Origin of the sequence: Maricaulis sp., from assembly GCF_048270265.1 — a bacterium.
Taxonomy (GTDB): Bacteria; Pseudomonadota; Alphaproteobacteria; order Caulobacterales; family Maricaulaceae; genus Maricaulis.
The window spans coordinates 1-108,175 of sequence record NZ_JBLWTD010000008.1 but is presented as its reverse complement, the minus strand read 5'-3'; the positions used below and the strand labels follow the sequence as shown (position 1 = coordinate 108,175).

At 63.9% G+C, this 108,175-nt stretch carries 122 protein-coding genes; 72 read left to right on the top strand and 50 right to left on the bottom strand.

Annotation, left to right across the window (positions count from 1 at the left end):
* The first annotated feature begins 594 nt into the window (after nt 1-594).
* Both ACN0YF_RS06595 and ACN0YF_RS06590 read left to right on the top strand, forming a co-directional pair.
* Entirely contained in the window at nt 595-1,134 is a 540-nt protein-coding gene (locus tag ACN0YF_RS06595; RefSeq protein WP_417493782.1) for a hypothetical protein, read from the top strand.
* A 194-nt stretch (nt 1,135-1,328) separates the two neighbouring features.
* A complete protein-coding gene (locus ACN0YF_RS06590) occupies nt 1,329-2,036 on the top strand; it encodes a hypothetical protein (RefSeq protein WP_417493781.1) in 708 nt (235 codons plus the stop codon).
* Between the two features lie 13 nt (nt 2,037-2,049).
* On the opposite strand, the gene ACN0YF_RS06585 is transcribed toward ACN0YF_RS06590, so the two are convergent.
* The 12 genes from ACN0YF_RS06585 to ACN0YF_RS06530 all read right to left on the bottom strand — a co-directional run bounded on the left by ACN0YF_RS06585 (nt 2,050) and on the right by ACN0YF_RS06530 (nt 11,292).
* Nucleotides 2,050-2,793 (bottom strand): TlyA family RNA methyltransferase, encoded by a 744-nt coding sequence (locus ACN0YF_RS06585; protein ID WP_417493780.1) that lies wholly within the window; start codon nt 2,791-2,793, stop codon nt 2,050-2,052.
* Nucleotides 2,793-3,242, bottom strand: a complete 450-nt coding sequence (locus tag ACN0YF_RS06580) for a GNAT family N-acetyltransferase (RefSeq protein ID WP_417493779.1) — start codon at nt 3,240-3,242, stop codon at nt 2,793-2,795. The genes ACN0YF_RS06585 and ACN0YF_RS06580 overlap by 1 nt, the downstream gene beginning before the upstream one ends.
* Before the next feature lie 16 nt (nt 3,243-3,258).
* Nucleotides 3,259-5,184 carry a 1-deoxy-D-xylulose-5-phosphate synthase gene (dxs, locus tag ACN0YF_RS06575; RefSeq protein WP_417493778.1) on the bottom strand — a complete coding sequence of 642 codons (1,926 nt, stop codon included), beginning with the start codon at nt 5,182-5,184 and terminating at the stop codon, nt 3,259-3,261.
* Between the two features lie 15 nt (nt 5,185-5,199).
* Nucleotides 5,200-6,087, bottom strand: coding sequence for a polyprenyl synthetase family protein (locus ACN0YF_RS06570; RefSeq protein WP_417482615.1), 888 nt, complete (start codon nt 6,085-6,087; stop codon nt 5,200-5,202).
* 165 nt (nt 6,088-6,252) lie between these two features.
* Nucleotides 6,253-6,501 (bottom strand): exodeoxyribonuclease VII small subunit, encoded by a 249-nt coding sequence (locus ACN0YF_RS06565; RefSeq protein WP_417482616.1) that lies wholly within the window; start codon nt 6,499-6,501, stop codon nt 6,253-6,255.
* Nucleotides 6,502-6,562: 61 nt separating this feature from the next.
* Nucleotides 6,563-7,165 carry a histidine phosphatase family protein gene (locus tag ACN0YF_RS06560; protein WP_417493777.1) on the bottom strand — a complete coding sequence of 201 codons (603 nt, stop codon included), beginning with the start codon at nt 7,163-7,165 and terminating at the stop codon, nt 6,563-6,565.
* Between the two features lie 65 nt (nt 7,166-7,230).
* A complete protein-coding gene (locus ACN0YF_RS06555) occupies nt 7,231-8,163 on the bottom strand; it encodes a histone deacetylase family protein (protein ID WP_417493776.1) in 933 nt (310 codons plus the stop codon).
* Between the two features lie 110 nt (nt 8,164-8,273).
* The gene (locus ACN0YF_RS06550; RefSeq protein WP_417493775.1) at nt 8,274-9,146 is read right to left on the bottom strand and encodes an SDR family oxidoreductase; all 873 of its coding nucleotides are present in this window, start codon (nt 9,144-9,146) and stop codon (nt 8,274-8,276) included.
* Nucleotides 9,147-9,191: 45 nt separating this feature from the next.
* Complete coding sequence (gene lepB / locus ACN0YF_RS06545) at nt 9,192-9,971, bottom strand: signal peptidase I (RefSeq protein ID WP_417482620.1); 780 nt, start codon at nt 9,969-9,971, stop codon at nt 9,192-9,194.
* Nucleotide 9,972: 1 nt separating this feature from the next.
* Nucleotides 9,973-10,737: a signal peptidase I gene (gene lepB / locus ACN0YF_RS06540; RefSeq protein ID WP_417482621.1), complete on the bottom strand. Its 765-nt coding sequence runs from the start codon at nt 10,735-10,737 to the stop codon at nt 9,973-9,975.
* Complete coding sequence (locus ACN0YF_RS06535; RefSeq protein ID WP_417468818.1) at nt 10,734-11,054, bottom strand: YbjQ family protein; 321 nt, start codon at nt 11,052-11,054, stop codon at nt 10,734-10,736. Before ACN0YF_RS06535 ends, lepB (ACN0YF_RS06540) begins: the two co-directional genes overlap by 4 nt.
* A gap of 1 nt (nt 11,055) precedes the next feature.
* Nucleotides 11,056-11,292, bottom strand: a complete 237-nt coding sequence (locus tag ACN0YF_RS06530; RefSeq protein WP_417493774.1) for a hypothetical protein — start codon at nt 11,290-11,292, stop codon at nt 11,056-11,058.
* A 222-nt stretch (nt 11,293-11,514) separates the two neighbouring features.
* Here ACN0YF_RS06530 and ACN0YF_RS06525 point away from each other — a divergent pair, with 222 nt between their 5' ends.
* From ACN0YF_RS06525 to ACN0YF_RS06500, 6 genes are all read left to right on the top strand, one after another.
* Entirely contained in the window at nt 11,515-11,757 is a 243-nt protein-coding gene (locus tag ACN0YF_RS06525; RefSeq protein ID WP_417493773.1) for a hypothetical protein, read from the top strand.
* A gap of 2 nt (nt 11,758-11,759) precedes the next feature.
* Nucleotides 11,760-11,897 (top strand): hypothetical protein, encoded by a 138-nt coding sequence (locus tag ACN0YF_RS06520; protein WP_417493772.1) that lies wholly within the window; start codon nt 11,760-11,762, stop codon nt 11,895-11,897.
* 266 nt (nt 11,898-12,163) lie between these two features.
* A complete protein-coding gene (locus ACN0YF_RS06515) occupies nt 12,164-12,418 on the top strand; it encodes a GlsB/YeaQ/YmgE family stress response membrane protein (protein WP_417493771.1) in 255 nt (84 codons plus the stop codon).
* Between the two features lie 157 nt (nt 12,419-12,575).
* The gene (locus ACN0YF_RS06510) at nt 12,576-12,701 is read left to right on the top strand and encodes an entericidin A/B family lipoprotein (RefSeq protein WP_417493770.1); all 126 of its coding nucleotides are present in this window, start codon (nt 12,576-12,578) and stop codon (nt 12,699-12,701) included.
* Between the two features lie 427 nt (nt 12,702-13,128).
* A complete protein-coding gene (locus ACN0YF_RS06505) occupies nt 13,129-13,386 on the top strand; it encodes a type II toxin-antitoxin system ParD family antitoxin (RefSeq protein WP_417493769.1) in 258 nt (85 codons plus the stop codon).
* On the top strand, nt 13,386-13,733 hold the full coding sequence (locus tag ACN0YF_RS06500) for a type II toxin-antitoxin system RelE/ParE family toxin (protein WP_417493768.1): 348 nt from the start codon (nt 13,386-13,388) through the stop codon (nt 13,731-13,733). Before ACN0YF_RS06505 ends, ACN0YF_RS06500 begins: the two co-directional genes overlap by 1 nt.
* Nucleotides 13,734-13,811: 78 nt before the next feature.
* On the opposite strand, the gene ACN0YF_RS06495 is transcribed toward ACN0YF_RS06500, so the two are convergent.
* Nucleotides 13,812-15,572, bottom strand: coding sequence for an acyl-CoA dehydrogenase (locus ACN0YF_RS06495; RefSeq protein WP_417493767.1), 1,761 nt, complete (start codon nt 15,570-15,572; stop codon nt 13,812-13,814).
* A 131-nt stretch (nt 15,573-15,703) separates the two neighbouring features.
* Here ACN0YF_RS06495 and ACN0YF_RS06490 point away from each other — a divergent pair, with 131 nt between their 5' ends.
* The 6 genes from ACN0YF_RS06490 to yaaA all read left to right on the top strand — a co-directional run bounded on the left by ACN0YF_RS06490 (nt 15,704) and on the right by yaaA (nt 20,706).
* Nucleotides 15,704-16,309, top strand: a complete 606-nt coding sequence (locus tag ACN0YF_RS06490; RefSeq protein ID WP_417493766.1) for a YceI family protein — start codon at nt 15,704-15,706, stop codon at nt 16,307-16,309.
* Nucleotides 16,306-16,887 carry a cytochrome b gene (locus tag ACN0YF_RS06485; RefSeq protein WP_417482628.1) on the top strand — a complete coding sequence of 194 codons (582 nt, stop codon included), beginning with the start codon at nt 16,306-16,308 and terminating at the stop codon, nt 16,885-16,887. Before ACN0YF_RS06490 ends, ACN0YF_RS06485 begins: the two co-directional genes overlap by 4 nt.
* Before the next feature lie 4 nt (nt 16,888-16,891).
* Nucleotides 16,892-17,437, top strand: coding sequence for a YceI family protein (locus ACN0YF_RS06480; RefSeq protein ID WP_417493765.1), 546 nt, complete (start codon nt 16,892-16,894; stop codon nt 17,435-17,437).
* Nucleotides 17,438-17,475: 38 nt separating this feature from the next.
* Nucleotides 17,476-18,420: an L-threonylcarbamoyladenylate synthase gene (locus ACN0YF_RS06475; protein ID WP_417493764.1), complete on the top strand. Its 945-nt coding sequence runs from the start codon at nt 17,476-17,478 to the stop codon at nt 18,418-18,420.
* Between the two features lie 2 nt (nt 18,421-18,422).
* Nucleotides 18,423-19,841: an FAD-binding oxidoreductase gene (locus ACN0YF_RS06470; RefSeq protein WP_417493763.1), complete on the top strand. Its 1,419-nt coding sequence runs from the start codon at nt 18,423-18,425 to the stop codon at nt 19,839-19,841.
* 64 nt (nt 19,842-19,905) lie between these two features.
* Nucleotides 19,906-20,706, top strand: coding sequence for a peroxide stress protein YaaA (gene yaaA, locus ACN0YF_RS06465; protein ID WP_417493762.1), 801 nt, complete (start codon nt 19,906-19,908; stop codon nt 20,704-20,706).
* A gap of 412 nt (nt 20,707-21,118) precedes the next feature.
* Here the strand turns inward: yaaA and ACN0YF_RS06460 are convergent, their stop codons facing one another.
* The gene (locus ACN0YF_RS06460) at nt 21,119-21,532 is read right to left on the bottom strand and encodes a type II toxin-antitoxin system PemK/MazF family toxin (RefSeq protein ID WP_417493761.1); all 414 of its coding nucleotides are present in this window, start codon (nt 21,530-21,532) and stop codon (nt 21,119-21,121) included.
* A 151-nt stretch (nt 21,533-21,683) separates the two neighbouring features.
* Here ACN0YF_RS06460 and ACN0YF_RS06455 point away from each other — a divergent pair, with 151 nt between their 5' ends.
* The 9 genes from ACN0YF_RS06455 (at nt 21,684) to ACN0YF_RS06415 (ending at nt 28,356) form a co-directional block, all read left to right on the top strand.
* Nucleotides 21,684-22,484: a 3-hydroxybutyrate dehydrogenase gene (locus tag ACN0YF_RS06455; RefSeq protein ID WP_417493760.1), complete on the top strand. Its 801-nt coding sequence runs from the start codon at nt 21,684-21,686 to the stop codon at nt 22,482-22,484.
* Nucleotides 22,481-22,837 (top strand): VOC family protein, encoded by a 357-nt coding sequence (locus ACN0YF_RS06450; RefSeq protein WP_417493759.1) that lies wholly within the window; start codon nt 22,481-22,483, stop codon nt 22,835-22,837. The genes ACN0YF_RS06455 and ACN0YF_RS06450 overlap by 4 nt, the downstream gene beginning before the upstream one ends.
* Nucleotides 22,830-23,285: an NUDIX hydrolase gene (locus ACN0YF_RS06445; RefSeq protein WP_417493758.1), complete on the top strand. Its 456-nt coding sequence runs from the start codon at nt 22,830-22,832 to the stop codon at nt 23,283-23,285. Before ACN0YF_RS06450 ends, ACN0YF_RS06445 begins: the two co-directional genes overlap by 8 nt.
* Nucleotides 23,286-23,305: 20 nt before the next feature.
* Nucleotides 23,306-23,830, top strand: a complete 525-nt coding sequence (locus ACN0YF_RS06440; RefSeq protein WP_417493757.1) for a TIGR02301 family protein — start codon at nt 23,306-23,308, stop codon at nt 23,828-23,830.
* A gap of 156 nt (nt 23,831-23,986) precedes the next feature.
* On the top strand, nt 23,987-25,006 hold the full coding sequence (locus tag ACN0YF_RS06435) for an efflux RND transporter periplasmic adaptor subunit (protein WP_417493756.1): 1,020 nt from the start codon (nt 23,987-23,989) through the stop codon (nt 25,004-25,006).
* Between the two features lie 83 nt (nt 25,007-25,089).
* On the top strand, nt 25,090-25,782 hold the full coding sequence (locus ACN0YF_RS06430; protein ID WP_339740702.1) for an ABC transporter ATP-binding protein: 693 nt from the start codon (nt 25,090-25,092) through the stop codon (nt 25,780-25,782).
* Complete coding sequence (locus tag ACN0YF_RS06425; protein WP_417493755.1) at nt 25,779-26,936, top strand: ABC transporter permease; 1,158 nt, start codon at nt 25,779-25,781, stop codon at nt 26,934-26,936. The genes ACN0YF_RS06430 and ACN0YF_RS06425 overlap by 4 nt, the downstream gene beginning before the upstream one ends.
* 12 nt (nt 26,937-26,948) lie before the next feature.
* Nucleotides 26,949-28,127, top strand: coding sequence for an ABC transporter permease (locus ACN0YF_RS06420; RefSeq protein ID WP_417482639.1), 1,179 nt, complete (start codon nt 26,949-26,951; stop codon nt 28,125-28,127).
* 10 nt (nt 28,128-28,137) lie between these two features.
* Nucleotides 28,138-28,356, top strand: a complete 219-nt coding sequence (locus ACN0YF_RS06415) for a hypothetical protein (protein WP_417493754.1) — start codon at nt 28,138-28,140, stop codon at nt 28,354-28,356.
* 15 nt (nt 28,357-28,371) lie between these two features.
* On the opposite strand, the gene ACN0YF_RS06410 is transcribed toward ACN0YF_RS06415, so the two are convergent.
* The 3 genes from ACN0YF_RS06410 to ACN0YF_RS06400 are packed head-to-tail and all read right to left on the bottom strand — an operon-like array spanning nt 28,372 to nt 31,450.
* Complete coding sequence (locus ACN0YF_RS06410) at nt 28,372-29,133, bottom strand: hypothetical protein (protein ID WP_417482641.1); 762 nt, start codon at nt 29,131-29,133, stop codon at nt 28,372-28,374.
* A gap of 23 nt (nt 29,134-29,156) precedes the next feature.
* Nucleotides 29,157-30,494, bottom strand: coding sequence for a dihydroorotase (locus tag ACN0YF_RS06405; RefSeq protein ID WP_417493799.1), 1,338 nt, complete (start codon nt 30,492-30,494; stop codon nt 29,157-29,159).
* 5 nt (nt 30,495-30,499) lie between these two features.
* Nucleotides 30,500-31,450 (bottom strand): glycosyltransferase family 9 protein, encoded by a 951-nt coding sequence (locus tag ACN0YF_RS06400; protein WP_417493753.1) that lies wholly within the window; start codon nt 31,448-31,450, stop codon nt 30,500-30,502.
* Nucleotides 31,451-31,514: 64 nt separating this feature from the next.
* Here ACN0YF_RS06400 and ACN0YF_RS06395 point away from each other — a divergent pair, with 64 nt between their 5' ends.
* A complete protein-coding gene (locus ACN0YF_RS06395) occupies nt 31,515-32,333 on the top strand; it encodes a YgfZ/GcvT domain-containing protein (protein WP_417493752.1) in 819 nt (272 codons plus the stop codon).
* The gene (locus ACN0YF_RS06390) at nt 32,333-32,917 is read left to right on the top strand and encodes a DNA-3-methyladenine glycosylase I (RefSeq protein WP_417493751.1); all 585 of its coding nucleotides are present in this window, start codon (nt 32,333-32,335) and stop codon (nt 32,915-32,917) included. Before ACN0YF_RS06395 ends, ACN0YF_RS06390 begins: the two co-directional genes overlap by 1 nt.
* Here ACN0YF_RS06390 and ACN0YF_RS06385 read toward each other — a convergent pair.
* Together ACN0YF_RS06385 and ACN0YF_RS06380 are read right to left on the bottom strand one after the other, a co-directional pair.
* Complete coding sequence (locus ACN0YF_RS06385) at nt 32,901-33,542, bottom strand: response regulator (protein ID WP_417482647.1); 642 nt, start codon at nt 33,540-33,542, stop codon at nt 32,901-32,903. The two genes, ACN0YF_RS06390 and ACN0YF_RS06385, sit on opposite strands and share 17 nt — an antisense overlap.
* Nucleotides 33,539-35,431 (bottom strand): sensor histidine kinase, encoded by a 1,893-nt coding sequence (locus tag ACN0YF_RS06380; protein ID WP_417493750.1) that lies wholly within the window; start codon nt 35,429-35,431, stop codon nt 33,539-33,541. The genes ACN0YF_RS06385 and ACN0YF_RS06380 overlap by 4 nt, the downstream gene beginning before the upstream one ends.
* Before the next feature lie 199 nt (nt 35,432-35,630).
* On the opposite strand from ACN0YF_RS06380, the gene ACN0YF_RS06375 reads away from it, so the two are divergent.
* Together ACN0YF_RS06375 and ACN0YF_RS06370 are read left to right on the top strand one after the other, a co-directional pair.
* The gene (locus ACN0YF_RS06375) at nt 35,631-35,993 is read left to right on the top strand and encodes a hypothetical protein (RefSeq protein ID WP_417482649.1); all 363 of its coding nucleotides are present in this window, start codon (nt 35,631-35,633) and stop codon (nt 35,991-35,993) included.
* Between the two features lie 47 nt (nt 35,994-36,040).
* The gene (locus ACN0YF_RS06370) at nt 36,041-36,484 is read left to right on the top strand and encodes a peptidase S1 (protein WP_417493749.1); all 444 of its coding nucleotides are present in this window, start codon (nt 36,041-36,043) and stop codon (nt 36,482-36,484) included.
* Between the two features lie 94 nt (nt 36,485-36,578).
* Here ACN0YF_RS06370 and ACN0YF_RS06365 read toward each other — a convergent pair whose 3' ends face one another.
* On the bottom strand, nt 36,579-37,139 hold the full coding sequence (locus tag ACN0YF_RS06365; RefSeq protein ID WP_417493748.1) for a hypothetical protein: 561 nt from the start codon (nt 37,137-37,139) through the stop codon (nt 36,579-36,581).
* A gap of 5 nt (nt 37,140-37,144) precedes the next feature.
* Nucleotides 37,145-37,507 carry an autorepressor SdpR family transcription factor gene (locus ACN0YF_RS06360; protein WP_417482652.1) on the bottom strand — a complete coding sequence of 121 codons (363 nt, stop codon included), beginning with the start codon at nt 37,505-37,507 and terminating at the stop codon, nt 37,145-37,147.
* A gap of 182 nt (nt 37,508-37,689) precedes the next feature.
* Here ACN0YF_RS06360 and ACN0YF_RS06355 point away from each other — a divergent pair, with 182 nt between their 5' ends.
* A complete protein-coding gene (locus ACN0YF_RS06355) occupies nt 37,690-39,657 on the top strand; it encodes a DUF3422 family protein (protein WP_417493747.1) in 1,968 nt (655 codons plus the stop codon).
* A 30-nt stretch (nt 39,658-39,687) separates the two neighbouring features.
* On the opposite strand, the gene ppk2 is transcribed toward ACN0YF_RS06355, so the two are convergent.
* The gene (ppk2, locus tag ACN0YF_RS06350) at nt 39,688-40,449 is read right to left on the bottom strand and encodes a polyphosphate kinase 2 (RefSeq protein WP_417482654.1); all 762 of its coding nucleotides are present in this window, start codon (nt 40,447-40,449) and stop codon (nt 39,688-39,690) included.
* A gap of 61 nt (nt 40,450-40,510) precedes the next feature.
* Nucleotides 40,511-42,463, bottom strand: a complete 1,953-nt coding sequence (locus tag ACN0YF_RS06345; RefSeq protein ID WP_417493746.1) for a sulfotransferase — start codon at nt 42,461-42,463, stop codon at nt 40,511-40,513.
* A gap of 222 nt (nt 42,464-42,685) precedes the next feature.
* Here ACN0YF_RS06345 and ACN0YF_RS06340 point away from each other — a divergent pair, with 222 nt between their 5' ends.
* Nucleotides 42,686-43,801, top strand: a complete 1,116-nt coding sequence (locus tag ACN0YF_RS06340) for a beta-ketoacyl-ACP synthase III (protein WP_417482656.1) — start codon at nt 42,686-42,688, stop codon at nt 43,799-43,801.
* Between the two features lie 110 nt (nt 43,802-43,911).
* Here ACN0YF_RS06340 and ACN0YF_RS06335 read toward each other — a convergent pair whose 3' ends face one another.
* Complete coding sequence (locus ACN0YF_RS06335; protein ID WP_417493798.1) at nt 43,912-45,138, bottom strand: ammonium transporter; 1,227 nt, start codon at nt 45,136-45,138, stop codon at nt 43,912-43,914.
* 14 nt (nt 45,139-45,152) lie between these two features.
* Here ACN0YF_RS06335 and ACN0YF_RS06330 point away from each other — a divergent pair, with 14 nt between their 5' ends.
* The 3 genes from ACN0YF_RS06330 to ACN0YF_RS06320 are packed head-to-tail and all read left to right on the top strand — an operon-like array spanning nt 45,153 to nt 47,506.
* Nucleotides 45,153-45,314, top strand: coding sequence for a hypothetical protein (locus ACN0YF_RS06330; protein ID WP_417482658.1), 162 nt, complete (start codon nt 45,153-45,155; stop codon nt 45,312-45,314).
* Between the two features lie 54 nt (nt 45,315-45,368).
* Nucleotides 45,369-46,484 (top strand): beta-ketoacyl-ACP synthase III, encoded by a 1,116-nt coding sequence (locus ACN0YF_RS06325; protein ID WP_417482659.1) that lies wholly within the window; start codon nt 45,369-45,371, stop codon nt 46,482-46,484.
* A complete protein-coding gene (locus tag ACN0YF_RS06320; protein ID WP_417493745.1) occupies nt 46,484-47,506 on the top strand; it encodes a TolB family protein in 1,023 nt (340 codons plus the stop codon). Before ACN0YF_RS06325 ends, ACN0YF_RS06320 begins: the two co-directional genes overlap by 1 nt.
* On the opposite strand, the gene ACN0YF_RS06315 is transcribed toward ACN0YF_RS06320, so the two are convergent.
* The gene (locus ACN0YF_RS06315; protein WP_417482661.1) at nt 47,503-47,877 is read right to left on the bottom strand and encodes a hypothetical protein; all 375 of its coding nucleotides are present in this window, start codon (nt 47,875-47,877) and stop codon (nt 47,503-47,505) included. The two genes, ACN0YF_RS06320 and ACN0YF_RS06315, sit on opposite strands and share 4 nt — an antisense overlap.
* Before the next feature lie 180 nt (nt 47,878-48,057).
* Here ACN0YF_RS06315 and ACN0YF_RS06310 point away from each other — a divergent pair, with 180 nt between their 5' ends.
* From ACN0YF_RS06310 to ACN0YF_RS06275, 8 genes are all read left to right on the top strand, one after another.
* Entirely contained in the window at nt 48,058-48,675 is a 618-nt protein-coding gene (locus ACN0YF_RS06310; RefSeq protein ID WP_417482662.1) for a hydrolase, read from the top strand.
* On the top strand, nt 48,675-49,637 hold the full coding sequence (locus ACN0YF_RS06305) for an NUDIX hydrolase (protein WP_417493744.1): 963 nt from the start codon (nt 48,675-48,677) through the stop codon (nt 49,635-49,637). Before ACN0YF_RS06310 ends, ACN0YF_RS06305 begins: the two co-directional genes overlap by 1 nt.
* A gap of 2 nt (nt 49,638-49,639) precedes the next feature.
* The gene (locus ACN0YF_RS06300) at nt 49,640-50,314 is read left to right on the top strand and encodes an RluA family pseudouridine synthase (protein WP_417493743.1); all 675 of its coding nucleotides are present in this window, start codon (nt 49,640-49,642) and stop codon (nt 50,312-50,314) included.
* A gap of 78 nt (nt 50,315-50,392) precedes the next feature.
* A complete protein-coding gene (locus tag ACN0YF_RS06295; protein WP_417493742.1) occupies nt 50,393-50,713 on the top strand; it encodes a RebB family R body protein in 321 nt (106 codons plus the stop codon).
* A gap of 162 nt (nt 50,714-50,875) precedes the next feature.
* A complete protein-coding gene (gene nadA, locus ACN0YF_RS06290) occupies nt 50,876-52,015 on the top strand; it encodes a quinolinate synthase NadA (protein ID WP_417493741.1) in 1,140 nt (379 codons plus the stop codon).
* 3 nt (nt 52,016-52,018) lie between these two features.
* The gene (locus ACN0YF_RS06285) at nt 52,019-53,557 is read left to right on the top strand and encodes an L-aspartate oxidase (RefSeq protein ID WP_417493740.1); all 1,539 of its coding nucleotides are present in this window, start codon (nt 52,019-52,021) and stop codon (nt 53,555-53,557) included.
* Between the two features lie 8 nt (nt 53,558-53,565).
* The gene (gene nadC, locus ACN0YF_RS06280; protein ID WP_417493739.1) at nt 53,566-54,414 is read left to right on the top strand and encodes a carboxylating nicotinate-nucleotide diphosphorylase; all 849 of its coding nucleotides are present in this window, start codon (nt 53,566-53,568) and stop codon (nt 54,412-54,414) included.
* A gap of 41 nt (nt 54,415-54,455) precedes the next feature.
* Nucleotides 54,456-54,848, top strand: coding sequence for a VOC family protein (locus ACN0YF_RS06275; protein ID WP_417482667.1), 393 nt, complete (start codon nt 54,456-54,458; stop codon nt 54,846-54,848).
* Nucleotides 54,849-54,900: 52 nt separating this feature from the next.
* On the opposite strand, the gene ACN0YF_RS06270 is transcribed toward ACN0YF_RS06275, so the two are convergent.
* Both ACN0YF_RS06270 and ACN0YF_RS06265 read right to left on the bottom strand, forming a co-directional pair.
* On the bottom strand, nt 54,901-55,503 hold the full coding sequence (locus ACN0YF_RS06270) for a hypothetical protein (protein ID WP_417493738.1): 603 nt from the start codon (nt 55,501-55,503) through the stop codon (nt 54,901-54,903).
* Nucleotides 55,504-55,559: 56 nt separating this feature from the next.
* Nucleotides 55,560-56,114 carry a phosphoribosyltransferase gene (locus ACN0YF_RS06265; protein ID WP_417493737.1) on the bottom strand — a complete coding sequence of 185 codons (555 nt, stop codon included), beginning with the start codon at nt 56,112-56,114 and terminating at the stop codon, nt 55,560-55,562.
* Nucleotides 56,115-56,317: 203 nt separating this feature from the next.
* On the opposite strand from ACN0YF_RS06265, the gene ACN0YF_RS06260 reads away from it, so the two are divergent.
* Nucleotides 56,318-57,328, top strand: a complete 1,011-nt coding sequence (locus ACN0YF_RS06260) for an alpha/beta hydrolase (RefSeq protein ID WP_417493736.1) — start codon at nt 56,318-56,320, stop codon at nt 57,326-57,328.
* 13 nt (nt 57,329-57,341) lie between these two features.
* Here ACN0YF_RS06260 and ACN0YF_RS06255 read toward each other — a convergent pair whose 3' ends face one another.
* From ACN0YF_RS06255 to ACN0YF_RS06235, 5 genes are all read right to left on the bottom strand, one after another.
* On the bottom strand, nt 57,342-57,977 hold the full coding sequence (locus ACN0YF_RS06255) for a hypothetical protein (RefSeq protein ID WP_417493735.1): 636 nt from the start codon (nt 57,975-57,977) through the stop codon (nt 57,342-57,344).
* Nucleotides 57,978-58,144: 167 nt separating this feature from the next.
* Nucleotides 58,145-58,489, bottom strand: coding sequence for a hypothetical protein (locus ACN0YF_RS06250; protein ID WP_417493734.1), 345 nt, complete (start codon nt 58,487-58,489; stop codon nt 58,145-58,147).
* Between the two features lie 117 nt (nt 58,490-58,606).
* Nucleotides 58,607-59,086 (bottom strand): response regulator, encoded by a 480-nt coding sequence (locus ACN0YF_RS06245; protein WP_417482673.1) that lies wholly within the window; start codon nt 59,084-59,086, stop codon nt 58,607-58,609.
* 455 nt (nt 59,087-59,541) lie between these two features.
* The gene (locus ACN0YF_RS06240; protein WP_417493733.1) at nt 59,542-61,869 is read right to left on the bottom strand and encodes an ATP-binding protein; all 2,328 of its coding nucleotides are present in this window, start codon (nt 61,867-61,869) and stop codon (nt 59,542-59,544) included.
* Between the two features lie 112 nt (nt 61,870-61,981).
* Nucleotides 61,982-62,410 (bottom strand): NUDIX domain-containing protein, encoded by a 429-nt coding sequence (locus ACN0YF_RS06235; RefSeq protein ID WP_417493732.1) that lies wholly within the window; start codon nt 62,408-62,410, stop codon nt 61,982-61,984.
* A 229-nt stretch (nt 62,411-62,639) separates the two neighbouring features.
* Between ACN0YF_RS06235 and ACN0YF_RS06230 the strand changes: the two genes are divergently transcribed.
* Together ACN0YF_RS06230 and ACN0YF_RS06225 are read left to right on the top strand one after the other, a co-directional pair.
* Complete coding sequence (locus ACN0YF_RS06230) at nt 62,640-63,626, top strand: calcium/sodium antiporter (protein WP_417493731.1); 987 nt, start codon at nt 62,640-62,642, stop codon at nt 63,624-63,626.
* An 83-nt stretch (nt 63,627-63,709) separates the two neighbouring features.
* Complete coding sequence (locus ACN0YF_RS06225) at nt 63,710-64,048, top strand: dihydroneopterin aldolase (RefSeq protein WP_417482677.1); 339 nt, start codon at nt 63,710-63,712, stop codon at nt 64,046-64,048.
* A gap of 35 nt (nt 64,049-64,083) precedes the next feature.
* Here ACN0YF_RS06225 and ACN0YF_RS06220 read toward each other — a convergent pair whose 3' ends face one another.
* Nucleotides 64,084-64,827, bottom strand: coding sequence for an SDR family oxidoreductase (locus ACN0YF_RS06220; protein WP_417493730.1), 744 nt, complete (start codon nt 64,825-64,827; stop codon nt 64,084-64,086).
* Between ACN0YF_RS06220 and uvrC the strand changes: the two genes are divergently transcribed.
* The 4 genes from uvrC to ACN0YF_RS06200 all read left to right on the top strand — a co-directional run bounded on the left by uvrC (nt 64,826) and on the right by ACN0YF_RS06200 (nt 69,430).
* Entirely contained in the window at nt 64,826-66,718 is a 1,893-nt protein-coding gene (gene uvrC / locus ACN0YF_RS06215; RefSeq protein ID WP_417493729.1) for an excinuclease ABC subunit UvrC, read from the top strand. The genes ACN0YF_RS06220 and uvrC overlap by 2 nt on opposite strands.
* Nucleotides 66,719-66,723: 5 nt before the next feature.
* A complete protein-coding gene (locus ACN0YF_RS06210; RefSeq protein ID WP_417482680.1) occupies nt 66,724-67,323 on the top strand; it encodes a CDP-alcohol phosphatidyltransferase family protein in 600 nt (199 codons plus the stop codon).
* Between the two features lie 78 nt (nt 67,324-67,401).
* Nucleotides 67,402-68,103 (top strand): response regulator transcription factor, encoded by a 702-nt coding sequence (locus tag ACN0YF_RS06205; RefSeq protein ID WP_417493728.1) that lies wholly within the window; start codon nt 67,402-67,404, stop codon nt 68,101-68,103.
* A gap of 7 nt (nt 68,104-68,110) precedes the next feature.
* Complete coding sequence (locus ACN0YF_RS06200; RefSeq protein WP_417493727.1) at nt 68,111-69,430, top strand: ATP-binding protein; 1,320 nt, start codon at nt 68,111-68,113, stop codon at nt 69,428-69,430.
* A 79-nt stretch (nt 69,431-69,509) separates the two neighbouring features.
* Here the strand turns inward: ACN0YF_RS06200 and proC are convergent, their stop codons facing one another.
* The 3 genes from proC to ACN0YF_RS06185 form a co-directional block, all read right to left on the bottom strand.
* The gene (gene proC, locus ACN0YF_RS06195; protein WP_417493726.1) at nt 69,510-70,352 is read right to left on the bottom strand and encodes a pyrroline-5-carboxylate reductase; all 843 of its coding nucleotides are present in this window, start codon (nt 70,350-70,352) and stop codon (nt 69,510-69,512) included.
* Nucleotides 70,353-70,360: 8 nt separating this feature from the next.
* Nucleotides 70,361-70,864 (bottom strand): YbjN domain-containing protein, encoded by a 504-nt coding sequence (locus ACN0YF_RS06190; protein ID WP_417482684.1) that lies wholly within the window; start codon nt 70,862-70,864, stop codon nt 70,361-70,363.
* Between the two features lie 94 nt (nt 70,865-70,958).
* On the bottom strand, nt 70,959-71,267 hold the full coding sequence (locus ACN0YF_RS06185; RefSeq protein WP_417482685.1) for an accessory factor UbiK family protein: 309 nt from the start codon (nt 71,265-71,267) through the stop codon (nt 70,959-70,961).
* Nucleotides 71,268-71,372: 105 nt separating this feature from the next.
* Here ACN0YF_RS06185 and lgt point away from each other — a divergent pair, with 105 nt between their 5' ends.
* The 14 genes from lgt to ACN0YF_RS06115 all read left to right on the top strand — a co-directional run bounded on the left by lgt (nt 71,373) and on the right by ACN0YF_RS06115 (nt 85,811).
* Nucleotides 71,373-72,302, top strand: a complete 930-nt coding sequence (gene lgt / locus ACN0YF_RS06180; protein ID WP_417482686.1) for a prolipoprotein diacylglyceryl transferase — start codon at nt 71,373-71,375, stop codon at nt 72,300-72,302.
* Nucleotides 72,303-72,304: 2 nt separating this feature from the next.
* The gene (locus tag ACN0YF_RS06175) at nt 72,305-73,393 is read left to right on the top strand and encodes a class I SAM-dependent methyltransferase (RefSeq protein ID WP_417493725.1); all 1,089 of its coding nucleotides are present in this window, start codon (nt 72,305-72,307) and stop codon (nt 73,391-73,393) included.
* A 68-nt stretch (nt 73,394-73,461) separates the two neighbouring features.
* Nucleotides 73,462-74,394, top strand: coding sequence for a ribose-phosphate pyrophosphokinase (locus tag ACN0YF_RS06170; RefSeq protein ID WP_417481617.1), 933 nt, complete (start codon nt 73,462-73,464; stop codon nt 74,392-74,394).
* Nucleotides 74,395-74,551: 157 nt separating this feature from the next.
* Nucleotides 74,552-75,187, top strand: coding sequence for a 50S ribosomal protein L25/general stress protein Ctc (locus ACN0YF_RS06165; protein ID WP_417493724.1), 636 nt, complete (start codon nt 74,552-74,554; stop codon nt 75,185-75,187).
* Between the two features lie 32 nt (nt 75,188-75,219).
* Nucleotides 75,220-75,804 (top strand): aminoacyl-tRNA hydrolase, encoded by a 585-nt coding sequence (gene pth / locus ACN0YF_RS06160; RefSeq protein ID WP_417481378.1) that lies wholly within the window; start codon nt 75,220-75,222, stop codon nt 75,802-75,804.
* 39 nt (nt 75,805-75,843) lie between these two features.
* Entirely contained in the window at nt 75,844-76,941 is a 1,098-nt protein-coding gene (gene ychF, locus ACN0YF_RS06155) for a redox-regulated ATPase YchF (RefSeq protein WP_417493723.1), read from the top strand.
* Between the two features lie 243 nt (nt 76,942-77,184).
* A complete protein-coding gene (locus ACN0YF_RS06150; RefSeq protein ID WP_417493722.1) occupies nt 77,185-78,729 on the top strand; it encodes an MBOAT family O-acyltransferase in 1,545 nt (514 codons plus the stop codon).
* Between the two features lies 1 nt (nt 78,730).
* The gene (locus ACN0YF_RS06145) at nt 78,731-80,170 is read left to right on the top strand and encodes a hypothetical protein (RefSeq protein WP_417493721.1); all 1,440 of its coding nucleotides are present in this window, start codon (nt 78,731-78,733) and stop codon (nt 80,168-80,170) included.
* A gap of 119 nt (nt 80,171-80,289) precedes the next feature.
* Nucleotides 80,290-80,622 (top strand): zinc ribbon domain-containing protein YjdM, encoded by a 333-nt coding sequence (locus tag ACN0YF_RS06140; protein ID WP_417493720.1) that lies wholly within the window; start codon nt 80,290-80,292, stop codon nt 80,620-80,622.
* 65 nt (nt 80,623-80,687) lie between these two features.
* A complete protein-coding gene (locus tag ACN0YF_RS06135) occupies nt 80,688-81,398 on the top strand; it encodes a DUF4197 domain-containing protein (protein WP_417481381.1) in 711 nt (236 codons plus the stop codon).
* Nucleotides 81,399-81,506: 108 nt separating this feature from the next.
* On the top strand, nt 81,507-81,944 hold the full coding sequence (locus ACN0YF_RS06130; protein WP_417493719.1) for a group III truncated hemoglobin: 438 nt from the start codon (nt 81,507-81,509) through the stop codon (nt 81,942-81,944).
* 86 nt (nt 81,945-82,030) lie between these two features.
* Nucleotides 82,031-83,296 (top strand): multidrug effflux MFS transporter, encoded by a 1,266-nt coding sequence (locus ACN0YF_RS06125; RefSeq protein ID WP_417493718.1) that lies wholly within the window; start codon nt 82,031-82,033, stop codon nt 83,294-83,296.
* 75 nt (nt 83,297-83,371) lie between these two features.
* The gene (locus tag ACN0YF_RS06120) at nt 83,372-84,250 is read left to right on the top strand and encodes a crotonase/enoyl-CoA hydratase family protein (RefSeq protein WP_417493717.1); all 879 of its coding nucleotides are present in this window, start codon (nt 83,372-83,374) and stop codon (nt 84,248-84,250) included.
* Nucleotides 84,251-84,326: 76 nt separating this feature from the next.
* Nucleotides 84,327-85,811 (top strand): esterase/lipase family protein, encoded by a 1,485-nt coding sequence (locus tag ACN0YF_RS06115; RefSeq protein WP_417493716.1) that lies wholly within the window; start codon nt 84,327-84,329, stop codon nt 85,809-85,811.
* A gap of 10 nt (nt 85,812-85,821) precedes the next feature.
* On the opposite strand, the gene ACN0YF_RS06110 is transcribed toward ACN0YF_RS06115, so the two are convergent.
* Nucleotides 85,822-86,727 (bottom strand): PhzF family phenazine biosynthesis protein, encoded by a 906-nt coding sequence (locus ACN0YF_RS06110; protein ID WP_417493715.1) that lies wholly within the window; start codon nt 86,725-86,727, stop codon nt 85,822-85,824.
* A 108-nt stretch (nt 86,728-86,835) separates the two neighbouring features.
* Here ACN0YF_RS06110 and ACN0YF_RS06105 point away from each other — a divergent pair, with 108 nt between their 5' ends.
* The gene (locus ACN0YF_RS06105; RefSeq protein WP_417493714.1) at nt 86,836-87,363 is read left to right on the top strand and encodes a GNAT family N-acetyltransferase; all 528 of its coding nucleotides are present in this window, start codon (nt 86,836-86,838) and stop codon (nt 87,361-87,363) included.
* 51 nt (nt 87,364-87,414) lie between these two features.
* On the opposite strand, the gene ACN0YF_RS06100 is transcribed toward ACN0YF_RS06105, so the two are convergent.
* The gene (locus ACN0YF_RS06100; RefSeq protein ID WP_417493713.1) at nt 87,415-88,308 is read right to left on the bottom strand and encodes a 23S rRNA (adenine(2030)-N(6))-methyltransferase RlmJ; all 894 of its coding nucleotides are present in this window, start codon (nt 88,306-88,308) and stop codon (nt 87,415-87,417) included.
* A 129-nt stretch (nt 88,309-88,437) separates the two neighbouring features.
* On the opposite strand from ACN0YF_RS06100, the gene ACN0YF_RS06095 reads away from it, so the two are divergent.
* The 3 genes from ACN0YF_RS06095 (at nt 88,438) to ACN0YF_RS06085 (ending at nt 92,506) form a co-directional block, all read left to right on the top strand.
* Nucleotides 88,438-89,214, top strand: coding sequence for a hypothetical protein (locus tag ACN0YF_RS06095; protein ID WP_417493712.1), 777 nt, complete (start codon nt 88,438-88,440; stop codon nt 89,212-89,214).
* Nucleotides 89,215-89,292: 78 nt separating this feature from the next.
* Nucleotides 89,293-90,777 carry a S10 family peptidase gene (locus ACN0YF_RS06090; RefSeq protein WP_417493711.1) on the top strand — a complete coding sequence of 495 codons (1,485 nt, stop codon included), beginning with the start codon at nt 89,293-89,295 and terminating at the stop codon, nt 90,775-90,777.
* Nucleotides 90,778-91,024: 247 nt separating this feature from the next.
* Nucleotides 91,025-92,506, top strand: a complete 1,482-nt coding sequence (locus ACN0YF_RS06085; protein ID WP_417493710.1) for a S10 family peptidase — start codon at nt 91,025-91,027, stop codon at nt 92,504-92,506.
* 55 nt (nt 92,507-92,561) lie between these two features.
* Here ACN0YF_RS06085 and ACN0YF_RS06080 read toward each other — a convergent pair whose 3' ends face one another.
* The 9 genes from ACN0YF_RS06080 to petA form a co-directional block, all read right to left on the bottom strand.
* Nucleotides 92,562-93,221 carry a hypothetical protein gene (locus ACN0YF_RS06080; RefSeq protein ID WP_417493709.1) on the bottom strand — a complete coding sequence of 220 codons (660 nt, stop codon included), beginning with the start codon at nt 93,219-93,221 and terminating at the stop codon, nt 92,562-92,564.
* 94 nt (nt 93,222-93,315) lie between these two features.
* A complete protein-coding gene (locus tag ACN0YF_RS06075; RefSeq protein ID WP_417493708.1) occupies nt 93,316-93,672 on the bottom strand; it encodes an antibiotic biosynthesis monooxygenase family protein in 357 nt (118 codons plus the stop codon).
* 34 nt (nt 93,673-93,706) lie between these two features.
* On the bottom strand, nt 93,707-94,180 hold the full coding sequence (locus tag ACN0YF_RS06070; protein ID WP_417493797.1) for an adenine phosphoribosyltransferase: 474 nt from the start codon (nt 94,178-94,180) through the stop codon (nt 93,707-93,709).
* Between the two features lie 75 nt (nt 94,181-94,255).
* Complete coding sequence (locus tag ACN0YF_RS06065; protein WP_417493707.1) at nt 94,256-94,897, bottom strand: glutathione S-transferase family protein; 642 nt, start codon at nt 94,895-94,897, stop codon at nt 94,256-94,258.
* Between the two features lies 1 nt (nt 94,898).
* Nucleotides 94,899-95,297, bottom strand: a complete 399-nt coding sequence (locus tag ACN0YF_RS06060) for a lysozyme inhibitor LprI family protein (protein ID WP_417481394.1) — start codon at nt 95,295-95,297, stop codon at nt 94,899-94,901.
* A gap of 105 nt (nt 95,298-95,402) precedes the next feature.
* Complete coding sequence (locus tag ACN0YF_RS06055; protein ID WP_417493706.1) at nt 95,403-96,278, bottom strand: S-methyl-5'-thioadenosine phosphorylase; 876 nt, start codon at nt 96,276-96,278, stop codon at nt 95,403-95,405.
* 80 nt (nt 96,279-96,358) lie between these two features.
* The gene (locus ACN0YF_RS06050) at nt 96,359-97,162 is read right to left on the bottom strand and encodes a cytochrome c1 (RefSeq protein WP_417493705.1); all 804 of its coding nucleotides are present in this window, start codon (nt 97,160-97,162) and stop codon (nt 96,359-96,361) included.
* Between the two features lie 11 nt (nt 97,163-97,173).
* Nucleotides 97,174-98,472, bottom strand: a complete 1,299-nt coding sequence (locus ACN0YF_RS06045) for a cytochrome b (RefSeq protein ID WP_417493704.1) — start codon at nt 98,470-98,472, stop codon at nt 97,174-97,176.
* On the bottom strand, nt 98,469-99,095 hold the full coding sequence (gene petA, locus ACN0YF_RS06040; RefSeq protein WP_417481398.1) for a ubiquinol-cytochrome c reductase iron-sulfur subunit: 627 nt from the start codon (nt 99,093-99,095) through the stop codon (nt 98,469-98,471). Before petA ends, ACN0YF_RS06045 begins: the two co-directional genes overlap by 4 nt.
* A 180-nt stretch (nt 99,096-99,275) precedes the next feature.
* On the opposite strand from petA, the gene ACN0YF_RS06035 reads away from it, so the two are divergent.
* Nucleotides 99,276-99,722, top strand: coding sequence for a tRNA (cytidine(34)-2'-O)-methyltransferase (locus ACN0YF_RS06035; protein ID WP_417493703.1), 447 nt, complete (start codon nt 99,276-99,278; stop codon nt 99,720-99,722).
* Here the strand turns inward: ACN0YF_RS06035 and ACN0YF_RS06030 are convergent.
* A complete protein-coding gene (locus ACN0YF_RS06030) occupies nt 99,719-100,585 on the bottom strand; it encodes a hypothetical protein (RefSeq protein WP_417493702.1) in 867 nt (288 codons plus the stop codon). The two genes, ACN0YF_RS06035 and ACN0YF_RS06030, sit on opposite strands and share 4 nt — an antisense overlap.
* Nucleotides 100,586-101,019: 434 nt before the next feature.
* Between ACN0YF_RS06030 and ACN0YF_RS06025 the strand changes: the two genes are divergently transcribed.
* The 6 genes from ACN0YF_RS06025 (at nt 101,020) to ACN0YF_RS06000 (ending at nt 106,426) form a co-directional block, all read left to right on the top strand.
* The gene (locus tag ACN0YF_RS06025; RefSeq protein ID WP_417481400.1) at nt 101,020-102,309 is read left to right on the top strand and encodes a DEAD/DEAH box helicase; all 1,290 of its coding nucleotides are present in this window, start codon (nt 101,020-101,022) and stop codon (nt 102,307-102,309) included.
* A 77-nt stretch (nt 102,310-102,386) separates the two neighbouring features.
* Nucleotides 102,387-103,286: an oxygen-dependent coproporphyrinogen oxidase gene (gene hemF, locus ACN0YF_RS06020; RefSeq protein ID WP_417493796.1), complete on the top strand. Its 900-nt coding sequence runs from the start codon at nt 102,387-102,389 to the stop codon at nt 103,284-103,286.
* Between the two features lie 172 nt (nt 103,287-103,458).
* Nucleotides 103,459-103,950 (top strand): hypothetical protein, encoded by a 492-nt coding sequence (locus ACN0YF_RS06015; protein WP_417481401.1) that lies wholly within the window; start codon nt 103,459-103,461, stop codon nt 103,948-103,950.
* Nucleotides 103,951-104,055: 105 nt separating this feature from the next.
* The gene (locus tag ACN0YF_RS06010; RefSeq protein ID WP_417493701.1) at nt 104,056-104,868 is read left to right on the top strand and encodes a helix-turn-helix domain-containing protein; all 813 of its coding nucleotides are present in this window, start codon (nt 104,056-104,058) and stop codon (nt 104,866-104,868) included.
* A gap of 77 nt (nt 104,869-104,945) precedes the next feature.
* Nucleotides 104,946-105,656, top strand: coding sequence for a CPBP family intramembrane glutamic endopeptidase (locus ACN0YF_RS06005; RefSeq protein ID WP_417481403.1), 711 nt, complete (start codon nt 104,946-104,948; stop codon nt 105,654-105,656).
* A 59-nt stretch (nt 105,657-105,715) separates the two neighbouring features.
* The gene (locus ACN0YF_RS06000) at nt 105,716-106,426 is read left to right on the top strand and encodes a CPBP family intramembrane glutamic endopeptidase (protein ID WP_417493700.1); all 711 of its coding nucleotides are present in this window, start codon (nt 105,716-105,718) and stop codon (nt 106,424-106,426) included.
* A gap of 70 nt (nt 106,427-106,496) precedes the next feature.
* Here ACN0YF_RS06000 and ACN0YF_RS05995 read toward each other — a convergent pair whose 3' ends face one another.
* A complete protein-coding gene (locus tag ACN0YF_RS05995) occupies nt 106,497-107,750 on the bottom strand; it encodes a CCA tRNA nucleotidyltransferase (protein WP_417493699.1) in 1,254 nt (417 codons plus the stop codon).
* Complete coding sequence (locus tag ACN0YF_RS05990; RefSeq protein WP_417481406.1) at nt 107,747-108,064, bottom strand: DUF6111 family protein; 318 nt, start codon at nt 108,062-108,064, stop codon at nt 107,747-107,749. The genes ACN0YF_RS05995 and ACN0YF_RS05990 overlap by 4 nt, the downstream gene beginning before the upstream one ends.
* Nucleotides 108,065-108,175: the final 111 nt, after the last annotated feature.

Sequence of the window (108,175 nt, the reverse complement as noted above, 5' to 3'; positions counted from 1 at the left end):
CGCGGGGACCGATGGCAGAATCGCGGCGGCTCCTCGACCGGCCGCAGTGATCGCAGCGTTCAACCGCCCGCCGTCCGCGGCAGCGATCGCCGCGCAACCGGTTCCAACCGGACCGATACACGCCGCGGCGCAAATGGCGTCACCAATCCGCGTGGCCCGGGTTCAGGCTCCAGCCGCCCTGCCACCAGGCCCGGACGCGATGTGGCGACAAACCCGCGCGGCCCGAGATCCGGCGTCACCAATCCACGCGGCCAGCGGCCAGGCTCCAGCCGGCCCGCCACCCGTCCCGGGCGTGATGTGGTGACCAACCCGCGCGGTCCGAGATCCGGCGTCAACCGGCCGACTACGCGTCCAGGACGTGATGGCGCCCATAATCCGCGCGACCCGAGAACGGGATCACACCGCCCGTCTTCGCGGCCATCCACAAGGCCCGGCCGCGATCCCCGCTACAGCCGGCGCGATACGCGGCCAAGCGCGCACAATCCCCGTCCGGCAGTGCGCCATAACGGTTACCGCAATAACAGCCGCCGTCATGAATTTGCCCAGCGGCGCCATGCTTTCTACCGCTCCGACCACCGCAGCAGTATCCGGTGGGTGCCGCATCTGAACGTCGGCTGGAACAATTCGCGTTATTACGGTCATTACGGCCCGTCGACGCGGTGGCGCTATAATTCGCGCTATTACGACCATGGCTACAACACCCGCCAGTTCGCCTATTATGACGGCGCCTGCCGTTATGATCGCAATGGCGACGGGGCTGCGGTCGGCGCAATCCTCGGTGCCATTATTGGTGGCGCGGCCGCCGATGGTGACAATGTCGGTGCAGGTATCCTGCTCGGCGCCGGTTTCGGGGCCGTGCTCGGCTCCGCCGTCAGCCAGCTCGATGACTGCGACAAGGTCCAGTATCAGTATGCGATGAACTACGCCTTCGAAAACGGGCAACCCTATTACTGGGGCAATCCCTATTCGGGCGTGCGTGGCAGCATCGTGATCCGCGACAGCTATACCTATGCCAATACGGAATGCCGTTGGGGTGATGCGGAAATCTACATGCCGGACGGGACGTATAATTACGACCAGGTCCGCATGTGCCGTGACGCCTATGGCGACTGGGAAGTCGCCCGGCAGCAATAGTCCGGCAGGTTACCCGCCAGGATCAAGAGGCCGGACCGGCAAGGTCCGGCCTCTTTTTTGGGCGTCTCGCCCTGGACGTCGCGGTATGCGCTTTGCAGATGGATGAACATCGTTCATCCTCGGCTCATCGGCGCTGACCTATAGTATGGCTGAAAGTCGGGCCAGAAATGGCCTGCCCACGCCAGGAGACTGACATGAAAATGCTGAAAACCGCCCTGCTCGCCGCCTCAGCCTTCGCTGTCGTGACCCCCATGGCATCGGCCCAGGCACAGAATTATCGCGATTGCGAGGCCCAGCGCGGAGACCGTCAGGTCGCCGGCGCCATCATTGGCGGTATTCTTGGCGCCGTGATCGGCAATGAACTGGCCGACGATTCCAACAACCAGCCCAATTACCGCCGCGGCGGCCGCCGCCATCACGACCCTTACCGCGGGCGTGGACGCAATCGCGGCCATGACCGGGGCAATGCCGAGGAAGTCGGCACCATTGCCGGTGCCGGTGTCGGCGCCCTGATCGGTGCCGGCATTGCCGGCGGTGGCGACTGCAATACCAGCCGCTACTCCAGCTATGACGATTACGAGGCTTATCCCGGCAAGCCCGGCTATGCCGACAATTCCTACCAGGATCAGGGCTATCGCGGTTATCCGACCCAGGCCTATCGCGATGATGGCAGTGATTACGGTTATGTCGACGGGTATGACTCCTACTCCTCGACCCAGCTCCTGGGCGGTAGCGAGCCCGGTCCGGATGCCCGCATCTACGAGACCAATGCACAGGACTGGAATTGCCAGTGGACCTCGACCCGCCGCATGGGTGAGTACGGCCAGACGGTCACGGAACAGGTCTATATGTGCCAGGGCGCCGACAATATCTGGCGGCCTTACGACACCTACGTTCAATAGATTTGATTCACCATCACGCTGAATCCGAATCGACATTCCGGTGGGCGGCAATTAGGTACTCCTGATTGCCGTCACCTCCCTTCACCGGACACTCCATGACCTCGGACACAACGAAGCCTTCGAGGCCATCCAGCGCGGCCCGGACCTCGCAGACTGCACGCGCGCGCTCCTTTGCGCTTTTCACCAGCCCGCCCCGGCCGACCCCGGCCTTGCCGACCTCGAACTGGGGTTTGATCAGCGCGATCAAATCAGCCTGGTTTGCCGCCAGGGACATTGGCCTGGGGATCACTTTCAGCAAGGAAATGAAGCTGGCGTCACAAACGATCAGCGAAGGTGCCTGCGTGAAAGCGGAGCCGGTCAATGACCGCGCATCCACCCCCTCCATGGAAACGACACGGGAATCGCTGCGCAAGCTCGGATGAAGCTGATCACGGCCGACATCGACCGCATACACGCGGCTCGCCCCGCGCTCGAGCAGGACCTGGGTGAAGCCCCCGGTCGATGATCCGACATCCAGACAGGTACGGCCGGCCGGATCGATTCCGAAGCGGTCGAGCCCGGCCACCAGCTTGAGCGCTGCACGGGAAACATAGGGATGCGCAGGCCGGGCCTGCACGACGGCACCCTCGGCAATCTTGTGCGACGCCTTCGTGATGGTTTCACCATCGACTGTGACCATGCCAGCCGCGATGGCTTCCTGGGCCTTCGCCCGGGTCTCGATCAGACCATGCTGCACCAGGTAGAGATCGGCTCGCATCACACACTCACCCTGTAGCGGCATTTCTGCCGGATTCCGTGTTGATACATCACATGCCCGGCCGGAATATCGACCGTCTCGGCCAACACGCCGCCAACCTTTTCGCAAACACGCCGCGAGGCCTTGTTGTCCGGATTGCAGGTAATCCAGATTTCACCATAGCCAAGGTCATGCATGACCGCCAAACCCAGCCGGCAGGCCGTGGTAGCATGGCCATGGCCGCGAAAGGCCGGGTAGACCTCATAACCGATCTGACCGAAATGGCGCTGAAGGTCTTCGGTGTCACCAAGCCGGACACGCAGCTCACCGACGGCCTGCCCCGCCACTTCGATCCTGTATCGCAGGGCCGGAACGTCAATCGGGGGCCTGGGCTCGACAAGCTCTTCAAGGCGGAGCGTGACGCCGTCGCGGCTCACCGTTTCCGGCGGCATCGCCATCGGCGTCATCATCCCTGTCCCGCGCGCCCTATTCCGCCAGCATCGGCGCGACTGCAACCTTGGCCAGGTCCCGGTCACGGCCGATTGCGCCGAGGGCTGTCGCCGCGATGTGCCGGGCATTGAGCCCCGCCGTGTCGTACATGGCGAAAGGAGCGTCATGATCCTGGAAGATGTCAGGCAGGGTCATGGTCCGGATCTTCAACCCGTTATCGAGCGCACCGCGCTCGGCGAGAAGCTGGAGCACGAAGGCGCCAAAGCCGCCACGGGCACCCTCCTCGATCGTCACCAGCACCTCATGCTCCCGCGCAAGACGCAGGATGAGATCCTCGTCGAGCGGTTTGGCGAAGCGGGCATCGGCGACAGTCGTGGAATAGCCTTGCGCGGCGAGCGTGTCGGCAGCCTTCAACGCTTCCTCGAGCCGGGTTCCCAGCGCCAGAAGCGCTATACTTGTGCCTTCGCGTACGATGCGGCCCCTGCCGATTTCGAGTGGTTCGATCACCGCCGGCATATCCAGTCCAAGACCATTGCCCCGTGGATAGCGGAAGGCCGAGGGGCCGTCATCGATCTGAGCCGCCGTCGCGACCATGCGCGCCAGTTCGACTTCATCGGCTGCAGCCATCAGCACCATGCCCGGCAACGCGCCGAGATAGCCGACATCGAAGGAGCCGGCATGTGTGGCCCCGTCGGCACCAACCAGGCCAGCCCGGTCGATGGCAAAGCGCACGGGCAGGCCCTGGATCGCCACATCATGGACCACCTGGTCGTAACCGCGCTGCAGGAAGGTCGAATAGATCGCCGCAAACGGCTTCATGCCATCGGCGGCAAGGCCGGCGGCAAACGTGACGGCATGCTGTTCGGCGATGCCGACATCGAAACAGCGATCAGGAAAACGCTCGGCGAACAGGTCAAGGCCGGTCCCCGCCGGCATCGCCGCGGTAATTCCGACAATACGCGGATCGCTCTCGGCTTCGCGGATCAATTGCTGCGCAAAAACCTTGGTGTAGGAGGCCGGGCCACCCGTGGGTTTCTGTTGCTCGCCGGTGATGACATTGAATTTGGCGACGCCGTGATACTTGTCATCGGCTGCCTCGGCCGGGGCATAACCCTTGCCTTTCTGGGTGACGACATGGATCAGGACCGGCCCGTCATCGCCGTCGCGGATATTGCGCAGCACGGGCACGAGCTGGTCGAGATCATGGCCGTCGATCGGGCCGACATAGCGAAAGCCCATTTCCTCGAACAGGGTTCCGCCCATCGCCATGCCGCGCATGTATTCCTCGGCCTTGCGGGCCGGGCCTTCAACGCCGATGGCCTTGGCGACGCCCTTGCCGATCTTGCGCAGGGAACGATAGCTCTTGGAGGAAACCAGGCGGGCAAAATAATGGCTCATCGCGCCGACCGGCGGCGCGATCGACATGTCATTATCGTTGAGGATGACGATCAGGCGCTTGTCCAGCCCGCCCGCATTGTTCATCGCCTCATAGGCCATGCCGGCCGACATCGAGCCATCGCCGATCACCGCAATGACGTTATTGGTCTCGCCCTTCAGATCGCGCGCTGCGGCAAAGCCCAGCGCTGCGGAGATCGAGGTCGAGGCGTGGGCGGCGCCGAACGGGTCGTATTCGCTTTCCGAGCGCTTGGTGAAGCCTGACAGCCCGCCGCCCTGACGCAGGGTGCGGATCCGGTCGCGGCGGCCTGTGAGAATCTTGTGCGGATAGCATTGGTGCCCGACATCCCAGATCAGGATGTCCTTCGGCGTTTCAAACACGTGATGCAGGGCGGTCGTCAGTTCGACCACGCCCAGCCCGGCACCGAGATGACCACCCGTTACGGAAACCGCATCGATCGTCTCCGCGCGCAACTCGTCCGCCACCGCCCGCAGCATGTCGCGATCGAGGTTCTTCAGATCGGCAGGGGTCGTGATCCGGTCGAGATTGGGCGTACTGGGGGTCATGAAATTTCCGGCCTTTCAGGAGCGGCGCGTGAGGACGTAATCAACCGCTTCTCTAAGAATGTCTGCCCGTGCGCCAAACGGTTCAAGGTGATCCTTCGCCTGCGCAGCCAGATGCTGCGAACGATCCAGCGCGCCCTCCACACCCAGAATGGTGACAAAGGTGGCTTTTCCTTGACCGGCATCCTTGCCGACCGCCTTTCCTGTGTCGGCGGCATCTCCGGTCGCGTCGAGCAAATCGTCCGTTATCTGATAAGCCAGGCCGAGATCATGGGCAAATCCTTCAAGCGCCCGGCGGATGTGAGGTTCGACCTCGCGCAGGATAAAGGCCGTCTCCGCCGCATAGCTGATCAGCGCCCCGGTCTTCATTCGGTGCATGCGGGTAACGATCGAAATATCGAGTTCCTGGCGTTCGCCGAGGATGTCGATCATCTGCCCTCCGACCATGCCATAGGGCCCGCTGGCGCGCGACAGCCGCTCGACCAGGCGCGCACGGACGCTGCCGCGGCTATGGGTATCGGGGTGGGCCAGGATCTCGTAGGCAACCGCCTGCAGGGCGTCGCCCGCCAGCACGGCCGTCGCCTCGTCATAGGCGCGGTGCACAGTCGGGCGGCCACGGCGCAGGTCATCATCATCCATGCATGGCAAGTCGTCATGGATCAGCGAATAGGCGTGAATGCATTCCAGGGCCGAGGCGACACGCAGCAAACCGCGCTCATCGGCATTGACCAGCCGGCCGCATTCCATCGCCAGAAAAGGGCGAAGGCGCTTGCCAGGGCCGAGGGCGGCATAGCGCATCGCTGAATTGAGCTGGCTCTCGGGGCCCTCGGCACGCGGAAGCAGCGCGTCGAGCGCCACGGTAACCCGGTCTGCAGCCTCGTTCAGGCGTTGCTCGAAAGTCGTCATGGTCCTCGCCCGGTGCCATCGCTCGCCAGCGCACACAGTGTGCCCCGACGCGATGTAAATCCTGCCTCCCTTGCCATCTCAGCGGCTTGATGTCAGCCCTTCAGACAGCGCGGAAGATACGGGCGGAGAGTCTGGTTCACCGCCATGAATGCGTGTCATGCGGCCTCAGTCCAGCCCCGCCGGCTCCAGCGCCGGCCGGCCGTCCTCGCCGCGAACGATTTTCTCGACTTTCAGCTCGGCATCCTTGAGCTTGCCGTCGCAATGGGCGCGCAAGGCGGCGCCACGCTCATAAATGGCGATGGAACGCTCGAGCTCGACTTCACCCGATTCAAGCTGTTTCACGATCGCCTCAAGCTCGGCAAGCGCCTGCTCGAAGCTCATTTTCTCGATATCGGCGTTCGCGGTGTCGGGCATCACAATTCTCCTGCAGGATTCGCAACATAGGCAGCCACCCGCCGGGCGGCAATTGCGCAATTTAGCGCGGCCGGTATTCGTACCGCCGTGAGGTCCAGTAATTGTCGCCACCATCGCGCACGCAGTGCCAGCCGAGCGCACGCATATGTGGCCGCATCATCCGGTTGAACCATCCATGCGCGCACAGCAGGACAGGGCCGGACTGCGCCGCCTCCACCAGGGTGCGGGCGGCAAGGGCTGCCCGCTCCTCTGCGTCCTTGCGGCTCTCGCGGCCGCGCGAAAAACCCAGCCACCAGGAACACCGGGCAAACACGCCCCAGGTCTTGGCCATGAAACGGCCCGGCATCGCGGGTGGTGGCAATTCGGCTTCGACAAAACGGGCATCAATGATGATGTCGCGACCGGGTGCGGCAGTCCGCGCGGTCTCGATCGCCCGGCGCAGCGTGCTGGCAAAAATGGTCCGCGCCTCATTGGCAGCGGCGGTCAGACAGGCCGGCACGGACTGGCCTTCGACCAGGCCGGCAGGCTGATAGACGTCGTCCCACCAGGCCTCATACCCGCGCCAGTCGAGCACGGCTGTACGATCGGCATCAGGTTGGCCGTGCCGGGCAATGGTGATCGGTCCCGGCTTGGACGGGGATGGCTGGATTTCGGAATTGGACATGAATTGGCAGGTGGGCTCCGACACGCTCAGCTGGTGCGCCCCTTCGCCACCGGCCTGACCAGTAATCATGCCTCGACCAAGGCCTGCACGAAGGCAGCTGCCGAGCGGCCGAGCGCGGGGCAGTCGTATCCGCCCTCCAGCACCGAGACAAGCCGCGAAGACGCAAATTCTGCCGCCAGCGACGCCAGCTCGCCGGCCGCCCAGGCGAAATCGTCCTCCATCAGGGCCAGGCCCCCGGCCGGATCGCGCTCATGGGCATCAAAGCCTGCGGAGACGAAAATCAGTTGTGGATGAAAGGCCTCGAGCGCCGGTCGCACCTGCTGGCGAAAGGCCTCGCGCCAGTCAGCGCCAGCGGTTCCGGCCATCAGGGGCACGTTGACGACATTGCCGTTGAGACCTGTCTCACCAACACTGCCTGTCCCCGGATAGAGCGGAGACTGGTGCAGGGAGGCGAACATCACCCGGCCATCAAGCTCGGCCAGACATTGCGATCCATTGCCATGATGGACGTCGATATCGACGATCGCCACGCGAGTCAGGCCGTGCACCTCAAGCGCATGCAAGGCACTGATCGCGATCGCGTTGAACAGGCAGAAACCCATCGCCCGGTCCGGCTCGGCATGATGGCCGGGCGGACGCGCGAGGCAGAAAGCTGCATCGGCTTCGCCGGCCATGATGCGGTCGACCGCATCAATCGCGCCCCCCGCCGTCGCCAGCGCCGCGTCCCAGGATTCGCGGCAGACCTTGGTGTCCAGATCGAGCGATACCCACTGTGCCGGTTCCGCCGTCAGACAGGCCGCACGAATGCTCTCGATATAGTCGCCGGTGTGAAACCGTTCGACGGCGGCCGTACTGGCGGGCCGTGCCTCATGCCAGACCGGGTCCGTCAGTGCCGCGAGGGCATCGCGCACGGCAACATAGCGGCCCTCATGTTCCGGATGGCCCGGCGGGACGCGGTGCATGCGGCTGGCAGGATTGTCGATGACCAGTGTTCTCATGGGGTCTGTCTGCTCTGAAACTCACACGGCTGCGAACCGTAGTGACAAAAGACCGGTTGGCACAGGCCCGATGCGGACCTGGCCAGACGGCGGGCAGATGGCGCCAGGCCTCAATGCTCCAGCGACACATCCATGATCTTCACGCCCGGAGGCGCGGGCACGTCATCAGGCACGAAGAAATCAGGCAGAAGCTCGATGCCGGGCTCATAGCTGTACTGCTCGAGATCGCGCTCGCCCTCGGCCCAGAGGAAGCTGTCATCGATCAGGAAATTGCCGGTGAAGCTGGCCGCCGGCTTGTTGAGGACGCGATAGGCCGTTTCGGCGAGGATTTCCGGCTTGCGGCAGGATTTCATCGCCTCGTCATTGGCGAGGACATTGGAAATCGCGGCGGTCGCGACAGCGGTGCGCGGCCAGATCGCATTGGCGGCGATACGGCCCTTGAATTCCTCACCCCAGCCGAGAATGCACAGGCTCATCTGGTATTTGGCGCTGGTATAGGCGACGTGCGGGCCGAACCACATCGGCCGCATGTCGAGCGGCGGTGACAGGGCGATGATGTGGGGATTTTCCGCCTTCTCCAGCCAGGGCAGGCATTTCTGCGTCACCATGAAGGTGCCGCGGCCATTGACCTGGTGCATCAGGTCATAGCGCTTCATCGGCACGTCGGCCGTGCCGCGCGGGAAGATCGCCGAGGCGTTATTGATCACCGCATCGATACCGCCAAAGCGTTCGACCGCAGCGGCAACAGCGGCCTCGACCTGGGCTTCGTCGCGAATATCGCACTTGACCGCCAGCGCCTTGCCGCCTGCCGCTTCGACCGCTTCGGCGGCCGAGTGGATCGTGCCCTCAAGCTTGGCCTGCTCGGTGTCCGACTTGGCGGCGATGACGATATTGGCGCCATCGCGGGCACAGCGCTCGGCAATCGCCAGGCCAATGCCGCGGCTGGCGCCGGTGATGAATATCGTCTTGTTCTTGAGGCTCATGGCGCTCTCCCGATCTGTTTGTCTGGACGGGAGGTTAGAGCGCTATTACAGCCCGCGCCAGACCCGGCCCGCCGGGCAATACAGCCCCGGCTCCTCGCGGCAGCGCGCGAAAGTGAAGGGCACGGTCTCGGCGCGGCCGATCACATGCGACAGGGGCACGAAGCCCGGCCCGTCAGCTGCACGGCTGTCGGTTGAGTTGTCGCGATTATCCCCCATCAGGAAGATACGATCAGCCGGTACGATGACCGGGCCGAATTCATCAAGATACTGGCGATCATCGCGCTCGTAGATCTCATGCGTGAAACCGCCGGGCAGTGTCTCGACATAATGCGCGACCTCGACGATTTCCGGATAGCCGTGGAATTGCCGGTAGGTGCGCATATCAATCAGTTCGCGCTCCACGGCCTCGCCATTGATATACAGCCGCCCATCGCGCATGGCGATTTCATCGCCCGGCAGACCGATGACGCGCTTGATCAGGGTCAGGTTCTGGCGCGTATCGCGCAGCACCACCACATCGCCGCGCTCCGGCCGGGCCCATCCCAGCCGCCCGTCCCAGGCGTCGGGCAGACGGTCGCCCAGGCCCAGCGGAAGCGAGTGCCGCGAATAGCCATAGGCCCATTTCGACACCAGGATCCGGTCGCCGACCTCGAGTGTCGGCTGCATGCTTTCGGAGGGAATGTAGAAGAAAGCGAAAGCCACAGAAGTCATCGCGAACCACAGGCCCGCGACACCGGCGAGGAAGCGCACGGCATCGCGCGCTTCGCCAAGACCATGACGTGCCCAGCGCGGCAGGCGCCGGGCAATCCCTTCCAGACGGCTCATCCTACAAACCCTGCCAGACCCGGCCACTCGGGCAGTAAAGCCCCTCTTCGCGGCGGCAACGGGCGAAGGTGAACAACACCGTTTCCGCGCGTCCGACGACGTTCTCCAGTGGTACCAGACCAGGACCAGGTGTTGCACGGCTGTCGCGTGAAGCATCACGATTGTCGCCCATGACAAACACGGTTCCCGGCAGGACTGTCACCGGGCCATAGGTGTCGAGTTCATGGTTGTCGTCCCGCTCGTAGATCGGATGTTCGCGATCGCCGGGCAGGATTTCGGTATAATGAGTCACAGTCTGGACGCGCTGGGAGGGATGTTCGCGATAATTGCGGATATCCTCCAACTCGCGCGGCGGCGCTTCGCCATTGATATAGAGCCGGCCGCCCCGCACTTCGATGACATCTCCGGCGACACCGATAACGCGCTTGATCAGATTGCGCGGCGGCGACTGGCGCTCATCGCGGAAGACAATCACATCACCGCGGTGCGGCTCGGACCAGGCCAGGCGGGCATTCCAGTTATCCGGCAGCATGTAGCCGATGCCGAGCGGCAGCGAGTGCCGCGAATAGCCATAGGCCCATTTCGACACCAGCACGCGGTCGCCGACTTCCAGCGAGGGCTGCATGCTTTCCGACGGAATGTGGAAAGCAGCAAAGCCAAAGGTCACGAGGCCGAGCCAGACGGCAGCGACCCCGACGAGGAAGCGGGCGGTCTCGACGATTTCATCGGCGGCCCGGCCTGCCAGGCGTTTAAGCAAAGGATTCATTTCAGTTTCACCGCAGTTCCGTAGGCGAGAATTTCAGCCGTGCCTTCCATCACCGTCGAGGTGGCGAGACGGAAGGTAATGATGGCATCGGCGCCCAGTTCCTCGCCATGGCGCACCATGCGGTCGAGGGCCTGTTCGCGGGTCTCCGAGAGAAGCTTGGTGTATTCCGGCACTTCGCCGCCCACCAGATTGCGCAGACCGGCGACGAAATCACGCCCGAAAAAGCGGGCCCGCACGACATTGCCGCGCGCGACGCCGACAACCCTGTCGATCTCGCGACCGGGCACCGTGTCGGACATAGTTACGATCAAGCTCATCTCATTCCCCTTCAACAGGACGGTCATCCTCGCCGTCTTCGCAGGTCTGCAGATACAGCAATGCCACACCCGCTGCCGGGATCGCGACCAGTACGACCCAGAGCAGATTGTAAGGATAGGCCAAGCGCCAGCCGACAAACAGGTCGAGCACCAGCAGGACGATATAAATTGCCATCCCGCCCGCCAGCAGGGCCAGCGCACCATGATCGCGCATCCAGATCTGCACTGCCTGAATCATGCCTGAAGCATCCTGAAATCCGTTCTGTCTGCCGCATACGCCGAAAACAGGGCGTAACCAAGGGCGTGAAACCCTGAGGTGAAGATTTGCCCCCGCGCGTGACATCACGGTCGCACCCTGCCGGCGACACCGCACCAGCGCCATGGGGATAGCTGCGACCGCATTCCCCCTTGGCCTCCCGGCCCGCAACTGGGATTATGCCAATTGAAGGAGTTTACCCCCATGTCCCAGACCATTCTCGAGCCCGAAACCGACCGCAGCGCTGATCGCGACGAACGCCTGATGGCCGGGCTGGGCTATGTCCTGATCCTGCTCGGCAATATCATCGGCGTCACGACGCTGATCGCCGTCATCATTGCCTATGCCCGCAAGGACACGGCACCGGCTGGCTCAATACCCATTACGTCTTCCAGATTCGCACCTTCTGGGTGGCGATCTTCGGCATCATCGCCAGCACCGGCCTGATCATGACGCTGATCCTCTCTCCCTTCGGCTTTCTCGGCTATGGCCTGGTCTGGCTGTGGATCCTGATCCGCTCCGTCGTCGGCCTGATCCGCCTGGTCGACGGGCGCGGCAATGCCGACCCCGAGGGGTACTGGGTCTAGAGCTGACACGGCCGGACAGGAGCGGCGCGCCGTTCCGGCCCGCCCTGCCCCTTGCCCCTGCCCCGCCGCGCCGGGTCCCAGCGTGAGCCGGGGCGTCAAAACAGAAGCCTGACACAACCGATTTGCTTTGCTTGTTTGTGCAACGCCACGCACAATGAAAGCTTGAGGTGCGCCCCGGCCGCCCCGCGCCAAATCCCTGGCACGGCTTCAAAAGCGGCCGCACAATCCGGGATGGACCTCACCAACCTGTTGAAAGGCCTAATCACATGACGCTTACCGGATTACTCGTCTGGCTCGTTATCGGTGCCGTCGCCGGCTGGCTCGCCGGCCTCATCGTCAAGGGCTATGGCTTCGGCCTGTTCGGAAACATCGCCGTCGGCATTGTCGGCGCCTTTGTCGGCAGCTGGCTGTTTGGCCTGCTCGGCATTGCTGCCCTGCACGGCATTGTCGGCGCGATCATCGGCGCCACAGTCGGCGCCATCGCCGTCCTGCTTCTGCTCGGCCTGGTCCGGCGCGCCTGACGCGTCAGCCACGCCTGATCACAACAGACCAGCCCGTCTCAAGACCGTTGATGGAAGCGGCCGGGGGCCTGCCTGCATGGCTGGCCCTCAAGCGGATTGCCTCCAGTTTCGTGTCACAATTCAAACGGCGGCGATCACGCCTCCATCGGAGAATCCCATGCGTATCTTAGTCATGATTGTATTCAGCTGCCTCTTCCTGGCCTCCTGCCAGACCCTCAAGGGAGCCGGCCAGGACATCCAGGATGCCGGCGAAGCGCTCGACGACGCGATTCACGACGAATAGGCATTCCCAAGCCGGCCGGCCTCAAGCCCGGCCGGCACACTGCCGTGCACCGGTTGCCCCGGGTGCAGGCGCGCTGCGAGGCCCACGGAAAAAATGGGGACAAAAAATGGGGACACTCGCCATCTAATGCAGAGCGAAGACCAGCCCTGAGAACCATGCCGGCAACCGGTCAGGCTGGACTTGTCTCGTCAAGGGTCCTGACCGCGCAGCGGCGCTCCCGCGCCCTTGACGAGACAAGTCCAGCCTGGCGCCCTGCTTGGCAAGGGTTTCAGGGATGGGTGCGCCCGGCGCGGTTGGGTTTTGAAGGAGATCGCGCCTTTCAGGAGATGAGGTGCTGGAAAATGGTCTGCGTGTCCCCGCTTTTTTTGGCGCCACTTGATCCCTCTTCCCGCTGGCATATATTGCCAATGAGACTGCGGAGCCCCTGATGCCAACACGAAACATCGTCCTGACCGATGCCCAGTCGGAACTTGTCGACCGCCTCGTGGCGACCGGCCGCTTCCAGAACGCGTCCGAAGCCCTGCGGGCAGGGCTACGCCTGCTCGAACGCGACGAGACAGAGTTTGATGAAACCCGCGAGCGCCTGCGGCGGGGCGTCGAAGAGGCCCGTGCCGGATATCTGGCGGAGGGCAGCGGCGAAGACGCTCTGAGGCGTGCCTTCAAGGCCGCCCGCAACCAGGACTGATGCCCAGGAGCTGGCGCCTTGCCCGGCAGGCCGAGGCGGCCACGCTCGACATCGCGCGCTGGACCATCGATCACTTCGGCCCGTTACAGGCCGCCAGTTACGAACAGGACCTGATCGATCACTGCCGGGGCATCGCTGCAGGAACTACACACTCCCGCCCGTGCCGCGAACTCGTCGACCCTGACCTGCCGGAAGACTTGCGTTTCACGCGCTGCGGCGAGCATTTTCTCGTCTTCATCGATGCAGAAGACATGGTGGTGTTCGTCGATATTCTACATGTCCGTAGCGATTTGCCCGGACATTTGGCCAAGCTGACGGACGCCCCCCGCACCACCAATCGCCCCTGACAATACCACGCCCGGATTGGACAGGGGGCATGCTCCCGGCCCCGGGACCGGTACGTGTCCCGAGAGCGAACCGCTCCCTCAATCCACCCCGAACCCGACATCGCTGATCATTTCGACGCCCATGGTGATGTCGTCGACCCGGGCATGCGCCAGGGTGAGGACGGCTTCGCAATAGAAGCCGGCCAGGGCGATGCGCTGAGCGGCGAAAACCGGGTCACCGAGCTTGTCCTTCTGGCGGCGGCGCGCGGAGACGGCACCGATGCAGAGCATCCAGCCGCCCACGACTTCACCGGCCAGGGTGAGGAATGGCGTGGCACCGGCCAGCGCGTCGGCCGGGTCGGCTTCGGCCAGCCAGGTCGCGGCTTCACGCAGCGAGTCGAGACCTTCCTCGAGCCGTTCGGCCAGGAGGGGCAGGTCGGGATGGCTTGAGGTGGAACAGGCCTCGATCGTCTGTTCGATATCGGCATAGAGTTCGGTGAAGGCGGCGCCGCCCTGCATGTTGAGCTTGCGGCCGGCCAGGTCCATCGCCTGGATCGCATTGGTGCCTTCATAGATCGGGGCGATACGGGCATCGCGCAAATGCTGCGCCGCGCCGGTCTCCTCGATATAGCCCATGCCGCCATGGATCTGGATGCCCATCGAAGCAACCTCGACGCCGACATCCGTTGACCAGCCCTTGGCAATCGGGGTCAGCAATTCCTCGCGGCGCTTGGCGGCGGCGCGTTCTTCGGGATCCTCGGCATATTCCGACATGTCGGCGGCGACGGCGCAGGCCATGCAGATGGCGCGCGCAGCGGCGATCTTGGACTTCATCATCGCCAGCGAGCGCTGGATATCGGGGTGCTGGATGATGGCGTGCGGCCCAGGCCCCTTGCCGTCGATCGCCTTGCCCTGCTTGCGGTCCTTCGCGAAGGCGAGCGCCTGCTGATAGGCGCGCTCGGCAATGCCGACGCCCTGGACGCCGACATTGAGCCGGGCCGAATTCATCATCGTGAACATGGCTTTCATGCCGGCATTCTCTGCGCCGATCAGCCAGCCCTTGGCACCGGCATATTCCATGGTGCAGGTCGGGGAGCCGTGAATGCCGAGCTTGTGCTCCAGCCCGATCGCCTTGACGCCATTGCGGCTGCCATCCTCGAGGAATTTCGGCACGATGAAGAGCGAGATGCCCTTGGTGCCCGCGGGCGAGCCCGGCGTGCGCGCCAGCACGAGGTGGATAATGTTGTCGGCGCAATCATGCTCGCCCCAGGTGATGAATATCTTCTGGCCGGACACGGCCCAGCTGCCATCGCCATTCGGCTCGGCCTTGGTGCGCAGGGCGCCGACATCGGAACCGGCCTGGGGCTCGGTCAGATTCATCGTCGCCGACCATTCGCCGTTCAGCAATTTGGGCAGATAGGTTTCGCGCTGTTCATCCGTGCCGTGCACCAGCAGGACCTCGATCGCGCCATAGGTGAGCATGGGCCCGAGGCCGAAGGCCATATTGGCCGATTGCACCATTTCCAGCGTCGCAACCCCGAGGGCGCGCGGCAGACCCATGCCGCCGACCTTGGTCGGGAATTGCAGGCCCTGCCAGCCGCCTTCGACAAATTTCGAATAGGCGTCCTTGAAACCGGTCGGCGTCGTGACGACACCGTCGGCGAGCTTGCAGTGCTCGGTGTCGCCAACCTTGTTGAGCGGGGCGAGCACGTCATTGGCCAGCTTGGCGGCCTCATCAAGGACTGCGACCGTGATGTCATCGGTAAATTCGGGAAAGGCACCGGTAGCTTTCAGCACATCAACGGCGGCAACTTCCACCAGGCTAAAACGAAGCTCGTCCACGGGTGCGCGATAGGTCATGCGAAGTCTCCTGAAATCCGGGGGCGCAGGATAGCGCGCGCAGCCAAACATGCGAGCGCGGAAACAGTGTTTTTACGTCGCAGACGCAAGCTGTGGCTTTCCGGTCGCGCCAATCGGGTTATGGTCCCGCCATGTTGTTGCGCTCCGCCATCATTCTCGCCCTGCTGCTGATCCCGGCCTGCGCCACCCCGAGCACCGATCCGCAGCGCCTGCCGGCCGGCAACTGGGCGCTTGATGCCGACCATGCCAGCGTGACCTGGCGCGTGCGCCATCTCGGCCTGTCCTGGTATACGGGGCGGTTCGACGGGATTGATGCCAGCCTCGATTTTGATCCGGCACATCCGGACGCGGCGCAGCTGACCGCCATCATCGATACAGCCTCGATCTCTACCGGCGACCCCGATTTCGACCGCACCCTGGCCAATGACTGGCTGCACGCGGCGGAAAGCCCGCAGATCATCTTCACCAGCAACCGGATCGAAGTGATCGATGGTACCCATGGCCGCGCCTTCGGCGATCTTGTGATGAATAGCCGCACTTTTGATGCGGTTATGGAGATTGAGTTTTACGGCGGAAGCTTCAACATGCTGGCAGGCCGCGACACGGTCGGATTCGGTGCCGATATGGTGATCGACCGCACCGATTTCGGCGTTGGCAGCCTGCCGGCCTCGATCGTCGGCACTGAAATACGTATTCACATCGAAGCCGAATTCCTGCGGCAGGGAGCCCCATCATGACAGACAGCCCACGCTATACGACCGTCGCCATAATTCTGCATTGGGTCATCGGCATCCTGCTGATCGGCATGGTGTTCTATGGCTGGTACATGGAAGACCTGCGGCACGCCCTGCGCGACAGCGCCCCTGGCGTCACACTCGACCAGGTCCAGTTCGCCTATAATGCCCACAAGACGGTCGGCATGCTGGTGCTGCTGCTGAGCTTCGGCCGTCTGGGCTGGCGTCTGACCCACAAGGCACCGCCACTGCCCGCCGGCATGAAGCCCTGGGAAGCACTGGTCGCCAAGGGCACACACTGGGCCTTCTATGCGCTGATGATCGGCCTGCCGCTGGTCGGCTGGGTCGCCGCCTCGACCACCGAATTGCCAACCATGCTGTTCAACAATCCCGACCTCATCCTGCCGCGCCTGCCGGTCTCCCAGGATCATGATTTCCATGAGCTGGTCGGCAATGTCCACGGCAAGGGTGCCTGGGTTCTTCTCGTGCTGGTCGGCCTTCATTTCGCCGCAGCGCTGAAGCATCAATTCCTCGACAAGGACGGCCTGCTCTCCCGCATGCTGCCCTTCCTGAAAGGCTGACCCCATGTTGCGTATCCTCGCTGCCGCCCTCGCCCTGGGCCTCTCGCCGGCAATGGCCGTGGCCCAGGACTGGACCGTCGATCACGATGCCAGCTCGGTCGGCTTCGAAACGACGGCCTTTGGTGGTCCGGTATCGGGCCGGTTCGCGGCCTGGACCGCCGCGATCACACTGGATCCCGCCGCGCTTGATGGTGCCCGCATCAGCGCCAGCGTCGAGACCGGCAGCGGCGCGACCGGCAATGGCGAGGTTGACGCACCCATGCTGGGCGATGACGGTCTCGCCCCGGCGGCGCATCCACTCGCCCGGTTTGAATCCAGCGATATCCGCGCCTCGGATACCGGCTATGAAGCCCACGGCGTCCTGACCATCCGCGACGCCTCGCAGCCGGTCATCCTGCCCTTCACGCTGGAGATCGCGGATGGCCACGCCATCGCCGATGCCCGCCTGACCATCGCCCGCAGTGATTACGGCGTCGGCACAGCCGGCTGGGGATCAACGGCGGCGAATGTGACTCTGGTCCTGCATATCGAGGCCGACGCGGCGGAATAGGCTTGCCTGGCCGGTCTTGCGGGCGCTAGCACACACTCATGACCGCACCCGTCCTGCCTGCCGACAGCCCTGACGCCATCGCCCGCGCCGCCGCCCTGCTGCGCGAGGGCGGGCTTGTGGCGATGCCGACCGAGACCGTCTATGGCCTCGCCGCCGATGCGAGCAATGCTGTTGCGGTCGCACGGCTCTATGCCGCCAAGGGCCGGCCACGCTTCAACCCGCTGATCGCACATGTCGCCGGCATCGAGATGGCGAAAAGGCTGGTCGAGTGGCCGGCGCTGGCGGATGAGCTGGCGCGCGCCTTCTGGCCCGGCCCTCTGACGCTGGTCCTGCCGAAGCTCAAGGCAGCGCCGATCTGCGATCTCGCCAATGCCGGGCTGGACAGCGTCGCGATCCGCGCGCCCGGCCATGCGGCGGCGCAAGCCTTGCTCGCGGCCTTTGGCGGACCACTCGTTGCCCCCAGCGCCAACCCGTCCGGCGGGGTCAGCCCCACCACGGCAAGCCATGTCAGCGACGGCCTGGGCGACAGGCTCGACCTCATCCTCGATGGCGGCGCCTGCACGGTGGGTGTGGAATCCACCGTCATCGCCATTCTCGATGGCCGCGCCACCCTGCTGCGTCCCGGCGGGCTGGAGCGTAGCCGGATCGAAGCTATTACCGGCCCGCTCGCCATCGCCGGCCACAGCGAGGCCCCCACCAGCCCGGGCATGCTGGCGAGCCATTATGCGCCCACCGCCACGATGCGGCTCAACGCCACGCAGGCGCGGGACGGCGAGGTTCTGCTCGGCTTTGGCGCGATCCAGGGCGATCTGAACCTGTCAGCCAGCGGCGATCTGGCAGAAGCGGCCGCAAAGCTTTTCGCAGCCCTGCGGCAACTGGACGCGAGCGGCCCCAAATCTATTGCCGTCGCCCCGATTCCCGATGAAGGTCTCGGGGAAGCCATCAATGACCGCCTGCAACGCGCTGCCGCCCCGAGGGACTAGCCATGACCACCGCCGCCCAAACCGTGCCCGCCGATGTGATCGATGCGCTCAAATCCGCGCTCGGACCCAAGGGCTGGAGCCAGGACGCGCACGAGCTGGCCCCGCACATCTCCGACTGGCGCGGCCGCTATCAGGGCACCAGCCCGATCCTGCTGAAACCGGCCAATACGGCTGAAGTCGCGGCCGCCGTGAAGATCTGCGCCGAGGCCGGCATCGCCATCACGCCCCAAGGCGGCAATACCAGCCTGTGCGGCGCCTCCACACCCCAGGGCGAGGTTCTGGTCACGCTCAAGCGCATGAATGCCGTGCGCGAGATCGACCCGGACAATGACTCCATGACGGTCGAGGCCGGCTGCATCCTGGAGAGCCTGCAAAACACCGCCGCGGAAGCTGACCGGCTTTTCCCGCTGAGCCTGGGTTCCCAGGGTTCGGCGATGATTGGCGGTCTGATCTCGACCAATGCCGGCGGCGTGCATGTGCTGCGCTATGGCATGACGCGCGAGCTGGTGCTCGGCCTGGAAGCCGTGCTGCCCGACGGCACGATCTGGTCGGGCCTGACCGGTCTGCGCAAGGACAATACCGGCTATGACCTCAAGCAGCTCCTGATCGGCGCTGAAGGCACACTCGGCATCATCACAGCTGCCACACTGAAGCTCTTCCCGCGCCCGGCCAGGATGGAACTGGCCTTTTGCGGCCTGAAATCGGTCGAGGACGCCGTGACGTTCCTGAGCCTGGCCAAGAAGGTCTCCGGCGGCGCCGTCACCGCCTTCGAAATCATGCCGCGCCTGGCGCTGGAATTTGTCTGCGCCCATGTGCCCGGCACGCGTGATCCGCTGGAGAGCCCTCACCCCTGGTATGTGGTGTGCGAGATGAGTTTCGGCCGTATCGACGGTGCGCGCGAGACCCTGGAAGACGCGCTGGGCCGGGCCTTCGAGGCCGAACTGGTCCAGGACGCCGTGATCGCCGAGAACGAAAGCCAGGCGCTCGACTTCTGGCGCCTGCGCGAAAGCATCGCCCTGGCCGAACGCAGCCAGGGCAAGGCGATCAAGCACGACATCTCGATCCCGGTTTCCAAAATGCCCGCCTTCATCGACCTCGCCTCGGCCCGGATCAAGGCGATCTTCCCCGCCGGGGTCGTGGTCGCCTTCGGCCATGTCGGCGACGGGAATGTGCATTTCAATATTGTCGGCCTTGATGCCGAGGCCCAACAGGCCCTGCTGAGCCAGGGGCCGGCGATCTCGAACTGCGTCTACGACACGGTGGATGAATTCGGCGGCTCGATCTCGGCCGAGCACGGCATCGGCATACTGAAGCGCGAGGAACTGGCGGCGCGCAAGCCGGTCGATGTCGCCGTGATGCGCGCGATCAAGGGCGCGCTCGATCCCAAGGGCATCATGAATCCGCGGGTGCTGCTCGGCTAGCGCACACCCCGCCCCTTCCCCCGCAGCGATCCTTTGCCTATCTCTCCTGCCAAGGAGACCACCCATGCTGATTCTGCTTTCGCCCGCCAAGAACATGAATTTCGACGAGACCGAGCGCGCGCTCGCCGTCACGACACCGGCGCTGATCGACGAGACGCGCATCCTGTCGACGACGACGCGCGGGCTCTCGACCTCCAAGATCAAGACGCTGATGAAGATCAGCTCGGATCTGGCGCGGCTCAATCGCGACCGTTTCCGCGCCTTCGATGCCGACCAGCCCGGCACCAAGCCGGCGGCGCTGGCCTTTGCCGGCGAGGTCTATCGCGGTCTCGACGCCGGTACGCTCTCCGATGATGACCTCGCTTACGCCCAGAACCATCTGCGCATCCTGTCGGGCATGTATGGCGCCCTGCGCCCGCTCGATGGCATCCATCCCTACCGTCTGGAAATGGGCCGCAAGCTGCACACGCGGCGCGGCGAGAGCCTGTATGATTTCTGGGGTGACAAGATCGCCGGGCATCTCAATGAATTGCTGAGCGACGAGAGCGATCCTGTGGTGCTGAACCTGGCGTCAAACGAGTATTTCAAATCGGTCGACCGCAAGACGCTGAAGGCTCGTGTCATCACCGCCAGCTTCAAGGAAGAAAAAGACGGCCAGACCCGCATGCTGATGGTCTTCGCGAAGAAGGCCCGCGGCATGATGGCGCGCTGGGCGATCGAGAACCGGATCAGCGATCCGGCCGATCTGGTGAAATTCGATGCCGGTGGCTATGCCTATGACGAGGCGGGCTCGACCGAGACCGATCTGCTGTTCACGCGGCCGCAACCGGCAGCGCCTGGCGCCAAGGCGAAGGCGGAAGCCTGAGGGCGGAACTCTTCCCCGCGTTACGGAGATATGTTATGGTCCAAGGGCCGCCGGAGGCGGGTCTGACCGTCTCCTTTGGCCGCCCTTAGGCGATGGATAAGCGGATCAGCAGGGACCAACCTCCGATCCGCCTTCTCCTCACCCAAAGGACGAGGCAGCATTTCGGAAACCGAAACATTGCTTCCTCCTTGGATTGCGCCGGCCCCAACATGGCCGGCGTTTTCATTCTAGCACAAATGCTCGCGATAATTGCATCCGGACAAAATACACTCCACTAGGTCGGTGCACAAAAAAACCCCGCCAGATGCACTAACATCCTAGCGGGGTTCGCCCTTCGCAGGGTCTTGAGGCTCAACGGTCTGCACCGCGAGCGATCCATTCCAATATAATAGCGGGCGCCAGGCATGACAAGCTAGTCAGCGAGGCCAAGGGCGTGCTTTACGCCGCATCGGACCTGCGCCAATTGATCTGCACTCAGCCCCAGCTTCAGATATGTTCGCCGCCGCACGCCGCCGCGCGGTGTGCGGAAAAAGTCCAGCCGGCCAAAGCCGACACAACTCACCATGTCGCACTTGGCCCAGCAGGCTTGAGCATCAAACGGCGCTGGCGGCAATGGCGTCAAACTTAACGGCACGACATACGGGACCGGCCGACCTGGCCGGGTGGTGGACAAGGGCACCACACTGACAAGCCCGTCCCGACGTCGCAGGCGCGGCGAAAGAACAACCACCGGCCTGCGTTTCACCATCTCCGGCGGCCGAAATCCACCGAGTGAAAAATCGCAAAGCAAGACCGAGCCGGTGCGCGGGGCAAACTGTATGGCCATCCACCAATTATACAACCTATGGTCATCCATTCAATGCGCACTGCAACCCAATTCTTCCACCTGAGAATGCTGGATAGCAACCTCCAACGCCCCTTGACCCGTCCCCGCCAATCCCGTCTCTTCGCACCTGCACAAACCTGAAGGGTGATTCATGTCTGCGATCCGTACCGATCTTTCCGGCCAGGTGGCCCTCATTACCGGCTCGACCAGCGGGATTGGCCAGGCGATGGCCGAGGCGCTTGCTGCCAATGGGGCGAATATTGTCCTCAACGGGCTCGGCGATGCTGCCGAGATCGAAGCCCTGCGCGCAAAGATCGCCGCCGATCATGGCGTCGAGGTGCGCTACCATGGCGCCAACATGCTCAAGCCGGACGAGATCGCCGATATGGTTGCCTATGCGGAGCGCGAATTCGGGCGGCTGGATATCCTCCTGTCCAATGCCGGCATCCAGCATGTCTCACCGGTCGAGGATTTTCCGGTGGCGAAATGGGATGCGATCATTGCGATCAATCTCACGGCGGTGTTCCATTCCGCGCGCGCGGCGATCCCGATCATGAGACGCCAGGGGCGCGGACGCATCGTCAATCTCGCCTCGGTCCACGGCCTCGTCGCCTCACCATTCAAATCGGCCTATGTCGCAGCCAAGCACGGCGTGATCGGCTTCACCAAGACGCTGGCACTGGAACTCGCCGAAGATGGCATCACCTGCAATGCGATCTGCCCGGGCTATGTGAAGACACCGCTGGTGGAGAACCAGATCGCCGACACAGCCAAGGCGCGCGGGATCACCGAGGATGAGGTCGTGCGTGATGTGATGCTGGCGGCGCAGCCGACCAAGCAATTCGTCACGTTTGAACAACTCGCCGGTGCACTGCTATATCTGGTCTCCGATGCCGGGGCGAATGCCAACGGAACGGCGATCACCATCGATGGCGGCTGGACAGCGAAATGACCGATACGGTCCTCAAGATCGATTACAACGAACTGCCCGTCACCGACATGGCGGCGGCGAAGGCCTTCTACGCCAAGGCGTTTGGCTGGACCTTTCTCGATTACGGGCCCGCCTATGCCGCCTTCGAGAATGCCGGCATAGATGGCGGGTTGCGGCTTGAGGACAAACCCTTCCCCACCGGCGCCCTGATCCTGCTGCGGGCCGAGGACATCATCGACGCCGAACGGCGCGTGGAGGCCGCGGGCGGCAGCATCACCCTCCGCGAGGACTATCCGGGCGGACGCCGTTTCCTGTTCACGGACCCCAGCGGCAACCAGCTCGGCATCTATTCGGAACACGGCAAATATGGCTGAGGCCAGCACCCCGGTTTCAAGACACCCGGTCCCCGGTGCCGGCATCGTGGTGTGGCGCGGCGACGAAGTCCTGCTGATCCGGCGCGGCAAGCCGCCCTATACCGGCGAATGGTCGATCCCGGGCGGCAAGGTCGAGTTTGGCGAGACCGTGCGCGAGGCCGCGCTGCGCGAGCTGATGGAAGAGACCGGCACCACGGCACGCATTGTCGGGCTGATCGATGTCATCGACGCCATTGGCTCTCGTGAGCCGGGCAATCCGGGCGACTGGCACTATATCCTCTCCGACTTCGCAGCCGTCTGGACCGGCGGTGAGCCCGTGGCAGCTGACGATGTGACCGAAGCCGCCTTCTTCCCGCTCGACGAGGCCTTGCGCTTGACGCGCTGGGACAAGACGCGCGATGTGATCGGACGGGCCCACGCAATGATCGCTGCCTTGCCGACGCCATAAATCTCGCCAATATGGCGGGCATGCGTATCTCGCCCGCCCATCTGCCCGCCCTTGTGGCCGCCTGCCTCGTCCTGCTGCTCGCGGCGGGACCGTCTGCGGCGCAAAAGCCGGGCGACCGCAACCCACGCGCCACCGAACGTATCAGCGCCCGCGAAGCAGCGCGCAATGAACGTGAAGTGCAGCGCGGGATCGATCGCCTAGCCAGCAACCGGACACAGGCCCCGGCCGCGCAGCGCGATGTCGGCGATACGGAACGCGCCCTGCCCTATCTCGCCTATACGCTGGGCGAGCTGCACTATCTCGCCTCGGCCTGCGACGGGCTCGAAGCCCAGGCCTGGCGCCAGCGCATGATCGAATTGCTGGCCATGGAAGCCCCCGAGCCCGGCCGTCAGCGCGACCGCATGATCGAGAGCTTCAATGATGGCTACCGGGTGCAGCAAAGACGGCGTCCGGTCTGTGGCGAAGAGGTCGAGATCGAGCGCCGCGCCCTGGCCCATCGCGGCCATGACTTGTCGGAAATGATGCGCGCCGCCTATTTCGACTGACCCGGCTTGCGGGCCCGGCTGGTCACTGACGCAAACTTCGCGGCGATTGACGAAATTTGATCCGCACGGGACGCGAGCCCGTACAATACCGGGTGTGCTGACCTGACAGTCATTGTATACGGGGCCTGCATTCGCAAGGACCTTGGGGGGAATTGAATGACCGACCGCAGTGCCCAGCTTCATTCCTTGAGCATTGACCGCGACGAGCCAGAGGCCCGTTCGGGCATCTCCCTCATCACAATGCTCAGCCTGCTCGTCGGCGCCATCATCGGTACCGCGGCCCTGATGTGGTTTTTCGTGAGCCCGCCAGCGCCCGCCCCGGCAGCAGCCCCGGTCACCACCGCAGCAACGACATCGACAACCACCCCATCGCCGGCCGCAAGCCCGGCACCGGCCCCGCGCACATCGGGACTGGTCGCATCGGGCTATGTCGTCGCGCGCCGCCAGGCGACCATCTCCGCCGAGATCACCGGACGCATCCGCGATGTCCTGGTCGAGGAAGGCACCCGTGTCGAGGAAGGCGAGGTTCTGGCCCTGCTCGACGATACCCGTGCACGCATCCAGCTCGACCTGCTGCAATCCCAGCTCAATGCTGCGTCCGCCCGCATCCGCTCGCTCGACGCGCAACTGGCCGAGGCGCGCCTGGTCGCCACCCGCGCCAGCGAACTGGCGACGCGCGATATCGGGCCGCAGGCCAATGTCAGCGCCACCCGGTCACAGGTGGACAGCCTGATCGCCCAGCTCGCGGCGGCGCGTGCCGACCGTGAGGCTGCAGCCGTGATGGTCACCAGCCAGCAGGATCTGGTTGAGCGCCATATCGTGCGCGCGCCCTTCGCCGGCATTGTCATCGCCAAGAATGCCCAGATCGGCGAAATCCTGTCGCCTTCCTCGGCTGGCGGCGGCTTTACCCGGACCGGTGTCGCCACCCTGGTCGACATGGAATCGCTGGAGATCGAGGTCGACGTGAATGAAGGCCAGATCGGCCGCGTCACACCGGGCCAGCGCGTCGAGGCCCGCCTCGATGCCTATCCCGACTGGCGCATCCCGGCCCATGTCGAGGCCATCATCCCCACCGCCGACCGCAGCCGCGCCACCATCAAGGTGCGCGTTGCCTTCGACGAGCGCGACAACCGTATCCTGCCGGATATGGCGGCGCGCGTGATCTTTATGGAATAGGCCGGACCGTCCTTCGGGCCGGACGCCATCGTGAAACCAATCGTCCGCAATTGCGGCCATGAGCACAGAATGAGGACCCGCCGATGAGCAAGCTCTACCAGCTGACCGATCTCTCCAAGGGCTATACGCGCGGACGCGAGGCCATCACGATTTTCGAACATCTGACGATGTCGATCGATGAGGGTGAATTCATCGCCATCATGGGCCCGTCCGGTTCCGGCAAGACGACCTTGCTCAACCTGCTCGGCGGCATCGACCGGCCGACCTCAGGCTCGGTGGAATGCCAGGGCGTGCGCGTCGACAAGCTCTCCGAAGGCAAGCTCGCCAAATGGCGCGCCGCCAATGTCGGATTCATCTTCCAGTTCTACAATCTGATGCCGACGCTGAACGCGGCCCAGAATGTCGAATTGCCGCTCTTGCTGACCAATCTGTCGGGCAAGGCACGCAAGGAACGTGTTGCCACGGCGCTCGACATTGTCGGCCTGTCCGACCGCGCCCGGCATTCGCCGCGGCAGATGTCCGGTGGCCAGCAACAGCGCGTCGCCATTGCCCGCGCCATCGTCGCCGACCCGAAAGTCCTGCTCTGCGATGAGCCGACCGGCGATCTCGACCGCAAATCCGCCGACGAGATTCTCGAGACGTTGCAGCTGCTCAACAAGGATCTCGGCAAGACCATCATCATGGTCACCCACGACCCGTCAGCCGCGAAATATGCCCGCCGCGAACTCCATCTCGACAAGGGCCGCTTCGTGGAAGCCTCGGAGCTGGCGCAATGAATGATTTCACCCTCATAAGGAAGAATCTCTTCCGCAAGAAGATGCGGGCCATCCTGCTGATCTTCTCGATCATGATCGCGTTCTTGATCTTCGGCGCGCTCGGGGCCTTCTACACTGTCTGGACGTCGGGTTCATCGACCGCGGCCGAGAACCGGCTTGTCACCGTCAACCGCATCAATTTCACCGTCTCCATGCCCTATGCCTATTGGGCTCGGGTTGAAGCGGTCGAAGGGGTGACCAATGTCAGCCATGCCAGCTGGTTCGGCGGCTACTACCAGGAGCCGGCCAATTTCGTTCAGACCTTCGCCGTCGATCCGGAAAGCTGGCTCGCCGTCTATTCCGAACTGACCATGCCGGACGAGCAGCGCGCCGCCTTCTTCAATACCCGCGACTGCCTGCTGGTCGGGGACGATCTGGCTGCGCAATATGGCTGGAGCCTTGGCGACCGCATCCCCCTGCTCTCGAACATCTGGCAGAAGCAGGACGGCACATCGAGCTGGGACTTCGAAATCTGCGCGATTTTCGACGCGGAAGACGACACGGTTCCCACCAATTATGCCATGTTCCACTACGAATATTACAATGAAGCGCTGGCCTTCAACCGGGACAATATCGGCTGGATGGCACTGACGACGGCCGACGCCTCGCAGAATGACCAGATCATGCGCGAGATCGACGCCCTGTTCGCCAATTCGCCGGCCGAAACGGAAACCAGCACCGAAGCCGCCTTCAATGAGGCCTTCGCGGCCCAGTTCGGGAATATCGCGCTGATCCTGCTCTTCGTTGTCGGCGCCGCTTTCATGACGATCCTGATGATCGTCGGCACGACCATGGTGATGGCCATCAATGAGCGCACCAAGGAGATCGCGGTGATGAAGACCCTCGGCTTCCCGGCGCCGCGCATCTTCCGCATGGTTCTGATCGAATCCATCCTGCTCAGCCTGGTCGGCGGCCTGCTGGGCCTGGGTCTGGCAACCCTGGCAGTCGGGGGCGCAGCCGCAGCCATGGCGGCCTTCCTGCCGGGGCTCAGCATGCCCACGCTCGTGCTTGCAATCGGCATTGCCCTGGCCATCGGGCTCGGTTTCATCACCGGCATTATTCCCGCCATCAACGCCCAGCGCGTGACCATCGTCACCGCGCTCGGCAAGCTTTAGGAGACGGATGAGATGTTCGACCAGATCGCAGCCGTAACCCTGATCAATCTGCGCTCCATCCCGCAGCGCGCCCTGCTGTCGGGAGCAACCGTTTTCTCGATTGCCCTGGTGGTGATGGTCCTGCTCGGCTTCCTCGCCATGTCGAGTGGTTTCAGCAAGACCATGCAGGGCACGGGCTCAGCCGATGTTGCGGTGATGTTGCGCACAGGCTCACAGACCGAGCTCAATTCCGGCCTCTCCGTCGATCAGGTCCGCTTGATCGAGGAAGCGCCGGGCGTTGCCCGGGATGCGAACGGCGCCCCCATCGTTTCCGGTGAATTGTTCGTCATTGTCGACGGCATCAAGCGGGCCTCGCGGACCGAGGCCAATCTGCCGCTGCGGGGCGTCGGACCGGCGGCCCAGTCCCTGCGCCAGGGCTTCACCATCATCGAGGGCCGCACCTATGAGCCCGGTACCAATGAGTTGATCGTGGGCGAAGGCATTATCCGCGAATTCGCCGGTTTTGACCTTGGTCAGACCATCCGCCTCGGCTCGAATGAATGGGTCGTCGTCGGAATCTTCTCGACCGGCGGAACCGTGTTCGACAGCGAGATCTGGACTGACCTCACCGTGATCCAGAACCTCTATCAGCGCGGCACATCCGTGCAATCGATCCGCGCCCGGCTGACCAGCCCCGAGGCGATCGAGGAATTGCGCGCCTATGCAGAAAGCGACCCGCGACTGAATCTCGATATCCAGAGCGAGGTCGATTATTTCGCGAGTCAGGCTGGCGGGACCGCCATGCTGATCACCTATCTGGGTGTGCCGCTGTCGATCGCCATGGCGATCGGTGCCCTCGCCGGTGCCTGGAACACGATGTACTCCTCGGTCGACACCCGCATGCGCGAGATCGCTACCTTGCGGGCTATCGGATTTTCCGGCTTTGCAGCGGCGTTTGGAACCATGGTGGAATCCCTGGCCCTGGCCGGGCTGGGCGGGCTTATCGGCGCGGCGGGCGTCTACCTGTTGTTCAACGGCGTCAGTGCCTCGACACTGGGATCGAGCTTCACCCAGGTGGTATTCTCCTTCGCGGTCACACCGATGTCGGTGCTTCTCGGCCTCGGCCTCGCCCTGATTGTCGGCCTTCTTGGCGGCATCATCCCGGCCATCCGCGCAGCGACCGTACCGCTGCTCGCCGTCCATCGGAGCTAGGTTTCGCAAGATGGTGAAGGTCGAGTTGAGCGAGGCGGAAGCCGTTGTCCTGTTCGAGGCGCTCAACCGGCTCGTCGATGGCAATGCGCTGGCCGATGATGCCGAGGAACTGGTCGCAACAGCGCTGATCGACAAGCTGGAGGGCGGCCTGCCCATCGTGGCCGGAGTCGACTACGCCCTCCGCCTGGCCCGGGCCCGCGAGGAAGTAACCGAGGATATCGAGGACTGAGTCGGCCGCGAAGCCTCAGCCGTAATAATCGTCCTCGGCCTCGCGCAGCTTCTCCGCAGCCTTGTGCGGCGGCAAGATTTCCATCTTCACATGGCGGCGGCGATTGGTGGAGATGACGAAGAAGCGTTTGTCGGGATAGTCGAGCTTGCACTCGAGCATGGCCGAGGTGATCAGGTCGATATTCTTGAGGTCGTCGTCCGACATGCCGAAGGAATGCGGCAGGTCGCGGCCATACTTGTCCAGACCGGTCTCGACGCATTGACGGATCGCGGTCCGTTTCAGGCCGGCCGTCGTCATGTGGGCGCCGAGCTCGTCACGGATCTCCGGGTTTGAGACCGGATAAATCCCCAGATAATCCGGCTCTTCGGGAATATGCCCGGCATCGACCAGCAGGCGCAGGCCCTGGCGGATAATCTCGCGCGAATGCTGGCGCGCCGTGATGACGGCGATCGGGCGGCGCTTGAGCACGGCGTATTTGAAAATGTCCCAGGACGGGCCCTTCCAGTGGGCACTGTCGAGGGCACGGCGGACATCGCGCAACAGGTATTCCTCGCCATTGCGGTCCTGGCCATCAGAGAATTCGCGATAGGCGCGCGCCGGCGGATCAGCCCAGTCCTCCCACAGGCCGGGCACGCCGAGATAGGCCTTGATGTCCTCATACTCATGCTGGCGCATGGCCCGCTCTTCGCCGGTCATGGTGTTGAGCAGATGGATCCGCGTCGGCAGATGCAGGATGTTCTCGTCGATATCGAAGAAATAGAAACTCTGACGGTCCATCCCGTTTTCCTTTGTCACTGGTCTCAATTCCGCGCCAGGGCTTCCTGGAAGCGCACGGCCTCGCCGGTGCCGCCCGCAATCACTTCATCATCACGCATCACGATCCGGCCGCGCACGATGGTCGCGACCGGCCAGCCGGTGACGGTCTGGCCGTCAAACGGGGTCCAGCCCGATTTCGAGGCCGACCAGGCATCGGTGATCTCGCGCTTCGCCTTCATGTCGACAATGGTGAAATCGGCATCCCAGCCGGCCGCCATACGGCCCTTGCCGGCAATGCCGAAAATCCGCTGTGCGCCGGCCGAGGTCAGGTCGACGAAACGCTCCAGCGTCAGACGGCCCGCATTGACATGATCGAGCATGATCGGGACCAGGGTCTGCACGCCGGGCATGCCCGAGGGGCTTTGCGGATAGGGTTTGGCTTTTTCCTCCAGCGTGTGCGGCGCGTGATCGGAACCGATCACATCGACGATCCCGCGCTGCAGGCCGCGCCACAGGCCGGCGCGATGATGCGCATCCCGCAAGGGCGGATTCATCTGGGCGCGCGCGCCGATGCGCTCGTAAATGCCGGGCCCCTCAAGGGTGAGATGCTGCGGCGTCGCCTCGACCGAGGCGTAATCGCGGTGATCGACGAGAAATTCCATTTCCTCGGCGGTCGAGACATGGAGAACGTGGATACGCTTGCCGGTCTTGCGCGCCAGGCGCACCAGACGTTTCGTGCTCATCAGCGCCGCTTCGGCATCGCGGACAACCGGGTGGCTGGTCCAGTCGCCGGGCACAGCCAGCTCGCGGCGATCCTCCAGACGGTATTCATCCTCGGAATGGAAGGCGGCGCGGCGCGTGATGGCGTTGAGCACGCGTTCGACGCCCTCATCATCGGCCACCAGGAGCGAGCCGGTCGAGGCACCCATGAAGACCTTGACGCCGCAACAGCCGGGCATGCGCTCCATCTGGGTGAGCTCCGGCGCATTTTCAGACGTCGCGCCAGCATAGAAGGCGTGGTCGCAATGCATGCGGTTCTTCGCCCGCGCCAGCTTGTCTTCGAGCATGTCCGGCGTCGTGGTCGAGGGATTGGTATTGGGCATTTCAAACACGGCAGTGACGCCGCCGAGCACGGCGCAGAGCGATCCGGTGAGCAGATCCTCTTTCCATTCCAGCCCTGGCTCGCGGAAATGCACCTGGGTGTCGATCACGCCCGGCAGGACGGTGAGACCCTTGCAGTCCATCACCTCGCCGGCCGAGGCCCGGGAGAGATCACCGATTTCGCTGGTCTTGCCGTCGACAATGCCGACATCGGCGATGCGGCGGCCGTCATGATTGACCACCTCGCCGCCCCGCAGGATGAGATCGAAAGTCCGGGCCATATCCGTCACGTCCTTTTCAAAAGCGCTTCAGCTGCGTCATACGCCGCTTCGACCTCGAGATCGAGCAGCAGGCTTTCCGGGTGCAGGCGGCGATCTTCGAAGGCCGCATCGATTTCCTCGAAGCCGGCCTGCCCGCGCACAATGGCACAATGTGCGCCATAAGGCCCGTAACGGCGTTCATCGGAGGGCCCGAACAGGCCCAGGGTCGGCGTCTGCATCGCCGCGGCCATATGCATCAACCCGCTATCATTGCCGACAAACAGCCGCACGCGCTGGAAACAGGCGGCTACATCCATCAGGCCCAGCTGGCCGGTGAAATCGAGAATGCCGGCATCGGGCAAGGCGGCGTGGATCGGCGCTGCCGCGTCCTGGTCGCCGGGTCCGCCAAAGATCGCGATCCGGGCGCCTGCCATGGCACCGCCCGGTGCGGTCAGGCGTTTGACCAGCTCGCCGAAGCGCTCTCCCGGCCAGACCTTGTAGGGCATGGAGGCGGACGGACAGATCGCCAGCACCGGTGCGCCATCGGGCAGAAGTTCGGCGGCCTTCGCCTTCGCCTCGTCGGAGAGATAGATTTTCGGATCGGGAACCGTGTCGATCCCCAGCGCACTGGCGGCCTCGGCAACCTTGTGGATCGGCGCGTCGAATTGCCTCAAAATACGGCGTTCCGAGGCCATCAGCGCCCAGGCCGTCGCCGAACAGCGCAGGTCGACCACCAGGTCCCAGCGGGTGCCGACCGTGGCGCGCCACAGATCAAACCAGTGAGCCCCGGCTTTCTTCTTGCTCATCACGATCACGCGTTCGAGCCGCGGCACGGCAGCAAACAGCGGGGCGGCCAGCGGTCCACAGGCGATGGTGAAGCGGGCTTCGGGCCGGGTTTCGACGAGATAGCGCAGCACGCCGGAATTGATGATGGCGTCACCGATCCGCGTCGATGTGATAAGAAGGATATGTTGCATCCCCGCGCAAATACCGCGCCTCATCCCACTTGGCCAGCAATCAAGGCAATGCGATACCAGAGCCATGAACACACCCGCTCCCGCGATTCACACCGCCCCCGCCCGCACCATTCTTTCCGTCTCCGGCCCCGAGGCCCGCGCCTTCCTGCAGCGCGTCATCACCGCCGATGTCGAGACGCTGCAGCCCGGCCAGTGCCGCCCCGGTGGGCTGCTGACACCCCAGGGCAAGCTGGCGGTCGATTTCCTGCTGTTTGCCGATGGCGACACGGTCTGGCTCGACGTGCCGGCCGGCGCCGCCGACGCTCTGGCCAAACGCCTGTCGATGTTCAAGCTGCGCGCCAAGGCCGAGATCGTGATCAATACCGATCTCGCAGCCCTGTGGAGCGAGCACCCGTTTGAGGGATCGGCGCCGGATCCGCGCCTGGGCGACAAGGTTCATCGCGGCATCGGCGAGGAAGCCGGCGATGCGGTTGCCCTTGATGCGCTTGAAGTCCGGCACGGCATTCCGGCCTTCGGCCGCGATTACGGCGAGGCTGAAGTATTCCCGACCGACGTCAATCTCGATGTCTATGGCGGTATTGGCTGGAAGAAGGGCTGTTTCATCGGCCAGGAGGTTGTCTCGCGGATGAAGCGCCGCGGCACCATCCGCAAGCGCTCGCTCTGTGTGAATTTCTCCGGCGAAGCCCCGTCGCGCGGCACCCCTGTCACGGCGGGCACCGCCACCCTTGGCGAAATCACCTCCTCGCAGGGCCATCACGCCATCGCCCTGATCCGCCTCGACCGGATGGAAGCCGCCAGTGAGACAGCGGAGGCCGGCGGCCAGCCGGCCCGTATCGACCTGCCGGACAATCTGCGCCCCGAAGCGCCGGCGGAAAAAGTGTGATGACCGGCGAGCGCTGCGCCTGGGTCAGCGGCAATGACCCGCTTTACACCGCCTATCACGACACCGAATGGGGCGTGCCGGAATATGATAGCCGGGCGTTGTGGGAAAAACTGATGCTCGACGGTTTCCAGGCCGGCCTCGCCTGGATCACCATATTGCGCAAGCGCGAGACCCTGCGCGAAGCCTTCCACGGCTTCGACCCGGAGATCATCGCCCGCTATACCGATGCCGACCGTGAGCGCCTGCTGGCCAATCCGGGCATTATCCGCTCGAAGCTCAAGGTCGAGGCGGCCATCACCAATGCCCGGGCCTGGCTCGACATGCGCGAGGCCGGCATCGACTTCTCCGACTATCTCTGGGGCCATGTCGGCGGCGCCCCGATCCAGAACCGCTATAGTCGCGAGACCGGCCTTCCGACCCACACCGAGCTGAGCACGGCCCTGTCAAAGGACCTCAAGAAGCGCGGCTTCAAATTCGTCGGTCCGGTGATCGTCTATGCCTTCATGGAGGCGGTGGGCATGGTCAATGACCATGAGGTCGAGTGCCCGCAACACGCCGCCGTGCAGGCTATGGCTCGGGCGTGAGGCCCATTCGCGTTGCGTGCCAGGACGCCTCGGCGCGCGAGGAAATGCCCAGCTTGCGGTAGATTGCCTTGATATGGCTGGCGACCGTGCTGTCGGCCATGCCCAGATCGGCGGCGACTTCGCTATTGCGCAGCCCGCGACCGATCAGGGCGAGGACTTCACGTTCGCGGAGCGTCAGCTCGCCGTCGGGGCTGGCGGCCGGGCCGGTGCGGCGGAAATGTTCCATGATGCGCCGGGCCACCGAAGGCGAAATCGCCGGTATGCCCTCGGCCAGTTGCAGCAGGTGGCGCGTGAGGAGTTCCACCGGGCTTTCCTTGAGCAGATAGCCTTGCGCCCCCGCCGACAGGGCGGCGACGATGGAGGCATCATCACCCATCACCGTCGTCACGATCGGGACGGCTTCAGGGCAGGTCAGGTGCAACCGGCGCAGCACTTCCAGACCGGAACCATCAGGCAGACCCAGATCGATCAGGGCGAGATCGAATGGCTCCTCATCGGCGGCAGCAAGCCCGGCCCGCATGGTCGCGGCTTCGCGGATCTCGCTGGCCGGAAAGGCCGAGCGCACAATGTCGCACAGCCATTTGCGTGTCTCGTTGACGTCCTCGACGATCAGTATCCGGTTCATGCCTCCAGCCCCTGATTGTCGCCCGCCCGAAAGGCGGCCACCAGCCGGCTGCCGGGCTCAAGCGATGAAAACGACAATTCCCCGCCCAGGCCGGAAATGCGGCCACGCATATTGGCCAGACCATTGCCGGCAACCACCGCCGCAGCGTCGAAGCCGTGACCATCATCCTCGATCACCAGGGTCAGGCGACCGGCCAGGCGCTCGATCCGGATACGGATATGGCTGGCACCGGAATGGCGGATCGCATTGCTGACCGCCTCGCGGACGACAGACCGCAGGGCGTGCGCCGCCGCAGCCGGCAATGGCGCGGCTTCGTCGGAACTGTTGGACCAGTCCAGCGCGATATCGACGGAGTCGAGACGCTCCGCCGTCTCGACCCGCAGATCGGCCAGCGTCTCATCCAGGGTCGGCGTCCCGTGGGAGGCATTGTTTATGATGTCGCGCAGGTCGGTCAGGGTTTCGCGGATCATGGAATTCTTGCGCTCATCGTCGCGGCTGTGCAGGGCGCCGAGCAATTGGGCGCCGATATTGTCGTGCATGTCGCGGGCGATACGGCCGCGCTCTTCTGCGACGCCGCGATCATAGGCATCGCGGCTGGCATCGGCATGGGCCATCAGCTGCAACAGGTGTTGCGCCGTTCTCACATGCGCCGCCCCGAACAGGGAACGCCCGGCCCAGGGGTAGCGCAGGCTGGTTGCGGGAATGCCGGACACCGACGGCACGACAAGTTCGAGTCCGTCCTCGCGGATTTCCGGCTGGTCGCCGGCATCGCTGGCCGTGCGGATCTCGAGCGGATCGAACAGGCGTGTCAGCAATTGCTGCCACTGGCCGGGCCGGTCCTGCTGCACCGGCTGGAACGCCAGCGCGACGACCTCGCGGAAGATTTCCTGCTCGCTGAGACCGGGGCGGGAGGTGAAGCGCCGCGCCAGGGCATCCCTGAGCGGCAGGTAGAGGAAGCCCACAGCGAGCAGCGACAGACCCAACGCCATGCCCGGGCCGACCGACAACAGCCCGACCAGCGCCACATCCAGCGCGACCAGGGCCAGCGAGCCGACAACATAGAACAGGATGCGGAAGGCCCATTCGCCGAGCTCGAACAGCCGGTATTGCCGCAGGCCGGCGGCGACGCCGATATAGATCAACAGGAAGAACATGAAGGCGTAGCCGGCCTTGATCACAACCGGCATTCCCAACACCTGCGGCAGGGCATTCAGCGTGATGAAGCCACCGGCACCGAACAGGACCGAAAGCCCGAACCAGACCGCGATCGCCCGGTCGCGCGGCGCCCGCCTCGTCGCCAACAATTGCCCGATGATCGCCAGTGCGATCGCCGCCATCTCGATCACGGTCAGCAGATGGATCGTCGCCCAGGCTGGCAGATAACCGCCGCGCGACAGGACGGTGAAGGCCGTGACAGACACGGCACAGGCGGCCGTGATCCATGGCCAGTGCGGCAGGCGGACCGGATAGACCAGAAACAGCCAGATCATGGTCAGGCCGAAACCGCTGGCCCCGATGGCGTTCAGCCAGATCATCGCGATCGCCAGGCTGCGCGGTTCTACGGCGCCGCCGGCGAAGGTCGCGGCGGCGAAGGTGAAGGCCAGCGTTGCCAGGCCGCTGAGCGCAAACAGCCGCGTGGCCATCTCGCGCGGCCGCAGGGCCCAGACCCAACCGGAAATCGTCAGGGCGCCCAGGCCGACTCCGATTTCACACCAGAAGATGAGCGGCAGGCCCGGGTCCATACTTGCCCGTTGCGCGACGGCCATAGTCAGCGCCGTGGCCCCGAGGCCGAACAGGATAATGGCGGCCAGCCGGGTGCCCGGCGTGGTTCGAACGAAACCTGTGCCGCCCAGCCGCCCGTGATCGTCCGCCCTGACACCTGCCTTCATCACTCGCGCCCCCTCCCCGTCACCGGCCTGCCGCAGCGTGGTTCTAAGCCGGCGGCCGGCCTGATTGATCTCCCCGAAACAGGGGATGGCGAGGCCTCGGGGCTGCAGATTTAATCAATACAAATATCAGGATCACCGCCCCAGCCAAGCAGGATCTCTCGGAGAGGTCGCAGGGCCGGGCTCAGCGAAAGACGCCAAGATGAGACTCGCACTTCCGGCCCTCCTGCTCAGCGCCACCCTCGCCCTGAGCGGCTGCACCAGCTTCGTCGACAATTTCGTCACCGGCGGACCGCTCGTGCGCCCCGGTGATCCGACCGGCGTTATCCAGGTCGTGAACCGTTCGGGCTACTCGCTGACTTCGGTCCTGCTCGCACCATGCAGCGCGTCGTCCTACGGCCTCAACCGCCTGCCGTCCGGCGTCCGCGTCGGGCCGGGGCAGAGCTACACCTTCCGTGTGTCCGCCGGATGCTGGGCCGTGCTGGCCGGACTGGCCGGGCATGAGGCTCGCCAGGACATGCAGGTCCGGGCCGGCGGCGGCGTTGTCTACACCGTGACCGGCTGACCGGCACCCCCACCTCTTCCAACGCATGGATCCAGAAAGGATATCTCATGAAAACCGTCTTCACCGCTGTCATCATGGCGGCCAGCCTCGCCTCGGCCGGACAGGCCCAGACCTTCGGCAGCGTCAATCTGCAAGCCGGCTTCACGCCCGATCCCTTCCGGGTCGCGATCACCTCGGGTGGCACGGTCAACGCCTCCGCACTCTCGAATGGTTGCCGGGGCTGGATGGCCAACTCCATGGACTACCAGGTCCACTACGTCGCCGGTTCGTTCAATCTGAGCTTCTCGGCCACGTCATCATCCGACACGACGCTGCTCATCCAGGCGCCCAATGGCAGCATCTATTGCGATGACGACAGCGGCAATGGCCTCAACCCGATCGTCACCATCGGCAATCCGATGTCCGGCACCTACAGCGTCTGGGTCGGCTCCTATCAGAGCGGCGAATACGCGCGCGCAACCCTGTCGATCTCGGAACTCGGCCGGCAATAGGCGCAGCGCCGGCTTCCCCCCTGGGGGGAGGGGGGCGTGATCTGGCAGACCGGGTTTGCCCCCAAGACAGGGCCGGTCGCCAGATCACAGACCCTCAGGCTGTCTGCTTGCGGCGACGGGCGAAGAGCATTGCCAGCCAGCCATTGAGCAAGGTGAAGGGCACGAGCAGCCAGCGCGAAACGACATCGCCCCAGATCGAGTCCGCCAGAAAGATCACCGCAACCCACAACAGGGCATGCATCAGCATCAGCAGGCTGAGCCGTGCCGGAGAGCTCATCAGCCCGGCGCAGACCGCCTCCGCTGCTGCCGCGCCGGTCAGCAGGACCCTCGCCCAGTTCGCCGCTGCGAGGGCGAAGCCGGCCAGAATGATGACGCCGGTGACCTGCATGACCTGGGCAGCCGGCCACCAGACCCATACCGGCAGGGCCGCGAGCCCGGCACACACCAGGATGGTCGCGGCAAAACGCTCAGCGGCGAGAACCGGGGCCGGGTTCTCCCGTCGTCCTGCGACCGGCATGACCAGTTTGGGAAACTGATCGCCAAGCACCAAGAGCAATAGCGCCAGTGCAGCGCCGACCCCGCGTCTGGCGATGGTCCGTTCGATCAGGTCGGATGCGCCGGCCAGGGCGACCCCGAGCACGACGGCGACCAGCACGCCGGTCAGCCCGGCACTGATCCCGAACCGGGCTCTCTCACCCTCCCTGGTCCTGCCTCAATTTCCTTCTTGTCATCCGGCACATCAGCCGCTTCGGCTCGCACGCCCATTTCCCATCCGAACAGCCGCGCAAAGCCGAGCAGCGCATCCTCCAGCACCGACAATTGCAGGTGATAGACGACCGACTTGCCCCGTTTTTCCGACGCCACCAGTCCCGCTTCGCGCAGGATCGCGAAATGCGCGGACATCGTCGACTTTGACACCACGAACTGGTCCGCAAGCTCACCCGCGCTGAGCGGACCCTGCTTGAGCAATTCCAGCACCCGCCGGCGAGTCGGGTCAGACAGGGCTTTGAAGGCATTGTTCATGATTTGATATTTAGCTGAGCCTCGAATTGTAATCAAACACAATGCCCCGCCGACGGTCCGGACCACGTGGAACCCGCAGGCCCAGCCGCCTATGCACGCGCAGGTCGGCCTAAGCCCGATTTGACGCAATTGGGTTGTACGGGTAGCGTCCTCAACGACGTCTGGTTGCGAAGTGAGGGGGGATGACCGATCACACGAAGGGTTCACCACGGCTGAAGTTCGAGTATCCACGCGATTTCGGGCGGCTGAATGCTGAGGCACAAAGGCGTCATCCGGACCAGGTCCGGCCGCCCTATCTGACCTGGCATTTCGCATGCTGGCCCAAGGCAACGGCCGGGGGGTCACGAAAACGGAAAGCCGCTCAAAGTGATTTCGTCACCGAGAAGCAGGGCTGGCTCGAGGAGATCAACGCGTTTCTCGACCGGCTTGGCGCGCCCGCCGGGGACCGTCTCGTGCTCGCCGGCGGAACAAACGGTTCCGATGCCAGAGTTCCCTTTGTGCAGCGCGACACCTTCACATTCTACGAACTCGGCGCCGAGCGCGCGCTGGTCCTGCGCTGCGAATACCACACGGAATATGTCAGCTTCACCTTCTACCAGCCGGTCAGTGCGCCACAACGGGCACCGCTCGAGGAACACAGGACCTCACCGGGTGCCGAGCCGGGGCGGTATGACCCCTTCACCAACGAAGCATTCCTGCGCACCAACCCGCAGCTCGACCAGCTGGTTGACGAGGTTTTCGAAGCCATCCGGCGCCAGCCGGAAGAAAGCGCGGCGGACTATATGCAGCGCGCCGGCGAGGCCTGGGACCGTCTGTTTACCGATGCCTGGGCCAAGGTGCCGGACAGCGATGGCAAGCCCCACCCGTTCCAGGCGCCGGGACAGGTCTTTGCCAATTATCGCGGCATCGTGCTGCCGCGGATCTGGCTGGCCGGGGCCGGCGGGCAGGGCGAGATGGACGCGCATCTGGCGGAATGGGGCACCAATGCCTTTGGAGAACGTTTCATTGAAACCGATCTGGCCGACGACCGCCCGACCGTGCATATGCCGCTTCCGGAGAAGAAGGGCGAAGAGCTCGACCCGCCGAGCCGCCCACGGCGCTGGAACAGGGTCAGCGCCGGCCGGGCACTCGAACGCAACACCGCGCTCAGGCATGCCATGCACTGGCCCGGTGCCAAACCGCCCAGCGACATTGTTCCCGCCTACAGGCGCCGGACTGTCGCCAATCTCGTGCTGCATGGACGCGCCCTTTTTGCCTCCTCTTTCGGGGCCGGGCTTCCTGTCGAGCCGCCCAGAAAGGGCAGCCTCCCGGCCGACCCGAACCGGACAGCAGGCCGTTTCGCCATCTTCTACTGCGCCGAACACAGCCTGGAAGCCCGCACGGCGCTGGAACGGCGGCTGGACCGCCTGGTCCTGCGCATCCATTCGCTCGGCACGCTGCGGATGATCAGTCTGAAAAGTCTCGATCAGCTGTGGAATGCCAGCTACCAGCTACGCGAGGTCGATGCCAGTATTGGCAGGCTCTACAGCACTATCCTGAAGCGCAAGGACGTCGACAACAAGGAGATCCGGGCGATCAGCCGGGCACTGTTCGACGTCACCGGCGGCGTCGAGGACGGGCTCGACTACCGCCTGTCGCGCTCAGCCTATTATGCCCGGGACTTCAAACGCCTGCTCGACGATATCAGCATCGACCGGATTGAAGGGTGGGAGCCCTATGATGAGTTCGTCCGGCGTCGCCTGATGCCGCAGTGGGACCATCTGCACCAGATCGCCCGGCGTGCCGATGGCGTAAGGTCCCGCTTCGACCGTCTGCACGATCTGAATCTCGCCAGCAATACGGAACGCCTGACCAATGGAGCCGTCCTGCTCGGCGCGTTTGCCGTCGTCGCCACCATCTCCGCGACCACATTTGCCGGCCTTGGCGATTTCACCTCATGCGAGGTTGCAAAAGATTGCCTGGTCGACCTTGGCGAGGTCGCGGCACAGGTGAGCCAATTCGAACTCAATCAGCCGGACCGCCATCTGACGCTGGTCGGCCTGCGCGGTATTGTCAGCCTGCTGGTCGGTTTCGCCGGGCTATTGCTTCTCAGGATATTCGTCGCGCTGGTGCCACCCGGCGTAAAGCGGTTCTTCCGGAAACATTTCTGAACACCACTCGCGGCGGCACGCCCGTGCGGATCAGCCCGTTGCCGGCCCGTCGGCACCGCAATGCAGGACCGGCGCGACCTCGCCCGGCTCCGGCGCCACGAGGTGCGGGCATTCGACCGAGCGCAGGATGTCGGCGATCACCGCCAGGCGTGTCTTTTTCTTGCTGTCGGCCGACACGACGCGCCAGGGCAGGTCCTGCGAGCCGGTCTCGGCCAGCATGCGATCACGGGCGCGGGAATAATCATCGAACTTGTCCAGCGCGACGGCATCGATCGGGCTGATCTTCCAGGAAGTGAGCGGGCTGGTCTTCCGCTCGGCGAGACGTTCGGCCTGCTCGTCGTAGGAGATGTCGAGATAGTATTTGAGCACAGTCGTGCCCGAGGAAACCAGCAGGCGTTCGAAAGTCAGCACATCCTTGTAGAAGGCCTCGTGCTGCGCCTCGGTGCAAAAGCCCATCACCCGTTCCACGCCGGCCCGGTTGTACCAGGAGCGGTTGAACAGGGCGATCTCACCATCAGCCGGCAGATAGGGGACATAGCGCTGGAAATACCAGCTCGAACGGTCACGGTCCGACGGCTTGCCGAGCGCCACGACGCGGGTTTCGCGCGGGCTCATATGGCGGGTGATGCGCTTGATCAGCCCGTCCTTGCCAGCCGCATCACGCCCCTCGATCAGCACCAGCAGACGCTGGTCGCTGGCGATGAGATGACGCTGCAACATCACCAGCTGGACCTGCAGGGCCAGAAGCTGGGCCTTGTAGCCCATTTCGGTCGGGGTGGATTGATCCGGCATTGCAATACTCCTCGCAGCGCCAGCTCACTGGCTCAAAGCCCGGCCCTGAGGCGCGGCATGCTCAGGCGATAGCATAGCCCATGCGTTTCGCCCACGCCCGCAAGTGCCCGCTGTCCTCGCCCTCAAAGGCGAAGTCATAGTGACGCCAGCGCTCCCGCGAAGTCGCATACAGAGTCTGGGTAACCTGGTTGGCGCTGGGCGTATTGATGCGGCCGCGCTGGCGGGCCGTCTCGAAATAGCGCGCCTGCGCCGGTTCGAACTCCAGGCCGAGGCGCTGCATCAGGGGCGTCACACTGGCTTCCAGATCCTGGATCAGGCCCTCATAGGCGATGCGTTCGACAACCGGCTCGCGCCAGGCCTCGAAGGCCTCCCACAGTGAAAAACTGAGATCATACAACCGGTCGATCCGCGCCAGGCTGGTCATGTTGAGCATGGCATTGTTGGGCTTGAAGTCCTGGGCCAGATTGCTGACGGCAACATCGAGCGGGTGCCGCCCGGCGAGGATAAAGACCGCGCGCGGGAAAAGCCGATGGATCAATGGCGCCCAGTTCATGTTGAGCGGCAGCTTGTCGATATAGACCCGGTCGCTGGCGAGCGGCTCGCCGGCGTGGCGGGCCATCTGCTCAAGATAGCTGGCCCGCAAAACCCCGGTATCGCTGAGCTCCAGCCGGTCGAGCCAGTCCTCGGTGAAATTGGATTCGTCACCGCTCATCCCGCTGACGACGCTGCGCAGGGCATCGCCAAGCACACGCTTCTCCTCGACTACACTGACACGGGAATGCGAGCGCAAGATCGTGTCGAGAAGTGTCGTGCCCGAACGCGGAAATCCGACCAGGAAAGCGATATTGTCCGGCCCCTCCCCGCTGTCAGCGACGGCGCTCTGGCCCGACGCAATCTCGGCGTCGAGCCGGCGATGCAGGCTCTCGATCCGGCGCGTGACCATGGTGTGATCACACGGACCGTCTTGCTCCCAGACGGCCTCCAGCAAGGCATTGCCGTCCAGAAACGCGGCATGAGCCTCGCGATACTGGCCGAGCTTGTCGGCGATGGCGCCCCGGGTGAAGTGGCGGCTGCGCAGCTGGTCGGGCTCCCCCGGTCCGGCGAGGGACTGTTTGATACTCGCGTGCGCCGCCTCGAGTTTCCCGGCGCGCAGCTGGGCCCGGGCCTGCACATCGAGCAGATCGGGGCGGGTGAAGTCGGCACCGGCACGCCGCGCGGTCTCGATCAGGGCCAGCATCGCCTCGGGGTCAAGATGGCGGTCATGCCAGCTGGCGGCTTGCGCAAACAGCTCGAGATTGACGGGGTCCAGATTGAGCGCCGCCTGCCAGATGGGACCGGCATCATCAGAGCGCCCCTCGGCCTCGCCGACCATCCGGGCCAGCACCGCCCAGCATTGCGCATTCTTCGGTGTGATCGCCAGCGCCCGGCGCGCGCACATCTCGGCATGGTCGCCGTGGCCCGCGCGCAAGGCCGTTTCGGCGAGCAGGCTCCAGACCGCGACCGATTGCGGTGCAATCCAGACCAGCTCCGACGCCCGCGAATAGGCTTCCCCGACCCTGCCGGCTTCATGGGCCGCCATGGCCTCGGCGTACATGGCATTGCCCTCGGCTGCGGCGATGCGGGTTGCAAAACCGTCCAGGCGTCCATCCATCGTGACGGGCGGCGGGCATTGCGCGGACGCTTCGCGCAATGCGGCATCACCGGGCTGCTCCCGGCACGCCTTGGCGAGAAGGCTGGCCGCACGCCCGGCTTCACCGGTCTCGACCAGCGCACGGGCGAGCGCGATGATCAGCTGGGCGACGCCGGGCTGCAGCATCGCGGCGGTCATCAGACAGGGTAGACCTTCCCGGGCGCGGCCTGACATCAGAAGCACCGCGCCGAGATTGTAATGCGCCGCCACCAGCCGCGGCTCGCGATCGAGCGCCCGGCAGAAGGCGAGACAGGCCTCTGTCTGCGATCCGCCCGCCAGCAAGGCCTGACCCTCGCGCATGAATTCTGCCGCCGTTTCAGTCATGGGCACCCTTGGACCAACCATTATTGCAGTCCAGATAGCCGTGATGCCACCCCGCAGGCAAGCCGGACACTGGAGCGGCGGCGGCATTCCGGGCAGCGTCCCGGCCGCCACCGCAGGCGGCCAACCGTCATCCACAGGTGACGCCGCGGCCACAGGCGACTAGGTTGCCGCGCTTGTAAGATCCGAGTCCGGCCATGTCTGGCCCCGTCTGGAGTTGCTCAAATGAACGCGGTTATCCGGTCCACTGGCCTGTGGGTCCCTGAGGAATCAGTATCGAATGAGGAGCTGGTCGAGTGCTATAACAAGCATGTCGAGCTCTATAACGCCGAACATGCCGACGCGATCAAGCGCGGCGCGGTCGAGGCCAAGAACCCCTCCTCATCCGGCTTCATCGAAAAAGCCTCCGGCATCAAGTCGCGCTATACGATCGACAAGAAGGGCGTGCTCGACGTTGACCGCATGCGCCCCGCCGTCCGGCCGCGACCGAATGAAGAAATCTCGCTGATGGCCGAGTGCGGCGTCGCCGCCGCCCGCCAGGCGCTGGAAAATGCCGGCCGCGATGCCGCCGATGTCGACGCGGTGATCTGTTCGGGCACCTCGATGCAGCGCACCTATCCGTGCATCGCCATCGAGATCCAGGACGCACTCGGGATCGAGGGCTTCGGCTTCGACATGACGGTCGCCTGTTCATCGGGCACATTCGCCATCATCAATGCCGTCAACATGATCAAATCGGGGATGGCCAAATCGGTCCTGGTCGTGTGTCCGGAACTGACGACGGCACAGCTCAATTTCCGCGACCGCGACAGTCATTTCATCTTCGGCGATGTCGCCGTGGCGATGCTGATCGAGGCCGAGGACGTTGCCAATGGCGATGGCTGGCGCATTCTCGGCACCCGGATGATGACGAAATTCTCGAACAATATCCGTTCGAATTTCGGCTTCCTCAATGCCTGCGAAGTGCCGGAACCGGAGTTTGAGGACCGCTATTTCGTGCAGGAAGGCCGCAAGGTCTACAAGGAGGTCTGCCCGATGGTCGCCGACATGATCCTCGAGGATCTCGCCGCGATCGATCTGGCACCCACCGACCTGAAACGCCTCTGGCTGCACCAGGCCAATATCAACATGAACCTGATGGTGGCGCGCAAGGTGCTCGGCCGTGATGCCGCAGAGGGCGAAGCCCCGGTCATCCTCGACGAATTCGCCAATACCGCCGGTGCCGGCTCGCTGGTCGCCTTCCACCGGAATCATGACGGGTTTGAAGCGGGCGAGAAAGGGCTGATCTGCTCTTTCGGGGCTGGCTATTCGGCCGGCACGGTGTTCATCGAACGCCTGTAGGCGGCAGAGGCGAGGCCCTGCCCGGCCGGTCGGGAAACGCCACGAACACAGCGCGCCAACCGGCCAGACAGAATGTTACGCCCTCCGGCCCGTAGCCGGAGGGCGTTTTATTACGAGGCGACGGATTCGCCGTGCAGCGTCGTGTCGAGGCCGGTGACTTCGTCCTCTTCGCTGACGCGCAGTGTCATGAATTTCGACAGAATGAACAGGATGACCCAGGTCACCGCGCCGCAATACAGGGCCGCCGCGAGCGCGCCCCAGCTCTGGGTAAAGACCTGCATCAGATTGCCCTCGATGGCGCCGGGCGCTCCGCCGATCGCTTCCGAAGCGAAGACGCCCGTCAGGACCGCACCGACCAGACCACCGACACCATGCAGGCCGAAAGCGTCGAGCGTGTCATCCCACTTGCCCCAGCGTTTCAGCCCGGTGACACCCCAATAGGCCCCTGCCGCACCGGCCGCGCCGATGATGAAGGCAGCCCAGGCCGGCACGAAACCGGCGGCCGGCGTGATCGCAACGAGACCGGCAATCGCGCCGGAGGCGGCACCGAGCACGCTCGCCTTGCCGCGGCGCAGCCATTCGATGATGATCCAGGTCAGCAGGGCCGAAGCTGCCGCCAGCTGGGTGGTGACGAAAGCATGGGCTGCCGCGCCATCGGCCGCCAGCGCCGAGCCGCCATTGAAACCGAACCAGCCAACCCAGAGCAGGCCGGCACCGATCACGGTCAGCACCAGATTGTCGGGCATCATCTGCGAACCCGGATAGCCGCGCCGCGGGCCGAGGAATTTCGCCAGCACCAGGCCTGCGACACCGGCATTGATGTGCACCACCGCGCCGCCAGCGAAATCGAGTACGCCGGCATCCGACAGGAAGCCACCGCCCCAGACCCAGTGACAGATCGGTGCATAGACGAGGATCAACCAGGCGGAGGCAAAGATCATGAAGGCGGAGAAACGGATACGCTCAACGGCCGCACCGGCGATGATCGCCACGGTGATGATCGCGAAGGTGAGCTGGAAGATGAAAAACAGGTTTTCCGGCAGATCGCCCGACATCGTTTCCGGCGTGATGCCGATCAGACCGATCCGGTCGAGCCCGCCGACAAATGTGTTGAGGCCGCCGCCGTCGGAGAAGGCCAGGCTGTAGGCGATCAGCGCCCAGAGCACCGTCACGGCTGCCGTCGCACCGAGGCTCTGCATCATGGTCGAGAGGACGTTCTTGCGCCGTACCATGCCGCCATAGAACAGGGCGAGGCCCGGGATCGTCATCATCAGGACGAGGGCCGTCGCTGTCAGGATCCACGCGATATTGCCTGAGTCGGTCACTGCGTCTTCCATCATGGCTCTCCCGGATGCTGCAACGCATCAAAGCTAGGGAAGGCGTGACGGAACTGTCGATCTCAAGCAGGAATTTTGCTGCAAATGCACCTTCAACGCCGCATTTTGGTGCACACCTGCTCGATCCCGTGGCGGCGACGCAAACTCTCACCATTGTGCAAGGCCGCATTGATTAGGCGCGTCCATGTATTACGGTGAACGCAAGAGATAGCAGGGATGGGGCCGAAGCCGTGCACACCAGCATTATTCGCTCAACCGGATATTGGGCACCGTCCAATGTCATCACCAACGCCGAACTGGTGGACAGCTACAATGCCTATGCCCGGCGCTTCAATGCCGAGCACGCTGCGGCAATCGCCGCCGGCGAGGTTGAGGAGGTTCCCTTCTCCAGCAGCGAATTCATCACCAATGCCTCCGGGATTGAACGCCGGCATGTGTATGAAAAATCCGGCATCCTGGACATCGACTATATGACACCCCGCATTCCGCCCCGGCGGTTCGAGGACATTTCTGCCCAGGCCGAATTTGCCATGAAGGCCGTCAGGCCGGCGCTGGACAAGGCCGGGCGTGACGGATCGGAAATCGATGGCGTCATCGTTGCGTCCTCGGCTCAGCAACGCAATTTCCCCGGCCTGTCCTGCGAGATCCAGAACCTGATCGGCGCCACCGGCTGGTCCTTCGATCTGACCATGGCCTGCGCCTCAGCCCTGTACGGGCTGAATATCGCCAATGCGATGATTCGCTCCGGCCAGGCCCGGCGCATCCTGGTCTGCTCACCGGAAATCATGACCTGCATCAATGTGCATTCGCGCCGCGATGTGCACTTCATCTTCGGCGATGCCGCGAGCGCCATGCTGGTCGAGGCTGATGACGGCACGCCGGGCGGCTGGGAAGTGCTGGGCACCCATACCCAGAACAAGTTCTCCAATCATCTGCGCTCGGACTATGGCTTCATCAATATCGCCGAACGCACGGTCGACCCCGACTACACGCCGGGCCTGGATCAGGACGGACACCGGGTGTTCAAGGATGTTGTGTCCCTCGCGCCGGTCGTCGCGCGCGACCTGATGACCCGGATCGGTCTGGAACCGGAAGAGGTCCGCCGTGCCTGGCTGCACCAGGCCAATATCCGCATGGTCGACATGATCGCCAAACGCATTCTCGGGCGTGACCGCACGCCGGAGAACGCCCCCTCCATCCTCGAGGAATACGGCAATACCTCCTCCTCCAGCGTGGTGATGAATTTCGAGATGAATTCCGAGGACATGAAGGCCGGCGAGAACGGCATCATGTGTGCCTATGGCGCCGGCTATGGCGTCGGCGCGGCCGCGGTCAGGAAACGCTGATGCAACGCTATCTCGCCCTTGCTGCCGCAGCCGGGCTGATGGCCTGCTCGCCGCCTGAAACACAGACACCGGCCGACACGGAAGCGGCGATCATTCCAGCCGCCGAACCGGCAGTGGATACGGATGACGCCAACGCAGAAGAGACCGGCCTGCCCGGCACGGATATTCGCATCTTCGCGCTCGACTGGGTGAATGGCCAGCCCGTGATCGGCGCGCCAATGGGCGGGGTGGTCCGGCCCGGCTATGACAACCAGCCATCCTTCACGCCCGATGGCAGCGGCCTGCTCTATACCGCCGGCGACGACAGCGGCGAGACCGATATCTGGCGGCTCGACCTGGCCAGTGGCGAAACCCGGCCCGTCACCCGTACGCCCGATGAGAGCGAATATTCGCCGCGCGTGCCGCCGGGCGAGGCGGAACTGGCCTATATCTACCAGCCTCCGGGCGGTTATGCCGGCAATGCCTATCTCGCCCATGCGGACAATTCAGACCGTTATGCGGCCGAGGAACTGGCGCCGGTCGGCTATTACCTGTTCAGCGGCGATATGCGCCATGTCGTGACCTTCGCTCTGGGCGAAACCAGCAATACGCTGCAGCTGATTGATCGCTCGGCCGAGCCGGAAATGCCGCAATTTGTCGCCGACAATCCCGGTCGGTCCATGGCCCGAAACCTCGGCGGGGATGGCGCCTGGGTCACGCTGGCACGTCCCGATGGCGGCGCCGCCGTCCACCGGCTCGACTTCGCCACCGGCGCACTGCGCGACGGTTTCGACCTGCCCGGCCAGTCCCAGGATTTCGCGCGCATCACCAGCCCGCTTACGGGCATGTTCGCCTTTGACGGCTTCTTCTCGGCCGCCGGCGGCACGCTGTATTATGGAACGGTGTCGGGCGATTTCGCTGCCGCATCGCTATCCCCGGCCTGGACCGAGATCGCCGACCTGGCCGCGCTCGGCCTGGCCGATGTCAATCGCATTGCGGTCAGCCCGGAGGCCGACCGCATCGCGTTTGTCGTCGCTGACTAGAGCGGCGTCGTTTCAGTAATCTTGTAGGTCAGATCATCGCCATCGGCTTCGTGGATGGTGAGATAATCGCCGAGCCGCATCATGTGCTCGCCAAGGCGATAGACGGGCTCGTCCGGACCTTCCTCTTCCTCGTCATAGCGGAAGAACCAGCGCGATCCCCGGTGGGAGAGCCAGCCATCGGCCTTCTCGCTATCGTCGGGCGAGAAGCGGTCGACGGTGCATTTTTCCTTGTTGGCGCGCCAGAGCTCGACATCGAGCTTGCCGTCCTTGTCCAGCGGGGCGATGACGACATAGCCGTGATGATCATCCCCCTCCGGGAAACCGGCATCCGGATTGCGGCCAAGGCGCATGACAACACGTGTAAGCGACATCAAATTCTCCCGAAGTAATTGGTTAGCCGTTCAATTTGTATGGGGCCGGGTAGCAATGCGCAACAGAGCTCGTGCTGCGGCATGGCGGCGCAGACAACTGTGGACGAAAGCCGGCGGGCAGTGGCGAAGCCCTGGCCGGTCTGCTATTTCCGCCAACCGCCGAAAGAAGAGGCCCGCGCCATGCCCGCACCGACAAGACGCAAGAAAGACGCACCGCGCGCCTGGCAGAGAATGATCTCCGGCCGCCGTCTGGATCTGCTCGAGCCCTCGCCCTTCGATGTCGAGATCGAGGATATTGCCCATGGCCTGGCCCGGGTGGCGCGCTGGAATGGGCAGACGATGGGTGACCACGCCTTTTCCGTCGCCGAGCACTCCGTCGTCGTGCTCGACATTCTCGACCATCTCTATCCCGGCACCGACGCCAAATGGCGCCTCGCCGCCCTGCTGCATGACAGTCCGGAATATGTGATCGGCGACATGATCAGCCCGTTCAAGGCGGCGCTGGGCGTCAATTATCGCGATTTCGAGGACCGGCTGGAAGCGGCGATCCATCTGCGCTTTGGCCTGCCGCCAAAGACGCCGAAAGAGGTCAAGCGCAAGATCAAGCGCTGCGACGTGATCTGCGCCTATTTCGAGGCGACCCAGATTGCCGGTTTCTCGCACGAGGAATCCGTGAAATTCTTTGGCCGTCCGCCGCAAGACCTGGAGATCGCCATCAAACCCCTGCCCGTCAAACAGGCCCAGATCCTCTTCCTCGACCGGTTCGAGGCCGTGCTGTCGCAGCTCGAGACGCGCTGATGCCGACGGCCGGACAATCCATCGTCGTCGGCCTCAATGCGGTGATCCTCGCCGCCGATACCGAACAGCCGCAAGTGCTGATCGTTCCGCATCCGGGCAGCGATGTCGCCCTGCCCTTCGGGCCGTTCAATCCGTCCGAACACCGCACCTTCGAGATCGGCCTGCGGCGCTGGGTCGCCGAACAGGCACGTTTCCAGCTCGGCTATGTCGAACAACTCTACACCTTTGGTGATCGCGGCCGCGAGGCGCCCGTTGCGGCGATGTCGGGACTGGAGGATTCGCGCATCATCTCGATCGGCTATCTCGGCCTGACCCCGGTGGCGGCACCGCCGCCCGAGGGTGGTGGCCAGTGGCGCGGCTGGTACAGCTTCTTTCCCTGGGAAGACTGGCGCGCCGGCAAGCCGGACATGATCGATGCCGACATTGTGCCGCGCCTGAAAGCCTGGGCCGATGAGGCCGGAGCCCCCGGTGGCCGCGCCTCGCGCCATGATCGTGTGAAACAGGCTTTCGGTCTCGATGGTGCCAACTGGAATGAACAGCACGCGCTGGACCGTTTCGAACTGCTCTACGAGGCCGGCCTGGTCGATGAAGCCGCCCGGGATGGCCAGATCGACCGCCCGCCACCCGGCCCCAAGCTCGGCCAGGCCATGGCGTCCGACCATCGCCGCATCCTCGCGACCGCCATTATCCGCCTGCGCGGCAAGGTGCGATATCGCCCGATCGTGTTCGAGCTGATGCCGGATCTCTTCACCCTCTCGGCGCTGCAACAGGTCGTTGAAGGCATTGTCGGCTATCGCCTGCACAAGCAGAATTTCCGCCGCGCCCTCGACCGTACCGGCTTTGTTGAAGGCACCGGCAAGATGGAAGCCATGACCGGGGGCCGTCCGGCCGAACTCTTCCGCTATCGCCGCGAAGCCCTGGCTGGCCTGCCCTCGCTGGGTCTTGCGACGCCGCGGCTCTAGGCGTGTCTGCCCCCGACAAGCCTCGCCCCTTCACCTATGCGCCGCCACCGGCGGGTCCCTTGCCCATTGTGCATGCCGATGACCATATCCTGGTGCTGGACAAGTCGGCCGGGCTTTTGACGGTGGCCGGCAATACGCCGGAGCTCGCCGATTGCCTTGAAGCGCGGGTCAGAGCGCAATTCCCGACCGCGACGATGATCCACCGGCTCGATATGGACACATCCGGACTGATCGTGCTGGCGCTCAATGCGCGGGCCCATGCCCATATCGGCAAGCAGTTTGAAAAACGCCTGACGCGCAAAGCCTATATCGCCATCGTCCAGGGGCAGATGGCGCAGGCCACCGGCCGCATCGACCAGCCGATGAAGTCGGACTGGCCCAACCGGCCGAAACAGCATGTCGATCCCGTTGATGGCCGCACGGCCATCACCGACTGGCAGGTGCTGGAGACGGCGGCCGACCACTCGCGCCTGCGCCTGACGCCGCTGACCGGTCGGACCCACCAGTTGCGGGTCCACCTGGCCTGGCTCGGGCATCCGATCCTCGGCGATAATCTCTATGCCCCGGAAGATGCCCTCGCCGCCAGCGACCGGCTTTGCCTGCACGCGGAAACGCTGGAATTCCGGCATCCCGATGGCGGCGCGCCCGTGCGCTTTGAAAGTCCGGCGCCCTTCTGATCTGGCCCGGCGATGCGCCATTAATCCAATCGCAAGCCCCGCCATCCATGCTCGCCGGAAACCGAACAGGAGACCTTCATGCGCGCGACTCATCTGATTGCATCCAGCTTTATCCTTGTGGCGGGCGCCAGCGCTTCGGCCTGGTCACAGACCCCCAACAATCAACAGGTCAATCCACAGGTCACCGATTCCGTCACGCAGCCGAATGTCGAAGTCCTCGGTGATGCACCTGCGGACGCGATGGGCAATCTCTATCAGGAGACCGACCAGGCCCTGGCCAATGCCGCGCACAATGCAACGTCCGCCCAGCAGAATGCCAACACCGTGCTGCAGGCGACAACCACCCAAGGGGTCGAGATGCTTGAGGTGGAGGGCGACGCTCCTGCGGAGCCGGACTAGCCGCATTCATCCCGTCCCTGGCGCATCCTCCCTTGCCATGTGCTCACCGTGAGCATATAAACAGGACATAGATAGGCTCAATTCGAGCAAAAGGTGATTTCAGAATATCGGGAGCGCCCTTTTTCAGGTCTATGTAATGCTCAATTCGAGCAAAAGTGAGTGATGATGGAAATTCTCGATTTCACCCAAAGCCGCAACCGCCAGACCGGCAGTGATGGCTTCACCCCGGCGACGACCAACGCACCGGCCCTGCCCTATACGGACGAGGTCAAGGCGGCGACGGATCATCTCTATGAGAAGGTGAAAGACTTCATCTCGCCGCTGGAATGGCCGGCCAAGGCACCGCTGATCCATGCGATCAACCAGCTGAAAAAAGAGAAGAATGCCGTCATCCTGGCGCATAACTACATGACCGCCGACATCTTCCATTGCGTCGGCGATCTGATGGGCGACAGCCTGGCCCTGGCCCGCATGGCCGCGACCAGCGATGCTGAGATCATCGTCCAGGCCGGCGTCCACTTCATGGCCGAGACCGCCAAGATCATGGCGCCGAACAAGACGGTGCTCATCCCCGATACCCGCGCCGGCTGTTCGCTGGCCGCCTCGATTACCGGCGAGGATGTACGCCGGATCCGCGCCGCCTATCCGGGCGTGCCGATCGTCACCTATGTCAACACCTCCGCCGAAGTGAAGGCCGAGTGCGATATCTGCTGCACCTCGTCGAACGCCGTCCAGGTGGTCGAGAGCCTCGGCTCCGACACGGTGATTCTGCTGCCCGACGAGTATCTGGCCAAGAATGTCGCGGCCCAGACCGATATCCGCATCCTGACCTGGAAGGGCTCGTGCGAAGTGCATGAGAAATTCACCGCCGAGGATGTGCAGGATCTGCGCGACGCCCATCCGGGCATCGTCATCATCACCCATCCGGAAAGCCCGCTGGAAGTGGTCCAGGCCGCCGATTTCGCCGGCTCGACTGCAGCGATGGCCGATTGGGCCAGGAAGAGCGGCGCCAAACAGGCCGTCCTGCTCACCGAATGTTCGATGTCCGACAATGTTGCCATCGACGTGCCGGAAATCGAATTCATCCGGCCGTGCAATCTGTGCCCGCACATGAAGCGGATCACGCTGGAAAACATCTATGACGCCCTGCGTCTGGAACAGCATGAAGTGATTGTCGACGAGGACGTGGCCATCCGCGCCCGCGCCTCGGTCCAGGCCATGCTCGATCTGCCATCCCCGAAAACCCCGGCGCATTTCGATCCGGCCAAGCAGGAAAAATTCGTCGAGATTGTCTCGGTCTAGATCATGACTCGCCCCGTCCTCATTATCGGTGCCGGCATTGCCGGGCTCTGGGCCGCACTCAAGCTGGCACCGCGCCGGGTGATCCTGCTGACGGGCTCGCCGCTCGGTGAAGGCGCGGCCTCGGGCTGGGCCCAGGGCGGTGTTTCTGCAGCCCTCGCCGAGGACGACACACCCGCTTTGCATGCCCGCGACACGATCGAGGCCGGCGCCGGTCTGGTCGATACCGAGGCCGCTCATGCGCTGGCTGCGGGCGCTGCCGAGCAGGTGCGCGAGCTCGCAGCCATCGGGGCCCCTTTCGAGCGCGAGGGCGAGGCCTGGTCCCTCTCCCGCGAAGCCGCCCATTCGCGCCACCGCGTTGCCCGGGTGACCGGTGACGGCGCCGGTGCGGCGATCATGCAGACGCTGATCGCGGCCGTGCGCGCTGCCGACCATGTCGAGATCCGCGATGGCTGGGCGGCCGCGGCGCTGATACCCGGGGATAAGGGCGATTGCGCCGGGGCGTTTGCGCGCGACCCCGAGGGTGAGATTCACACCATCCTCGCCGATGAAACCATTCTCGCCATGGGCGGGGCTGGCGGCCTGTTTGCCCTGACGACAACGCCGGCCGGCGCCCAGGGCCAGGCGATGGCGATGGCGGCGCGGCTGGGCGCTGTGATCCAGGACCCTGAATTCATTCAGTTTCACCCGACCGCCCTCAATGCCGGCCTTGATCCGGCGCCGTTGTGCACCGAGGCCCTGCGCGGCGAGGGCGCGGTGCTGATTGACCAGTCCGGCCACCGATTCATGAAGGCAATTCATAGGGATGCCGAACTGGCGCCGCGCGATGTCGTGGCCCGTGCCGTTCATCGTCATAACCTTGGCGGCAAGGGTGCTTTCCTGGACTGCAGGTGTGCCATTGGTGATACCTTCCCTGTACATTTCCCGGCCGTATTTGCTGCCTGTATGAGCGCCGGGATCGATCCGCGCGTGGAGCCCATCCCGGTCGCCCCGACGGCCCATTATCACATGGGCGGTGTGGCGGCGGATATTGATGGACAAACCTCCGTGCCGGGCCTGTGGGCGATCGGCGAATGCGCCTCGACCGGACTGCACGGCGCCAACCGTCTCGCCTCCAATTCCCTGGCCGAAGGTCTGGTGAGCGCAGCAAGGGTCGCGAAGGTGCTGACGGACGCATCACTGTGCGCCACTGATCGCGCGCCAGCAGTAAAACCGGCCCACACTCCCCCGGCCCTGCCGCCGCTTGCGCTGACGCGGCTGCGTCAGGCGATGAGCCGCTATTGCGGCGTCGAGCGGTCCGGCGCCGGGCTGGCCGAGCTGAGTGCGTTGATCGAGGCGATGATCGCGCGCCATGGCGAGGCCGATGCGCTGGTCGCGGCGCGTTTCATCACCGCCGGGGCGATCGCGCGCACCGAAAGCCGCGGCGGGCATTTCCGCACCGACTTCCCGCAAGCCCATGCCATCGCGCAGCATACGCGCCTGTCGCTGGCCGATCTGGCGGGCACACGGCCACACGCCCTGGCCCACACCGCGCCTGCCGAATAGGACACGCCATGCCCGTCTCGCCCCAGCCCGACTTTCTCGTCAAGGATGCCGTCACCCGTGCCCTGGCCGAAGACCAGGGCGGTCGTGGTGACCTGACCTCACTGGCCTGCATCCCGGCCGGGGAAGAGGCGAAATTCTATTTCAAGGCCCGCGACAGCGGTGTGCTTTGCGGCCTGCAGCCAGGCGTTGAGGCGATCTGGCAGATGGATCCCGACGCGCTCATCAAATGCCATATGGGCGATGGTGATGCGGTCGCGCCCGGCGATATCATCGCCACCGTCAACGGCCAGGCCCGCGCCCTGCTGGCAGCGGAACGCATCGCGCTCAATTTCATGGGCCGGATGAGCGGCATCGCCAGCTTCACCCGCCTTTATGTCGACGCCGTCTCGGGCACCAAGGCCCGCATCGCCCATACCCGCAAGACAACGCCGGGCCTGCGCGCCTTTGAGCTCCAGGCCGTCCAGGCCGGCGGCGGCGCCATGCACCGTTTCGGGCTCGATGACGCCATCCTGATCAAGGATAATCATGTCGCCGTCTGTGGCGGTGTCGGTGCTGCCGTGCGCGCTGCGCGCCAGCATGCCGGCCACATGACCCGCATTGCCGTCGAGGTCGACCGGCTGGACCAACTCGCCGAAGCGATCGAGGCCGGCGCCGAGAGCGTGCTGCTGGATAATTTCTCACTGGCCGATCTCAAGGCCGCCGTCGCCCGGGCGGGCGGCCGGGTGACGCTGGAGGCTTCCGGCGGGGTCAATCTCGACACGGTTGGGGCCATAGCGGCGACGGGCGTCGATGTGATCTCGGTCGGCGCACTGACCCATTCGGCCCCGAATTTCGATATCGGGCTTGACTGGGACTGACCCCGGCCCGACACGAGTGCTATCCAGGGAGGAATATCAGTATGTTCAATCACATCATGGTCGGTGCCAACGACATCGAGAAATCAAAGACTTTCTATGACGCCGTGCTCGCCACACTCGGCGCCGGCGAGGCCATGCGCAATGTCGCGCCGACCGGGCATGTGCGTTATTTCTACCGCCATGACGGCAATACATTCGGCATCACCGAGCCGATCAATGACGAACCGGCCTGCCACGCCAATGGCGCCACCATCGGCTTCAAGTGCAGCAGCCCCGAACAGGTAAAGACCTTCCACGATGCCGGCGTCGCCCATGGCGGCACCTCGATCGAGGACGCGCCGGGGCCACGCAGCACCAGCATGGGCACCATGCACCTCTCCTATGTCCGCGATCCGGACGGCAACAAGCTGTGTGCGCTTTACCGGGAGAAATAGGTTTAAGGCCGCTGGCGGGGGGAGCATTGCGCTCCTCTACCTGGCTAGGATTTCAGGACGGGCTCTGCCCCGAGGGGCGCCCCACGTCCGGCTTCAGCAGGTCAAAGTTCAGAACATAGCCGGCCAACACGATGAGATAGCCGATCACGTTGAACCATTGCGTGCCGACGACGATGACCAATGTCCCGAGAATGACGAGGATGGTCCCGGTCCGCGAGGCGCGGAAATAGGAAAGGCTGGGCAGTAACAGGCCGAGATTGAAGATCGTGTTGGGGCCGAACACCATGAAAGGCTCCCAGATGACGGCCGTGGCGATCAGGTGGCTCGCGAGGGCGCGTTTCAGCTCTGCATCGGGGATGCTCCAGAAGATGAAATCAATCACGCACATGCCGATCACGAAGCAGACCCCGGCGAGCAACAGGGGAATGCCGATCAGGTGAATATTCCGCCGCGGAAGCCGACCGGCGAAGGGAATAAGAAACAGGACGCCAATGATCAACAGCCAGTGCGCGTAGTCGATCGGCGCCTGCTGCTCGGTGAAACCCGGGCCCAGATTGATCAGGATCTGTCCGGTCACATAAATCGCGAGCCCGGCGATGAACAGAATTCTGTCGATCCGTTTCGGAAAGCGGGATTCTTCAGACTGCAGGATCATGCCTTCAACTCCTTTCCGGAAATCATGGGACACAGGACACGCACGGTGAAGCTCCCCTACTCCCCCAGCGCCACCTTTCCCGCCTCGCCCTTCGCCGCGATCTCTTCCGGCGTCAGGCCGCACAGCTCGTGCGGGAAGACGAGCCAGTCATCGGTCTCGTGCAGGTAATAGTCCGGCTTCAGCTCGGTCTTGTTGCGGACAGGCTTGAAATAGACCGTGGCGATACGCGCATCGGCCGGGAAATTGCGGCGGCATTTGACGCGCAGCACCTTGAGCAGGGCCTCGATCGAGCGGCCCGAGTCAAACACATCATCGACGATCAAGAGCCGGTCATCGGCATTGAGCGTGTCGACCAGATAGCCCTCGCCAAACACCCTCACCTCGGCCTGCTGGCCGATGCCGGTATAGGAGGCCGTGCGGATGGCGATATGGTCGGTGTCGAGGCCGCGATATTCCAGATATTCCTGCACCGCAATGCCAACCGGCGCGCCGCCGCGCCAGACGCCGACAATATGGGTGGGACGGAAACCGCTATCGAAGACCTGCCGCGCGAGGCGGAAACTGTCGGTGAGCAGATCGTCGGCGGAAAGCAGTGTCTTGATGATGGCCATGCCGGATGCTGGCGTGATTGGCGGGCAAGCTCAAGAGGGGATGCGGGGCGCAGATCGGGCACCGACCCGCAAGACCAGCTGGACCAGCGGGTAGTCCCCGCTCTACGCCCGGATCGCTGACGCGTCCGGGCATCCGGCGGGGATGACAAAGGCTTGGTTGATGTAGAGAATTGGGAAGGATCAGCACTTCAGGAGCCCACGCCATGCACAAGTCCGCCGATTGTCCACGGGGTCGCGTCGTCCAGCACTGGATCGACAGCAAGGCCGTCGCCAACAACATGCTCGGCGACCCGACGCTGCGGCGGGTGGATGTCTATATCCCGGCGGGACATGACGGCTCGGGCCTGCCCCTGCTGGTCGATGTGGTCGGCTTTACCGGCGGCGGGCCTTACCACACGGCCTGGAAGAATTTCGGCGAGAATGTTCCCGAGCGCGCCGACCGGCTGATCGCCTCGGGCGAGATGGCGCCCTGTGTGATCGCCTTCCCCGATTGCTTCACACGGCTGGGCGGCAATCAGTATGTGAACTCGATCGCCATGGGCAATTGGGATGATTTCCTGACCACCGAAGTGCTCGGCTTCGTCGAGGGCGAATATGGCTGTGGCGGCACGGGCAAGCGCGGCCTGTTCGGCAAGAGCTCGGGCGGGTATGGCGCCATGATGCATGCGCTGATGCACCCGGATATCTGGTCAGCTGCCGCGTGCCATTCCGGCGATATGGGCTTTGACCTGATGTTCGCCACCGATTTTGCTCACACCCTGCGCCGGATCGCCAAGCATGGCGGCACGATCGAGAGCTTCATGGCCGCCTTCGAGTCCAGCCTCAAGCCGGCCGGCGATGATATTCATGCGCTGATGATCCTGGCGATGGCCGCGACCTATGACCCCGACCCCAACGCCTATCTTGGCATCCGCCTGCCGGTGACGATGGATACCTGCGAGATGGACCCCGTCGCCTGGGAGCGCTGGAAGAAATGGGATCCGCTGGAACTGGTCGAGACGCGCTGGGAGGGCCTCAAGTCGATGAAGGCGCTCTATATCGATTGCGGCGATATCGATCAGTACAACCTGGTCTATGGCGCCCGGCGGATGACCAAGCGGCTGACCGCGCTGGGTGTTGAGCACGTGTATCAGGAATTCCCCGATGATCACTCATCGGTCGATTACCGCATGGATGTCTCGCTGCCGATCCTGTCGAACGCGCTGTCAGCCTAGGTGCGCTCGCCGGCTAGGTGCGCACCAGCTTCTCGCGCCCGCCGCCCGTGATCGAGCGCCAGGCCGAGCCGAAACTGGTCGCGAAGACCACGATCAGGGCGCGGGCGATGATGGTGAAGAAGAGCAGCAGGATCTTGTCGTCGGAAACGGCAAAGCGCACGCCCGACTGCCAGCGTCCGCCAATCGGCAGATGCGCCAGCTGGTCCTCGAACCAGTCTGCGACATTGAGCATGTAGTGCAGCCCGTCGCCCCAGAACAGCGCCACGGCGGAGACCATCAGGATGGCGATCACGAAAGCGAGGAAGAGGGTGGCGATGGTCGAGCCGATCTGGCCGATAATCCCCTCCTCGGCGATCTTGACCTTCGGCTGCGGCATCACGGCGGTAAAGGCCTTGCCGACAAAGGCGAGAATCACGCGGGCAATAATGGTGAAGATCAGCAGGACGAGCTTGTCATCGCTGGCATAGATGCGGACCAGATTGTTGATCCGTTCGGGCAGCGGGATGGCGGCGACGGCGTCCTCGAGCATGTCGGCGCCGTCCTGCACCCAGGAAAACCATTGCGGCAGGTAGAACCAGAGCGCGGCCAGCATGATCACGGCCAGGATCATCGACACGAAAAGTGTCGCCGAGATTTTCCACAAACGCATCGCCAGCATCGTCAATTCCCCCCAAGACCGCGCCTCTTTGCGGGTCCAGATATCATCAGTCTAGGCTGCGATTGCGGCAAGGTCTTGGCAAGACACGCCTGAGGGGAATTTCCACAAAAAGGGGCAGCACCGGTGGTGCCGCCCCGTCTTGATGTTTCCGCCGTCGCCTATTGCGCGGCGATGATCTCGACCGTGATCGTGCTGCCATCATCGCCCCAGCCGGACGTTGTCCAGCTTTCGCCGACGGTGAGGTCGGGATTCCACGGACCGCAATTCTCCTGCGTGCCCGTTTCGGTCTGCACGGAAATGCACAACTGCTCCCCGAGTGACCAGCTGCCGGTCGCGCCGCGCGTGTCGGAATAGGCCCCATCCGCGGCAAAGGTGGCGTCAAAGCTGGCATCACCACCGGTGACGCGGACGATTTGCCCGACCGCATTGGCCATGCCGTCATCGGCCCAGGCCACGGCAGACAGTGCCAGCAGCGTCGCGCCGGCCATCATCAAAGTTTTCATCGAATTCCCCGTTTCATGATCCCTTGCGGATCGGCGCCCCCTAGCGCGGCCCAAGACTACGGATTTCGCGCCTGAAGGGAAACAGAAATCGGGAATGGCCGGGAAAGCCGGGCCGGATCAATCGATTTCGGCAAGTTCCACAGCCGACGTCCCGTCAGGAACCTCGACAATCTGGACCCAGTATTCGCCGATCGAATTGACGACGCGCATCAGCCGGTCCAGCGAGACGGGTTTGACGATATAGGAGGAGGCACCGAGCCCGTAGCTGGACAGGATGTCGTCCTCGTCCTTGGAGGTCGTCAGCACGATGACCGGGATATGGCGCAATGCGGCGCTGGCCTTGATTTCCTCAAGCGCCTCGCGGCCATCCTTCAGCGGCATGTTGAGATCGAGCAGGATGATCCCCGGCAGCGGCTGGTCCTTGAGCGAGGCATAGGGGCCCTTGCGATTGAGATAGTCGACCAGCTGCTCGCCATTCTCGAGGAACTCGACCGGATTGCGCAGCCGGACTTCCTCGCAGGCCTCCCGGAACAGCATGCGATCATCGGGATCGTCATCCACCATCAGGAATGTGAACAGGCGGTCGGCATTGCTCATCTTGTAAAGCCTCTTCGCGGCCGCCGCGCGATCGCGGCTGATCCAGAGGCCAGTTTCTCGCGTCGCAGGAGCAAGATCAAGGCGAATACCGCCGGGAAACCTGCAAGCCAGCACGCCAGGCCCTGAAACGGGCACCGCAAACGCCCGCCCCTCACCGCTTCCGGCCGCGCAATCGCGGCCCTTCCGGCATGCCGGCGGCGCAGGATCAGCGCGCGCATGCCGTTGCCCCGCGCCAGAGCGAGGAGGATAAGGTGCTTGTTTGCAATCACTTTTCGGAGACTGGCTCGCAATCGCATTGCCGCCGGAAAGGTCAAGGAGCCGCTGCTCCCTGCCGGACCGGTCCGGCACAGCGCCGCAAAGCCGGCGCAAGACGACCCCGGCACTCACAACTGCAAATTGTTGGGTGCCCCCGGGGCGCCGGACGGGCATGCGGACGGATTTGGCTCGGTACCAGCCTAGGCGTCGACGGTCTGGCGAATCGGCAGGGTGATGGTGAAAACGGCCCCGGAATCCGGCTCGGCCCAGGCGGTGAGCGTGCCGGAATGGTGTTCCACGATCTTGCGGCAGGTCGCCAGGCCAACCCCGGTGCCGTCATACTCCTCACGGCCATGCAGCCGCTCGAACATGCCGAATATCCGTTCCGAATGGCGGGCCTCGAAGCCGATACCATTATCGGTCACCGAAATGCGCGCCACAGCACCGGCTTCACCGACCTCCACCGCGCCCTCGACCAGGATTGAGGGCTGCACGCCGGGACGATGGAATTTCATCGAGTTGGACAGCAGGTTGAGGAAGAGCTGATGCATCTGCCCCTGGTCGGCCTCGATCGCCGGCAGGGTACCAATGCGCACACTCGCCCCCTCGGCCGCGATTCTCGGCTCCAGGTCGGACAGGACATCGGCGAGCACCCGCGCCAGATCGACCGGCTCGAAGGCCGTCGATTTGGAATTGACGCGGGAATAGCCAAGCAGGTCATCGATCAGCCGCCGCATGCGTGAGGCGGCATCGACCATACGGTCGAGATAATGCTGCCCCGTCTCGTCGAGGGCGTCGTGATACTTCCTGTGCAGACGCTCGCCGAAGGCCTGGATCTTGCGCAAGGGCTCCTGCAGATCGTGCGAGGCCGCATAGGCGAATTCCTGCAGTTCGGCGTTCGAGCGCTTCAATTCCTGCGCATAGCGCAACAGCGCCATCTCGTCGCGCTTGCGGTGGGTGATGTCGCGGAAGGTCACCACACTGCCGGCGGCCGGATTGCCGGCATCAATCCAGGATTTGGAGAATTCGATCGGAACGCAGACACCGGCCTTGGTCCAGAAGAATTCCTCGGCGCTCTCCTCGGAGACTTCCTCGCCACTGACGATCGGGCATTCATGTTCGGGATAGGGGCTGCCATCGCGTCTGGAATGATGGATCAGCGCGTGAATCGGCTGGCCGATCAGTTCATCCTCGTCATAGCCCAGCATCTCGCAGGCGCGCGGATTGACGAAGGTAACGATGCCGGCCTGGTCGATGCCGTAGATCCCCTCGGCAACGGTCATCAGGATGCGGCGGAACCTCTGGGTCGCTTCAAGCGTCTGCCGGGTGCGCCTGCGGCTGATGGAGCGGTGGATGTTGAACAGGACCGCGATCAGGATGAAACACAGCGCCATCGCGACGGCGAAGACCCGCATCACCGCGCGGGCACGGTTGACGCCGGCCAGTGCCTCGTCGACATCGATCTCGGTGATGGCGCCGATCTCGCGGACCGGGTCCCAGGCCCAGGCACCCATGACCCGCACACCCCGCCCATCCCGATATCCAATCAGGTTCGCACCGCCGGAGCCCTCGGTAACCGCCTGCGCCGCAGCCGTCAGCGGCCAGGTCGAATAGGGTTCGGACGGTGCGGTGCCGCGCGTCAGGTTCACGCCGGGATCGCGGACTTCCAGATGCAGCATCGACGGATGGCCCTGGGCGAGCAGGCCGGCGGTGCGGAATTCCGCAGCATAGCGGGTTTCGCTCAGAAGGCGGCCATTTTGGTCAACGGCATAGGTCTCGCCCGACACCCCGGTGCGCCCGACCCGGAAGGTCGAGGAATACTCCGCCAGCGGGTCGATACGCAGCGCGAAGTAACCCCGCACGGCATCATCGATGATGATGGGCGCGATCGCATACATCACGACCTCTTCATCCAGGCCAGCCCATTCGGGATCCCCCGCCAGCGCCGGAAGGTCGACGATTTGTGGCCGCGTCAGCATGGCCCGGCCCCGCTGCAGACGCTCGACATCAACGAGGCCGAGAATTGCCGAGGGACGACCGAGGTCGGAATTGCGCAGGGAGGCGAGATTGACGCCATTCGCCCCGATCACGAAGAAGCCACGATAGCCGTATTCCGTCAGCCATGGCCCCAGTGTCTCGCGCAATGCCGCCTGCGCCGGCGCCGCGGCCAGTGAGGACTCAACCGGGGTTTCCAGCAATTCATCCAGCGCACCGCGAACCAGCTCGTCATGGGCCCAGACCGAGGCATTGCGTTCCTGGTGACCGGCCCATTCCTCGAACCGCTGCATGGTGCTGGTGAGAATCGCCTGCAGGGTTGCGGCATTGGTCTCTCGTGCGGACGCGACGAGCGCCCGGTCTCCCGCCATCACCGCCAGGAAGACAACCAGGATAAACGTCAGTGCCAGAACGCCCGGCAGGACCAGGCCGAACCAGCCATCAGCCTCGACCGCCCGCTGCCAGGCGGGGGCCGTCTCAGGCCGACCGGCAGCCGGTTCCCGCGGTGGCATATCCTCGGCGTCTGCTTTCATTCAACCCGATCCCCGGCCCGGAAAACTGTTCTGCATCATACGGAAACGGTCGCCGGACCGTCGCCTTCCCGGCCAGCCTAACTGATTTTCCCCGCTCACGGGCAGTTTACACTCACCAGTACGGCACCCTTGCGACACCATCATAGATTTCTGCCACCCGCCGCCGGGTCCCACCGGCTGTTCCGGCCGGCAAATCCGACGGCAAGAACCAGTCCACGCACTCGATCTCGCCCTCGCTTTGGGTCGCGCAATTCTCCCAGCCGGCCGCGCGAAACAAAAGCACATGATCACCGCGAAAAGCGGCATGATTGGCGTAAACCCCCAGCAATTCGGGCTCGCAGGTCAGGCGCACCCCGGCCTCTTCGGCCAGTTCACGCGCAACCGCAAACGGTGCGGTCTCACCGGATTCCACACCGCCACCGGGCAAATGCCAGCCATCAATATAGGTGTGACGCACGAGAGCGATGGCCCCGTCGGGCCGTTCAGCGATGGCGCGCACGCCCAGTGTTGCCCCGCGCGTCAGGCGCCAGAAAGCCTGCATGCAGGGCCGGGCGAACGGCTCGATATGCGCCCGCCACCTCATACCGAATCCGGCGCTGGCCACTCAGGCAGCGGCGCGCTATGTACGGTCATTGCCCATGCTTGTCCGGAGATGTTTTCCATGTATGCCCTGATCGCTGTTGGCCTCGTCGTGGCCGTTTTTGCCATTCTCAATCTTATCGAATATCGCCGTCTCGACTAAGTCCTGATCCGCAGCGCCCGGTAGATTCATGCACGCTATACAATACGTCCCGCTGATCCTTGCGGGAATTGTTCTCCTGCTGTTCGGCGGCGATTTTCTCGTCCGTGGCGGAGCAGCACTGGCGCGCCTGTGGCGGCTGCCGAATCTGCTGGTCGGACTGACCATTGTTGCCTTCGGCACCTCGGCCCCGGAACTGGTGGTCAGTGTCCAGTCGGCGCTGACCGGCGCGCCCGGTCTGGCGGTCGGCAATATCGTCGGCTCCAACATTGCCAATTTCCTGCTGGTACTCGGCCTGCCGGCCCTGTTCGGCACCATCTACACAACAACACCCGGTCTGCGCCGCAACGCGATCTTCGCCCTGGGCGCCGCGATCGTGCTGATCGTGTTCGGCTGGGACCGTGAGATCTCGCTGCAGGAAAGCGGAATCCTGCTGGCGGCGATTGTCGGCTATGTCGCACTGCTCGGCATACAGGCCCGCAAGAATTCCGACGATCCGACCCTGGCCGAACTGACCGATATCGAACACATGGACGGGCTGCCCAAGACGCTGCCCTCCATCCTGCTGGCGCTGGCCGGCGGCCTGATCGCCCTGCCCCTCGGCGCCCAGATGATCGTGACCGGCGGCATCGCTGCCGCCCGGGACCTGCATGTCGAACCAGCCCTGATCGGGCTGACCGCCGTTGCCCTTGGCACCTCGCTGCCGGAACTGGCCACCGTCGTGATGGCCTCGGTGCGCCGCCAGGCTGACCTCGCCATCGGCAATGTGTTGGGATCCAATATTTTCAACGTCTTCGCCGTTGGTGGCGCCACCGGTCTGGCCGCCAGCCTGTCGGGGCACACCCTGCCCATCGCCGAGAATTTCTTCCTGCTTGATTTCTGGGTGATGCTCGGTGCCAGCGTGGTGATTGCAGGCCTCGTCCTGCTTCAACGCCCGATCACCCGTGTGATTGGTGCCCTGCTCTGTGTGGGCTATTTCGGCTATATCGCGGTGCTGGCTCGTTCGGCCATGGCCTGACCGCCTGCGCGGACCTGCTTGATCGCGCCACGATCATGACCTATCCAACCGCACACTTCTCCTGAGCAAGGTGCCGGATATCCATGATCGAAATCGAAGTCGTCGGCCTGCAGATGGACGCTGCGCTCGGAATCCACAGCTTCGAACAGGATAGCCGTCAGCAAATCCGCATCGATGTGAAGATTGCCCTGGCCAGCAAGCCGCAACGGGATTCGATCACCGAAACGGCGAGCTATGACGATATCGCGGACATCGCCCGCCAGGTCGTCGACGCCCAGCACTATAATCTGGCCGAAACACTCTGCGTCGCGATCGCCGAAGGCCTCAAGGCCCTCGACCATGTCGAGCAAGTGACCGTTTCAGTGACCAAGTCACCACGCACCGTCGCCTGCGACGCCGTGGTCGCCCGGGTTACGCTCTAGGGCCTTTCCCGCACAAGCCCCGGCGCCGTTCCGGCCTAGGGCTCGATCGAGACATCCCGCAGCCGCCGCATCAGATGCTCGCCGCCATCCAGCGTGATGGTCTCGCCGGTCATCGACGGCGTGGCGATGATGAAACGGACCGCCCTGACAATATCCTCCGGCGTCGACCCGCCCTGCATCGGATTGCTCCGGTGCGCCTGTTCGAACTCCGCCTGGCTCTGGCCGCCCGACGGCAGGGTCAGCCCCGGCGCGATCCCGTTGACCCGGACGCGCGGGGCCAGGGCCATCGCCATCGTGGTCGTGGCGCCCAGCAGGGCATGTTTGGCAAGGGTGTAGGAGAAGAAGTCCGGATTGAGATTGAACAGCTTCTGGTCCAGCAGGTTGATGATGCAGCCCGCGCCGCGCGCCTGGTGTTGCTGCGCCATCGCGGCACCCAGCAGGACGGGCGCCATCAGATTGACGCGCAGCGCGTGCTCGAGGCGGCCGGCCTCGACATCTTCCGGCCGGTCCTGCTCGAACACCGAGGCCGAATTGACCAGAAGATCGATGCGCCCGAGACCGTCTGCAAAGGCCTTGACGCCGTCACTCGCGGTCAGGTCGAACTGCACCGTGCTGGCACTGCCGCCGGCTTCGCGAATCGCCGCTTCAATCGCACGTGCCTGCGTGCCCGAGCTGTTATAGTGAATGATGACGTGCCAGCCATCCTCGGCCAGGGCGCGCGCAATTTTGGCACCCAGGCGCTTGCCGCCACCAGTAACGAGCGCGATCTTGTCCGACATGACGTCTCCTGAAACACCTTCTGAGCCGATAAATGACGCGTCCACACCGGCGGCGCAATCGCGCAGCGGTGCGCAAATCATCGCCGACTATGTCAAACACCTGCCATCCAGGCCCGGTGTCTATCGCATGTTCGCCGAGGATGGCACGGTCTTGTATGTCGGCAAGGCGCGCAATCTGAAGAACCGCGTCTCCAATTATGCCAATGGGCGCGGCCATTCCAACCGTATCGCCCTGATGATCGCGCTGACGAAGACGATGGAATTCGTCGTCACCGAGACCGAGACCGAGGCGCTGCTGCTTGAAGCCAATCTGATCAAGCGTCTCAAGCCGCGCTATAATGTTCTTCTGCGCGACGACAAGAGCTTCCCCTATATCCTGATCCGCCGCGATCATGAGGCGCCGCAATTGCTCAAGCATCGCGGCGCCCACAAGGCCAGGGGCGATTATTTCGGCCCCTTTGCCTCGGTCGGCGCCGTCAACCAGACGCTCAACACGCTGCAAAAGGCCTTCCTGGTGCGCACCTGTTCCGACAGCGTCTATGAGGGCCGCACCCGGCCCTGCATGCTGCACCAGATCAAGCGCTGCGCCGCGCCGTGTGTCGGCCTGATCGAACCGGAGGCCTATAACGAGCTGGTCTCCCAGGCGACGGATTTCCTGCGGGGCAAGTCCAACGCCCTGCGCGAGGACCTGCAGCAACGCATGGCAGACGCCGCCGAGGCCCTCGATTACGAGAGCGCCGCGCGCCTGCGCGACCGCATCCGCGCCATCGCGGCGGTGACCACCGACCAGGGCATCAATCCGGAAGGCGTCGAGGAAGCCGATGTCATCGCCGTCGCCCAGGATGGCGGCCGCTCCTGCGTCCAGGTCTTCTTCTTCCGCGCCGGCCAGAACTGGGGCAACCAGTCCTTCTTCCCGCGCCATGACAGCGAGGTCGGGACGGGCGAGGTCCTCGCCGCCTTCATCGCGCAATTCTATGACAACAAGCCGCCGCCGGGCCTGATCCTGATGTCGCATGATGTCGAGGATGCGGACCTGCTGGCCGAGGCGCTGAGCCTGAAGGCCGACCGCAAGGTCACGCTGCACCGCCCGGTCCGCGGCGAAAAGCGCAAGCTGGTCGAACGCACCGAGGCCAATGCGCGCGAGGCGCTGGCACGCAAGCTGTCGGAGAGCGCCTCGCAGGCGCATCTGCTCAAGGGCGTACAGCGCGTCTTCAATCTCGAGACCCTGCCCCAGCGTATCGAGGTCTATGACAATTCCCACATCCAGGGCACGAATGCGCTGGGCGCGATGATCGTCGCCGGGCCCGAGGGCTTCGAGAAAAACCATTATCGCCGCTTCAACATGACCGGTAGCGACGCCGCCACCAATGATGATTTCGCGATGATGGCGGCGATGCTGCGGCGGCGTTTCTCGCGCCTGATCAAGGAGCGCGACGATGGCGCGCCCGTGCCCGACCTGATCCTGATCGATGGCGGTGCCGGGCAATTGTCCAAGGTGATGGGCGTGGCCGAGGAACTCGGCATCAGCGATATCTGCATCGCAGCCATCGCCAAGGGCCCCGAGCGCGATGCCGGGCGCGAGGCCTTCTACCTGCCCGGCAAACCGCCCTTCAAATTGCCGCAGAAGGATCCGGTGCTCTACTATCTGCAAAGACTGCGCGACGAGGCCCACCGCTTCGCGATTGGTGGCCACCGGGCCAAGCGCAAGAAACAGATGGCGGACAATCCGCTCGATGATGTGCCGGGCATCGGCCCGTCGCGCAAAAAAGCCTTGCTGGCGCATTTCGGCTCGGCCAAATCGGTGCGCGATGCGGCGCTGGCCGATCTGGAAGCGGTTGACGGCGTCTCCAAAGCGATGGCCAAACGTATCCACGACTGGTTCCAGAGGTAGATGTGATGCACCGCCAGATCCCCAATACACTGACAATCCTGCGCATTCTCCTGGCGCTCGGCGGCGCTGTGGCGCTGTGGACCTCCTATCAGTGGTCCCTGAGCGGGGCCGTGCCGCTCTGGCTGGGCGATCCGGTACTGGCGGCGCGGGGTCTGGCCGGCTTCGCCGTCGCGGCCTTCATCATCGCCGCAGCGACCGACTGGCTCGACGGCTATCTGGCGCGGCGCTGGAATGCGGGCTCCACCCTCGGCGAGATTCTCGACCCGATCGCCGACAAGCTGCTCGTGGACGCCTATCTGATCGTCTACATGCTCATCCTGGGCGCGCCAATTGATATCGCCGTGCCGGTCTTTGCCCTGGTGGCGCGCGATGCGGCCATGACTGCAGCGCGCCTGCTGCCTGGTGCCGCTGCGGGCACCTCCCTCGCCGTCTCGCCGGCCGCCAAGCTGAAAACCGCCCTGGCGATGATCGTCGCCGGCTTCCCGCTCATCGCCCAGCCACTGGGCTGGTCGAGCCATGATGCCGTGCTGCTGGTCTGGATCGCTGCGCTCTGGGTCACCGCGGCGCTGAGCCTGCTGACGGCGTGGAATTATTTTCGCAAATAGTCACCGGTCCGGTGCGGGCCGCATCTTGAGCAAGCGGCCCGCACAGGCCATGCTGCACGATCAGCTTTGGGAGATGGCATGGCCGAGACCGCTGGTGACGAAGCCCATATCCTCGTGGTCGATGATGACGACCGGATCCGGGCCCTGCTCAAACGCTTCCTGCAAGGCCGCGGCTTTCGCGTATCGACGGCGCCAAACGCGACCAAGGCCCTTTCGACGCTCAACTCGCTCAGTTTTGACCTGCTGATCCTTGATGTGATGATGCCGGGCATGAACGGGTTCGAACTGACGACGGCGATCCGCAAGCATGCCGAGACCCCGATCATCCTGCTGACCGCACGCGGCGATGCCGAGGACCGCATCAAGGGATTGAGCCTCGGCGCCGATGATTACCTGCCCAAACCCTTCGAGCCGGAAGAGCTGGCACTGCGCATCCACGCCATCCTGCGCCGGGCCCGGCCCACAGCCGCCGCCATCAAGCGCGTCAGCTTCGGCCCCTGGGAATTCGATATCGAACGCGAAATGCTGCAACGGGCCGGCACGCCCGTGCGCCTGACCGGCGGCGAGGCCGCCCTGCTCGCAGCGCTGGCCTCCATGCCCGGCCAGGTGGTCTCGCGCCTGACCCTGTCGGACCGCACCGGTGGCGGCGAGCGTGCGGTGGATGTCCAGGTCACCCGTCTGCGCCGCAAGATCGAAGACGATCCCAAGGAACCCATGCACCTGCAGACGGTTCGCGGCGAGGGCTACAAGCTCGCCGCTGATCCGGTCTTCGATCCGTGAGGCGGCGATGAGCCTGTTCCGCCGCTTCCTGCCGCGCGGCCTGTTCGCCCGCACCCTGCTGATCTTCGTGCTGCCCGTCGCGCTGATGCAGATCGCGGTCGTGTGGTCATTTTTCGAGCAACACTGGGAGACGGTGACCAGCCGGCTGTCGGAGGGAATTGCCGGCGATATCGCCATGATGACGACGCTGTACGAGGACGACTTCGCCAATCCCGAAGCCTTCCGGCGCCAGTCGGAAATCGCCATGGCGACGATGCGGCTCTCGGTCGATGTCCGCCCGGGCGAGACCCTGCCCACCTCGCGGCGCTCCTCCTTCTTCCGAACGCTCGACCGCACGCTGCAGCGCGCGCTCTCCGGTCAGCTGGAACAGAATTTCTGGTTCGATACCACGCGCTATCCCAATTATGTCGACATCCGCGTCGAGGTTGATGGCGGCGTCCTGCGCTTCATCGCCCTGCGTGAGCGGGTGTTTGCGACCACGGGGAATATCTTCCTGCTATGGATCATCGGCGCCACCACCTTGCTGACGGGAATCTCGGTCGTCTTCATCCGCAACCAGGTCAAACCGATCCGGCGACTGGCCGATGCGGCAGAGCAATTCGGCCGTGGCCAGGATGTGGCGCATTTCCGCCCCGCCGGCGCCACCGAAGTACGCCAGGCCGCCCATGCCTTCCTGAAAATGCGCGACCGCATCCGGCGTCAGCTGGAACAACGCACCGCCCTGCTCGCCGGTGTCAGCCATGACTTGCGTACGCCGCTGACGCGCCTGCGGCTGCAGCTCGCCCTGATGCCCGACACGCCCGAGCGCGAGGATGCCAAGCGCGACATCACCGAAATGCAGGAAATGCTCGACGAGTATCTCGATTTCGCCCGCGGCCAGGCGAATGAGGAAACCGCCCGCACTGATCTGGTCGCCCTGGTCAGCGAAGTGATCGAGGATGCCCGCCGCAGCGGCCATCATATCGATCTGGTGGCCGGCGATCCGATCGAGGCCGATATCCGCCCCGGCTCGGTCAAGCGCTCGCTTTCCAACCTGGTCAATAACGCCCGCGAACACGCCGAAAACGTCGCCGTCTCCATCCGCCGCGCCGACGCCAACCGGATCGAGATCCTCGTCGATGATGACGGCCCCGGCATCCCGCCCGACCAATACGAAGACGCCCTCAAACCCTTCAACCGCCTGGATGAAAGCCGCAACCCCAACCGCAAGGGGGTTGGGCTGGGTCTCGCCATCGCCCGCGATGTGGCACGCGGGCATGGCGGCGATATCCGGTTGAGCGAGAGCCCGATGGGGGGCTTGCGGGCCTGTTTGAGTTTGCCGGGGTGATGGGGGCGCCACCTGTCCCCGGCTTCTGCCAATAATCCTGCGTCATCCCGACGCAAGTCAGGATGACGGGCTCAAACGACTACCGTCCCGGAGGTTCGGCGCCCATTTGCCGCGAGCGGCGTTCGGCGGCCGAGACGGCCTGGCGGACGAGTTCGGGCAGACCGCCACCGCCGCCCATCAGCACGTCGATCGCGGCCTGGGTGGTTCCACCCGGCGATGTGACGGAGCGGCGCAATTCCTGGGGCGTCTTGTCAGAGCCGGCCAGCAGCGCACCGGCACCGATAATCGTCTGGCGCGCCAGTTTTTCGGCGAGGTCGCGCGGCAGGCCTTCGGCGAAGCCGGCACCGGCCAGCGCCTCGGCGAGCAGAAAGACATAGGCCGGGCCCGAACCGGAGACGGCCGTGGCCGAACCGACCAGGCGCTCGTCGGTGACCCATTCCACCGGACCGGCAGGCTTGAGCAGGCGCGTGACGAGTTTCTCGATCGAGGCGCCGGCATCATTGGCGACGCAGACGCTGATCCCGGCACCGAGTGCGGCTGCCGTGTTGGACATGGCGCGCACGACCGGGCGGTCGCCGAACATGGTGCCCAGCCGGGTCATGGTCACGCCGGCCATCACCGACAGGATCGCACAATTCGCCGGCAGGACCGGCGCGAGGGCGATGGCGATCTTCTCCAGCGCCTGCGGCTTGACCGCGAGCACGAGCAGATCGGTATCCGCCAGCAATTTCGCAGTCGCCGCGGTCGCATGGCGCAGTCCGTGCCGGGCGATCAGATCCTGGACCGCATCGGCCGGAGCCGGGTCGATCAGGAGAAGATCCTGTGGCGCAACGCCACTACGCTTGGTGCGCAGCCAGCCCGCGACCAGGGCGCCGCCCATATTGCCGGCGCCGATCAGTGCAATCTTGGTCGAAGTCGTCATCGTCTGTGTCAGGCCTCACCGGCAGTTTCGAACATCGCTGCCGCGGTTGCTTCCTCGACATTTTTTCCGCCCCAGATCAGGAAGTGGAATGCGGGGTAAAAACGCTCGCCCGCTTCCTGGGCCGCGGCAATCATCGTCGCGGCCTGGGCCGGAGAGACGGTCTCGCCGGCGGGCAGGGAAATCGCGTGACGGTATACCACGCTGCCATCCTCGACCCAGACGTCAAAATGCCCCAGCCAGAGTTTTTCATTGAGCCGGGCCACCAGTTCGCAGATATCGCGAAAGCGGTTGCTGGTCACTTTCAGGTCGAGACTGGAGCAGATATGCAGTGCGTCGAGCTCGGGACGCCAGGCGAACCACATCTGGTGATCGCGCCAGGCGCCGGGGACGCTGAGGTGCAATTCGCCATTCTCTTCACGATCATAGGGATATTGCTCGGCAATCACGGCCTGCTCGACCGCATCAAGCGGATCCGATGTCGCCGGAGCGTATTCATCTGCCAGCAGGTCCATGGCGTAGTCTCCTTCGTCTGCGCGGCGACTCACACCGCTGGAACGGTATGACCACGCCGCTGCAGGCGCAATAAAAAGCGCTGGGTGCGCGGTGTCAGTCTGTGGATTTCGCTGCTGCGGTCTTTGCAGCAGGCTTGCGTTTGCGGGTCGCCGGACGCGCCGTACCGGCCGTTTCCAGCGCGGCGATCCGGGCATTGAGCGTTTCGATCTCGCCGCGCGCCTCGGCCAGCGCAGCCTTGACCACATCGAATTCCTCGCGGCTGACCAGGTCCATATCCGCGATGAAGCGGTCGGCCTGGGCCCGCATGGCCGTGCGTGCTTCCTCGCCAACCGCCTGGGCGGCGCCGAAGGCATCCGTCATCAGTTCAGCGAAATCATTCAGAAGCGGGTTGCGCGTTTGCATCAAAGAAAGCCATTAGTGTGTATCACAGACGCCTATATGCGGTGCCGAGCGAAAAAGCGCAACGCGCCCTTGCGTCACATCTGCATCTTGTCCCCGGGATTGCCCATGCAATATTGCCCTGCCAGCTTCGACCTCATCGATCCGATCCTGTTCACGATCGGCCCGTTCGAACTGTTCGGCCTCGATCTGAGGTTTGACCTGCGCTGGTATGCGCTGGCCTATATCGCCGGCCTGCTGCTAGGCTGGCGCTATATGACGCTGCTGTCGAGGCGCCCGGCGATCTGGCACGCACCGGGAACCAAAAAGCCGAAATCACCCTTCACCGAGCTCCAGGTTGACGATCTCCTGGTCTGGGCGACGCTGGGGGTCATTGTCGGCGGCCGGCTCGGCTATGTGGTATTTTATGCATGGGAATACATGGCGACCGGCCTGCGCGGTGCCATGCTCGTCCCCGACAGCATGGTCGATCGCCTGCTCTGGGCCGTCACCGGCATTACCGAGGGCGGCATGGCCTTCCATGGCGGCTTGATCGGCGTCGCGGTGACGCTCTTCGTCTATGCCCGCCGGCAAAAGCTCGACCTGTTGCGCATCGGCGATGCCGCCGCGGTGGTGACGCCGATCGGCCTGTTCTTTGGCCGCATTGCCAATTTCATCAATGGCGAGCTGTGGGGCCGTCCAACCGACCTGCCCTGGGCGATGACCTTCTCCAGCGACCCGCTCTGCCTGCCACGCCATCCCAGCCAGCTTTATGAAGCGGCCCTGGAAGGGCTGATCCTGTTCGCGATCATCAATCTGGCGACCTGGAAATTCCGCTCGCTCGAGAAACCGGGCCTGAATGCCGGCCTGTTCCTGATGTGCTATGGCCTGTTCCGCGCCCTGCTGGAGACCGTGCGTGAACCCGATGCCCACATGCCGGAATTCCTGCGCGGCCATGTCACCATGGGCATGCTGCTCTCCATCCCGATGATCCTTCTGGGCGTCTGGCTGGTGCAAAGGGCCCTGACCCGCACAGCATCGACCGCCGGCAAGGCCTGATCATGATTGCCGACCGACTGCGCGAACGTATCGCGGAGAGCGGCCCGATTTCGGTTGCCGCTTTCATGACGCAGGCCCTGTTCGATCCGAGCGAGGGGTTTTACGCCACCAAGGATCCGATCGGCGCCGGTGCCGATTTCATCACCGCGCCGGAGATCAGCCAGATGTTCGGCGAACTGGTCGGCCTGTGGATCGCCCAGAGCTGGCTCGACATGGGCAAGCCTGATCCGGTGCAAGTGGTCGAGCTTGGCCCGGGCCGTGGCACGATGATGTCGGACGCGCTGCGCGCGTGCCGCGCCGTTCCGGGTCTGCTGCCGGCCATGCAGGTTACCCTGATCGAGGCCAGCGCCGCCCTCAAGGCAGTACAGGCCCAGACCCTCGGCCCCAGCGGCGCGCAGATCCGCTGGATCGACCGGCTGGAGAATGTGCCCGCCGGCCCGGCGATCATCGTCGGCAATGAATTCCTCGACTGCCTGCCGCTGCGCCAGGCCATCCGCCACGCCGGCCGCTGGCATGAACGCCTTGTGGGGCTGGACGAAAATGATGCCAATGAATTCGTCTTCGTGCTCGGCCCGCCGCTGGGCGTTGACGAGGCGCTGATCCCGGAACGCCTGCGCGAGGCCCCCGACAACAGTCTCGTCGAGCTGCGTCCGGGCGACCGGCAAGTGGTCGATCAGCTCGCCGCGCGGTTCGCGACCCAGCCCGGCCGCGCCCTGCTGATCGATTACGGCCCCGCCCACAGCGAGACAGGCGATACGCTGCAGGCGATCCGCGCGCACCAGAAAGTCCCGCCGCTGCAGGATCCGGGAACGGCCGATCTGACGGCACGGGTCGATTTCGAATCATTGATCACGGCAGCCCGCGAGCACGGCCTGACCAGCTGGGGGCCGGTCGAACAGGGCCCCTTCCTGCTTAATCTCGGCATGGAGGCCCGCGCCGCCGTGCTGTCGCAGGCCAGCCCCGGCCAACGCAGTGTGATCGCCCGCCAGGTCTGGCGTCTGACCGATGAGGAGCAGATGGGATCGCTGTTCAAGCTGGTGTGTCTGGACAGTCCCGGCCTCGCCATCCCGCCCGGATTCTCCGCAGACTGAGTCTTTCGGCTTCAATCCCGGGCCTGCCTCTGTTAATCAGCCTCACAATTCACAAGGGGCCATTCGCCATGAAGTTGCTGTCCGGCACATCCAACCGGCCACTCGCCCGCGCGATCGCCGATTATCTCGATGCGCCGCTGACGGCGAGCGAGATCGAGCGTTTCGCTGATGGTGAGATTTTCGTCCGCATCGACGAGAACGTCCGCGGCGAGGATGTCTTCATCATCCAGTCGACCTCCTGCCCCGCCAATGACCATTTGATGGAATTGCTGATCTGCACCGACGCCCTGGTTCGCGCCAGTGCCCGCCGGATCACCGCCGTCATCCCCTATTTCGGCTATGCCCGCCAGGACCGCAAAACCGGCGGCCGCACACCGATCTCCGCCAAGCTGGTCGCCAACCTGATCGCCAAGTCCGGCGCTGACCGGGTTCTGACCATCGATCTGCATGCCGGCCAGATCCAGGGCTTTTTCGACATCCCGACCGACAATCTCTTCGCCACCAAGGTGATCGAGGACGATATCCGCCGTCGCTACCAGCCCGACAATCTGATGATCGTCTCGCCGGATGTCGGCGGTGTGGTGCGTGCCCGCGCCCTGGCGAAACTGCTCGACGCCGAGATTGCCATCGTCGACAAGCGCCGCCCGAAGGCCGGCGTGTCGGAAGTGATGAATATCATCGGCGATGTCGAAGGCCGCCGCTGCATCCTGTTTGACGATATCTGCGATTCGGGCGGCACGCTGTGCAACGCTGCCGAAGCGCTGCTCAAGTGCGGCGCGATCGAGGTTTCCGCCTATGTCACCCATGGCGTGATGTCGAACGATGCCCAGGGCCGGATCGCCAAGTCGGCGCTGAAGGAAGTGGTCATCACCGACTCCATCACCGAATTGCCGGCCTCGACCCAGACAGAGAAAGTGCGCCAGCTTTCCATCGCACCGCTGCTGGGCGAAGCCATCCGCCGGATCGCCAATGACGAGTCCGTTTCCAAGCTGTTTGACTGAAGAAATCACCCGGGAGCTGACTCTTCCGCCGCGGTGCAGTTGCGCGGCGCGCAGGGATCAGTTATAGCCCGCCGCTCGAAATAACACCGTGGCGCGATGCCAAGAAAAATCGCCGCCCGCCTGGTCTGGCGGCGTTTGTATTTAAGGAAACAGGTCGATGAGCTCCAACATCGTTCTCACCGTTGATGTTCGTGAAGGCACTGGCAAGGGCGCGGCTCGCGCTGCCCGCCGTGAAGACCTGGTTCCAGGCGTCGTCTATGGCGGCACGCTTGGCCCGGTCGCGATCAATCTGCGCGGCAATGAAATCCGCAAGGCTCTGCTGAGCGGCAATTTCCTCTCGCACATCATCGAGCTGAACCACGAAGGCAAGAACCAGAAGGTTATCGCCCGTGACATCCAGTTCCACCCGGTCTCCGACAAGGCGATGCATGTCGACATGTACCGCGTCGAAGCCGGCACAAAGATCCGCGTCAATGTCGCCGTTCAATTCCAGAACGAAGAGACTTGCCCGGCCCTGAAGCGTGGCGGCGTGCTCAATATCGTCCGTCACGATCTCGAGCTGCTCTGCCCGGCTTCGGATATCCCTGAATTCATCGCCGTCGACCTGACCGGCCTCGAAATCGGCGATTCGATCCACATGTCGGCCGTCACCCTGCCAAAGGGCGTGAAGCCAACCATCTCCCGCGACTTCACCATTGCGACCCTGCAGGGTTCGCGCGCCGTTCTCACCGAACTGGATGAGACCGAAGGCGAAGAAGCAGCTGAAGCTGAAGAAGAAGGCGGCGAGGAGTAATCCTCGCCGGCCGATCCTGAGGGCGGCCGACGATGATGATCCTGGCAGGGCTCGGCAATCCCGAGCCCAAATACCTGCGCAATCGGCACAATGTCGGCTTCATGACGATGGACGTCATCGCGGCGGCCTGGAGTGCTGGCCCATGGCGCAAGCGCTTCCAGGGGCTGTGTGCCGAGCTGACCGTTTCGACGGCCGCCGGCCCGAAAAAGCTCCTGCTGCTCAAGCCGCAGACCTTTTACAATAATTCCGGCAATTGCGTCGCTGCGGCGGCGAAATTCCACAAGGTTGCGCCCGAGAATGTCGTGGTCTTCCACGACGAGCTCGATCTCGACCCGGGCAAGTTCCGGCTCAAGACCGGCGGCGGCGCAGCCGGCAATAACGGCATCAAATCCGTCACCCAGCAGCTCGGTCCCGATTTCCGCCGCGGCCGTATCGGCATCGGTCATCCCGGCGATCGCAACCGCGTAACCGATTATGTCCTGTCCGATTTCGACAAGCATGACGAACCCTGGCTGATCGACCTGCTTGACGCCATCGCGGATTCCATCGACCTGCTCGCATCGGGCGAGTTCGACGCCTTCCAGACACGCGTGACACACAAGGCTCCGGCCCCGTAAGAACGGCTCCCGGCCCGGCACTTCAAGAGGACAAGCATCATGGGTTTCAAATGCGGTATCGTCGGCCTGCCCAATGTCGGCAAGTCGACCCTGTTCAACGCCCTGACGCAGACTGCCGCCGCCCAGGCCGCGAATTATCCCTTCTGCACCATCGAGCCCAATGTCGGTGATGTTGCCGTGCCAGAGCCGCGCCTGCTGAAACTGGCCGAGATCGCCGGTTCGAAGGAAATCCTGCCGGCCCGGATGAATTTCGTCGATATCGCCGGCCTGGTTGAAGGCGCCTCCAAGGGTGAGGGCCTGGGCAACAAGTTTCTCGCCACCATCCGCGAAACCGATGCGATCGCCTATGTGCTGCGCTGTTTCGATGATGACGACATCACCCATGTGAGCGGCAAGATCGACCCGCTGGCCGATCTGGAAACCGTCGAGACCGAGCTGATGCTCGCCGACATGGAAAGCCTGGAAAAACGCAAGGCCGGCCTCGAGAAGAAGGCCAAGTCCGGCGACAAGGATGCCAAGGCAATCCTGCCGCTGATCGACCTGGCGCTGGCCGAGCTTGTTGAAGGCCGCCCGGCCCGCTTCGCGAAAGTCTCCAAGGATGATGAAAAAGCCTGGCGCGGCCTGCAGCTGCTGACCACCAAGCCTGTCCTCTTCATCGCCAATGTCGGCGAAGAGGATGCCGCCACCGGCAATGCCTATTCCGAGATCGTTACCAAGCGTGCCGCCGAGGAAGGCGCCGAAGCCGTGGTGATCTCCGCCAAGATCGAGGCCGAACTGGCCATGCTCGCCAATGAAGAGCGCGCCGAATATCTCGAAGAGCTCGGCCTGCACGAGGCCGGTCTCGATCGCCTGATCCACACCGGCTATAAACTGCTCGACCTGGTGACCTATTTCACCGTCGGCCCGAAAGAAGCCCGCGCCTGGACCATTCATGAAGGCTGGACCGCACCGCAGGCCGCCGGCGTTATCCATGGCGATTTCGAAAAAGGCTTCATCCGCGCCGAGACCATTGCCTTCGACGACTTCGTCGCCTGCAACGGTGAAGCCGGTGCCAAGGAAGCGGGCAAGATGCGCGCTGAAGGCAAGGACTATGTCGTCCATGACGGCGATGTGATGCATTTCCGGTTCAACGTCTGAGGCGGCGCTCCTGCCTGAACCTGCATACCGCGCCGGTTATGACCTGAGCCGCGATCGTGTCAGACGGGAAATTCCGTATCCCGTCCGGGACTTCCGGCCAGTCGGCGGACCTGGTCCGGTGGTTGCGTTTTGACCGGGAGGCTGTAGCTTCGCCGGTGACAGGGGCAGGGGAAGGCGCATCACGGGACTCGATGGCCCGGGAATGCCCGAATAAGACCCATCCACAGGATCCGGTTGCGTTCGATGGTATTCTCAGACCCGATATTTGTTTTCCTGTTCGTGCCCGTCTTCCTGCTGTGCTTCTACGCCTCGGCCCGCCTCGATCATGCGGCACTTTCCAAGATCATCATCATCGTCTTTTCGCTGGCCTTTTACGGCTGGTGGAAGGTCGAGTACCTGGCGATCATTTCCGCCTCGATCCTGTTCAACTATGCCATCCACCGCGCCATTCTGCGGAGGCGTGAATCCGGGTCGCACAGGCTTGCCCTTGTCGTTCTCGGGATCGCCGGAAACCTGCTGGCGCTGGGTTACTACAAGTACTGCAACTTCTTCATCGAATCCCTGGATTTCATGTTCGGGTTCGACTTCCGGACCTTCAACATCATCCTGCCGCTGGCGATCTCCTTCTTCACCTTCCAGCAGATCGCCTTCCTGTGCGACACCTATAGCGGCAAGGCCGGGCAAAGCCGGTTTGTCGACTATGTCATCTTCGTCTGCTTCTTCCCGCAACTGATCGCCGGCCCGATTGTCCATCACAGCCAGATGATCCCGCAATTCGCGGCGAATTTCGCCAACCGGGCCAGCTATTCCTTTCAGAAGATCAAGAAATATCTCGTCGTCGGCATGGCGCTGTTCTGCATCGGCCTGTTCAAGAAGGTCATCATCGCCGACAATCTCTCCCAGGTCGCGGGTCCGGTGTTTGACGCCTATGCAGCCGGCGGTGTGCTCTCGACGACAGAGACCTGGCTGGGCGTGCTCGCCTATACCTCTCAAATCTATTTTGATTTCTCCGGCTATTCGGACATGGCGGCGGCGCTCGCCTTCATGATCGGAATCAAATTGCCGCGAAACTTCTTCAGCCCCTACAAGGCTAGGAGCATCGTCGATTTCTGGCGCCGCTGGCACATCACCCTGTCGAACTTTCTGCGGGACTATCTCTACATCCCGCTGGGCGGCAATCGTGGCGGATCTGCCCGGCGCTACCTCAATCTGATGATCACCATGCTGCTGGGCGGACTGTGGCATGGCGCCTCGATCGTCTTTATCGCCTGGGGCGCGCTGCATGGCGCTGCCCTCGTGGTCTGTCACCTCTGGACGCGCTACGCGCCGGCCCCGGCACGGCGGTTGATGGATCATGGCAGCGGCTGGCTGATCACCATGCTGGTCGTGGTCACCGGCTGGGTTCTGTTCCGGGCCGCAGACCTGGATACGGCCACATCAATGCTGCACTCCATGTTTGCCGGTGCGGATGCCTGGGGCCTGCAGACCTCAGGAGACTGGCCGCCACTGGCCTTGCAGCTTCTCGCCCTGTCCGGAGCCATCGCCATCTGGCTCCCGAACACCGTCGAGATCTTTCGCAACCAAGAGGTCTTCATCGCGGATGAGAAGACACCGCCGCCAGCTCCGCCCGCCCTTCACCGTCCCGGGGTCTTCAGATTCACAATCCATGTGCCCCCGTTCGCGGTGAACATCCGCTGGGCGATGGTGACCGGGTGCCTGGCATTCTTCTATGTGGTCTATGTTAGCCGTATCGGGGCCCATAATGAGTTCATCTACTTCCAGTTCTGAGATGACCTACGGACGCTTCGCCCTCGCCGCGCTTCTGAGCTTCCTGGCGCTCTGCGCCGCCACGATTGGCGTCGTCCTGTTCCTGTCGGGACGCTTGGTCGGGGGCGATGGCGCCTGGACAAGCTGGTCGCTCGACCTCAAGGAGGAGGCTGCGGCACAGATCGATGGCCCGAAGCTCATCATCATTTCCGGCTCCAGCGGCAATCTCGGCTATAGCGCCGAGCAACTCTCGGAGGCGCTGGGAGTCGATGTGGTCAACATGGCCTCGCATGCCGGCCTGGCTGTGCCCTATTTCGCCTATCTGGCAACGCGTAATGCGGCGCCGGGCGACGTAGTCGTCCTGCCACTGGAATATGAGGCCTACAGCCGGGACAAGCTCACCTCGCTGACAGCCGTCGTCGATTTTGAACGGGGGCTGGGCCTGTTCGGTTTTCTGGAGCCGCGCGAACGGGTGGAGTATCTCCGCGCCTTTCCCGTCGGCGAACTCCTCTCGGTCGCTGGCCAATTCCTGGCGGGCGAGCAATTCGACATCCCCGACTCCGGCTATTGGCGATTTGGCGTCAACGCCTATGGCGATCTGGATCTCCCCGGCCCGTCGCGGACAGACGCCCTCAAGGCCCTCGGCAGCGCGCGCGAAGCGGAGGATGAACGCCTCTTCCTGGCCCGGCCGGCTGCACGCTATCTGACGGCGCTGCGAAATGAACTGAACAGCCGCGGGGTTCAGCTCATTCTCACGCAGCCGCCACTGCACGAGTTCTCCACCCTGTCCCGTGGAGCCATCAGCAACCTGGCCTCACAGCTCGAGGAGCAAGGGCTGGAATACCATTACCTGTTCAATGACAACCGTGTCCCGGCCGACATGATGCTCGATTCGCGCTACCATACCGGCGCCTCAGGCCGGCGCGTCGCGACGGCACGGCTCGCCCTGGTGCTGTGCGATATCGTCGATTTCGACGCGATGGCCGCGCCTGGCGAGACCTGCACTCCCGCCGCGATGGAGGAGCAACGCGCCTGGTCCGACTCCATCGGCAACATGGCCACATTCGCCCGGGAACGGGCCTTGAACGAGATCGCATACCGGCCTGCAGGCTCCTCGCCGCTGCGGCGCTCGGGCAATTTCCGCAACATCACCTTCGACGCCGTCGCACCCGTCCGGTGCCATTCCATGCTGTATTTCCGGGTCCGGCCCGAACAGCCCGAGACCCGGGTCACCGTCTCGGTCAATGGCGAGACGCGTGGATCGCACCTGTTCACGGCCGGCACGAGCTCGGGTGCCCTCAGGCCCTGGAGCGGCGCCCTCTACCTGCCCCATGGCCGCAATGAGCTGGCGCGGGTGCGCTTCACCGCAGATCGGTGGAACTCGGAGCGTAACAATGTGAGCCTGACCTTCAGCCAGCTGTTCAGAAAGACCGACTGCCCGTCCGCCCCGGGCGTGAGGTGAAAAACCGGCGTGCAGGGAGTTTTTCCGCCCTCCTGCCAACCCGCCCCTCCCCGCGCATCGACAAACCGGCGCAAAGCGCCTAAGCCGCTCGCGTTCAAATCCTGTCGCCGGAGTCACCCATGTCCGAATTGCCGCCCTGCCCGAAATGCGCCTGTGTCTACACCTATGAGGATGGACCACTGCTGGTCTGCCCGGAGTGTGCACATGAATGGTCGGCAGAGGCTGCAGCCGAGACCGGGCCGGTCTGGCGCGATGCCAACGGGGCCGAACTCACCGATGGCGATACCGTCACCGTGATCAAGGACCTCAAGGTCAAGGGTTCGTCCCTGGTCGTGAAGGTTGGCACCAAGGTCAAGAATATCCGCCTGGTCGAGGGCGATCACGACATTGACTGCCGCATTGACGGCGTTGGCGCGATGCAGCTGAAGTCGGAATTCGTCAAAAAGGCCTGACTGATCGGGCGGCGTTCAAGCCCGGTTCAGGCGAACGGTGCGATATCAAACGCTGGAGGACTGTCATGCTGCGACGCCAATTTATCATTTCCACCCTTGCGCTCACCCTCGCTCCGGCGGCGATGGCCCAGAATTATGGCCGGTTGAGCCAGACCGATGCCCGTTCCGGCATTCGCGCCGCGCTGGAGACAGCCGCGCGCCTGGCAACCCAGCGCCTGGGCCGGGCGGACGGCTTTTTCGGCGATCCGGCAGTGCACATCCCGCTGCCGCGCCAGCTCGCCAGCCTGCAGAACCAGCTCAGCCGCGTCGGCATGTCGGGCCCGGTTGATGATCTGGAACTACGCATCAATCGCTCCGCCGAGGCGGCGATGCCCGAGGCCGGACGCATTTTCACCGATGCGGTGCAATCGATCAGCGTCGGCGATGCCGTCTCGATCGTGCGCGGCGGCAATACCGCGGCGACCGATTATCTGCGCGACCGCAGCGAAAGCCGCCTCACCAGCCTCCTGCGCCCCTCGATGGAGACCGCACTCACCGGCTCGGGCGCCTATCGCGCCGTTGATGCGGTCGAGCCCCAGGTCTCGCGGGGCCAGAGCCTGCTCGGTGGCCTGTTCGGCAATCGCAGCGCCACCGGCTCCCTGCGCGATACCGTCACCGATCACGCGGTTGGCCGCGCCATTGACGGCGTCTTCCACTATATCGGCCAGGAAGAGCGCGCCATCCGTCAGGACCCGGTGCAGCGCGGCAGCGACATCCTGCGGCGTGTATTCGGCTAGACCCGCTCTGGTCCACACGGGCCGGGGGACGCGACACCAGGCCGCGCCAGGGGCGCTTGCCGCTCCCTGCCGGTGCGCCTAGCCTGAACCTTCCCAGGAGAAACCGGCATGAGCACCCCCTACCCGATCCGCGTCACCGAGGCGCGCGACGCTGCCCGCGATGCCGCAGCAGCGATGGGCATTGATGCGACACTGATCTCCAGCCTTGTCGACGGCTTCTACACCCATGTCCGCGCCGACCCCGTACTGGGTCCGATCTTCGATGGCGAGATCGGCGATGAATGGGACGAGCACCTTGCCAAGCTGAAGCGCTTCTGGTCGTCCATCATGCTGCATGATGGCAGCTATTCCGGACGGCCCATGCCGGTTCACATGAAGCTGACCGGGCTGACACCCGAGCATTTCCAGACCTGGCTGACCCTGTTTGAACAGACGCTGGGCGAGATCGGTGCCAGCGAAGCCGCGCAGGCCCATTTCATGGACCGTGCCCGGCGGATCGCGCAGAGCTTCCAGCTCAATATCTTCTACAATCCAAAACAGGGCTGAAGCGGTCCAGCGCAGTTCACGCCTTGCATGACCGGACATCCTTGCGCATGTGTGCTGGCTGGATGCGTGGTCATGAGGGGGCTTTAATGTCAGCTGGAGTCAATGCGTCGATGCCCGCGCCCGCGAGCATGAAACTGGGCGAGCTTGTGGCCCTGCTGGTCGCGATGACGGCTGTCGTCGCCCTGGCCATCGACATGATGCTGCCGGCGCTTGATGATATCGCCGCCGGTCTCGGCACCGCCCACCCCAATGATCGCCAATATGTCATCACCGCCTACCTGCTCGGATTTGGCGGCGCACAGTTGATCTATGGTCCGCTCTCCGATGCCTATGGCCGCAAACCCGTCATCCTCGGTGCGCTGGGCCTGTTTCTGATCGCCAGCCTGGTCTGCATGCTGTCGCAGAGCTTCGAGATGCTGCTGATCGCGCGCGTCTTCCAGGGCGCCGCCGCGGCAGCCTGCCGCGTCATCGCCACCGCCATTGCCCGCGACCTGACCTCCGGCCGGCGCATGGCCGAAGTGATGTCGATGGTGATGACCGTATTCATGGCCGTGCCCGTGCTGGCACCGAGCATGGGGCAGTTGATCCTGTTCGTGCTGCCCTGGCAGGGAATTTTCGGCTTTCTGATGGTGTTCGCGCTCGGCCTCATGGTCTGGCTGCACTTTCGCATGCCCGAGACCCTGCACCCGGAATTCCGCCAGAAACTGGGCTGGGGCACATCGATCCACGCCTTCACCGAAGCGATGACGACGCGGCTGACCCTGGGCTATACCCTGGCCGGCGCCGCCTTCTTCAGCGGGCTCTATGCCTTCCTCGGATCATCGGAACAGATATTCGCCGAGCACTTCGCGCTCGGTGACAGCTTCCCCCTCGCCTTCGCCGCTATCGCCCTTGGCATGGGTGTGACCAGTTACGCCAACTCGAAACTGGTGATGCGACTGGGCCAGCGGCGCCTGTCCCACTGGGCCCTGATCGCCTTCACCGTGATCAGCGCCGCCCATGCCGGCCTGCTGGTGGCGGGCGTCGACAATCTTGTGGTCTTCATGGTGATGCTGGCGGCTGCGATGGCCCTGCTCGGGCTGATCGGAGCCAATTTCAGCGCCCTGGCGATGGAGCCCGTCGGCCATATCGCCGGCACCGCCTCGGCGGCCTATGGCTTCCTGACCGGCGTGCTCGCCGCCCTCGCCGGCGCCTATATCGGCCAGCTCTATGACGGCACACCCGTGCCGCTCGTGACCGGGCAGGCCGCGATGGGCGCGATGACGATCGTCATCGTGCTGATCACCGAGCGCGGACGCCTGTTCGTCAACAGCATCGAAGATGAGGCGGCAGACAGCGATACGCCTGCCTGACCCCTGCATGACAGGTGGCAGCGGGCCTCACGTCTGCTAGCGTGAGCCCCAGCCTGAGACGGGGGAGCCGGCACCATGACGTTCAACACCATCACCTATGCCGTTGAAGACCACGTCGCGACGATCAGCCTGAACCGGCCGCACCGGCTCAATGCCTTCACCTATGAGATGGGCGACGAGCTGATTGCCGCCTTTGACCTCAGCGATGCCGATGACGAGGTCCGCGCCGTGATCGTGACCGGTGAGCCACCGGCCTTCTGCGCCGGTGCCGACCTGTCGATGGGTGCAGAAACATTCGATCTGATCGGGCAGTCGCAAGACAGCGGCGAGTTCGACAGCAGCGACCCGAAATGGCGCGATGCCGGCGGCAAGCTCAACCTGCGCATCTGGGACAGTCTCAAACCGGTGATCGGCGCGATCAATGGCGCTTCGGTCGGGATCGGTGCAACCATGATCCTGCCGATGGATATCCGCCTGGCCTCGATCGACGCGAAGTTCGCCTATCCCTTCGCGAAGCGCGGCATTGTCTGGGATGGCTGTGCCAGCTGGTTCCTGCCGCGTGTGGTGGGAATTTCCACGGCGATGGACTGGGGCCTGACCGGACGCACCTTCTCCGCCGCCGAAGCCTTTGAATCCGGACTGGTGGCCCGCGTCGTCCCGGCCGTCGACTTGATGCCCGAAGCCCGCAAGCGCGCCCGGGAGATCGTCGAACGCTGCGCTCCGGTCTCGGTGACGCTGATGCGGCGCATGGCCTGGCGCATGCTGGGGGCGAGCCATCCGATGGAGGCGCACCGCGTCGAAACCCAGGGTATTTTGCAGGCCGGCGTCGGGCCGGATGCGATGGAAGGCGTGATGTCTTTCCTCGAGAAACGCGCGCCGGAATTCCCGCTCAAGGTCTCCACGGACCTTCCCGACTGGCACCCCTGGTGGGACAGTGCCGAGGATGATTACTAGCCCAACGCGTTTGCCACATTATCCCACAGCCTGTGGATGTGCTATTCTGATGCCTCATTCGCTGTGAGGTATCGCCATGCCCGGACATGTGTTGCTGATCCACGGCTGGAGTGCATCTGACAAATCCATGGCCGAGGTCGGTCATTTCCTGACCGTATACGGCTACCAGACCGCCGACCTCTTCCTCGGCGGCTATCCCTCCATGTCCGACGATGTTCACGTTGCGGACTCGGCGCGGCGCATGCAGGCCGTGATCAACGAAATGCAGGGCGATGGACGCCTGCCGGCCCGCTTTCACCTCATCGTGCATTCAACCGGTGCCCTGGTGGCGCGGCGCTGGCTGGCGGAGAATTATCCCGCCGGCGGCGCGCCGGTCGACAATCTGCTGATGCTGGCGCCGGCCAATTTCGGCTCGCCCCTGGCAACGCTCGGCCGCTCGCTGCTGGCGCGCATGGTCAAGGGCTGGAATCGTGGCTTCCAGACGGGGACGGAATTCCTGCATGCGCTCGAGCTGGGCTCCTGCCTGCAGCAGGACATCGCCCTCATCGACCGGCTCTCGCCCGATGGCGAAACGGCCAGCCCCTTCTCGGCCACGGGCACGCGCCCCTTCGTCCTCGTCGGCGCCTGCCAGATCCCCGGCACCCAGATCCTCGGCGAGGAGGCCTGGGATGGCACGGTGCGGATCGCCAGTGCCAATATGGATCCGCAGGGGATGACCGTCGACTTCACCACCGGTTCCCTGACCGAGCCCAGGCTGACGCAATGGACAAGGCGCGGCCCCGACAAGACGCCCTTCGCTGTCCTGCCCGACCGGCATCACCTCACCGTACTGCGCCCCGCGGCCAAGCGCAGCGAGTCGAAAGACCCGGCGACCGCCAACCGCTTGTCGCAATTGATCCTGGACGCCCTCGCCGTGAACAGCGCAGCCGGATATGATCAGGTCGCGGCGCAATGGCAGGCGGTGTGCGACGAGACGCGCAAGCTCGCCCAGGATGGCGAGGAGGCCGACGCCTTGCGCGAGCGCATCCTCGGACGCGCCAGCGCGGACAAGAGCCGCTTCAATGAGTTCTACCAGATCGTGGTCGACGCCGTCGACGAGACCGGCCTGCCCGTCACCGATTACCAGCTCTGGCTGACGGCACCGCGCGTGTCCGGCAAGAACAGCGTCAGTGCCGGCAAGGCGATCACCCGGATCGAGATCGATGCCCACAACAATCTGATCAAGGGCGCCCACCGCAATCGCCGCAATAGCGAAAGGCGGGTGCTGCACATCGATCGTCGCGCCCTGCTCCAGAGCGAGGGCTTTTTGCGCAAGACCCTCACCCGCGCCTATGAACCGGTTTTGGCGGCCGCCATCACGGCCGCCTCGCCGGGCGACAAGATCGCCTATTTCTCGAAGGATGCGCGCGAAGGCAGCGGCCTGATCCGGCTGCGGACCCATTCGCCCAGCTCGGATGCCGGTGGTGACCGCTTCCTGCGCCGCTATGCTACGCATTTCCTGAGGGTGATCATCCCGCGCGTGCTCGATGATGACGTGTTCACGGTACGGCCGCTTGGCTAGCTTCAGCGGGCTAGAGCAGCACGCCCTCGGCCACCTTGACCGCATCGCCGCCGATCATAAGCTCGGTCAGCTTGCCGGCCTCTATGCGCAGCAGCAGCCGCATATGGCTGGGCCGGCCCATTTCCAGGCCCTGATACAGGCTGATGGAATGATCGCCATCGCCAAGACCGCCCTGCTCGGCGATCAGTCCGGCAAAGGCCGCCGCCGCGCTGCCAGTCGCCGGATCCTCGAGAATCCCGAGATGCGGCGCGAACATGCGCACACGCCAGTCGGTCGTGTGTTCGGTCGAAGAGGCCTTGGCGACCACAAAGGCTGCGATCGGCGTCTCGCCGCCGAAAGCCTCCTCGAAGGCGGCGGTGTTGATGCGGATATCGGCCATGGTCTCCGCAAAGCGTACCGGCACGATGGCGTAGGGCACGCCCGCCGACCAGACACCGCCTTGCACAGCGGTCTGCAGGAAGTCGCCGGCCTTGAGGCCCAGCGCCTCGACGATCGGGTCGAGCTCCGGGAGTTCGCCGATATATTCGGGCAGCTTCGGTGCGAAGAAGCGGGCCGAGCCCTGGACCGGCCCGGCATAGCGCGCATCGGTGGTCACATCGCCGATCGTCTCTTCGAGCACATAGCGGCGGCGCTTGCCCGGCTCGCCGCCGGCCTTGAGCGCCAGGGCAACAGAGGCCCCGACTGTCGGATGCCCGGCGAAGGGCAATTCGCTCTTGGGTGTGAAGATGCGCAGGCCGTAATCGGCCTCCTGCCCCTTCGGCTCCGTGATGAACACCGTTTCAGACAGATTGAATTCGGCGGCGATCACCTGCATCGCGATATCGTCGAGGTCATCGGCCTCGAGAACGACCGCAAGCGGATTGCCCGAATAGGCCTGGTCGGTGAAGACATCGAGGATGAGATAGGGATGCGGCATGATTGATCTTTCCAAGCGGAGCTTTGGGAACACATAAATGGAATTTCGTCTTGTAGCGACCCTTGGTCCGTGAATACCGTGTCGCGGCCCGATCCGGGAGGAGAGCCTATGAACCTGCAGTTCGAGCGAGTCGATTTGGTTCGCGACCGGGAGGTGCTCACACGCTTCAATGTCGCGTATCTCAACTGGATTGCTGCGGCGGTGGAAGAGCGATTCGCGCTGTCGCTGTCCGGGCTTCTGGGCATGACCATCCCGACCTATGTCGAATCCGCATTAGACAAGCTTTGCGCGGGGACGCCGCCGGAAGGCGCCTTCTACCTCGTCCTCGACGGCGATACCGCTATCGGCATGGGCGGGCTGCGCCAGGTGAGCGATGGCGTCGGCGAGATCAAACGCATCTATGTCTCAGAAGCCGTCCGCGGCGGAGGCGCGGGGGCAAAAATCCTGGACCGGCTCGTGCAAGATGCCCGTGCCTTCGGCTATCGGGAGCTGGTGCTGGACACGGGCCCGTTCATGACCTCCGCTCATCGTCTGTATGAAGCGGCGGGGTTCTTCGACACCCCCCCTTATCCCGGGGCCGAGGTCCCGGAAGCCCTGCATCACGATTGGCGGTTCATGCGTTGCCTGCTGAGCTAGCCGACGGACGGCAGCCGGGCTCCGGCCGACATCATCTTGAACGTTCGCGAACTAGTCTTCGTCAACCGCCTCGACGTCTTCTTCGGTCAGCCCGCCATCGACGCGCCAGCCATAGCCATCGCCCTGCGCCAGTGTCTCGGCGAGCCAGGGCATCAGCGCGAGGAGCTTCTCCTCCAGCTGCCAGGGCGGATTGATGACGATCACACCGGCACCGGCGAGTTTGCCCTCGCTGGCCAGGTCACGGATCCACAAATCGGCGCGCAGGATTTTCTCAGGCTCGAAACCCTGCTCGGTGATCAGCCACTCGGTGAGCCCGTTGTCGAAACGGTCAGCCGCCCAGAGGTTTTTCAGCGAACGCCAGAACACGTACGTGCCTGTGGGCCACTTCTTCAGGGCCGGCATCACCGCCTCGGCCAGATGCGCCAGCTCGTCGCGATCCTCGAAGGGCGGGTCGATCAGGACCAGGCCGCGCTTTTCCTTCGGCGGCACCAGACCGGTCAGGGCCTTGTAGCCATCGCGATGCTCGACCTTGACGCGGCCGTCGCGAGCATAGCGGCGCTCGAGCGTGCGGGCATCAGCCTCGTGCAATTCGCACAACTGCATGCGGTCGATCGGGCGCGTGATGCGGGCGGAGATTTCCGGCGAGCCGGGATATTCGGTCAGGGCGCCGGGATTCATCTCGGCCAGCAGGTCGAGATAGGGCTTGAGCGCCGCGGCGACATCATCGGGCATGTCGGCCCCGAGAATGCGGCCAATACCCTCAACCCATTCAGGGCTGCGCCTGGCCTCGTCGGAGGTCAGGTCATAGGCACCGATTCCCGCGTGGGTATCGATCACCCGATAGGGTTTGTCCTTGGACCCGAGATGTTCGAGGCAAAGCGCGAGGATGGCGTGCTTGACGACATCGGCGAAATTTCCGGCGTGGAAGGCGTGACGATAATTCATGGCCGGGCTATAGCGCGGACGCGGCGGTAATTCCATCATCGCCTGCCGCCAGGCGAGGCTGAATTCGCGGTCGATTCACCGCGAGGCTTCGCCTAGGCTCGCGACCTGTTTCAGAAGAGGTGAGTCCGGATGTTTGTGAAGCTCCACCGGCAAATGCAACGCGATGCCGAATTCGACACCCGGCGCCGCTACAAGATCGGCTGGCTGTTCAAGGACGAGAAGGCGAGCCTGATCTGGGACGCGCCAAAGCCTGTCAGTTTCGACGTCCCCAAACCGACCACTTCGAAATCCGCCACCGTGTGCCCGGCCGCTGTCGAATTTGACCGGCGCCATTTCGTGATCAATTCGCCGATCGACCTGCACCTGCGCATGCAGCCCAATGCCCAGGGCCAGCTGACCCTGACCAATGTCGATGGCCCGATGGCCTCGACCCGTCCGGCCGGGCTGCAGCAGATCCTCGCCCTTTCGCCGCAGAATGAATGGCGCCATCCCAGCCGGCCGATGCTGCAGATCGCCACGCCCTTCGTCTTCGTCTCGGACGATCCGGTCTATGTGAACCAGTTCCCGCCCTTCCTGCACTACATGCCGGTCCAGCGCCCCGGCGTGATGCTGTGCGGCCGTTTTCCGATCGATGTCTGGCCGCGCCAGCACATGTGGGCGTTTGAATGGCATGACCTGTCCAAGGACCTGATCCTGAAGCGCGGCGAGCCGCTCTTCTATGTCCGCTTCGAAACGCCCGATCCGTCGGCACCGGTGCGACTGGTCGAGGCCGAGCGCACGCCGGAACTGCTCAGCTTCATCGCCTCGCTCACCGACGTGACGAATTTCGTCAATCAGAGCTTCCAGCTGTTCGCGACCGCCCGCGAACGCCGGCCCAAAAACCTGCTCGTGGAGAAGAAGCGCTAGCTGCGTCCGAACAATCGGTAACTTTCCCTCCATGCCGGTGCGCCCTAGACTTGGCGCGAACCATCTAGGGGAAGTTACATGATCAAGATCCTGGCTGCCGCGCTGAGTCTGGCCTGCCTGTCAGCGCCGGTCCTTGCCGCCGACGACGCGGCGAACACGCCCGAGGCACGTAGTTATGAAACCCGCGGTCAGGTGACCGTGAACGGTCAACGGGTGCGCTATACCGCGACCGCCGGCGAGACCTATCTGCTCGACGAAGACGGCAATCCAACCGCCTCCATCTTCTCGACCGCCTATATCGCCGACGGAACCACCGACCCGCGCACGCGCCCGGTCGCCTTCGTCTTCAATGGCGGGCCCGGCTCGGCCAGTCTCTGGCTGCATATGGGCGTGTTCGGACCACAACGCCTGGTCCTGCCCGACGTCCAGGACGATGGCGCTGCACCCTATGATGTTGTCGAAAACACCTATTCGATTCTCGATGTTGCCGATCTGGTCTTCGTCGATCCGGTCGGAACCGGCTGGAGCCGCCCCCTTGGCGATCATGAGGGCAGCGAATTCTGGGGCGTCGACGAGGACGCCGAAAGCCTCGCCGCCTTCATGCGTATGTGGCTGAGCGAGCACCAGCGCTGGAATTCACCGAAATTCCTGCTCGGTGAAAGCTATGGCACCCTGCGCATCGGCGCCTTGCTCAACCAGCTCGAAGGCGGCTTCACTGACGTCTCCATCAATGGCGTTGCGCTGATTTCCACCGTGCTCGATTTTCGCTTCGACGACACCTCCGATGGCAATGATGTCGGATTTGTCGGCCTGATGCCCGGCTTTGCCGCCACCGCCTGGTACCATGGCCGTGTCGATCGCTCGGCCTGGAACAACGATATCGACAGCTTCCTCGATGCCGCCCGCACCTTCGCGATTGAGGAATACATGCCGGCCCTGATGTACGGGGTCTCCCTGCCGGCCGAGCGCAAAGCGCGCGTCGTGCACGAATTGTCGCAATTCACCGGCCTGTCGGAAAGCTTCATCGAACGCGCCAATATGCGTGTCTCACTACGCCGCTTCCAACGGGAATTGCTGCGCGATCAGGGCCTCTCGGTCGGCCGGCTCGACAGCCGCTATACCGGCCAGGAAGTCGATGGCGTCGGTGACAGCCCGGAACAGGACCCGAGCTTTTACGGCATTGATGGAAGCTATACCGCCTCGATGCTGGATTATTTCACCCGGACGCTCGGTGTTGATATCACCGAGTATTATTCCTCGATCGGCGGGGTTCGGGGCTGGAACTGGGATGTCGGCCAGTCGGGCGACAACAGCTATATCAATGTCGCGCCGTGGATCGCACGTGCCATGCGGCAGAATTCCGATCTCCAGGTGCTGGTCGCCCAGGGTCATTTCGACCTGGCCACACCCTTCTTCGCGGCCGAGCTGATGTTCAACCAGCCCGGTTTCGACCAGGACCGGGTCCACTTCAAATATTATGAAGCCGGCCACATGATGTATATCCACCAGCCTTCGCTGGTCGATTTCACCGCCGATATCCGCGAGTTGATCACCAACCGCTAGAGGTATCACCGCTTGAAAAGGGCCGCTCCGATCCCGTGATCGGGGCGGCCTTTTGCTATTTTTTCTCACGGGTCAGGTCGAAACCGGCTGCGATCGCGCAGATCACGAAATACATGACCACGGCGGAGATCAGCGCCCCCCCCTGCCCCTCACGCGCGCCACGGCGATTTTCCAGCCAACCAAACTGTAACTTTCCCTCCGCCCCCCGGAGCTTTAGACCCCCGTGAAATTATTGGAGGGAAACACGATGATCCGCACACTAGTCGCCACGCTCAGCCTCGCCATGATTTCCGTCGGCGCTATCGCCGAGGAGGCCGCGCCAATTCCCGAGGCGCGCAGCTATGAAACCCGCGGCCAAGTGACGGTCAACGGGCAGCGCGTGCGGTATACGGCAACGGCCGGTGAAACCTATCTGCGTGATAGTGACGGCAATCCGACGGCCTCGATTTTTGCCACAACCTACATCGCGGACGGCACCAGCGATCCTCGTACCCGCCCGGTGGCCTTCGTCTTCAATGGCGGCCCGGGCTCGGCCAGCTTGTGGCTCCATCTGGGCGTATTCGGACCTCGGCACCTGGTTCTACCGGATGCCGGGGACGACGGCGCCGCGCCCTATGACATCGTTGAGAACACCCGCTCCATTCTGGATGTCGCCGATCTGGTCTTTATCGATCCGGTCGGTACAGGCTGGAGCCGCCCACTCGGCGAGCATGAAGGCTCTGAATTCTGGGGCGTGAACGAGGACGCCGCAAGCCTGGACCAGTTCATACGCATCTGGCTGTCGGAGCATCAACGCTGGAACTCCCCGAAATACTTGCTCGGCGAGAGCTACGGCACAACGCGCGTTGGCGCCCTGCTGAACCAGCTGGAAGGCGGCTACACCGACGTCGCCATCAACGGCGTCGTGTTGATCTCGACCGTTCTCGACTTCCGCTATAACGACACGGCGGACGGCAATGATGTCGGTTATGTCGCCTTGATGCCCGGCTACGCGGCGGCCGCCTGGCATCACAACCGTATCGACCGCTCCGCCTGGAATAATGACATCGAAACATTCCTCGCCGATGCGCGTACATTTGCCATCGAAGACTACATGCCCGCGCTGATGTATGGCGTCTCGCTGCCAGCCGAACGCCAGGCACAGATCGCCAGCGAATTGTCTCAGTTTATCGGCCTGCCCGCGAACTATCTCCAGCGTGCCAATCTGCGCGTCTCGCTCAGCCGGTTCCAGCGCGAACTGCTGCGCGACCAGGGCCTTTCAGTCGGTCGCTTCGATGCCCGCTATACCGGGGTCGAGATTGATGGCGTCGGCGAGCGGCCGGATGCGGATCCGAGCTTCTATGGCATTGATGGCGGCTACACCGCCGCAATGCAGGACTATTTCGGACGCACCCTTGGGGTCGATCTGACCCAGCCCTACGCCACCCTCGGCGATGTCGGGGACTGGAACTGGGATACCGGTCGGATGGGCAATAACAGCTACATCAATACCGGTCCGTGGATTGCTCGTGCCATGCGGCAGAACTCTGACCTGCAAGTGTTGGTCGCCCAGGGTTATTACGATCTGGCCACCCCGTTCATGGGGGCGGAACTGATGTTCCACCAGCCCGGCTTCGTGCAGGACCGGGTACATATGCGTTACTATGACGGTGGCCACATGGTCTATCTCAACGACGCCTCATTGACAGCGTTGGCTGACGATGTGCGGGAACTGATCACCAACCGCTAGAGGTATCGCCGCTTGAAAAGGGCCGCTTCGATCCCGTGATCGGGGCGGCCTTTTGCTATTTTGCCTCGCGGGTCAGATCGAAACCGGCTGCGATGGCGCAGATCAGCAGATACATCACCACGGCCGAGTATCCGGCCACGGCAATATCTGACGGCGGCGGCGTGGTCATACCGAGATAGAACAGGCCCAGCATCAGGACCGTGGCGATGACGGGCCAGATCCGCCCGAACCCGCCCTTCGCGCGCGTGCCGGTCAGATAGATCGCCATCGCACCAAGAAACAGTGCCAGCTCCAGCGCCATGGCAACGGGGAAGTTATTCCACAGGCCAAAGCCGAATTTGATATCCGAGCCGGGATAGAGCAGCAGGTCGGGCACATGCACGATCAGGTCGGTGAGCCAGTGCGAGAAAACCGCCGCGCCGACAACGATGCCGCCGAGTCTCTTGTCGCGGCGTGCCAACGCCGCCCAGACCAGACCGGCGCCGAGCGACCAGACCAGTGCCATAACGAGGCTGTGCGTCCAGGGCATGTCGTAGAGGTCGAGCGAATTTGAGGCGGTGAAGCCCTCGATAATGCGCACATGTTCGACACCCGTCGCGATGAAGGCGCCCCAGGCGATATCGACCAGCTGGACCGCAGCGAACAGAACCCAGAGCGGAACGGTTTTGGCGATGCGCTTGCCGATGAAAGCTGGCGCGTAATGACCGATGAACATGGTGGTGCTCCCCCGTTTGAATTGCGGGGATGCTAGCAGCGAGCGCAGCGGTGGAGAAAGTGAATTCTGGGCGGTGGCTCAGACGCAGGCGGCTTCAATCAACAGAGCGCCCCTCAGGGCCCGAATAGGCGCGCTCGACTTTGGCCACCCGTAATTCGTAATGCGTATACCAGCGCTCAATGCCCACTTTCTGGGCGACCAGATGCCTGGCGAGGCCCTTCCAGGCCGCGATGCTCTCCTCGTCGCGCCAGTAGGACACCGTAATCCCCAGCCTGTCCGCATCGCGGGCACTTTCTGCGCCCAGACAGCCGGGTTGTTCCAGCGCAAGTGCGTACATCGCATCGGCCATGGCACCATACCCCTCATCATTTTCAGCGAGCAGGCTGGTGAAGATGACCGCGTAATAGGGCGGCACTGGCGTTTTGGAGAAACGGCCGGTTGGTGTCGTCATGGGATCAGCCCCGCCAGAGAAACATCGCCCGCCCTCAATGCCCCTCGTAGGACACCAGGCTGGAAACCGGAACGCCGAGCGCCTCGATGCGCTTGGCGCCGCCCAGCTCGGGCAGGTCGATGATGAAGGTCGCGCCGACCACGGTCGCGCCGGCACGCTGCAGCAGCCGGATCGAGGCCTCCGCCGTGCCGCCGGTGGCGATCAGGTCATCGACCAGCAGGACGCGGTCACCTTCGCGCACGGCATCGGTATGGATCTCGATCGTGTCGGTGCCGTATTCCAGCTCGTATTCTTCCGACAGGGTCCGCCAGGGCAATTTGCCCTTCTTGCGCACCGGCACGAAGCCAACGGAAAGCTGATGCGCCACCGCGCCGCCCAGAATGAAGCCGCGAGCCTCGGTCCCGGCAACCTGGTCAATCTTGGCGCCGGCCCAGGGCTGGACCATCTGATCGATCGCGATGCGGAAGGCCCGCGGATCGCCAATCAGTGTGGTGACATCGCGAAACATGACACCCGGTTTTGGATAGTCCGGAATGGTGCGAATGGCGGCTTTGAGATCGATCAAGTCGGTTCCCCTCAAGGGTCAGGCGTGTGAGTGGCCAGGCGGCAGCAGGTCTTCACGCTGCGCCGCGTCGAACCAGTCGCGATAGTCTTCATCGGCCAGAAGCGTATCGCAATAGGCTTGCGACGCCGCATCCAGCTCGATGGCGAAATGGTGGAAGCGGGCCGCGACCGGTGTGTAGAAGGCGTCGGCAATGCTCCACTGTCCGAACAGGAAGGGGCCGTCGCCGCATTTGACTGCGGTCCACATGGCCTGGATGGCGGCGACATCCTTGCGCACCGCATCATCCAGCGCGATCGGCGCAGGGGGCCGGCAGAGATCCATCGGACAGGCATTGCGCAGGGCGGAGAAGCCGCTATGCATCGCCGCCGTGACCGAGCGGGCCTGCCCGCGCACGCCCGGATCGGATGGCCAGAGCGCCGGATTGTGTTCCGCGGCCCACTCACAGATCGCCAGCGAATCCCAGATCGCCACGCCGCCGGACTCGAGCACAGGTACGGTGCCGCCCGGCGAGACCGCCTCGAGTGCCGCGCGCGAGTCCGGCCGGTCGAGCGGGATCATGTGCTCGTCAAAGCCAATCCCGGCCTTGCGCAGGGCCAGCCATGGCCGCATCGACCAGCTGGACAATTGCCTGTTGCCGATATGCAGAACGGGACGGCCCAACTCAGTGCTCCAGCAATTCCGCAGCCCTGGCCCGGTCAAGCGCGATCCGGCAATCAAGGATGATTTCCTCGCGCGAGGTCTCGCTGACGAACATCAGCGAACCGCGCCGCACACATTCCGCATCGCGATACCGGGTCCAGACGGCCTGGGCCTCATCAAGACTGGCTGCGGCGTGGAACATGCCTCCGGAATCCAGATCGGACTCGCTCGCATCCTCCCTCGCCTGCTCATGGGCGGCCTGCAATTGCGTTTCGGCCTCGCGCAGCAGCGTATTGAGGCAGGCGCGACGCGCACGCGCATCGGTCACGTGCTCGGCGCACTCAAACGCCGGGCGCGGATTGGGTGGCCCCAGGGCGGGTACATCGCCCTGGATCAGCAAGGACATCACAAGAACCAACATCGAAAACTCCCGAACACAACAGATGCCTTTATGGACGAGGGCTGGATCGGGGAAAAGGCTTGTCGGCTCCCGATACCGGATTCAGGGGGCCCAGACGCTCCCGCCTCAGCCCAGCACGCGGCCGGCAATCGGCGCCAGTTGCGCCACCACCTCCGGATCCCGCGCGGCAGCCGGGGTGATGATGGCCGTGTCGAGCACGGTCTCGATACCGTCAGGTCCGGGCGTGCGCGCCTGGCGAGACATCGCCAGCACCATCCGGTCGAGCAATTGCCGCGCCTTGACGGTATTGCCGCGCATGACCTCCAGCACCAGGCCCACATCGACGCTGTGGGTGTGTTCGCGCCAGCAATCATAATCGGTGACCATGGCGATCGAGGCATAGGGCAGCTCGGCTTCGCGGGCGAGACGCGCCTCGGGCATATTGGTCATGCCGATCACATCCATGCCCCACTGCCGGTAGAGCTCGCTCTCGGCGCGGGTGGAAAATTGCGGGCCCTCCATCGCCAGATAGGTGCCGCGCGGCGTCAGGGCGATGCCGGCAGCCGCTCCGGCCTCGGCTGCGAGCGATGAGAGGCGGCTACAGACCGGTTTCGCCATCGGCACGTGGGCGACACAGCCCGGCCCGAAAAAGCTTCGCTCGCGGCCCTCTGTGCGATCAACATACTGGTCGACAATCACGAAATGCCCGGGCGGCAATTCCTCACGCAGCGAGCCGCAGGCGGAGATCGAGAGAATATCGGTGCAGCCGGCCTGTTTCAGCGCCGCGATATTGGCGCGAAACGGGATCGCCGAAGGCGGGAGCCGATGCCCCTGCCCGTGACGCGGCAGGAAGACCAGCGGCACGCCGTGCAACTCGCCGAAGGTGAGCAGGTCGGAGGGTTCGCCCCAGGGCGTCTCCAGCCGCTCGCGACGGAGGTTTTCTAGGCCGTCGAGCGCATAGAGCCCGGAACCGCCAATAATGCCGAGCGTCCACTGACCCATCGTCAATCTCCCGGTGGTGTCACGAAAAAGGGCTGCGAACTCACGTTCGCAGCCCCTTGTTCATACCGTGTGTGTCGCGATCAATGCTTCACATTGGCCCAGATCTGGCGGTAGGCCAGATAGACCAGGATCGCGAAGATGAAGAGATAGATCAGTACCATCACACCCATCTGCTTGCGCGCTTCCATATGCGGATCGCCGGCCCAGGTCAGGAAGGTGACAATGTCTTCCGCCATCTGTTCCATGCTCGGCTCGGTGCCATCGGCATAGGTGATGAGACCTTCCGACAGCGGCGGAGCCATCGCGATGACGCCCCCGGCAAAATAAGGATTGTAGTGCTTGCCTGGCGCGATGGTGACATCGTGTGGCACTTCCTCGCCATAGCCGAGCAGCAGCGAGCGGATATAGTCCGCACCATGGCTGCGGGCCTTGACGATCAGCGACAGGTCCGGCGGCAGCGCGCCACCATTGGAACCGCGCGCCTGCTGCGGATTGGCAAACGGTGCCGGGAAGGCATCGCTGGGCACGCCGGGACGTTCGAACATGTCGCCGGCATCATCCGGGCCATCCTCGATCATGTAGCTGGCCGCGATCTGCATCACGATCGCATTGTCATTGGCGTTGGGGAATTCCTCGCTCTCGAACGGGCCGCCAGCCTCGCCGAGATTGCGGAAATGCACCAGGTCCAGCGAGTGACAGCTGGCACAGACTTCCTGGTAGATCTGCAGACCACGCTGCAGGGCCTGCCGGTCGAACGTGCCGAACGGCCCGGCATTGTGCCAGTGGTGATGCTCGGGAGCACGCTGTCCGGCGGTCGCGGCCCAGGCAATGCCCGAGAGGCCCAGGGCTGCCACGGCGGCGACGAGAATACGGGTCATCTTCATGGTTATCGCCCCTATGCCTTGGCCGAGCCGAGGACGGCCGCTTCGATGGAAGCAGGACGGTCAATCGGCTTCTCGATAATTCCCATCACCGGCAGGATGATGAGGAAGTAGGCGAAATAGTAGAAAGTCAGGAACTGCGCGAACAACACGAAGGGCAGGCCGGTGGCCACGCCATCGGCATTATGGCCGATCGTGAACACCAGATCGTCCGGATTGTTGGCACCGCACCAGCCCAGTCCCAGGCAGGCCAGGACGAAGAGGATGAAGAACACCCGCGTCACCGGACGAAAGCGCATCGAGCGCACTTTCGAGGTGTCGAGCCAAGGCAGCACGAAGAGGATCAGGATCGCACCGAACATGGCGATCACGCCGCCCAGCTTGGCATCGATCGGACCGATATCGAAGGTGACGGCCCGCAGGATCGCGTAGAAGGGCAGGTAATACCATTCCGGAACGATGTGCGACGGGGTCGAGAGCGGATTGGCCTCGATGAAGTTGTCGGCATGGCCCAGAACATTCGGCAGGAAGAAGACGAAAGTGGCGAAGATCATCAGATAGACGATGATCGCGAAGCCGTCCTTCACCGTGTAATACGGATGGAAGGGCAGCGTATCCTTCTTGGTCTTCACCTCGATGCCGACCGGATTGCCATTGCCCGGCACGTGCAGCGCCCAGATGTGCAGGATCACGACACCGGCAATCACGAAGGGCAGAAGGTAGTGCAGCGAGAAGAAGCGGCTCAGCGTGGCCTGACCGACGGAGAAACCGCCCCACAGCCATTCGCGGATCGCGTCGCCGATGAAGGGCAGTGCGCCGATCAGATTGGTGATCACCATCGCGCCCCAATAGGACATCTGACCCCAGGGCAGGACATAGCCCATGAAACCGGTCGCCATCATCAGCAGATAGATCACGACACCGAGGATCCAGAGGATCTCGCGCGGCGCCTTGTAGGAGCCGTAATACAGGCCCCGGAACATGTGGATATAGACGGCGACAAAGAAGAAGCTGGCGCCATTGGCGTGCATTGACTGGATCAGCCAGCCGAATTTCACGTCACGGCGAATACGCTCGAGGCTGTCGAACGCCATGCTCTCATGCGGCACGTAGTGCATGGCCAGCACGATGCCGGACACGATCTGGATGACGAGGAAGATCGCGAGGATCCCGCCGAACGTCCACCAGTAGTTCAGATTCCGCGGCGTCGGGAAATCGACGAAGCTGTCATAACCGAGGCGGATGATTGGAAGACGCGCATCAAGCCAGCGCGTGAAGCCGGTTTTCGGCTCATAGGTCGAAGGACCGCTCATGATGCAACCCACCCTGATTGTGCAGCTTCTTCAGGCGACAGACCGATCTTCACGGTCGTTTCCGTTTCAAAGTAATAATCGGGAACCGGCAGGTTCTCCGGTGCCGGTCCGCGGCGGATACGCGCGGAACCGTCATAATGCGAGCCATGGCAGGGGCAGTACCAGCCATCATAATCGCCCATATCGACGCCAATCCCGAGCGGGACGCAGCCGAGGTGCGTACAATTGCCTTTGACGATCAGATATTCAGGACGCAGGACGCGGTTTTCGTCAGCGGCGGAGGCGTTCTCCATGCCGGCATTCAGATTGCGTGAGGCGTCATCCGGCAGGTCGCTGAGCGGGACCGCGCGGGCCTCATCGATCATCGCCTGTGTGCGGTGACGGATAAACACCGGCCCGCCGCGCCACATCACCGTGATCTCGCTGCCATCGGTCACTGAAGACACATCCACGCGGATCGAACCGAGTGCCAGTGTGTCAGCGGCCGGGTTCATCTGATCGATGAAAGGCCAGATCGCCATACCGGCACCGATCGCGGCAGCGCCTGTGGCCGCGATATAGATGAAGTCGCGGCGAGATGGTTCCTGACCATGTTCACCGAGCGCGCCGTTCTGTTCCGTCACGAGCCGACCTCTTCTCTTTTCTTAAACGGGGTCACGCGAAAGCGTCCCCCTGCCCCAGATAACTTGACGTCCTCGCGCAAGCGCGGTTTGACGCCGTATAACCTAACGCCGGATTGGCTGACCAGTGCGTGGCGCAATGCCGCACACTGAATTCGACCCCCGGCCAGTGCGCGGCTTAAAATGCGGATCGTTTTTTTTCAACCTGATATTCCGCAAAATCTTGGGGCGGCCATGCGCGTCGCCGCCTGTTTCGGTGCGGGTATGGACATTGTGGAACCCTGCGCTTTCCCCTTAACAGACAAGAAAATCCGCGCTGCGGCGATGGATTATGGTGCGGCAATATCACCCACCCGGCACGCCTCATGGACTGCATATCAAAAGAGTGCAGAAGCTGCACAAGGCCGCCTCGTCCTGTTCACAACCACCGGGGCCGGCGAAATCTGGGACTTCAATTTTTCTGCAGATGACCGCCTGCTTTTCGGCCGCGAGAGCGCCGGCGTGCCCGAAAACGTCCACGAATCAGCCGACGAGAGGGTGCGAATTCCGATTCGCGACGGCATGCGCTCGCTCAATGTGACGGTTTCGGCGGCAATCGCCCTGGCGGAAGCCAGCCGGCAGCTGCGCTAGCCGGCCGAGGCCAGGGCGCGGAAGGTGTTGGCGGCATCGTCAGAGGTGGAGATGTGGTCGAGATAGACCAGCATGCCCCGGCATATTAGGGCGAACTCGGCGTCGTTCTCCGGCAGGCGCGCGCCGAACAACACCATGTTTTCCGCACCGATAGCCTCGCTCGCAGCGGCCACGGCCGCCGCCACACCAGCCTGTCCGGCCTCGGAGTTCACCGGCACGGCCTCATCATTTGCGGTCCGAGCCAGTTCAATCATCTGACGGGCCAGCACGAGCGGGTCTACGCCCAATGCCTCAAGATCCGGGCTCGGCGGGCCACCCGGCACACCGGGGAAATAAAAGCCGTAACAGTCCCGGGGATGATCCAGCAATGTCTCACGCGTCACCCTGCCCAGCGCCGAATAGAAATCCAGCAGGGCCTCATCAGTCGCACGGGGCGAGAACTCGGCCATAACCCAGGCCCCGATCGCCTCGCCCTCGGTGCGGGCCACGCGTTCGGCCGCGACACCGCCGCCCTCCCGGTAGGCGGCAGCCACGGCATCGCGCCAGGCCTGGGCGCGCTCGGGAGCCTTTTCCTGCAGAACCTGGAAGAAAGGCTCCTGCGCCATCATCTCCGCGACATCGCCTTCGAAATCCGGGCCGATCCAGTCTCGCACCGTCGGGCCGATGACGGGATCCAGCAAGGGTTGCCCCAGCCTGGCCCCAAGCACGACGACGATGATCATCACGATACCGCGCAAATCCAGCTTGCGGGCTGCACCATCTGCCGTGGCACGGCGCGGCCACAGGACCGCAAGCAGCAATGTGCCCAATCCAGCCCCGACGGCGCCGCCGATAGCGGCGAGAACAACTGACGACCAATCCATGACTTCCCCCAAAGCTCTGATCCATCGCGCAAGGGAGCGGGAAACCTGCAGGCTTGCAACCTTTATTATTGATCCCACCCGTGTGACCATCGCCGCGCCCGCGGCTTGTGTGCCAACTCCGGAGCCCCGGCAGGGGCCGGACATGCCTGCGTGGCCGCATCAATTATGCCTTGCGCTGCAGTGCAACATGTGACCATCTCTCCCTTGCCTGCGCACCGCGCGTAGACGCCAAGGTGAGTCATGGCGCGCAGGGAGTACCGGCAGACGGCTGCTTTTTCGCTTCCGACCGCCATCAGCGCCCCCGGGTATTTGCCACTTGCTGGCCGGTATCGCAGAGGCATCGCCGAGCGGCTGACCTACGCAAGCTTCTTTTAAAAATTATTTGGTGCAGCGTGCGGACGAATCCGTGCGCGCGCCTCAATATGAGTGTCCATTTGACCCAATTTGCAGATCTCGGCCTGGCCGAACCCGTCCTCCGCGCCATTACGGCCGCTGGTTATGAAACCCCTACCCCCATTCAGGCGAAAGCCATCCCTACCCTGCTCGAAGGGCGCGACCTGATCGGTATCGCCCAGACCGGCACCGGCAAGACGGCTGCCTTCGTGCTGCCGCTGCTGACGCGCCTGGCACAAGCCAATGAGCGCCCGAACCCACGCAATTGCCGCGCCCTCATCCTGGCGCCGACCCGTGAGCTGGCTGCCCAGATCGACGATTCCATCCGCGACTACGCCAAATTCATGAAGCTGACCCATTGCGTGGTTGTCGGCGGCGTGAAGCCTCGTCCGCAGATCAAGCGCCTTGAAGGCGGCGTCGATATCCTCGTCGCCACGCCGGGCCGCCTGCTCGACCATGTCTCGACCGGCGCCCTGCGCCTCGACGGCGTCAAGACAGTGATCCTGGACGAAGCTGACCAGATGATGGATCTCGGCTTCATGCCGGCGATCCGCCAAATCATGTCCAAGCTGCGCAAGACCCGCCAGACCATGCTGTTCTCGGCCACCATGCCGGCCCAGATCCGCAAGCTGGCGAGCGATTTCCTCGACAATCCGGCGGAAGTCAGCGTTGCGCCGCAATCCAAGCCGATCGAGCGTATCCAGCAGGAAGTGATGCTGATGGATGCCTCCGCCAAGCGCAACGCCCTGCGGGACATCCTGAAAGCTCCGGAAGTCAAACTCGCCATCGTCTTCACACGCACCAAGCGCGGCGCCGACCGTGTCGTCCAGAACCTGGAGAAGGACGGCCTGCGCGCCGCCGCCATCCACGGCAACAAGAGCCAGAACCAGCGGGAAAAAACCCTCGCCAATTTCAAGAATGGCTCGGTCAATATCCTGGTCGCGACCGACATTGCCGCCCGCGGCATTGATGTCGACGGCATCACCCATGTCGTGAACTATGAAATGCCGACCGTGGCCGAGGTTTATGTCCACCGGATCGGCCGCACCGCGCGCGCCGGTACCGATGGCATTGCCATTGCCCTGGTGGAACCGGACGAGCGCACCATGCTGCGCGAGATCGAAAACCTGATCGGCAAGTATCTCACTGCCGAGGGCGCCGCCCTGCACATTCCAAAACCGGTCAAGAAGCCCGGTGGCGGCAATCGTGGTGGCGGCGGGGGCGGACAACGCCGCGGCGGCCGTCCGCAAGGCCAGACTGTCACTGCAACCGGCTCACGCAAGCCTGGCGGTCGCCGCCAGGGCCAGAGTGGCCAGCGCAAAGCGGGCTAAACCGCTACGAGTTGTCGCGGGCCGCAAATGGCCCGCGACCTTGCCCTTCGCGGCAAGCGCCGTATTGATGGCGCATGATGACGACACAGACACACCCGACCAGCACCGATCTCGACACCCGCCGTGCCAAGGCACGCGCCTGGTTCGAGCAATTGCGCGACATGATCTGCGCCGAGTTCGAACGTCTCGAGGACGAGGCCCCCGCGAGCCTCTATCCCGGCGAGCCCGGACGCTTCGTACGCGAGGCCTGGTCGCGCGGCGATGGCTCATCCGACCAGGGCGGCGGCATCACCTCGATCATGAAGGGGCGCCTGTTCGAGAAGGTCGGCGTTCACGTCTCGACCGTGCATGGCGAGTTTTCAGAACAATTCCGCGCCCAGATCCCCGGCGCCAGCGAAGACCCGCGCTTCTGGGCCTCCGGCATTTCACTGATCGCGCATATGTGGAACCCGCATGTGCCCGCCGTGCACATGAATACGCGCTTCATCACCACCACGAAGGGCTGGTTCGGCGGCGGCATGGACCTGACCCCGGTGCTCGATCGCTACCGCACCCAGGATCATGAAGACGCCATCGACTTCCACGCCGCCTGCCAGCAGGCCTGTGACAAGCATGGCGATGATTTCCATGCCCGGTTCAAGAAATGGTGCGAGGAATATTTCTTCCTGCCGCATCGCAATGAGCCGCGCGGCATTGGCGGCATTTTCTACGACCGTCACGACACCGGCGACTGGGACGCTGATTTCGCCTTTACCAAGGATGTCGGCCTGGCCTTTCTCGACATCTATCCGCAGCTCGTACGCCGCCGCATGGCGACACCCTGGACCGCCGATGAGCGCGAGGAACAACTGGTCCGTCGCGGCCGCTATGCCGAGTTCAACCTGCTCTATGATCGCGGCACGAAGTTCGGTCTCGAGACCGGCGGCAATGTGAAATCCATCCTGTCCTCCATGCCGCCCGAGGCAAAATGGCCGTGATTGACGATCGGGGGCAAACAGCCGCCCGGCGGAATATCTTGCCCGGTGCATCTTGCCGTTCTTGCGGAATCCGCAGTCTGAAAGCAAGAATTTCCCAATAAATTCAATGCTGCAATCCCGGCACACTTGTTGCGACCCCGCCTGCAATGCAGAGGCGTATGAGGGGGCGTGAATGTCGGATCTGAGATTGACGGGCGTGACACCGGGCGTGTCGGACTGGTTTGCAAAACTGCAGACCCAGACCCGCGAAGCAACCGGGACTGCGATCGAGATTTCAAAGCCTGCGCCGGCCGGCGACAGTGCCCCTGCGGCACCGGTTGCGAGCGGTGGCCGTCTGGAACGCAGTGACAAGACCGCTCCGCTGCCCAGCGCCGATGAAAATGCCCTGGTCAGCGAATTCCTGAAATGGGCGCATATGTCGCCGGCCGAACGAATCCGGGCGCAATATCTCGGCGAGGAAGGCCTCACGGAAGAGGCCCTGAAAGCCCTGCCCAAGGAAGAGCGCGACGCGGTCGAGCTGGAAATTGCGGCACGGATCCAGGAAGCGATCGGTGGCACTGGAGAGGTCGGCCAGACTGTCTCGAGTGCGGCCACGCAACAGGCGAACGCCGCCTATCAGCAGACCTCCCGGCTTCTGGCCGAGACCATGACCCTTTCGGGCTGACCCCAGCGCAATCAGATGTGAGCAAGCAATCGCGGTCCCGGACTGCATCCATTCCGCTCCACCCGTGCATCCTAGCAACAGGGATGCAGCGGAACGGGAACGAACATGCGCCAGCAACACACCGATTGCAAAATCCGGCGCTTCCAGGCCAGCCTCGGTCGCACCGCCTTTTCACCGCATCGCCACGACGTGTACACACTCGGACTGACCCTGCGCGGTGTACAGTGTTTCAACTATCGCGGCGGCGCGCGCCGGTCCCTGCCCGGGGAGCTTGTCGTGCTCCACCCCGACGAATTGCACGACGGACACGCCGGCACCGATGACGGCTTCACCTATCGGGCCATCACGATTCAACCAGGCGCCCTCGGCTCCATTCTGCCTGGCCGCGCCCTGCCATTCATCCAAGGCGGCCAGTCAGCCCACCCCGGTCTCCTCCAGGCTGTCAGAACAGCCCTGTCGCACCCGGCGGACGAGCTCTCCCCCCTGCAGCAGGACGAGGCCCTGTTCGATATCGCGACCGCCCTGCACGCCGCCTCCGGCCAGGCCGCGCTTGACGGCCCGCTCGACGCTCGCGCCAGCGAACGCGCCCGCAGCTATATACACGACCATCTCGACCAGCCGGTCTCGATGCAGGATCTGGAACAGGCCGCCGGGCAGGATCGCTGGCAACTGTCGCGAGACTTTCGCCGCCTGCACGGCACCAGCCCCTATCGCTATCTGCTGATGCGGCGCCTTGATGCCGCACGCGACCGCATCCAGCGGGGCGAGAGCATCGCCCAGACGGCACTGGCCTGCGGCTTCAATGATCAAAGCCACATGACGCGCCATTTCAAGGCGGCCCACGGATTGAGCCCGTTTCGCTGGAAGCGTAGCGTCACACCAGCAGCGCGAAGCGCCCGCACAATCGTGCAAGATTGAAACCGGGGACGATGGGAGAAGAGGCGGTGTTCGCTATTCGGTGAACCGCTTCATCCCTCCAATCCGATGGTATCACAATGCCTGTCTACGCCCCGCAGAAACCCCGCTTCCTTGTGCTCGAACTGGGTGCGGCCATTGCCTGCCTGATCCTGACGAAAATGCTGTTCGATCCGATCGCCTGGCGTTTTGCCGGACCGATGTCGATGGCCTGCACCATCGCCTTCATCGCCCTTCTTGCCCGCCTGCGTTCTGAATCCTGGTCCGATTTCGGCCTTCGCGGACTGCCCGGTCTGAAATCAAAACTCTGGTTCCTGCCGCAGGTGGTTCTCGGCATGGTCGCGATCATGGGCTCCGGTGCCGTGGTTGGCCTTGGCGGCGAGGCCCTGGGGCTTTGGGACATGAGCGTCACCCCCTCCGGCGTTGAAGATCGCTTTGCCGGGACCACCGGCAATCTGCCGCGCTATCTGATGTGGATGGGGCTGGGCATCGTCAGCGGCGGTTTTGGCGAGGAAGTCTTCTTCCGCGGTTATCTGATGCGCCGCATCGAAGGCATCCTGCCCGCCTCGGCCCTGCGGCCCGTCCTGATGGTGGTCCTGCCGGCGCTGATGTTTGGCGGCGTGCACTTCTATTATCAGGGCCTGAGCGGCCTGCTCTCGATAGCCGCCATCGGCTTTGCGATCGGAACGCTCTACCTGCTCTACAAGCGCAATCTCTGGCCGCTGATCGTCGCCCACGCCCTGGTCGATTCGATCGGCTTCACCGCGCTCTATCTCGGTGTCGAGGTCTAGGCCCCGGCGAAGCTCGCCCCACCCCACCTTCGCACTCACCCCCCTCAGGGAGACCCTTCATGACTGATACAAATCCGCCATCCCGCATCCGCTCCCTGATCGAACTGGGCTACGTCGTGGCCTTCGCACTGATTTCGAAACTGATCCTCGACGAGTATATCTGGAAATTCTCCGGCCCGGTCTCGCTCGCCCTGACCCTGGTGCTGTTCTCCATCTGGATGCAGCGGCGTGGCGAAACCTGGTCAGAGATCGGTCTGCGTCCCCTGCCCGGTCTCAAGGCGAAACTCCTTATAGTGCCCCAGGCCCTGCTGGGCGTGGTGGCGATCCTGGCCACGGGTGTTCTGACCGGACTGGCCGGCGATGCCCTGGGTCTGTGGTCGGTTGCCGAACAGCCTGCCGGGGTCGCGGAACGCTGGGGCGATGTGCGCGGCAATCTGCCGGTCTATCTGCTCTGGGTCACGCTTTCCTGGGTCAGCGGCGGTTTTGCCGAGGAGATGTTTTTCCGCGGGGTTCTCATCACCTGGGCGGCGCGCGTGTTCGGCGGCAAGGGCGCCGCGCTGGTTCTCGCCGTCCTGTTCGCCGGTTTCGTCTTCGGCTACGGGCATTTCTACTATCAGGGCCTGCGCGGCTGGGTCTCGACCGGCATGATCGGCGTCGCGCTCGGCGTGCTCTACCTGGTCTACAAGCGCAATCTCTGGCCGCTCATCATGGCCCATGGCCTGGTCGACACGTTGGTCTTCACCGCCCATTACGCCGATCTCGACATGTGAATCCCACGCAGGAAAAAGCCCCGGTCCAGGACCGGGGCTTTTCACTCATTCAAGGATCAATGCGCGAAGCCTAGTGCTTCAGGCGCGCGATCAATTCTTCCTTGGTCGGCTCGAAACGTTCGGCAATCCAGTGAGCCTTGAGGGCATCCATCGCATCACCGAGCATCGGGCCGGGCTCATAGCCAAGCAGGATGAGATCGCCGCCGGAGACGGGGAAGTCAGGCTGTTGCCATTCGCGGGCGAATTTGGCGAGCAGGGTCCAGTCACGCGGTGGCGGCGCCACATCGCTGGCGGCCGCGAGCCGCACCTGGTCTTCAAAGGCGCGCGCGCCGAGCGACATGATCGCCCGCTCCGCTGCGGCCATGTCGGTGAAAGCTGCCTCGACCTCGCCGCACAGCGACGGATCGACCGCGCCTTGCATGCGCCGGCTCTCGGCATTCGACATTTTCAGTTTGGCTGCCATGATCCTGATCCTTTCGGGTCCACCGCCAACAAGAGCCACAAACCGCAAAAGCGGGTCGGGTTCCAGACCGGCAGTGATATCTTGGTTTATAATACCTCCAAGGATTCTTAAGGATCCGTTCACTCCCAGAATTTCTGACAGGATGCCGTGTTCGGCCATTACGGCGATGGCCGGCCCCGGATCGGGTGCGGCGAGCAGTTTTTTCAGCTCCGACCAGACCCGCTCGGCCGACAGGGTGTGCAGGCCCTGCTTCAGCCGCGCCGCCGCTTCCACCCCTTCCGGGTCAGGCGCGCCGGCCCCGTACCAGGCCTCGAATCGGAACAGGCGCAGGGTGCGCAGATAGTCCTCGCGGATGCGGTTTTCCGCCGAACCGACAAACACGAAATGGCATGGATCGAGATCGGCTAGGCCTCCGGTCGGATCATGAATGATCCCGTTCCGGTCGGCATAAAGGGCGTTGAGCCGGAAATCGCGGCGCCGGGCGTCCTCATCCCAGTCCTCGGTGAAGGCGACCACGGCGCGTCGGCCATCGGTCTCGACATCGCGGCGCAGCGTGGTGACTTCAAACGGGCGACCAGCGGAGATGATGGAAACCGTGCCGTGGCGGATACCGGTCGGCACCGGTTTCAGGCCCGCCGCCCGGGCCGCCTCGACGACCTGTTCGGGCAGGAGCTGGGTGGCGATATCAACATCGGCGACGGGCTTGCCCAGCAGGGCATTGCGGATACAGCCGCCGACATAGCGTGAGCCGCCGGGCCGTGCGGCCTCCAGCGCATCCATCACCGCCTGCGTCGCCGGATCGCGCATCCAGACGTGATCGGTCGGATCAAGACGGGTCGGGAGGGCGCGGGCTGCCGTCATTGCGGCTCGGTGGTCTCACCCGTCGCGGGGTTGCCGGCCTCAAACTCTTCGACGGGCACGAAATGGCCGGGCACGACACGGCCGTCAACGACGCGCGGGGGCACATAGACCTCGCCCTCATGGCTGCCCTGGCTCGACTCCAGCATGACCAGCGAGATCAGGACGAGGATCGACAGGCCGGCCCCGATCGCCGCCAGCCGCAGGGTTGGCGTCGCCTCGATGGGATGTTCGGAATTCGACTGCCAGCGCCAGATAAAGAAAATCAGGAATGGCAGAAAGAAGGAAGCAATCTCGAGAATGGTGATGCGGATCATGTTCTACCCATACAGCTTGTCGTGCAGCGACTTCAACAGACCTGCCGTAACGCCCCATATATAGCGATCTTCCCAGGGCATGGCATAGAAATGACGCTCCTGCCCCTGCCA

What these genes read in the sequence shown, in the direction of transcription:
- ACN0YF_RS06590 (WP_417493781.1), top strand. Translation starts at nt 1,329, where the DNA reads ATGAAAATGCTGAAAACCGCCCTGCTCGCCGCCTCAGCCTTCGCTGTC.
- ACN0YF_RS06585 (WP_417493780.1), bottom strand. Translation starts at nt 2,793, where the DNA reads ATGCGAGCCGATCTCTACCTGGTGCAGCATGGTCTGATCGAGACCCGG.
- ACN0YF_RS06580 (WP_417493779.1), bottom strand. Translation starts at nt 3,242, where the DNA reads ATGATGACGCCGATGGCGATGCCGCCGGAAACGGTGAGCCGCGACGGC.
- dxs (WP_417493778.1), bottom strand. Translation starts at nt 5,184, where the DNA reads ATGACCCCCAGTACGCCCAATCTCGACCGGATCACGACCCCTGCCGAT.
- ACN0YF_RS06570 (WP_417482615.1), bottom strand. Translation starts at nt 6,087, where the DNA reads ATGACGACTTTCGAGCAACGCCTGAACGAGGCTGCAGACCGGGTTACC.
- ACN0YF_RS06565 (WP_417482616.1), bottom strand. Translation starts at nt 6,501, where the DNA reads ATGCCCGACACCGCGAACGCCGATATCGAGAAAATGAGCTTCGAGCAG.
- ACN0YF_RS06560 (WP_417493777.1), bottom strand. Translation starts at nt 7,165, where the DNA reads ATGTCCAATTCCGAAATCCAGCCATCCCCGTCCAAGCCGGGACCGATC.
- ACN0YF_RS06555 (WP_417493776.1), bottom strand. Translation starts at nt 8,163, where the DNA reads ATGAGAACACTGGTCATCGACAATCCTGCCAGCCGCATGCACCGCGTC.
- ACN0YF_RS06550 (WP_417493775.1), bottom strand. Translation starts at nt 9,146, where the DNA reads ATGAGCCTCAAGAACAAGACGATATTCATCACCGGCGCCAGCCGCGGC.
- lepB (WP_417482620.1), bottom strand. Translation starts at nt 9,971, where the DNA reads ATGAGCCGTCTGGAAGGGATTGCCCGGCGCCTGCCGCGCTGGGCACGT.
- lepB (WP_417482621.1), bottom strand. Translation starts at nt 10,737, where the DNA reads ATGAATCCTTTGCTTAAACGCCTGGCAGGCCGGGCCGCCGATGAAATC.
- ACN0YF_RS06535 (WP_417468818.1), bottom strand. Translation starts at nt 11,054, where the DNA reads ATGAGCTTGATCGTAACTATGTCCGACACGGTGCCCGGTCGCGAGATC.
- ACN0YF_RS06530 (WP_417493774.1), bottom strand. Translation starts at nt 11,292, where the DNA reads ATGATTCAGGCAGTGCAGATCTGGATGCGCGATCATGGTGCGCTGGCC.
- ACN0YF_RS06525 (WP_417493773.1), top strand. Translation starts at nt 11,515, where the DNA reads ATGTCCCAGACCATTCTCGAGCCCGAAACCGACCGCAGCGCTGATCGC.
- ACN0YF_RS06520 (WP_417493772.1), top strand. Translation starts at nt 11,760, where the DNA reads ATGACGCTGATCCTCTCTCCCTTCGGCTTTCTCGGCTATGGCCTGGTC.
- ACN0YF_RS06515 (WP_417493771.1), top strand. Translation starts at nt 12,164, where the DNA reads ATGACGCTTACCGGATTACTCGTCTGGCTCGTTATCGGTGCCGTCGCC.
- ACN0YF_RS06510 (WP_417493770.1), top strand. Translation starts at nt 12,576, where the DNA reads ATGCGTATCTTAGTCATGATTGTATTCAGCTGCCTCTTCCTGGCCTCC.
- ACN0YF_RS06505 (WP_417493769.1), top strand. Translation starts at nt 13,129, where the DNA reads ATGCCAACACGAAACATCGTCCTGACCGATGCCCAGTCGGAACTTGTC.
- ACN0YF_RS06500 (WP_417493768.1), top strand. Translation starts at nt 13,386, where the DNA reads ATGCCCAGGAGCTGGCGCCTTGCCCGGCAGGCCGAGGCGGCCACGCTC.
- ACN0YF_RS06495 (WP_417493767.1), bottom strand. Translation starts at nt 15,572, where the DNA reads ATGACCTATCGCGCACCCGTGGACGAGCTTCGTTTTAGCCTGGTGGAA.
- ACN0YF_RS06490 (WP_417493766.1), top strand. Translation starts at nt 15,704, where the DNA reads ATGTTGTTGCGCTCCGCCATCATTCTCGCCCTGCTGCTGATCCCGGCC.
- ACN0YF_RS06485 (WP_417482628.1), top strand. Translation starts at nt 16,306, where the DNA reads ATGACAGACAGCCCACGCTATACGACCGTCGCCATAATTCTGCATTGG.
- ACN0YF_RS06480 (WP_417493765.1), top strand. Translation starts at nt 16,892, where the DNA reads ATGTTGCGTATCCTCGCTGCCGCCCTCGCCCTGGGCCTCTCGCCGGCA.
- ACN0YF_RS06475 (WP_417493764.1), top strand. Translation starts at nt 17,476, where the DNA reads ATGACCGCACCCGTCCTGCCTGCCGACAGCCCTGACGCCATCGCCCGC.
- ACN0YF_RS06470 (WP_417493763.1), top strand. Translation starts at nt 18,423, where the DNA reads ATGACCACCGCCGCCCAAACCGTGCCCGCCGATGTGATCGATGCGCTC.
- yaaA (WP_417493762.1), top strand. Translation starts at nt 19,906, where the DNA reads ATGCTGATTCTGCTTTCGCCCGCCAAGAACATGAATTTCGACGAGACC.
- ACN0YF_RS06460 (WP_417493761.1), bottom strand. Translation starts at nt 21,532, where the DNA reads ATGGCCATACAGTTTGCCCCGCGCACCGGCTCGGTCTTGCTTTGCGAT.
- ACN0YF_RS06455 (WP_417493760.1), top strand. Translation starts at nt 21,684, where the DNA reads ATGTCTGCGATCCGTACCGATCTTTCCGGCCAGGTGGCCCTCATTACC.
- ACN0YF_RS06450 (WP_417493759.1), top strand. Translation starts at nt 22,481, where the DNA reads ATGACCGATACGGTCCTCAAGATCGATTACAACGAACTGCCCGTCACC.
- ACN0YF_RS06445 (WP_417493758.1), top strand. Translation starts at nt 22,830, where the DNA reads ATGGCTGAGGCCAGCACCCCGGTTTCAAGACACCCGGTCCCCGGTGCC.
- ACN0YF_RS06440 (WP_417493757.1), top strand. Translation starts at nt 23,306, where the DNA reads ATGCGTATCTCGCCCGCCCATCTGCCCGCCCTTGTGGCCGCCTGCCTC.
- ACN0YF_RS06435 (WP_417493756.1), top strand. Translation starts at nt 23,987, where the DNA reads ATGACCGACCGCAGTGCCCAGCTTCATTCCTTGAGCATTGACCGCGAC.
- ACN0YF_RS06430 (WP_339740702.1), top strand. Translation starts at nt 25,090, where the DNA reads ATGAGCAAGCTCTACCAGCTGACCGATCTCTCCAAGGGCTATACGCGC.
- ACN0YF_RS06425 (WP_417493755.1), top strand. Translation starts at nt 25,779, where the DNA reads ATGAATGATTTCACCCTCATAAGGAAGAATCTCTTCCGCAAGAAGATG.
- ACN0YF_RS06420 (WP_417482639.1), top strand. Translation starts at nt 26,949, where the DNA reads ATGTTCGACCAGATCGCAGCCGTAACCCTGATCAATCTGCGCTCCATC.
- ACN0YF_RS06415 (WP_417493754.1), top strand. Translation starts at nt 28,138, where the DNA reads ATGGTGAAGGTCGAGTTGAGCGAGGCGGAAGCCGTTGTCCTGTTCGAG.
- ACN0YF_RS06410 (WP_417482641.1), bottom strand. Translation starts at nt 29,133, where the DNA reads ATGGACCGTCAGAGTTTCTATTTCTTCGATATCGACGAGAACATCCTG.
- ACN0YF_RS06405 (WP_417493799.1), bottom strand. Translation starts at nt 30,494, where the DNA reads ATGGCCCGGACTTTCGATCTCATCCTGCGGGGCGGCGAGGTGGTCAAT.
- ACN0YF_RS06400 (WP_417493753.1), bottom strand. Translation starts at nt 31,450, where the DNA reads ATGCAACATATCCTTCTTATCACATCGACGCGGATCGGTGACGCCATC.
- ACN0YF_RS06395 (WP_417493752.1), top strand. Translation starts at nt 31,515, where the DNA reads ATGAACACACCCGCTCCCGCGATTCACACCGCCCCCGCCCGCACCATT.
- ACN0YF_RS06390 (WP_417493751.1), top strand. Translation starts at nt 32,333, where the DNA reads ATGACCGGCGAGCGCTGCGCCTGGGTCAGCGGCAATGACCCGCTTTAC.
- ACN0YF_RS06385 (WP_417482647.1), bottom strand. Translation starts at nt 33,542, where the DNA reads ATGAACCGGATACTGATCGTCGAGGACGTCAACGAGACACGCAAATGG.
- ACN0YF_RS06380 (WP_417493750.1), bottom strand. Translation starts at nt 35,431, where the DNA reads ATGAAGGCAGGTGTCAGGGCGGACGATCACGGGCGGCTGGGCGGCACA.
- ACN0YF_RS06375 (WP_417482649.1), top strand. Translation starts at nt 35,631, where the DNA reads ATGAGACTCGCACTTCCGGCCCTCCTGCTCAGCGCCACCCTCGCCCTG.
- ACN0YF_RS06370 (WP_417493749.1), top strand. Translation starts at nt 36,041, where the DNA reads ATGAAAACCGTCTTCACCGCTGTCATCATGGCGGCCAGCCTCGCCTCG.
- ACN0YF_RS06360 (WP_417482652.1), bottom strand. Translation starts at nt 37,507, where the DNA reads ATGAACAATGCCTTCAAAGCCCTGTCTGACCCGACTCGCCGGCGGGTG.
- ACN0YF_RS06355 (WP_417493747.1), top strand. Translation starts at nt 37,690, where the DNA reads ATGACCGATCACACGAAGGGTTCACCACGGCTGAAGTTCGAGTATCCA.
- ppk2 (WP_417482654.1), bottom strand. Translation starts at nt 40,449, where the DNA reads ATGCCGGATCAATCCACCCCGACCGAAATGGGCTACAAGGCCCAGCTT.
- ACN0YF_RS06345 (WP_417493746.1), bottom strand. Translation starts at nt 42,463, where the DNA reads ATGACTGAAACGGCGGCAGAATTCATGCGCGAGGGTCAGGCCTTGCTG.
- ACN0YF_RS06340 (WP_417482656.1), top strand. Translation starts at nt 42,686, where the DNA reads ATGAACGCGGTTATCCGGTCCACTGGCCTGTGGGTCCCTGAGGAATCA.
- ACN0YF_RS06335 (WP_417493798.1), bottom strand. Translation starts at nt 45,138, where the DNA reads ATGGAAGACGCAGTGACCGACTCAGGCAATATCGCGTGGATCCTGACA.
- ACN0YF_RS06330 (WP_417482658.1), top strand. Translation starts at nt 45,153, where the DNA reads ATGCTGCAACGCATCAAAGCTAGGGAAGGCGTGACGGAACTGTCGATC.
- ACN0YF_RS06320 (WP_417493745.1), top strand. Translation starts at nt 46,484, where the DNA reads ATGCAACGCTATCTCGCCCTTGCTGCCGCAGCCGGGCTGATGGCCTGC.
- ACN0YF_RS06315 (WP_417482661.1), bottom strand. Translation starts at nt 47,877, where the DNA reads ATGTCGCTTACACGTGTTGTCATGCGCCTTGGCCGCAATCCGGATGCC.
- ACN0YF_RS06310 (WP_417482662.1), top strand. Translation starts at nt 48,058, where the DNA reads ATGCCCGCACCGACAAGACGCAAGAAAGACGCACCGCGCGCCTGGCAG.
- ACN0YF_RS06305 (WP_417493744.1), top strand. Translation starts at nt 48,675, where the DNA reads ATGCCGACGGCCGGACAATCCATCGTCGTCGGCCTCAATGCGGTGATC.
- ACN0YF_RS06295 (WP_417493742.1), top strand. Translation starts at nt 50,393, where the DNA reads ATGCGCGCGACTCATCTGATTGCATCCAGCTTTATCCTTGTGGCGGGC.
- nadA (WP_417493741.1), top strand. Translation starts at nt 50,876, where the DNA reads ATGATGGAAATTCTCGATTTCACCCAAAGCCGCAACCGCCAGACCGGC.
- ACN0YF_RS06285 (WP_417493740.1), top strand. Translation starts at nt 52,019, where the DNA reads ATGACTCGCCCCGTCCTCATTATCGGTGCCGGCATTGCCGGGCTCTGG.
- nadC (WP_417493739.1), top strand. Translation starts at nt 53,566, where the DNA reads ATGCCCGTCTCGCCCCAGCCCGACTTTCTCGTCAAGGATGCCGTCACC.
- ACN0YF_RS06275 (WP_417482667.1), top strand. Translation starts at nt 54,456, where the DNA reads ATGTTCAATCACATCATGGTCGGTGCCAACGACATCGAGAAATCAAAG.
- ACN0YF_RS06270 (WP_417493738.1), bottom strand. Translation starts at nt 55,503, where the DNA reads ATGATCCTGCAGTCTGAAGAATCCCGCTTTCCGAAACGGATCGACAGA.
- ACN0YF_RS06265 (WP_417493737.1), bottom strand. Translation starts at nt 56,114, where the DNA reads ATGGCCATCATCAAGACACTGCTTTCCGCCGACGATCTGCTCACCGAC.
- ACN0YF_RS06260 (WP_417493736.1), top strand. Translation starts at nt 56,318, where the DNA reads ATGCACAAGTCCGCCGATTGTCCACGGGGTCGCGTCGTCCAGCACTGG.
- ACN0YF_RS06255 (WP_417493735.1), bottom strand. Translation starts at nt 57,977, where the DNA reads ATGCGTTTGTGGAAAATCTCGGCGACACTTTTCGTGTCGATGATCCTG.
- ACN0YF_RS06250 (WP_417493734.1), bottom strand. Translation starts at nt 58,489, where the DNA reads ATGAAAACTTTGATGATGGCCGGCGCGACGCTGCTGGCACTGTCTGCC.
- ACN0YF_RS06245 (WP_417482673.1), bottom strand. Translation starts at nt 59,086, where the DNA reads ATGAGCAATGCCGACCGCCTGTTCACATTCCTGATGGTGGATGACGAT.
- ACN0YF_RS06240 (WP_417493733.1), bottom strand. Translation starts at nt 61,869, where the DNA reads ATGAAAGCAGACGCCGAGGATATGCCACCGCGGGAACCGGCTGCCGGT.
- ACN0YF_RS06235 (WP_417493732.1), bottom strand. Translation starts at nt 62,410, where the DNA reads ATGCAGGCTTTCTGGCGCCTGACGCGCGGGGCAACACTGGGCGTGCGC.
- ACN0YF_RS06230 (WP_417493731.1), top strand. Translation starts at nt 62,640, where the DNA reads ATGCACGCTATACAATACGTCCCGCTGATCCTTGCGGGAATTGTTCTC.
- ACN0YF_RS06225 (WP_417482677.1), top strand. Translation starts at nt 63,710, where the DNA reads ATGATCGAAATCGAAGTCGTCGGCCTGCAGATGGACGCTGCGCTCGGA.
- uvrC (WP_417493729.1), top strand. Translation starts at nt 64,826, where the DNA reads ATGACGTCTCCTGAAACACCTTCTGAGCCGATAAATGACGCGTCCACA.
- ACN0YF_RS06220 (WP_417493730.1), bottom strand. Translation starts at nt 64,827, where the DNA reads ATGTCGGACAAGATCGCGCTCGTTACTGGTGGCGGCAAGCGCCTGGGT.
- ACN0YF_RS06210 (WP_417482680.1), top strand. Translation starts at nt 66,724, where the DNA reads ATGCACCGCCAGATCCCCAATACACTGACAATCCTGCGCATTCTCCTG.
- ACN0YF_RS06205 (WP_417493728.1), top strand. Translation starts at nt 67,402, where the DNA reads ATGGCCGAGACCGCTGGTGACGAAGCCCATATCCTCGTGGTCGATGAT.
- ACN0YF_RS06200 (WP_417493727.1), top strand. Translation starts at nt 68,111, where the DNA reads ATGAGCCTGTTCCGCCGCTTCCTGCCGCGCGGCCTGTTCGCCCGCACC.
- proC (WP_417493726.1), bottom strand. Translation starts at nt 70,352, where the DNA reads ATGACGACTTCGACCAAGATTGCACTGATCGGCGCCGGCAATATGGGC.
- ACN0YF_RS06190 (WP_417482684.1), bottom strand. Translation starts at nt 70,864, where the DNA reads ATGGACCTGCTGGCAGATGAATACGCTCCGGCGACATCGGATCCGCTT.
- ACN0YF_RS06185 (WP_417482685.1), bottom strand. Translation starts at nt 71,267, where the DNA reads ATGCAAACGCGCAACCCGCTTCTGAATGATTTCGCTGAACTGATGACG.
- lgt (WP_417482686.1), top strand. Translation starts at nt 71,373, where the DNA reads ATGCAATATTGCCCTGCCAGCTTCGACCTCATCGATCCGATCCTGTTC.
- ACN0YF_RS06175 (WP_417493725.1), top strand. Translation starts at nt 72,305, where the DNA reads ATGATTGCCGACCGACTGCGCGAACGTATCGCGGAGAGCGGCCCGATT.
- ACN0YF_RS06170 (WP_417481617.1), top strand. Translation starts at nt 73,462, where the DNA reads ATGAAGTTGCTGTCCGGCACATCCAACCGGCCACTCGCCCGCGCGATC.
- ACN0YF_RS06165 (WP_417493724.1), top strand. Translation starts at nt 74,552, where the DNA reads ATGAGCTCCAACATCGTTCTCACCGTTGATGTTCGTGAAGGCACTGGC.
- pth (WP_417481378.1), top strand. Translation starts at nt 75,220, where the DNA reads ATGATGATCCTGGCAGGGCTCGGCAATCCCGAGCCCAAATACCTGCGC.
- ychF (WP_417493723.1), top strand. Translation starts at nt 75,844, where the DNA reads ATGGGTTTCAAATGCGGTATCGTCGGCCTGCCCAATGTCGGCAAGTCG.
- ACN0YF_RS06150 (WP_417493722.1), top strand. Translation starts at nt 77,185, where the DNA reads ATGGTATTCTCAGACCCGATATTTGTTTTCCTGTTCGTGCCCGTCTTC.
- ACN0YF_RS06145 (WP_417493721.1), top strand. Translation starts at nt 78,731, where the DNA reads ATGACCTACGGACGCTTCGCCCTCGCCGCGCTTCTGAGCTTCCTGGCG.
- ACN0YF_RS06140 (WP_417493720.1), top strand. Translation starts at nt 80,290, where the DNA reads ATGTCCGAATTGCCGCCCTGCCCGAAATGCGCCTGTGTCTACACCTAT.
- ACN0YF_RS06135 (WP_417481381.1), top strand. Translation starts at nt 80,688, where the DNA reads ATGCTGCGACGCCAATTTATCATTTCCACCCTTGCGCTCACCCTCGCT.
- ACN0YF_RS06130 (WP_417493719.1), top strand. Translation starts at nt 81,507, where the DNA reads ATGAGCACCCCCTACCCGATCCGCGTCACCGAGGCGCGCGACGCTGCC.
- ACN0YF_RS06125 (WP_417493718.1), top strand. Translation starts at nt 82,031, where the DNA reads ATGTCAGCTGGAGTCAATGCGTCGATGCCCGCGCCCGCGAGCATGAAA.
- ACN0YF_RS06120 (WP_417493717.1), top strand. Translation starts at nt 83,372, where the DNA reads ATGACGTTCAACACCATCACCTATGCCGTTGAAGACCACGTCGCGACG.
- ACN0YF_RS06115 (WP_417493716.1), top strand. Translation starts at nt 84,327, where the DNA reads ATGCCCGGACATGTGTTGCTGATCCACGGCTGGAGTGCATCTGACAAA.
- ACN0YF_RS06110 (WP_417493715.1), bottom strand. Translation starts at nt 86,727, where the DNA reads ATGCCGCATCCCTATCTCATCCTCGATGTCTTCACCGACCAGGCCTAT.
- ACN0YF_RS06105 (WP_417493714.1), top strand. Translation starts at nt 86,836, where the DNA reads ATGAACCTGCAGTTCGAGCGAGTCGATTTGGTTCGCGACCGGGAGGTG.
- ACN0YF_RS06100 (WP_417493713.1), bottom strand. Translation starts at nt 88,308, where the DNA reads ATGAATTATCGTCACGCCTTCCACGCCGGAAATTTCGCCGATGTCGTC.
- ACN0YF_RS06095 (WP_417493712.1), top strand. Translation starts at nt 88,438, where the DNA reads ATGTTTGTGAAGCTCCACCGGCAAATGCAACGCGATGCCGAATTCGAC.
- ACN0YF_RS06090 (WP_417493711.1), top strand. Translation starts at nt 89,293, where the DNA reads ATGATCAAGATCCTGGCTGCCGCGCTGAGTCTGGCCTGCCTGTCAGCG.
- ACN0YF_RS06085 (WP_417493710.1), top strand. Translation starts at nt 91,025, where the DNA reads ATGATCCGCACACTAGTCGCCACGCTCAGCCTCGCCATGATTTCCGTC.
- ACN0YF_RS06080 (WP_417493709.1), bottom strand. Translation starts at nt 93,221, where the DNA reads ATGTTCATCGGTCATTACGCGCCAGCTTTCATCGGCAAGCGCATCGCC.
- ACN0YF_RS06075 (WP_417493708.1), bottom strand. Translation starts at nt 93,672, where the DNA reads ATGACGACACCAACCGGCCGTTTCTCCAAAACGCCAGTGCCGCCCTAT.
- ACN0YF_RS06070 (WP_417493797.1), bottom strand. Translation starts at nt 94,180, where the DNA reads ATGTTTCGCGATGTCACCACACTGATTGGCGATCCGCGGGCCTTCCGC.
- ACN0YF_RS06060 (WP_417481394.1), bottom strand. Translation starts at nt 95,297, where the DNA reads ATGTTGGTTCTTGTGATGTCCTTGCTGATCCAGGGCGATGTACCCGCC.
- ACN0YF_RS06055 (WP_417493706.1), bottom strand. Translation starts at nt 96,278, where the DNA reads ATGGGTCAGTGGACGCTCGGCATTATTGGCGGTTCCGGGCTCTATGCG.
- ACN0YF_RS06050 (WP_417493705.1), bottom strand. Translation starts at nt 97,162, where the DNA reads ATGAAGATGACCCGTATTCTCGTCGCCGCCGTGGCAGCCCTGGGCCTC.
- ACN0YF_RS06045 (WP_417493704.1), bottom strand. Translation starts at nt 98,472, where the DNA reads ATGAGCGGTCCTTCGACCTATGAGCCGAAAACCGGCTTCACGCGCTGG.
- ACN0YF_RS06035 (WP_417493703.1), top strand. Translation starts at nt 99,276, where the DNA reads ATGCGGATCGTTTTTTTTCAACCTGATATTCCGCAAAATCTTGGGGCG.
- ACN0YF_RS06030 (WP_417493702.1), bottom strand. Translation starts at nt 100,585, where the DNA reads ATGGATTGGTCGTCAGTTGTTCTCGCCGCTATCGGCGGCGCCGTCGGG.
- hemF (WP_417493796.1), top strand. Translation starts at nt 102,387, where the DNA reads ATGACGACACAGACACACCCGACCAGCACCGATCTCGACACCCGCCGT.
- ACN0YF_RS06015 (WP_417481401.1), top strand. Translation starts at nt 103,459, where the DNA reads ATGTCGGATCTGAGATTGACGGGCGTGACACCGGGCGTGTCGGACTGG.
- ACN0YF_RS06010 (WP_417493701.1), top strand. Translation starts at nt 104,056, where the DNA reads ATGCGCCAGCAACACACCGATTGCAAAATCCGGCGCTTCCAGGCCAGC.
- ACN0YF_RS06005 (WP_417481403.1), top strand. Translation starts at nt 104,946, where the DNA reads ATGCCTGTCTACGCCCCGCAGAAACCCCGCTTCCTTGTGCTCGAACTG.
- ACN0YF_RS06000 (WP_417493700.1), top strand. Translation starts at nt 105,716, where the DNA reads ATGACTGATACAAATCCGCCATCCCGCATCCGCTCCCTGATCGAACTG.
- ACN0YF_RS05995 (WP_417493699.1), bottom strand. Translation starts at nt 107,750, where the DNA reads ATGACGGCAGCCCGCGCCCTCCCGACCCGTCTTGATCCGACCGATCAC.
- ACN0YF_RS05990 (WP_417481406.1), bottom strand. Translation starts at nt 108,064, where the DNA reads ATGATCCGCATCACCATTCTCGAGATTGCTTCCTTCTTTCTGCCATTC.